The organism is Rhodococcus sp. M8 (genome assembly GCF_015654185.1).
In the GTDB taxonomy this organism is placed as follows: domain Bacteria; phylum Actinomycetota; class Actinomycetes; order Mycobacteriales; family Mycobacteriaceae; genus Rhodococcus; species Rhodococcus aetherivorans.
Genome location: NZ_CP064065.1, coordinates 979,321 through 1,093,481, shown reverse-complemented (window position 1 = coordinate 1,093,481; position 114,161 = coordinate 979,321). Strand labels below are relative to the sequence as shown.

The following is a 114,161-nucleotide window of genomic DNA, read 5'->3' as shown; positions in this document are numbered from 1 at the left end:
TACAACATCCCGGTGGCGCTGCGCCTGCGGGGCCGGCTCGACATCGCCCCGCTCGCCGCCGCCTTCGGCGACCTGACCGCCCGGCACGAGAGCCTGCGCACCGTGTTCCCCGCCGACGCGGAAGGCCCCCGCCAGGTGATCGTCGACGCGGCGCCCACCGATCCTGGCGTCGTCGACGTCCCCGCGGACGCCGTGCATGCCGCCGTGGCGGGCTTCGCCGGGGCCGGCTTCGACCTGACCGTGGACCTGCCGGTGCGGGCCCGGGTGCTGCGCCTGGGCGCGGAGGAGCATGTGCTGGTGCTGGTGCTGCACCACATCGCCGCGGACGGGGTGTCGGTGGCGCCGCTGGCCCGGGACCTGATCGCCGCGTACGCCGCCCGCACCGCGGGTGCGGCCCCGGCGTGGGCGCCGCTGCCGGTGCAGTACGCCGACTACACGCTGTGGCAGCGCGAGGTGCTCGGCGAGCCCGACGACCCCGACTCGACCACCGCCCGGCAACTGGACTTCTGGACCCGCACCCTGGCCGGCCTGCCGGATCGGGTCGTCCTGCCCACCGACCGGCCCGGACCCGCGGTGCAGTCCGGCGCGAGCGCCGACGTCGCCTTCACCGTGGACGCCGGCGTCCACGCCGCGCTGCGCCGCCTCGCCCGCGCCGAGAACGCCACCGTGTTCATGACCCTGCACGCCGCGCTCGTCGCGCTGCTGTCCCGCCTCGGCGCCGGCGACGACATCGCGGTGGGCACCGCGGTGGCCGGCCGCGGCGCCGCCGAACTCGACGACCTGATCGGGATGTTCGTCAACACCGTGGTCCTGCGCACCCCGGTGCGGCCCGACGCCACGTTCGCCGACCTGGTGGCGCAGGTGCGCGAGGCCGACCTGGCCGCGTTCGCCCACGCCGACGTCGCCTTCGATCAGGTGGTCGAGGCGGTGCGCCCGGCCCGGTCCACCGCGCACCACCCGCTGTTCCAGGTCTCCCTCGCGCTGGCCGACTTCGCGGCACCCACCCTCGAGATCGACGGGCTCGAGATCGCCGTCGAGGACGTCGAGCGTGGCTCCTCGCAGTTCGACCTCGGGCTCGAGCTGCGCGAACACACCGGCGACGACGGCCGGCCCGCCGGGCTGGACGCCACCCTCACCTATGCCACCGACCTGTTCGACGAGGCCACCGCGCGCACGATCGCCGCGCGGTTCGTGCGGCTCCTCACCGCCGTCACCACCGACCCGGCCGTGCCCGTCGGGGACGTGGATCTGCTCGACGCCGCCGAGTCCGCCGCCCTGCACGCGACGGCGGGTCCCGCCGGTGTCGGGCCGTGGCTGCTGCCCACGCTGCTCGGGGCCGCCGCCGCGGCGCACCCCGAGCGCCCGGCCGTGCGTGCCGACGGCACCACCTGGACCTACCGGGAACTCGATGCCGCCGCCGGCCGGCTCGCCCGCCTGCTCGTCGCCGCCGGGGTGGGCCCGGACGTGCGCGTGGCCCTCGCGCTGCCCCGCTCGGCGGAGTCGGTGCTCGCCGTGTGGGCGGTCGCCAAGGCCGGCGGCGCCTTCGTGCCCGTCGACCCGGCGTATCCGGCCGAGCGCATCGCGCACATGCTCGGCGACTGCGGTGCCACGCTCGGGCTGACCACGACCGCGCACCGGTCCGCGCTGCCCGGCGCGCTCACCTGGCTCGAGCTCGACGACCCGGCGCTGCGGGCCGCATCCGCCGCCGAATCCGCCGCGCCGTTGACCGACGCGGACCGGACCCGGCCGCTGCATCCCGACCACGCCGCCTACCTGATCTACACCTCCGGCTCGACCGGCACCCCGAAGGCCGTCACGGTCACCCACCGCGGGTTGGCGAACATCGTTCGCGCCCAGGATGATTCGCTCGCGGTCGGACCGGACGCGCGGGTCCTCGGCTTCGCCTCGCCGAGCTTCGACGCGGCGATCTTCGAACAACTGGCCGCGTTCGGCTCCGGGGGCTGCCTGGTGTCGGTTCCGGCCGGCGTCGTCGGCGGCGCCGAACTCGCCACGCTGCTCGATGCCGAGCAGGTGACGCACATGGTCCTCACGCCGTCGGTGCTCTCGACGCTGGAGCCGGCGGCATTGACGTCGGTCGAGGTGCTGGCGGTGGCCGGGGAGGCGGTCGGAGCCGAGTTGGTCGAGCGGTTCGCCGGGGGGCGGACGATGCTGAACCTGTACGGGCCGACGGAGGCGACGATCTGGGCGACGGCGGGACCGCTGGCGCCGGGACGGGCGGTGACGATCGGATCGGCCGTGCGCGGAGTGACGCCGCTGGTGCTCGACGGGCGGTTGCGGCCGGCCCCGGTGGGCGTGGTGGGGGAGCTGTACCTGGCCGGGGACGGGCTGGCGCGGGGCTATCACGGGCGGGCGGGGTTGACCGCGGGCCGGTTCGTGGCGCATCCGCAGGTCCCGGGGGCGCGGATGTATCGCACCGGCGACCTGGTGCGGTGGGTGCGGGCCGGGGCCGGCTCGAACTCGAGTACCTCGGCCGGGGTGATCATCAGGTCAAGGTCCGCGGGATGCGGGTCGAGGTCGGGGAGATCGACGCGGCGCTGGCCGGGTTGTCGCAGGTGGACTATGCGGTGACGGTGGGCCGGACCGGTCCGGCCGGGTCGCCGGTGCTGGTGTCGTACGTGCTGGCGGCGCCGGGCTGCGAGCTCGAGGCCGAGCCGCTGCGGGCGCAGGTGGCCGAGCTGCTGCCCGCCCATCTCGTGCCGGCGGCGGTCGTCGTGCTCGACGCGGTGCCGCTGACCCCGGTGGGCAAGCTGGACCGGGCGGCGCTGCCCGAGCCGGTGTTCGCGGCCGGCTCGGGGCGCGCTCCGCGCACACCGACGGAGGAGGCGGTGGTCGCCGCGTTCGCGCAGGTGCTCGGCCTCGCGCAGGTCGGGATCGACGATTCGTTCTTCGACCTGGGCGGCAACTCCCTCGACGCCACCCGCGTCGTCGCCCGCCTGAACTCCGCGGGCTCCGCCCTGGCGGTGCGCGACCTGTTCGAGGCGCCCACCCCCGCGGGGCTCGCCGTGCGGCTGCTCGAGCGTCCCGCCCCGCGGATCGCCCTCACGGCCCGGCCCCGGCCGGCCCGCGTGCCCCTCGGCCCGGCGCAGCAGCGCATGTGGGTGCTCAACCAGCTCGACCCCACCTCCGCGGCGTACAACATCCCGGTGGCGCTGCGCCTGTCCGGGCCCCTCGACGCCGCGGCCCTGACCACGGCATGGCGGGACGTGACCGACCGGCACGAGAGCCTGCGCACCGTGTTCCCCGCCGACGCGGAAGGCCCGCACCAGGTGGCCGTCGACGCCGGCGTCCCCCTCGACCTCACCGAGGCACCTGCCGACGTGCATGCCGCCGTGGCGGGCTTCGCCGGGGCCGGCTTCGACCTGACCGTGGACCTGCCGGTGCGGGCCCGGGTGCTGCGTCTGGGCGCGGAGGAGCATGTGCTGGTGCTGGTGCTGCACCACATCGCCGCGGACGGGGTGTCGGTGGCGCCGCTGGCCCGGGACCTGATCGCCGCGTACGCCGCCCGCACCGCGGGTGCGGCCCCGGCGTGGGCGCCGCTGCCGGTGCAGTACGCCGACTACACGCTGTGGCAGCGCGACATCCTCGGCGACGAGACCGATCCGCAATCGACGGCCGCGCAACAGCGCGAATTCTGGGTGGAGACCCTCGCCGGGCTCCCGGACCGCATCACCCTGCCCACCGACCGGCCGCGCCCGGCCGTGCAGTCCATGGCGAGCGCCGACGTGGACCTCGCCGTCGACGCCGACGTGCACGCCCGGCTGCGGGCCGTCGCCGCCACCGAACACGCCACGATGTTCATGACCCTGCACGCCGCGCTCGTCGCGCTGCTGTCCCGTCTCGGCGCCGGCGACGACATCGCGGTGGGCACCGCGGTGGCCGGCCGCGGCGCCGCCGAACTCGACGACCTGGTCGGGATGTTCGTCAACACCGTGGTCCTGCGCACCCCGGTGCGGCCGGACGTCGCCTTCGCCGACCTGGTGGCGCAGGTGCGCGAGGCCGACCTGGCCGCCTTCGCCCACGCCGACCTGCCGTTCGATCAGGTGGTCGAGGCGGTGCGCCCGGCCCGGTCCACCGCGCACCACCCGCTGTTCCAGGTCTCGCTCGCGCTGGCGAACTTCGAGGAGCCGGAGCTCGAGGTCGCGGGCCTGCGCATCGAGCTGCAGGACGTCGCCCACGAGGCCTCACCCTTCGACCTGAGCCTGACACTGCGCGAACGCACGACCGCCGACGGCGAACCCGCCGGTCTCGAGGTGACGCTCGGTTACGCCACCGACCTGTTCGACGACGGCACCGCGCGGACCCTCGCCGCCCGCTTCGGCCGGCTGCTGACGGCGGTCGCCGAGAACCCGCACGCCGCGATCGGCGACGTCGACCTGCTCGACGCGCAGGAGGCCGACGACCTGCGCACCAGCGCGGGCCCGCAGCCCGTCACCCCGGTGACCCTGCCCGAGCTGCTGCACGCCGCCGCGGCCGCGCGACCCGACGCCGTCGCCGTGGTCACCGACGACCGGCAGGTCACCTATCGCGAGCTCGATGCCCGCGCGGCGCTGCTCGCCGACGCGCTCACCGCGCGCGGCGCCGGTCCCGGCACCCTCGTCGCCCTGGCACTGACCCGATCGTTCGAATCGGTGCTCGCGGTCTGGGCGGTCGCACGGACCGGAGCGGCGTTCGTGCCCGTCGACCCGCGGCACCCGCAGGAACGGATCGAGTACATGCTCGCCGATTCCGGGGCCGTCCTGGGCGTCACCGTGACCGCGCACCACGACCGCCTGCCCGGCTCGGTCGGGTGGCTGGTGCTCGACGGCCCGGACGCCGACACGCGTCTCGCACTCGTCCCGCAGCGGCCGCGCGCCGCGGCCGTGCACGTGGACGATCCCGCCTACCTGATCTACACGTCCGGCTCGACCGGCACCCCGAAGGCGGTCGCCGTCACCCACCGCGGACTGGGCAACCTCGTCGCCGCGCAGCGGGAAGCCCTGGCGCTGACCGCGCAGGCCCGGATCGCGCACATCGCCTCGCCGAGCTTCGACGCCGCGGTGTTCGAACAGCTCGCCGCGTTCGCGGTCGGCGCGCGGCTCGTGGTCGTACCGCCCACGGTGGTCGGCGGCGCCGAACTCGCCGACCGGCTTCGCGCGGCCCGGGTCAGCCACCTCGTCGTCACCCCCGCCGCGTTGTCGACGCTGGAGCCGGCGGCATTGACGTCGGTCGAGGTGCTGGCGGTGGCCGGGGAGGCGGTCGGAGCCGAGTTGGTCGAGCGGTTCGCCGGGGGGGCGGACGATGCTGAACCTGTACGGGCCGACGGAGGCGACGATCTGGGCGACGGCGGGACCGCTGGCGCCGGGACGGGCGGTGACGATCGGATCGGCCGTGCGCGGAGTGACGCCGCTGGTGCTCGACGGGCGGTTGCGGCCGGCCCCGGTGGGCGTGGTGGGGGAGCTGTACCTGGCCGGGGACGGGCTGGCGCGGGGCTATCACGGGCGGGCGGGGTTGACCGCGGGCCGGTTCGTGGCGCATCCGCAGGTCCCGGGGGGCGCGGATGTATCGCACCGGCGACCTGGTGCGGTGGGTGCGGGCCGGGGGCCGGCTCGAACTCGAGTACCTCGGCCGGGGTGATCATCAGGTCAAGGTCCGCGGGATGCGGGTCGAGGTCGGGGAGATCGACGCGGCGCTGGCCGGGTTGTCGCAGGTGGACTATGCGGTGACGGTGGGCCGGACCGGTCCGGCCGGGTCGCCGGTGCTGGTGTCGTACGTGCTGGCGGCGCCGGGCTGCGAGCTCGAGGCCGAGCCGCTGCGGGCGCAGGTGGCCGAGCTGCTGCCCGCCCATCTCGTGCCGGCGGCGGTCGTCGTGCTCGACGCGGTGCCGCTGACCCCGGTGGGCAAGCTGGACCGGGCGGCGCTGCCCGAGCCGGTGTTCGCGGCCGGCTCGGGGCGCGCTCCGCGCACCCCGACGGAGGAGGCGGTGGTCGCCGCGTTCGCGCAGGTGCTCGGCCTCGCGCAGGTCGGGATCGACGATTCGTTCTTCGACCTGGGCGGCAACTCCCTCGACGCCACCCGGGTCTGCGATCGGCTCGGCGCCGCCCTCGGGACCACCGTGCCGGTGATCCAGCTGTTCTCGGCGCCCACCCCGGTGGCCCTGGCCGCCCGCATCGAGGCCGCGGACACCGCCGGGCAGCCGGACTCACCGTTCGCGGTGCGGCTGCCGCTGCGCACCGAGGGCGACGGCGCCCCGCTGTTCTGCGTGCATCCGGCGGCCGGACTGGCCTGGTGCTACGCCGGGCTCGCCGCGCAACTCGCCCCCGGACGGCCGGTGTACGGACTGCAGTCCCCGCATCTCGAAGGCCTCGAGGACGCCCCGGAAACGATCGCCGCGTACGCCGAGCGATACGTCGACGAGATCCGCGCGGTCCAACCCAGCGGCCCGTACCACCTGCTCGGCTGGTCCCTCGGCGGATTCATCGCCCACGCCGTCGCCGCGCGGCTGCGCGAGACCGGCGAGGAGGTGGCGCTGCTCGCGCTGCTCGACGCGGACCTGATCGCCCGCGACGTTGCCGCGCCGGAACCGCTGACGGTCGGCGAACTCGTCGCCACCCTCGGTTCGTCGCTGGGCCTGCCCGACGCCGATCCGGCGCTGACGGCGGCCGAGGCCGCCGCGCTGATCCGGACCCACACCGGGGCCCCCGTCGACGCCGGTCACCTCGACCGGATGACCGCCGCCTACAACGGCTCGGCATCGCTGCTCGCCGGGTACCGGCCGCCGCTCTACGACGGCGATCTCGTCTTCGTCACCGCGACGGCCGACAAGACGCACCATGCCGGGGGCTTCGCCGGCTGGCGGCCCTACGTCACCGGCGCGATGCACAACCACCTGCTCGACGTCGAGCACGACCGGATGACCGCACCCGACGCGGTGCCCGCCCTGGCCGCGGTGCTCGATCGGCACCTCGGCGACGACCGGTACCTCGCCGCGTCCTGATCCCGCAGTCCACCCCTTCCGAACGGAGCACCATGTCCCCCTCGACCCCAGCCGTCCTCGTCGACGCCGTCACCAAGAGCTTCGGGCCGGTCCCGGCCCTGTGCGGCGTGAGCTTCACCGCCGAGGCCGGCGAGGTCCTCGGCGTCCTCGGCCCCAACGGCGCCGGCAAGACCACCACCGTGAACATCCTGTCCACCCTGCTGCGGCCGGATTCCGGTCGCGCCGTCGTCGCCGGCCACGACGTCGTCGCCGACGCGGCCGGGGTGCGCCGCGCGGTGATGCTCACCGGCCAGTACGCCGCCCTCGACGACATGCTCACCGGCTTCGAGAACCTGGTCCTGTTCGCCCGGCTGCTCGGGCTGCGGCGCCGCGCGGCCCGCGCCCGGGCGCGGGAACTGCTCGCCGAATTCGACCTCGAGGACGCCGCCGACCGGCGGGTCGGCAAGTACTCCGGCGGCATGCGCCGCCGCATCGACATCGCCTGCGGGCTCGTCGTCCCGCCCCAGGTGGTGTTCCTCGACGAGCCGACCACCGGGCTCGATCCGCGCAGCCGCCAACGGGTCTGGGACCTGATCGCCGGATTCAAATCCCAGGGCGTCACCACGCTGCTCACCACGCAGTACCTCGAGGAGGCCGACCTGCTCGCCGACCGGATCGTCGTCATCGACCGGGGCGCCGTCGTCGCCGAGGGCACCCCCGCCCAGCTGAAGCAGCGCGTCGGCGCCACCTTCTGCGAGGTCGTCCCGGTGCGGGTGGCCGACGTGCCGGCCGTGGCGCACGTGCTCGGCCGGTTCGCGCCGGCCGCGGCGATCGAGGTCGCCGCCGACCGTGTCACGATCCCCGCGCCGCACGGCGCCGGCACCCTGGCGCAGGTCGCCACCGCCGTCGCCGCCCACGGCGTCGCCGTCTCCGACATCGCGCTGCGGCGACCGTCGCTGGACGAGGTCTTCCTCGCCCTCACCGCCGCCCGGCCGCGATTCGAGGTGGTGGCATGACCACGACGACCGTCGCACCGGTTCCCTCGCCGCTCTACCAGTGGTGGGTGCTGTCCGTACGCACCCTGATCCCGGCGATCCGCGGCGGCGAACTCGTCACCGCGCTCGTCGCGCCGCTCGTGTTCACCGTCGGGTTCTACGTGCCGCTGCAACGCGTGATCGCCCTGTTCACCGGCGGAACCGTCGATTACGGGCAGTTCCTGATGCCGCTGATCGCGTTGCAGGCCGTGTCCTTCACCGCGATCTCCGCCGCCTTCCTGGCCGCGACCGACGCGGTGCACGGCATCGACCGCCGCTTCGCGACGATGCCGATCGCGGCGGCCGTGCCGCTCGCCGCGCGCCTGTCCGCGAGCGCCGTCAAGTGCGCGCTGTCGCTCTCGGCGGCGATCGGCTGCGGGCACGTGATCGGGTTCCGGTTCGCCGGAACCGCCGCAGCCGTCGGGTTCTGCGCACTCGCGCTGACCGTCGGGATGGTCCTCACGCTCGGCGCCGACGTGATCGGCACCCTGTTCCGCAGCCCGGAAGCCACGACCCAGGCACTGATGCTGCCGCAGCTCGTGCTCGGGATGCTCTCCTGCGGCTTCGTCCCGATCGACCAGTTTCCGGCCTGGATCCAGCCGTTCGTCCGCAACCAGCCCGTCTCACAGTTCGCGTCGAGCCTGCGCGGTCTCGCCGACGGCACCGCCACCGCCACCGCGCTGACGCCGACGCTGCTGTGGCTCGGCGGGATCCTTCTGGTCGTCGTCCCCCTGGCGGCCCGCACGAATCGGAGACAGCGATGAGCACCACCGTGACCGCACCCGAGAACTCGGTACCCGCTCTCGTCAGGCACACCTGGCTGCAGGCGGGGCGCCTGCTCACCCGGTGGCGCCGGGATCCGATGACGATGCTGCAGAGCCTCGCCTACCCGGTGCTGCTGCTGCTCATGCTCGAGGCGGTGCTCGGCCGGCAGGTCTCGGCGTTCGCCGGGCACGACGCCCTGTACGGGACGGTGCCGATGGTCGTCGTGATGAGCGCCCTGCTCGGCTCGCTGGCCGGCGCCGTCACGCTCGGCCGCGAATGCGCGGCCGGGCTGCCCGCGCGGCTGTGGGTGCTGCCCGTCCACCGGGCGTCGGCGCTGGCGTCGCGGTTCCTCGCCGAGGCGGTGCGCATCGCCGTGACCACCGTCGTCATCGTCGCCGCCGGCTTCGTCCTCGGCTTCCGCTTCCAGCGGGGCCCGCTCGCCGCGATCGGCTTCCTGGCGGTGCCGGTGCTGTTCGGGGTGGCGTTCGCCGCGCTGGTCACCGCGGCCGCGCTCATGGCCGCGAAAACCGTTGTCATCGAATCGATCTCGCTGCTGTGCACGCTGATGCTGTTCTTCAACCCGGGGTTCGTGCCGATCGGTGCGTACCCGGAGGTGCTTGCGCCGGTGATCCGCAACCAGCCCATGACGAGTGCCGTCGAGACGATGCAGGCGCTCGCCCTCGGTGGCGCCGTCCAGGGGCCGCTGTTGCGCACCGTGGCCTGGTCGGTCGCCCTGCTCGCGGTGTGCGCCGTGCCGGTGATCCGCGGTTACCGGCGGGCACTGTGACCGGATCCGTCGGCGCGCCGGTGACAGTGACCCCCGTCGGGGTGGCGAATCCGCCACCTGGGGTGGCTGTTACCCGCCGCGCCCGCGCGGGAGTATCGATGCAGCGAACACACCGAATCCCGAAGGGAGGCATCATGACCGCCGTTGCCGAACCAGGCACCACCGACTCCGAACTGCCCCGTCTGCGCGCCGACATCGACGGCCTCGACGCCGAGATCCTCGCCGTGGTGCGGCGCCGCATCGCGCTCGAACGACGGATCGGGCAGCTCCGGGTCGGGACGGGCGCGCCCCGCGTCACCCACGCCCACGACATGAGCGTGATCCGCCGATACGCCGCGGAGCTCGGCGAGGACGGCACGGCCCTGGCCCTGGTCCTGCTGCGCCTGCGTTAGCGGTGCGGGGCAGTCCCGGGTCCACACCCACAATCCACAGGGCCGCCCGCTCGCCGTCCGAGAGATCGCCCGCCGTCGCGCCGCGCGCAAGGTCTCGCCGCCCGGAAGGCGACGTCCCGCACCGTGATCATCGCCGGCTCGTCGAAGCGCCGGCGCCTGCCGGATTCGAGGAGCCGGTGCACCCGCTCGGACCGGAGCAGGTTCGCATGCTCCTCCTCGAAACGCCCGGCTCCGTTGCCGGCGCACCGCCGAGCTGCTCGTACGGCCTTGCGGGCGAGCAGCTGACAGACCCGGTCCGGCATGGCTCCGCGCCGCGGAGCCGGCGCCCGGCGGTCGCGACGTCGAGTGGCCTCGCGACGGCGTGGGCGCGCATCGCCTCTGCCGCATCAGCGACCCGAAGCCCCAAGGTGGCTGATACCGCGACCGGGCACAACGCGCGATCGGCACGGGCTTTCGCTTTCCGGGCAGACCGACGATCTCCCGTGGTACTCATCGGTTACCTCCTGCCCCTGCCGGAGAGCGAGGCCGACACTGCCACGACGTCCTCCGTCAGCTCCTCTACCAACGCTGTAGCGCCCCTGTCGCGCAGTACCTCGGCGGTAGCCCCGACCGGTGACAAGCACCGCTCGGTCCGGGCCACGCCACGCCGAAGGGGGGACCCCTCCCGCCACACGACCCTGGGGTAACCCCAGGTCGGATGACCCAGACGTACCGGGGGATCGTATATCGAGCTCCGGTGGTCACGGTCTACGAGTTCGATGGGTCGGCCCGGATCCACCGGCTCCGCTCGTACTACGACAAACTGGCCATCGAAGAGCAGATCGCCGCGAGTCTTCCCGGGATCAAGGGATGGCTGTTGCGTAAGGTGACGCGCGTCCTCCTCGCGCAAGGGCGCACAGGCCTCGAGACCCCCACGGGGCCACCGCCGACCGGTGTGGGCTGAACCGCCGGCTCGTCCCGGTCGCCGGGTCCCTCGGCCGGCGTCGCCTGCCGAGGGCCGTCCACCCCCAGGAGGAGAATTCCTAATCGCGGGCCAGCGCCGCAACGGGAAGATCCGCGAACACCTCCGCCGGCGACACCGTTCCCGACAGCCGCCGCCCGGTGAGCCGATCGACCCAGAGTCCCGGCGGCAGGTCGAGCGTCGTGTCGCCCCACCCGGTTTCCTCCAGCGTGACAGTGTGCCGCGACGCGAGCGCCACCACGTCGACCTCCTCGGCCGCCGGGCCCCGCCCGAACCCGATCAGGTGACCGGCGGCCGGCCCCGACGCGGACAGCGGAACGTAGGCCCCGCCGACGAAGCTCGCCGGCCGCTCGCGGCGCAGGCGCAGCGCCGTCCGCACCACGGCGAGCTTCGCGGTGCCGGCGTCGTCCACGGCCGGCGGTGCGTCCTGTGCGAGCAGCCGGCGTCTGGTGGCGAAGTCCACGGGCCGCCGGTTGTCCGGGTCGACGAGCGAGTCCTCCCACAGTTCGGTGCCCTGGTACACGTCGGGGATGCCGGGTCCGAGCAGCTGCAGCAGCTTCTGCCCGAGCGAATCCGCGGAGAAATGAGGGGTCAGGGACGAGACGAACTCGGTCAGTGACGCGCCGACCGGCCCGTCGCACACCGCGTCGAGCCAGGCCGCCACCGCGCCCTCGAACTCCTCGTCCACCTCGGTCCAGGTGGTGCGCAAGCCGTTCTCCCGCAACGCCTTACGGGCGTACTCGCGCAGCCGCGACCGCAGTTCCCCGGTCACCACGCCGTCGCGCGGCCACGCGCCGAACAGGTTCTGCCACAGGAACAGCCCGGTGGCGGCGTCCGGCGGCGGGGCGACGGATTCCCATTCGGACAGGCACGCCGCCCACAGCTGCGGCACCTGGGAGAGCACCCCGATGCGGGCGCGGACGTCCTCGCCCCGCTTGGTGTCGTGCGTCGACAGCGACGTCATCGCCCGCGGCCACCGCCGCGCCCGCTCCGCCCACGCCAGGTGGAACTCGGCGACGGGCAACCCGAACCGTCCCGGGTGGCCACCGACCTCCTGCAGCGACACCAGCCGCGCCGCCCGGTAGAACAGGCAGTCCTCGACGGCCTTCGCCGTCGCGGCGCCGCACACCTGGCCGAACCGGGCCGCCGCCTCTCCGCCGCGGGCCAGGGCCCGGGCCAGCACCTCGAGGGCGGGTTCGAGCGCGGCGTCGGCGCGGGCGCGGTCACCCAGGATGCGGGGCAGCATCCCGCCCAGCGACGCATAGTCCGACCGGTACACGGGCAGTTCGGCCGCCACCGCGATCACGGCGTCGCGCAGCCGCTCGTCCGGGCAGGTCGCATCGGCGGCATCTCGCCGCACGGCCCGCACCAGCCGGCGCACCTCCGGCGCCAGCCCCGTCCGCAGCACCGCGCGCTTGATCTGCTTCTCCTGCGCGTGCAGCCACTCCGCGTCGCCGGGGGTGCCGGTGCGGTCGAGTGACAGCGCGTTCAGGTCCTTCTCGCCCCGCGGATCGAGGAACACCGCACCGACCTCGCCGAGCGCGTCGTAGCCCGTGGTGCCGTCGACGGGCAGGGTCGGGTCGAGCGGTTCGCCGTCGCCGAGAATCTTCTCGATCACCAGCCACCGGTCCGGGCCGACGAGCCCGCGCAGCCGCCGCAGGTAGCCGGTCGGGTCGGCCAGGCCGTCCGGATGGTCCACGCGGACGCCGTCGGTGAGGTCGTCGTCCATCCACGACGCCACCTGGGCATGCACCGCGTCGAACACCGCGGGATCCTCTACCCGCACCGCGGCGAGGTCGTCGACGGTGAAGAACCGGCGGTACCCGATCAGGCCGCTGTCCCACGGCACCAGCCGATACGCCTGCCGCGCATGTACTTCCGCTCCGGTCCCGGTGTCGGTGCCCGGGGCGACGGGGAAGCGCCGCTCGTAGTAGGCCAGCGTCGGCTCGTCGCCGGTGCGGTCGACGGTCAGCTCCTCGACGTCGGCCGCCGAACCCAGCACGGGCAGGGCGATCCGGCCGTCGGTGCCGTTGTCCGCGGCCCAGTCGACGTCGAAGTAGGTCGCGTACCGCGAGTCGCGGCCGTGCCGCAGCACGTCCCACCACCACGGGTTCTCGCGGGGATCGCCGACGCCGACGTGGTTGGGCACGATGTCGATCAGCAGACCCATCCCGCGGGAGCGGACCTCGCGGGCGAGGGCCTCGAGGCCCGCGCGGCCGCCGAGCGCCGCCGACACCGTGGTCGGGTCCACCACGTCGTAGCCGTGGGTCGATCCGGCCGCGGCGCTGAGCACGGGGGACAGGTACACGTGTGAGACCCCGAGCGCCTCGAGGTAGTCCACGAGCGCGATCGCGTCCGCGAAGGTCGTCCCGTCGCCGGTGAGCTGCAGCCGATACGTCGACGACACCGGGCGCGGGCTCATGCGGTCCTCCGCAGCACCAGCAGCGAACGGGCCTGCACCCGCACCGACCCCCCGGCGGTCACGACCTGTTCGCGCAGTCCGTCCGGCACGTCCGTGTCCAGCGCTACCGACCATTCCTGTGCGTGCGGACCGTCGGGGGTGACGAAGTCGATCGGCTCGTCGTGGGCGTTGAAGCACAGCAGGAACGAATCGTCGACGACGCGTTCGCCGCGCTGGTTCGGCTCGTGGATGCCCTCGCCGTTGAGGAACACCGACAGCGACTTGCCGAACCCGCTGTCCCAGTCCTCCGGGGTCATCTCCTCGCCCGCCGGGGTGCGCCAGGCGATGTCGCGGGACTGCTCGCCGCTGCGGATCGGCCGGCCCTCGAAGAACCGCCGCCGCCGGAACACCGGGTGCGACCGGCGCAGGGCGATCACGTTGCGGGTGAAGTCCAGCAGGTCCGCGTTCGTCTCCGCGAGCGACCAGTCCATCCAGGACAGCTCGTTGTCCTGGCAGTAGACGTTGTTGTTGCCCTGCTGCGTGCGCCCGAACTCGTCGCCGTGCGCGATCATCGGGGTGCCCTGGGAGAGCATCAGCGTCGCCAGGATGTTGCGGCTCTGCCGCTGCCGCAGGGCCAGCACCTCCGGGTCGTCGGTGGGGCCCTCGGCGCCGCAGTTCCACGACCGGTTGTGCGACTCGCCGTCCATGTTGTTCTCGCCGTTGGCGTCGTTGTGCTTCTCGTTGTAGGAGACGAGGTCGGCGAGGGTGAAGCCGTCGTGCGCGGTGACGAAGTTGATCGAGGCGCTCGGGCGGCGGCCGGTGGCCTCGTACAGGTCCGACGAGCCGGTGAGCCGGGAGGCGAACTCGCCGAGAGTGGCCGGTTCACCGCGCCAGTAGTCGCGGACCGTGTCGCGGTACTTGCCGTTCCACTCGGTCCACAGGCCGGGGAAGTTCCCCACCTGGTAGCCGCCCTCGCCGACGTCCCACGGTTCGGCGATCAGCTTGACCTGCGAGACGATCGGATCCTGCTGCACCAGGTCGAAGAACGCGGACAGCCGGTCCACGTCGTGCAGTTCGCGGGCCAGGGTGGAGGCCAGGTCGAAGCGGAAGCCGTCGACGTGCATCTCGGTCACCCAGTAGCGCAGCGAATCCATGATCAGCTGCAGGGTGTGCGGGTGGCGGGCGTTGAGGCTGTTGCCGGTGCCGGTGTAGTCCATGTAGTAGGACTTGTCGTCGTCGACCAGCCGGTAGTAGGCGGCGTTGTCGATGCCGCGGAACGAGATGGTCGGTCCCAGGTGGTTGCCCTCCGCGGTGTGGTTGTAGACCACGTCGAGGATCACCTCGATGCCTGCCTCGTGGTAGGCGCGCACCATCGCCTTGAACTCGGCGACGACGCCGCTCGGGTTGCTCGCCGACGAGTAGTCCAGGTGCGGGGCCAGGAAGCCGAAGGTGTTGTAGCCCCAGTAGTTCCGCAGCCCACGGTCCAGCAGGACCTGATCGTGCATGAACTGGTGCACGGGCATCAGTTCGATCGCGGTGACCCCGAGGCTCTGCAGATGGTCGATGATCACCGGGTGCGCCAGTCCGGCGTAGGTGCCGCGCAGCTGCTCCGGCACGCCGGGATGGGTCGCGGTCATGCCCTTCACGTGGGCTTCGTAGATGACGGTCTCGTAGTAGGGCCGGCGCGGGTGCCGGTCGGAGGCCCAGTCGAAGAACGGGTTGATCACCACGGTCGTCATCGTGTGCCCGAGCGAATCGAGCTGCGGGAAATCGGGATTCGCCGGTGCGGCGGGCTCGGGGGCGGACTCGGCCGCCGTGTCGTCCCCGGCCCCGTCGTCCCCGGTCCCGTCGTCCCCGGTCTCGCCGGACCCGGTCCCGTCCAAGTCGTCCGCCTCGTCGGCGGTCGTGTCCCCGGCGGCCTCGGCGCCGGCCGTGTCCCCGGCGGCCTCGGCGCCGGCGTCCTCCGCGGCCCGGGCCGCCGGCTCCGGTGCCGACTGTGCCTCCTCGGCTCCTGCCGAATGCTCCGGTTCGGACGGTGCGTCCTCGGCCCCGACCATCGCGTACGAGAACAGGGACGCATCGCCGTCGAACGCGCCGTCGTAGGCCTTGCCGTAGGGGTCGAGCAGCAGCTTGCTCGGATCGCAGCGCAGACCCTGCGCCGGGTCGTAGGGGCCGTGCACCCGGTAGCCGTAGCGCTGGCCGGGGGTCACCGTGGGCAGGTAGACGTGCCAGACGTTGCCGTCGACCTCCTCGATCGGCACGCGGGTCTCGGTGCCGTCCTTGGCGATCAGGCACAGTTCGACCTTCTCGGCGACCTCGGAGAAGAGGGCGAAGTTCGTGCCCGCCCCGTCGTAGGTCGCGCCGAGCGGATATGCGCTCCCCGGCCACACCGGGATGTCGGCCGGGAGGGCCTCCGTGGACGTGCTCGGCTCGGTGGGTTCCATGACCGCAACCCTAACCGGATCGACGGTCGCGTACGGGGCGAGCGATCCTCCCCGGCACGGGCGACGATCGGCCCCGGGGCGGGGACGCCTACAGTCGATCCTCGTGACCGTTCGTCGTCTGAGTCCCGACCGGGTCGCCGCGCTCGACGCGGCGCACCTGTGGCACCCCTACGGAGCCGTCCCTGCATCGACCGCGCCGCTCGTGGTCGACGAGGCGCACGGGACCCGGCTGCGGCTGGCCGACGGCCGGGAACTCGTCGACGGCATGAGCTCGTGGTGGGCCGCCGTGCACGGATACCGCCACCCGGTCCTCGACGCGGCGGTCACGCAGCAGCTGGGCCGGATGAGCCACGTCATGTTCGGGGGCCTCACCCACGAGCCGGCCGCGCGGCTCGCGGAGCTGCTCGTGGAGATCACCCCCGATGGTCTGGACAAGGTCTTCCTCGCCGATTCCGGGTCGGTGTCGGTGGAGGTCGCGGTCAAACTCGCACTGCAGTATCAGCGCGCGGCCGGCAGGCCGGGACGTCACCGGCTCATGACGTGGCGCGGCGGCTACCACGGCGACACGTTCGCGCCGATGAGCGTGTGCGACCCCGAGGGCGGCATGCACTCGATGTGGACCGGCGTGCTGCAGCGGCAGGTGTTCGCGCCGGCGCCGCCCCGCGAGTTCGATCCGGCGTACGTCGCCGAGTTCGAAGCGCTGCTCGAAGCCCATACGGACGAGCTGGCCGCCGTGATCGTCGAGCCGGTGGTCCAGGGGGCGGGCGGGATGCGCTTCCACGACCCCCGCTATCTGAACGAGCTGCGCCGGATGTGCGACGCACACGGGCTGCTGCTGATCTTCGACGAGATCGCCACCGGGTTCGGCCGTACCGGGGAGCTGTTCGCCGCCGACCACGCGGCCGTCGCGCCGGACGTCATGTGCGTCGGCAAGGCGTTGACCGGTGGCTATCTGACCCTGGCCGCGGTGCTGTGCACATCGGCCGTCGCCGAAGTGGTCAGTGCGGGCGAGGGCGGCGGCATCATGCACGGCCCGACGTTCATGGGCAATCCGCTCGCGTGCGCGGTTGCCGTCGCTGCCGTGGAGTTGCTGCTGTCACGGGATTGGCGCGGCGAAGTGGCCGCGCTGACCGCCGGCCTCGAGGCGGGCCTGGCGCCGGCGCGGGAGCTGCCGGGCGTGGTGGACGCGCGGGTGCTCGGCGGCATCGGCGTGCTCGAACTGGACCGGCCGGTGGACATGGGCGCCGCGACGGCGGCCGCCGTCGCGGCCGGAGTGTGGCTGCGCCCGTTCCGCAACCTGATCTACGCGATGCCGCCCTACGTCTGCAGCGCCGACGACGTGCAGAGGATCGTCGCGGGGATGTGCGCGGCGGCCCGGGCCTGATCCGGCCCGGCACGCCGGGTCACGAGCGGGGAACTCGCGGGGCGGCGGTCACCGCCGGCAGCCACCGCACGGGGAGGAATCGGCCGCCCGGAGCGTCACTTGAACAGTGTTCAGGTATGGTCTGCCGACATGACCGCCTTCGCCAGCCTCCAGTGGCTCGACGACGTCGCCGACGCCCGTCGCGCGGCGGGCCTGCGCCGCACCCTGCATCCGCGCACCCCGGCACCGGGCACCGTCGACCTCGCCTCCAACGACTACCTCGGGCTCGTCCGGCACCCCGAGGTCCTCGCCGCCGCGACCGCCGCGCTGCGCCGGTGGGGCGGCGGCGCCACCGGATCCCGCCTCGTCACGGGCACCACCAGCGAGCACGAACTGCTCGAGCGTGAACTCGCCGAGTTCACCGGCGCCGAGTCCGGCCTCGTATTCGCCAGCGGCTACGCCGCCAACCTCGGCGCCGTCACCGCCCTCGCCGACCGCGACACCCTCGTGGTCTCCGACGCGGGTTGCCACGCGTCCCTGGTCGACGCATGCCGGCTGACCCGCGCGCGGGTGCAGATCGCCCCGCACGCCGACGTCGACTTCGTGCGGACGGCCCTCGCCACCCGCACCGAGCGGCGCGCCCTCGTGCTCACCGACTCCGTGTTCAGCGCCGACGGAGACCTCGCGCCGCTGCCGGAACTGCATGCGGCGTGCCGCGCGCACGGCGCACTGCTGCTCGTCGACGAGGCCCACGGGGTCGGAGTCCGCGGTGAGGGGGGCCGCGGACTCGTCCACGAGGCGGGTCTCGCCGGCGAACCCGACGTCGTGGTCACCGCCACGCTGTCGAAGTCCCTGGCCTCGCAGGGCGGCGTGGTCCTCGCCGATACCCGCGTGCGGGCCCACCTGATCGACGCCGCCCGCACCTTCATCTTCGACACCGGTCTCGCGCCCGCGGCCGTCGGCGCCGCCCGCGGTGCGCTGCGCGTGCTGCGCGACGAGCCGCAACGGGCCACCGCCGTGCTCGAACGGGCCGCCGACCTGGCCCGGATCACCGGCGTCGCCGCCCCCACGTCGGCGGTGGTGTCGGTGATCCTCGGTGACCCGCAGGTCGCGTTCGACGCCGCCCAGGCGTGCCGCAGCCGGGGCGTCCACGTCGGCTGCTTCCGGCCGCCGTCCGTCCCCGAGGGCACGTCCCGGCTGCGGCTGACCGCGCGCGCGAATCTCGGCGCCGACGAGCTCGCCCGCATCGAAAGCGTCCTCACCGACGTGCTGGCCGGGGTGCGGGCATGACCGTCCTGTGTGTGACCGGCACCTCCACCGAGGTGGGCAAGACCGTCGTCACGGCGGCCTACGCCGCCGTGGCCGCCGCGGCGGGCCTGCGGGTCGCCGTGTGCAAACCGGCGCAGACCGGCGTCGCCGACGACGTACCCGGCGACCTCGCCGAGATCGCCCGGCTCACCGGGCACCGGGTCCACACCGTCGAACTGGCCCGCTACCCGGAGCCGCTCGCACCGGACACCGCGGCGCGGCGCAGCGGGCGGCCGCCGCTGCACCTGCCCGACGTCGTCACCGCCGTGCGGGCACTCGCGGACGCGTACGACCTGGTGCTCGTCGAGGGGGCCGGCGGGCTGCTCGTCCGGCTGGGGGCGGACGGGTTCACCCTCCTCGACGTCGCCGCCGCGCTGAGCGCCCCCACCGTGGTGGTGGCGGCCCCCGCCCTGGGCACCCTGAACCACAGCGCGCTGACCGTCGCCGCGCTGCAGGCCGGCGGCGTCGAGTGCGCGGGCCTGGTGATCGGCGCGTGGCCGGAGCAGCCCGGTCTGGCCGAGCGGTGCAATCTGCAGGACCTGCCCGAGGTGACCGGCGTGCCCGTCCTCGGGCGTATCCCGGCGGACAGTGGCGCCCTCGACGCCGTGGCCTTCGGCGAGCAGGCCGCACGCTGGCTGCCGGCCGACCGGACCGGGCTGCCGATGCGATCCTGACGCCCGTCGCGGCCCCCGGTCGGCGCCCCGGCACGTTTCCTGCAGGTGAACGAATGTGCGAAGACGGCGAGTTCGGGTAGGGTGTCCGATGCGGTTGAGACACCAGCCGTAGTGCCTGTGAGGTACGCGTTCCGACTACGCGTCCCTACGTCAGTGCTACGCAGTGCTCGTCGCGTTGGGTGTCGACTGCTGCGTTTCACCGACCGAGGCAGGACCGGAAGTCGGTGTAGGAGACAGCGCAGGCGATGACGGTGCTCGATCACCAGCAGTGGGAGACTGCCCGCATGCGGGCCGTTTCCCGCTACAACATTCTCGACACCCCGGCCGACGGCACGTTCGACCGGATCGCTCGGCTGGCTGCGTCCTGGTTCGGCACCCCGATCGCCACGGTGACGATCGTCGACGAGGACCGCATCTGGTTCAAGGCCGCCCACGGCCTCGAGGGGGTGCGGCAGATCGACCGCGACCCGGGCCTGTGCGCCTCCGCGATTCTCTGCGACCGTCCCTATGTGGTGGCCGATGCCCGGACCGACCCGCGGACCGCGCAGAATCCCCTCGTCCACGGCGAGCTGGGGGTGCGGTTCTACGCCGCAGCCCCCATCACCACCGCGGACGGCTACCGGCTCGGCACGGTCAACGTCCTCGACACCCGGCCCCGGGAGGTCTCCGCCGCGGACCTGTCCGTCCTCGAGGACCTCGCGTCGGTGGTGATGGATCAGCTGGAGCTGCGGTTGTCGGCGCTGGCCACCGTCCGGGCCGAACGGGACCTGCGGCTGCAGGCCGAGCGCGACCGGCACGTGCTCGCCGAACTCGCCACGACCCTGCAGCGGACCCTGCTGCCGCCGTCGCTGCCGGCCATCGAGGGCATCGAGCTCGCGTGCCACTACCATGCGGCGTCCTCCCAGCAGGTCGGCGGCGACTTCTACGACGTGTTCCACCTCGGTGACGACCGGTGGGCGTTCTTCCTCGGGGATGTCGAGGGGCACGGGCCCGTCGCGGCCTCGGTCACCTCGCTGATCAGGTACACGCTGCGGGCGGCCGCCGTGCGATTCTCCGACCCGCGGCTGGCGCTGGCCGAACTCAACACCGTCCTGCTGCTCGACCCGCAGCAGCACCGGTTCTGCACCGTGATGCTCGGGATCATCGAACCGAACCTCGAGGGTCGCGAGGGCGCCCGGGTGACCCTCGCCACCGGCGGGCATCCGCCCGCGCTGCTGCTGCGGCGCTCGGGGGCGGTCTGCGCTGCGGTCGGCGTGCGCGGCATGCTGGTGGGCGCGCTGCCCGAGGCCCGCTTCGGAGCGTGCACCGTCGACCTCGAGCCGGGAGAGACGCTGCTGCTCTACACCGACGGACTCACCGAGGCCCGCCCCGACGGGCGGGAGATCTTCGGGGAGGAGAACGTCGTCGCATTCCTCTCCGCGCGAGTGCCGGACGCCACCCCGATCCGCCTCGTCGCCGAGCTTTCCGAATTGATTCCCAGCCTGCGGGCGCAGGACGACATCGCCCTGCTCGCCGTGGGTGTACCCCGTTGACTTCCGATCCCTGGATCGGACCCGCTATCGCACAGGAGGACAGAGTCTTGCATGATGGACAGATGAACGAAGCGACTTCCGAACAGCCGATCATGGCCGTATCCCAGACGTGGAGCGGCGACATCGCGGTGCTGTCGGTGGCCGGTGACGTGGATCTGGTCAGCGCCCCGCAGCTCGAGGAGGAAGCCGTCGCCACCCTGGGTAACGACAAGTGCCGGGGTCTGATCGTGGACCTGGGTGCCGTCAACTTCCTTGCCTCGGTGGGCATCGCCGTGCTGGTGGACCTGTCGAAGAAGACCGCCGGCACGATCCCCTACGCCGTCGTCGCGCAGGGCTCGGCCACCGCGCGGCCCCTGTCGTTGCTCGGGCTCGACGAGGTGTTCCCGATCCACAGCCGCCTCGACGAGGCGCTGGCCGCCCTGCAGGCCGACAAGGCCGGCACGGAGGCATGAGCCGACAAGGGCGGGGAGGCATGAGCCGACAAGGCCGGCAGGGAGGCATGAGCCGACAAGGCCGGCAGGGAGGCATGAGCCGACAAGGGCGGCGGGGAGGCATGCGCCGGGCGGAGACCTGGCACGCCGGACACGAACCGGTCGGGGACCTGTCGACGACGAGGGAACGAGGATGCAGACGCGAGGCGTAGCACCAGCCTTTCTGACGACCGGACTGTACTACCGCGGCGTACGCGCCGAGGCCTCGCAGGTGACGATGCTGCGGCAGGCTCTCGATCGGTGGCTCAGCGGCCTGCGGCTCGCCGAGGTCGGTGGCCAGGATGTGCTGCTGGCCAGTTACGAGGCGCTCGCGAACGCGGTGGAGCACGCTTACGCCGACGGTGACGGCACGGTCGACCTCGAGGCGAAGTACTCGCCTCAGGACCGGTGCGTCGAGATCGTCGTCACCGATCGCGGGCACTGGCGGGAATCGGCCGTGCCGACCGCCGGGAGCTCGCGCGGGCACGGCCTGACGCTGATCCGGAACCTGGCCGCGGACACCGACCTGGCCGTCAATTCCGACGGCACCGTGGTGGCGATGCGCTGGCACCTGCCGCAGGAGGCCTCGGCCTTCTCGGGTTGATCCGGGCCGCCGGGGCGGCGTCTCCTGCTCGCCCGACGGCTGGTCGACCGAACAACTCCGGCCCCGGCGCACGACGCGCCGGGGCCGGAGTCGATTTCGTGGACGGAGTCAGGCCGGTTGCGGGTCCCGGCGGGCCCCGGCGTCACCGTTCAGGGCGAACACCGAGGTGCACACGGTCCCGGCGGGCACCGTGACGTCCCCGCGGGACCGGGTCACGGTGTCGCCGAACAGGTCGTGTTCGACGAGTGCCTCGAGGATCCGTTCGGGGGCGTCGTGCACGCAGACGCAGGGGATGCCGGCGGCGCGCACGGACTGCATCGTCATCGCCTCGGCGGGAGAGCAGGCGCCGTCGAGCACCTCCTCGGTGACGATCGCGCACACCACCCGGCCCGGGGCGAAGGTGTAGGTGAAACCGAGTCCGTGGTGACGCGCCCACGTCCGCAGCTCGGCACCGCGGGCGCCGTCGAGCACCCGGGAGCAGTCACCGACGATCAGCAGTTCGCCGGCCGGTACCCCTTCGATCGATCCTGAACTCATCTGATCCCCTGCTTTCCACATCGACGTCGTCGACCTCATGCGCGCCCGGTGCTCGCCGACCGCTCGTCGGTGCGTGGTTCGGCGAACATCGCCTCGATGCGGCGCTTGATCTCCTCGGTACTCATGGCCGAGCCGGCCGAGGCCGTGGCGCGACGGGAAGCGGCGGAGGCGAACAAGGTGGTCTGCATGACGGTTTCGGTCCTTACTCTCTTCAGCGCGAGCTGTTTTCACACTGGCACCAAAGCTTTCCCGGATGCGGGATTTTCGAAACCTGTAGCAGAGATTTCACATTTCCTGGACTGAAATGTCCGGATCCGGGGCGGATAGGCCGCCCGGCGGGGCGTTTACGCGCCGATCGCCGGATTCGCATGTGTTGCCGCGCGAATGTCGTACTGTGATAGCTGTCACATCGAGTCGGCAGGTGTCGACGTGCCGACCGCCCTCTCGGAGGTACGAATGTCCACCACCGAAATGCAGGAACTGCACCGCACCATCGGTCACCTTCGGCACTGCCTGACCTCGCTCCGGTCGAGGTACGGCGACGCCGCTGCGGTGCGCCGCCTGATCAACGACGTGGACCGGCTCGACATCGACGCGCAGGATCTGGCGGCCTCGCCGCCGCGCGAGACGTCCCGGCCGGCCGGCGAGCGGATTCCGATCCCCGACACCCCGTACGACGAGATCTTCCGCGGCGTCGACTGTGACGACGAGGGGCTCGGCGGCCTGCACGGCTCGCGGTGAGCGCCCCCGCGGCAGGCGCCGGCGTCCGGTCCTCGACGCGGGCCCGGATCGCGGCGCGCACGCTACGCACCGACCGGTGGTGGCAACCGCCCGTGCTCACCACGCTCGGGCTGGCCGTCTTCGTCGTCTACGCGACGATTCGGTCCTTCGTGCGCACCGCGTACTGGGTGGAGGAGTACCACTACCTCACGCCGTTCTACTCGCCGTGCGTCAGCGCGTCGTGCGTGCCCGGCGCCCGGCACTTCGGGACGTGGGTGGGCGAGCTGCCCATGTGGATCCCCCTGGCGTTCCTGTCGCTGCCGTTCCTGCTCGGATTCCGGCTGACGTGCTACTACTACCGCAAGGCCTACTATCGCTCGATCTGGCTGGCGCCGCCGGCCTGCGCCGTCGCCGAGCCGCACGCCCGGTACACGGGGGAGACGCGGCTGCCGCTGCTGATCCAGAACTCGCACCGCTACTTCTTCTACGTCGCGCTCGTCATCTCGGCGATCAACACCTACGACGCGATCGTCGCGTTCCACGGTTCCGGCGGCGGGTTCGGCTTCGGCCTCGGCAACCTCATCCTGGTGGGGAACGTGCTGCTCCTGTGGGCGTACACCGTCTCGTGCCACTCGTGCCGGCACGTCACCGGCGGCCGGCTCAAGCACTTCTCGAAACACCCGCTGCGTTACCGGATCTGGACGGCGGTTTCCCGGCTCAACACCCGGCACATGCAACTGGCGTGGACCACGCTGGGCACCCTGATGATCACGGATTTCTACATCATGCTCGTGGCGAGCGGCACCATCTCGGACCTGCGGTTCGTCGGCTGAGCCACGACGACGGCCCGGGCGCCGGCCCCGGGCCGACTCGGCAGCGAAGGAGGACTGGATGGCGGACGTCGAACGGCACAGCTACGACGTGGTGGTCATCGGCGCGGGCGGGGCGGGGCTGCGCGCCGTCATCGAGGCGCGTCAACGCGGACTGCGGGTCGCGGTCGTGTGCAAGTCGCTGTTCGGCAAGGCGCACACCGTCATGGCGGAGGGCGGTTGCGCCGCCGCGATGGGCAACGCCAACCCGCACGACTCGTGGCAGGTGCACTTCCAGGACACCATGCGAGGAGGCAAGTTCCTCAACAACTGGCGCATGGCCGAACTGCACGCCCGCGAGGCGCCCGACCGGGTGTGGGAACTCGAGACCTACGGTGCGTTGTTCGACCGCACCCCCGACGGCCGGATCAGCCAGCGCAACTTCGGCGGTCACACCTATCCGCGGCTGGCGCACGTCGGTGACCGCACCGGCCTCGAGCTGATCCGCACGATGCAGCAGAAGATCGTGTCCCTGCAGCAGGAGGACCACGCCGCCACGGGCGACTACGACGCCCGGGTGCGGGTGTTCGCCGAATGCACCGTCACCGAACTGCTGAAGGACGCCGAGGGCCGCATCGCCGGTGCGTTCGGGTACTGGCGCGAGTCCGGCCGGTTCGTGCTGTTCGAGGCGCCCGCCGTCGTCGTGGCCACCGGCGGGATCGGCAAGTCCTGGAAGGTGACGTCGAACTCGTGGGAGTACACCGGCGACGGTCACGCTCTCGCGCTGCGGGCCGGGGCCGCCCTGATCAACATGGAGTTCGTCCAGTTCCACCCCACCGGGATGGTGTGGCCGCCGAGCGTCAAGGGCATCCTCGTCACCGAGGGGGTGCGCGGCGACGGCGGGGTCCTGAAGAACTCCGAGAACGAGCGGTTCATGTTCTCGTACATCCCACCGGTGTTCAAAGGCCAGTACGCGGAGACGGAGGAGGAGGCCGACCGCTGGTACACCGACCAGGAGAACAACCGCCGCACCCCGGACCTGTTGCCGCGCGACGAGGTCGCCCGCGCCATCAATTCCGAGGTCAAGGCCGGTCGCGGCACCCCGCACGGCGGGGTGTTCCTCGACATCGCCTCGCGCATGCCCGCCGAGGAGATCGTCCGGCGGCTGCCGTCGATGCACCACCAGTTCAAGGAGCTCGCCGACGTCGACATCACCGCGGAGGCGATGGAGGTCGGCCCCACCTGCCACTACGTGATGGGCGGCATCGAGGTCGATCCGGAAACCGGTGCCGCGTCCGTGCCCGGACTGTTCGCCGCCGGCGAGTGCTCGGGCGGCATGCACGGGTCGAACCGGCTCGGCGGCAACTCCCTGTCGGATCTGTTGGTGTTCGGCCGGCGCGCCGGCCTCGGCGCCGCCGACTACGTGCAGGGCCTCGGGCACCGCCCGCGCGTCGCCGAGGCGGACGTCACGGCCGCGGCGCGCACGGCGCTGGCCCCGTTCGATCCCGCCGAGCCCGCGACGGCGGAGAACCCCTACACCCTGCACACCGGGCTGCAACAGTCCATGCAGGACCTGGTGGGCATCATCCGGCGCGCCGACGAGATCGCCCGTGCCCTCGACGTCCTCGGCGCGTTGCGGGCGCGGATCCGGAACGTCGCCGTGGAGGGGCACCGGCAGTTCAATCCCGGCTGGCACCTCGCCCTGGACCTGCGCAACATGCTGCTCGTGAGCGAGTGCGTGGCCCGGGCGGCGTTGCTGCGCACCGAGAGCCGCGGCGGGCACACGCGCGACGATCATCCGTCGATGGACCCGAACTGGCGCCGGACGCTGCTCGTGTGCCGCACGGACGGGGGTGACGAGTCGATCCCGGATGTCACGGTGGCACCCGAACAGCAGGTGCCCATGCGACCGGACCTGTTGGCGCTGTTCGATTTCGAGGAACTCGCCAAGTACTACACCGACGACGAACTCGCGGAGCATCCGGGACGGAGGCCGTAGCCATGGGGTACCGGGCGGCATTCAAGATCTGGCGCGGTGACGGCGGGGGCGGTGAACTGCGTGACTACACCGTCGAGGTGAACGAGGGCGAGGTCGTCCTCGACATCGTCCACCGGCTGCAGGCGACCCAGGCTCCCGACCTGGCGGTGCGGTGGAACTGCAAGGCCGGCAAGTGCGGGTCCTGCTCGGCGGAGATCAACGGCCGTCCGCGGCTGCTGTGCATGACCCGGATGTCGGTCTTCGCCGAGGACGAGGTGGTCACCGTGACCCCGCTGCGCACGTTCCCGGTGGTTCGCGATCTGGTCACCGACGTGTCCTTCAACTACGAGAAGGCCCGGGAGATACCGGCGTTCGCGCCCCCGCCCGACCTGGCGCCGGGGGAGTACCGGATGCAGCAGATCGACGTGCAGCGGTCGCAGGAGTTCCGCAAGTGCATCGAGTGCTTCCTGTGCCAGAACGTCTGCCACGTGGTGCGCGACCACGAGGAGAACAAGGAGGCGTTCGCCGGTCCCCGGTACCTGATGCGGATCGCCGAACTCGAGATGCATCCGCTCGACGTGGCCGACCGGCGCACCGCCGCGCAGGAGGAGCACGGACTCGGGCTGTGCAACATCACCAAGTGCTGCACCGAGGTGTGCCCGGAGAACATCCACATCACCGACAACGCGCTGATCCCGATGAAGGAACGCGTCGTCGACCGTCGGTACGACCCGATCGTCTGGCTCGGCAACAAGCTGTTCCGGCGCTGACCCCCACCCGCTCGGCCCACCGGTAGCAGGCCACCGCGCGGCCGACCCCCGTCCGTCCTGGTGGCCGAATGTCACATGCGTTCAGGTGGGTTGCACCGGTGTGACATTCGGCCGCGACGCAGCGGGATCGCCCTCGCGCAGGCGGCTGCGGATGCCGTCGACGAACAGGGTCAGGCCGAAGTCGAACCGCACGGACGGATCCCCGTCGAGCAGGTCGACGTCCGGGCCGGCCGCGGTCTCGGTGGACACGTCGGGGGAGACGGGCTTGCGGGTCAGCGCCCCGAGTTCGGCGAGCTGCAGACGGGACTGCTCGTCGACGGTGTGGCCGAGGACGTAGTGCAGCAGCGCGTACCCGGCGAGCTCGGCGTGGGCGCGGGACAACCGCGCCCGCAGGCCCGCCGCGACGAACGCCTCCCGCACGCGCGACGTGGTCAGCCGCGACGCGTAGGTCGCGGCGACGAGTTCCGCGCCGTCGCGGTGGGCGAGCAGTGCGGCGCGGAAGCGGTGCGCGAGTTCGGTGAGTGCGCCGTCCCAGGCGGGGGCGGTGGACGGGGCGTCGACGCCGTCGAGGATGCGGTCGGCCATCGCGCCGAGCAGGGTCTGCTTGTTGGGGAAGTGCCAGTACAGGGCCCCGGGCTGGACGCCGAGCGACGTGGCGAGCTTGCGCATCGTCAGGTCGCCGAGACCGTACTCGTCGAGGATCGCCATCGCGCCGTCGAGGACGTCGCCGCGTCGCAACTGCACCGTTCGCTCCCGTCGTACCTGGTTCCCGACCATCCGTCGCGTTGACAGTAGACCACCGCCACCCTAGCCTGAACAGCGTTCAAGTGAACGGTGTTCAAGTTCGCCGTGACCCGCACCCTCCAGGAGACGACCGTGACCCAGGCCCCCGCCCGTGCCGACATCCTCACCCTCGCCCGCGAACAGGTGCTGGGGCGTGGCGAGGGACTCGACCGTGAGCAGGTCCTCGAGGTGCTGCGGCTGCCCGACGAGCGGCTCGAGGATCTTCTCGGCCTCGCCCACGAGGTCCGCATGACCTGGTGCGGCCCCGAGGTCGAGGTCGAGGGCATCATCAGTCTCAAGACCGGCGGCTGCCCCGAGGACTGCCACTTCTGCTCCCAGTCGGGGCTGTTCGCCTCCCCGGTCCGCTCGGCATGGCTCGACATCCCCAGCCTCGTCGAGGCCGCCAAGCAGACCGCCAAGACCGGTGCCACCGAGTTCTGCATCGTCGCCGCCGTCCGGGGGCCCGACGCGCGGCTCATGGCCCAGGTCGCCGCCGGGGTCGAAGCGATCCGCAAAGAGGTCGACATCCAGGTGGCCTGCTCGCTCGGCATGCTCACCCAGGAGCAGGTCGACCAGCTCGCCGCGATGGGAGTACACCGCTACAACCACAACCTCGAGACCGCCCGCTCCTTCTTCCCGCAGGTCGTCACCACCCACAGCTGGGAGGAGCGGTGGGAGACCCTGCGGATGGTCCGCGAGGCCGGCATGGAGGTGTGCTGCGGCGGCATCCTCGGCATGGGGGAGACCCTCGAACAGCGTGCCGAATTCGCCGCCGACCTGGCCGCGCTCGAGCCCGACGAGGTGCCGCTGAACTTCCTCAACCCGCGCCCGGGCACCCCGTTCGGGGATCTGGAGGTCCTGCCGGCGGCGGAGGCGCTCAAGGCCGTTGCCGCGTTCCGGCTCGCGTTGCCGCGCACGATCCTGCGCTTCGCCGGCGGCCGCGAGATCACCCTCGGCGACCTCGGCGCCAAGCAGGGCATCCTCGGCGGCATCAATGCCGTCATCGTCGGCAACTACCTCACCACCCTCGGCCGGCCGGCCGAGTCCGACATCGACCTGCTCGGCGAGCTGAAGATGCCGATCAAGGCGCTCGGCGAGACCCTCTAGGAGGCCGGCGTGTTCAACCCGTTCACCGGCCGGCCCGTCGACGAGAACGCCCCGGTCCCGGCCGCGGCCCGGCTCGGTCTCGAGCCGCCCCGGTTCTGCGAGCAGTGCGGGCGCCGGATGATCGTGCAGGTCGCCCCCGACGGCTGGTGGGCCCGGTGCTCCCGGCACGGGACGCTCGACTCGAGCCTGACGGAACGTCGCTGAGCGTGGCCGCGCCCGCCGACCGTGGCGGGTGCGGCCGGGGAGCGACCGCCGCGCCCGGGGCCCGCGCGGACAGGCGGCCGGAGATGCGACACAATCAGCGCCACGTCCCCTCCGGAAGGATCAACGTGTCGGTGCAGTCCGTGCGGCGCAAGAAGATCGCCATCGCCTGTCAGGGTGGAGGTACGCACGTCGCCTTCACCTGGGGTGCGCTCACCTCGATTCTGCGGGCCAAGCAGCGGTGGGACGCCGACGGCGGCACCTCCTTCGATCTGGTCTCGCTCAGCGGCACGTCCGCCGGCGCGTTGTGCGCGCTTGCGACCTGGTACGGCCTGGCCCCCAACGGATCCGACCCGGACTGCGGCACCGTCGACAAGGCCGTCGAACGACTCGACCACCTGTGGACCGTGTTCGCGGCGACCAACCCCGCCGAGACGCTGCACAACCTGGCCGGGCAGGTGCTGCTGCGCTGGAAGGCCGCGGGCGTGGCCCTCCCCGAATCGAGTCCGTACGCCGCGGCGGGCCGCCTCGGGCTGCTCGGCCTGGGATCGGTGGGTGCCCGCCCGGAGTACCTCGGATTCCAGGGCCTGCTCGCCTCGCTCTGCCCGGACTTCGACTCGGTCGATTGGAAGCTCCTCGCCCAGAACAATGTCCGGGTCATCGCCGGCGCGATCGAGGTGCTCAGCGGCAACTTCGAGACCTTCGACTCGGACAAGACCCTGGAGGAACTGGGGCTCAAGCCCCCGCCGGAGCGCGACCAGTACGGCGCGACGCGGTGGCGGATGCGACGCGCCCTGTCGCTCGACGGGGTGGCGGCGTCGGGCACGCTGCCCGAGCTGCTGCCCGCACAACCGATCGAGAACCTCGAGTTCCCCACTGCGGACGAAGGCACCACCGTCCGGCGCACCGGCTACTACTGGGACGGCCTGTATTCGCAGAACCCGCCGGTGCGGGACCTGCTGGACACCGAGACCTGCGACGACAAGCCCGACGAGATCTGGGTGGTGCGGATCAACCCGCAGGAGTACTCGCCGACCTCGTTGCGCGTCGGTCTCGAGGAGATCCGCGACCGGGAGAACGATCTGGCCGGCAACCTGTCGCTGAACCAGGAACTCGACCACATCCTCACCGTCAACCGGTGGATCGACAAGTACGGCAACGACGCCCCGCCCCTGACGGACCGCAAGACCGTCGTGGTCCGCACGATCAAGATGAGCCGGGACTCGGCGTGGACGCTGGACCACGCCTCGAAACTCGACCGGAGTCCGCGGCACCTGGCGGCGTTGCGGGCCGAGGGCACGGAACTCACCGAGCGGTGGCTGGCCGACTGGCGCGCGGCCGGCGACGGTTTCCCCCGGTACCCGGCCGACGCCCGGTATACGTAAGGCCGGCATGTGCCGGACCTCGCTGTAGGTTCTCGCGGAACTTGTCATCTATGGGCGGCCGGTCGGTGCCACAGCGGTGTGAACCAGGCGCTGCCGGAGTGCTGTGATCCTGCCTGCCCGCCCGTGGTGGCGTCACGTTCAGGACACGCCGCGCCCCGGTTCGTCCGGCGAAATCGCGTGTGCTGCTTCTAGGCTGTGCGTGCGTGTCGGAGGTCACGCCACTTCCCACCTCCAGGAACGAGGTCGTCACGATGGTCCACCGCTTCTCCGGCAACCGATTCCGTCCGAATGTCGTCCGGGGCACCGCGCTCACCGCAGCCGTGGCGCTGAGCGTGCTCGTCGGCCCGGGCGCCGCCACCGCCGCCGTCGACAACGCCCGCGTGCTGCCCCTCGCGGACGGCAACGCGATCGAGGTGTTGCAGGCCGACACCTCCATCCAGGGCGTTCTCCCGCTCGACAGCTCCCCGCTCAGTGTCGAGTTCTTCCACGACGGTTCCGCCACCGTGAACATCACCGGGCCCGGTGCCGCCGACTACACCGGCACCAAGCTCACCCTCGGATATCAGATCGGCTACCCGGTCGCGGTGCCCGGTGCGGTGGTGCACATCTTCACCCCCAGCCTGGACTGGGAGGTCGGCAACGAGGTGGGCGTCAACGTCGAACTGGCACCCGAATTCGCGCTGGGCCTCGACGCGAGCACCGGCGCGACGATCGGCGGCTCGATCATTCCCGAGCAGGAGATCGAGGTCGAACTCGCCCCCGGCGGCATCACCGAGGTCGCCATCGTCGAGGATCACGAGTTCGACGGGGATTCGGTCACCGTCCGGATCGCCGGCGTGCACGGCTCGGTCTCCGGTGCCGTCGGGCCGGTGACGGTCCGGCCGTTCGCCCGCGCGATCACCGCCAACAACGACACCGTGGTCACCTACGGCGTCCCGCAGCGCCTCAACTGACGGGCTCCGTCGGTGGTGGCCCTGGATCCCAGCGGGTCACCACCGACGGAGGCGGAGGCGATGCTCATCGGCGTGTGACCGAGCGTTGACGTCGAGCTTCTACCGTGCACTGCCGTGGCGATGACGCTGATCGACGACACCTACCGGATTCTCGATGTCGCCCCTGAGGGGGACGCGGTCCGCATCCGCCCGGACGACTCTCAGGCCTTCGAGCGGGCCCACTTGCGGGCACCCGCTGCCGGCCGACGCCGCCGTCTGCCGCCGGAGCCCCCAGCGGACGGCGACGGCGCCGAACATCTCGGTGAACGCGAGGCGCGCGCCTGCGATTCTTCGCCGAGCCCCCGAACCGGCTCGGCCGGCTCGCCGCAGCCCTGTGCCACCGCGACGAGCGGCTCCGCGGATTCGGCGCGTTTGCCGGCACCGACCTCCTCGAGGTAGCTCACTACGCGCTCGCCGCCACCGTCCACTCGGCCGGGCCGTCCTGCAGTTGCCGATACCGACGCAGAGAACCACACCAACCGTCAGCCCGGCGGGCGCAGGGCGGCGAACTCGTCGGTGACGCGCAGGCGCGACTCGGTGAAGCGGAACAGTGCCGGGGGACGGCCGCCGGCACGCCCCGGCGGGGCGGTGGTGCCGGTGGGGGTCAGGACGTCGCGGCGCTTGAGCACGCGCTGCAGGTTCGTGGCATCCACCTGGTATCCGAGTGCCGCGCAATAGATCTCACGTAGCGTGGACATGGCGAACTCGGCGGGGGCCAGCCCGAAGGCGATGTTGGTGTACGAGAGCTTGGCGGCCAGGCGGGTGCGTGCGTTCTCGACCATGACCCCGTGGTCGAAGGACATCGCCGGCAGGTCCGACACGGGATGCCAGGCGGTGTCCTCGGGCAGGTGGGGATCGGAGGTGATCGGCACCAGCCCGAGGTAGGTCGAGGCGATCGTGCGCGGTCCCGGCACCCGGTGCGGATCGGAGAACACCGAGAGCTGCTCGAGGTGCGCCACCTCGCGCACGTCGACCTTCTCGGCGAGCTGGCGACGGGCGGAGGTGGTGAGGTCCTCGTCGTCGCGGAGGCGGCCGCCGGGCAGCGACCAGGTGCCCGCCTCCGGGTCGAGGGCGCGCTGCCACAACAGCACCCCGAGCTCGGTCTTCGTGCCGCCCTGGGTGTCCGGAAATCGGCGAACCTGGAACACGACGATGAGCACTTCGTGAAGGGTGCTACCATGTGTCATGTTTTCGATCCTAAGTCGAAAACCCCCGAATACGGAAATCCGGGCAAAGCCCGCCCGGTGCACGGCGAAGGAGCAGGCCATGACCACTACGACGTGGGCGGGCGCGCACACCCCGATCCAGGACGGACCCGGCGGCTACACCGGCGTCGAGGCGACCCCGGAGTGGGCCGAGGAGATCCGGCGACTGGCGCGCGAACGCAACGCCACGCTGCTGGCGCACAACTACCAGCTGCCCGCCATCCAGGACGTCGCCGATCACGTCGGCGACTCCCTCGCCCTCTCGCGCATCGCCGCCGAGGCCGAGGAGGACACCATCGTCTTCTGCGGCGTGCACTTCATGGCGGAGACCGCGAAGATCCTCAGCCCCGCCAAGACGGTCCTCATCCCGGACGAGCGGGCCGGGTGCTCGCTCGCCGACTCGATCACCGCCGACCAGCTGCGCGAATGGAAGGCCGACCACCCTGACGCGGTCGTCGTCTCGTACGTCAACACCACCGCCGAGGTCAAGGGCCTGACCGACATCTGCTGCACCTCCTCGAACGCGGTCGACGTCGTCGCCTCCATCGACCCCGACCGCGAGGTGCTGTTCCTGCCCGACCAGTTCCTCGGCGCCCACGTCAAGCGCGTGACCGGCCGGCAGAACATGCACATCTGGGCGGGCGAGTGCCACGTGCACGCCGGGATCAACGGCGACGAGCTCGCCGCCAAGTCCAAGGCGCACCCCGACGCCGAGCTGTTCGTCCACCCCGAGTGCGGCTGCGCCACCTCCGCGCTGTACCTCGCCGGTGAGGGCTTCGTCGCCGACGACAAGGTCAAGATCCTGTCCACCGGCGGCATGCTCGACGCGGCCCGCGCCACCGGCGCCAAGCAGGTCCTCGTCGCCACCGAGGTGGGGATGCTGCACCAGCTGCGCAAGGCGGCGCCCGGCGTGGACTTCCAGGCCGTCAACGACCGCGCGTCCTGCCCCTACATGAAGATGATCACTCCGGCCGCGCTGCTGCGCTGCCTGCAGGAGGGCAAGGACGAGGTCCACGTCGACCCGGCCGTCGCCGAGCGGGCCCGGCAGTCGGTGCAGCGGATGATCGCGATCGGCAACCCCGGCGGCGGGGAGTGACGATGTCCTCCGGCGTCGGCGCGGGTCGAGCGGAGCGGCGGGACACGATCCGCTGGGAAGCCCGCGCCGACCTCGTGGTGGTCGGGGGCGGCGTGGCCGGCCTCACCGCCGCCCGCGCCGCGTCCCGGCGCGGACTGCGGGTGCTGACCGTCAGCAAGGGCGGCCCCACCGACACCGCCACCCAGTACGCGCAGGGCGGCATCGCCGTCGTCGCCCCGGGGCCGGCGGATTCCGTCGACTCCCACGTCGCCGACACCTGCGCCGCCGGCGCCGGGCTGTGCGACGAGACGGCCGTGCGGTCCATCGTCTCCGGCGGGCAGGACGCCGTCGCGGCCCTCACCGACCTGGGAGCCGTGTTCGACCGCGGCCGTGACGGCGGCATCGCCCGCACCCGCGAGGGCGGCCACAGCACCCGCCGCATCATCCACGCCGGCGGCGACGCCACCGGTGCCGAGATCCAGCGTGCCCTGGGCGCGGCCGGACTGCCGGTGCTCTTCGGTGCCGCCGCCGCCCGCGTCCTCACCGACACGCGCGGCGTCACCGGCCTGCTCGTCCTCGACGACCGGGGCCTCGGTGTCGTCCACACCCCGGCCGTGCTGCTGGCCACCGGCGGCCTCGGGCAGCTGTACGCGTGCAGCACCAACCCGCCCGGCGCCACCGCCGACGGTATCGCGCTGGCCCTGCACGCCGGTGCCGCCGTCGCCGACCTCGAGTTCGTCCAGTTCCACCCGACCGTGCTGTTCGCGGCCGGATCCGTCGGCCGCCGCCCGCTCGTCAGCGAGGCCGTGCGCGGCGAGGGTGCCCGCCTCGTGGACAGTGCCGGCCGCCCGGTCACCGCCGGGGTGCACCCCCTCGGCGACCTCGCGCCGCGCGACGTCGTCTCCCGTGCCATCGCCACCCGGCTCGCCGAGCTCGGCGACGACCACGTCCTGCTCGACGCCCGGCACCTGGACGGGTTCGCGCGGCGCTTCCCGACCGTCACCGCCTCCCTGGCGCAGGTGGGCCTGGACCCGGCCCGCGACCTGATTCCCGTCGCTCCGGCCGCGCACTACTCGTGCGGCGGGGTCGTCACCGACGTGTGCGGCCGCACCGGTGTACCCGGGCTGTACGCGGCGGGCGAGGTCGCCCGCACCGGCCTGCACGGCGGCAACCGGCTCGCCTCCAACAGCCTGCTCGAGGGCCTCGTCGTCGGCGAGCGCGCCGGTCTGGCCGCGGCCGAGGAGCGCGGGGGGCTGCGCGTCGAGACCGCCGACGCCGACCTGCCCGTCCGGCCCCGCGCGGACCGGGCGGCGTTGCAGCAGCTGATGACCCGGCACGCCTCCGTCGTCCGCGACGCCGCCGGGCTCGCCGTCGCCGGGGCGGGCCTCACCGCCGCCCCGACCGGCCGGTGCACCGACGCGGCGGCGCTCGAGGACGCCGCGCTCACCGTCGCGGCCCGGGCCCTGACCCTCGCGGCCGGCGCCCGCACCGAGAGCCGCGGGTGCCACACCCGCGACGACCATCCCGAATCCGACCCCGCGCAGCGTCGCAGCCTCGAGACGCGTCTCGACGCCGACGGCGAGATCATGCTGCGCACACCACAACTCACAGGAGCACACTGAATGGCCAGCACCGAGCTGCCCGCCGGACTCGATCGGGACGAGACGCTCGCGCTGGTGCGCGTCGCCCTCGACGAGGACCTGCGCTACGGCCCGGATGTGACCACCGCCGCCACGGTGCCGGCCGACGCCGTGGCCACGGCGTCGGTGGTGCCGCGCAGCCCCGGCACCGTCGCCGGGATCGACATCGGTCTGCTGGTACTCGACGAGGTCCTCGGTGCCGGCGACTACGAGGTGCTCGACCGGGCCGTCGACGGGCATCGTGCCGCGGCGGGGGAGGCGGTGCTCACGGTGCAGGCCCCCACCCGGGGCCTGCTCACCGCCGAGCGCACCATGCTGAACCTGATGTGCCACCTGTCCGGGATCGCCACCGCCACCGCGCAGTGGGTCGACGCCGTCGCCGGCACCGACGCGAAGATCCGCGACAGCCGCAAGACGCTGCCGGGCCTGCGGGCGCTGCAGAAGTACGCGGTGCGGGTCGGCGGCGGTGTCAACCACCGGATGGGTCTCGGCGACGCCGCGCTGATCAAGGACAACCACGTCGTCGCCGCCGGTTCGGTGATCGCGGCGCTGCGGGCCGTGCGGGCCCAGGCCCCCGACCTCGAGTGCGAGGTGGAGGTCGACAGCCTCGAGCAGTTCGACGAGGTGCTCGCCGAGAACGTCGAGCTGATCCTGCTCGACAATTTCCCGCTGTGGCAGACGCAGATCGCGGTCCAACGGCGCAACACGCACGCGCCGCAGACCCGCCTCGAGTCCTCCGGGGGCCTGACCCTCGACGTGGCCGCGGACTACGCCCGCACCGGGGTCGACTACCTCGCCGTCGGCGCGTTGACCCACTCGGTGACCGTCCTCGACCTCGGTCTCGACATGTGACGCCACGCCGGGGCCGCGCTTGGCACCGGCCGCATCGATCGCGTACAACTGGCTACGTATCCGCCGCCGTGAGGCACCTCACGGCGGCGGCGCGCGTCCGGCGGGTCACAGGGGGTCCGCCACTAACCAGTTCCCCGTCACCGGGGAACGGAGAGACCTCGCATGCGTTTGCCGATGTCCCCGATCGACTCGATGTTCCTGCTCGGCGAGTCGCGCGAGCATCCCATGCACGTCGGGGGACTGATCCTGCTGCAGCCGCCGCCGGGCGGCGACGCCCGTTCCCTGCGCGCGCTGTTCGACGCGGCCCTCGCCGGTGACGACGTCGCGCCCCTGTGGCGCCGGCGCGCGGTCCGTTCCCTCGCCACCCTGGGGATGTGGGCGTGGGAGGACGACCCGCACTTCGACCTCGAACACCACGTCCGTCGCGACGCCCTGCCACGCCCCGGGGGCATCGCCGAACTGCGCGCCCTGGTGTCGCGGCTGCACAGCACCCTCCTCGACCGCAGCCGGCCGCTGTGGGAGATGCACCTGATCGAGGGCCTCGCCGACGGGCGGTACGCGATCTACACGAAGATCCACCACGCTCTCGCCGACGGTGTCGGCGCGATGCGGCTGCTGCACCGGGCCCTGAGCACCGACGCGGACCGCACCGACATGCCGGCGCCCTGGGCGCGCTTCCCGTCCGCCGACCCGCCGCACTCCGCGGTCGGGACCGCGCTCGACCTGCCGAGCATGACCGTGCGGGCCGTGCGCGGCGTCGTCGACGAGGCCGCCGGGATGGTGCCCGCGCTGGTGGGGACCGTGGACCGGGCCCTGCGGGGCCGCGGCGGCGCGGTGTCGCTCACGGCGCCGCGCACGATGCTCAACGTGTCCATCGCCGGTGGCCGCCGCTTCGCCGCGCACGACTGGTCGCTGACGCGGCTGCGGCGCGTCGCCGAGGCCGCCGGCGCCACCGTCAACGATGTCGTCCTCGCGATGTCCGCGGGAGCGCTGCGCGCCTACCTGCTCGACCACGAGGCCCTGCCCGACGATCCGCTCGTCGCGATGGTGCCGGTGTCGCTGCGTCGCGGGAAGACCACCGAGGGCGGCAACGACGTGGGCGTGCTGATGTGCCCGCTCGCCACCCACGTCGACGATTCGGCGGCCCGCCTGGCCGCCATCCGGGACGCGATGGTCGACGGCAAGGAGTCCATGCGGGGCCGGTCCCAGACCGCGCTGCTGGCCACGAGCGCTCTCGGCATGGCTCCGCTCGCGGTCGGGGTGCTCACCGGCAACCGGGCCGTGGTGCGGCCGCCGTTCAACGTGATCGTCTCCAACGTGCCGGGCCCGGTCGAGCCGCTGTACTGGAACGGCGCCCGCGTCGACGCCCTGTACCCGCTGTCGGTGCCGGTCGACGGGCAGGCCCTGAACATCACCTGCACCAGCACCGACGACCGGATCGCGTTTGGGCTCACCTCGTGCAGCCGCAGCGTCCCGCAGCTCGATCGCCTGATCGCGCACCTCGACGACGAGCTCGCCGCGCTCGAACGCACCGTCGGGGTGGCGGGCGCCGACGGCGATCGGTGAGGCTAGGCTCGCCGGCGTGACTTCCTTCGACGCCGCCGTCGTCGCGGCCGTGACCGGGCACATGAACGACGACCACGCCGACGACAACCTGCTCGTGGTCCGCGCGTTCGCGGAACCCACGGCGGGCGCCGCCCGCATGACCGGCGTGCACACCGAGTTCGGCGAGTGGGTCGTCGAGGTCGGCGGCATCGAGACGACGGTGCGGGTGCCGTGGCTCGAGCCCGTCTCCGACCGGGCGGGGATCCGCACCGCGGTGGTCGCCCTGTATCACGCCGCGTGCGAGCGGCTCGGGGTGGCGCCGCGGCCGCACTGACCGGCCGTTATGCCGCGGTGGCCGCGCGGCGCACGGTGGCCAGGAACGCGGCGGCCGTGAAGAACAGCCCGGAGAACACCCGGCCCGTGATGCGCTGCTGGCGCGGCGAGCGCATCAGCGTCAGCACCCGCGCCGCCAGGCCCGTGTAGCCGGTCATGACGATCGTGTCGACGGTCACCATCGTCGCCGCGATGATCAGGTACTGCCGCAGCAGCGGGGCTGCGGGATCGAGGAACTGCGGCAGCACGGCAAGCATGAACACCACCGCCTTGGGGTTGCTCGCGTTGACCAGGAACCCGCGCGCCACCAGCGCCGGCGCCGAGCCGAGTCCCGGCGCCGCGCCGGGGTCGACCTCGGTGGGGCGAGTGCGCCACTGGCGCACCCCCAGGTACACGAGGTAGGCCACGCCGAACCACTTGATCACCGTGAATGCCGCCGCGGACCCGGCGAGGACCACGCCGACGCCGGCGGCGACCACCACGATCTGCAGCAGCAGGCCGAACTGCAGCCCGACGATGTTCCACCAGCCGCGCCGCAGTCCGTGGGCGAGGCCCGAGGACATGGACGCGATCGCGCCGGCGCCGGGGGAGAGGCTGATCATCCAGGCGGCGCCGAGCAGGGCCACCCACGTCTGCCAGGTCATCGGGCGATTCTACGACCGGGCCGGGCCGGTCAGCCCGGCACCGGCACCGGCCACGGCTCACCGGTGACGGCCCGGTAGGCGTCGACCCCGTCGGTGGGACGGCGCGTCAGGTTCGGATCCGTGCGCACGTCGACGGTATACAGGCCGAAACGTGGTGTGTAGCTTCCCCATTCGTAGTTGTCGGTGATCGACCAGTAGTTGTACCCGAAGACGGGGGCGCCGTCGGCCGCGGCGCGGCGCATCCGGTCGACGTGCTCGCGCAGGTGTCGCGCCCGGGTCCAGCCGTCGGCGCGGGGCGCCCCGTCGGCGGTGGGCATTCCGTTCTCCACGACGTACAGCGGCAGCCCCGGGAAACGGCGGGTGTAGTGCATCAGCGCCTCGTACATCCCGTCGGGATGCGGGACGATCGAGGCAAAGTCGTCGGTGAGCGCGTGGATCGCGCTCGGGTTGGCGAGGGTGGCTCCGTAGTAGTAGTCGAGCCCGAGGAAGTCGAGGGTGTCGCGGACCCGGTCGACGAACAGGGCGTCGAGTCCGGTCTGCACCCCGGGGATGTACGCGGCGTTGGACGTCACGCGCGCGCCCGGGTCCAGTTCGTGGATCCGGGCGTAGATCGAGCGGTGCGCGGCGACCAGGGCGTCGAACATGCGGGGGACGTCGGCAGCGTCGATCCCGCCGAAGGCGAGTTCCTTCTGGACGTAGATCGTCGGTTCGTTGATCGTCACCCACATCGCGCCCAGCCCGGCGTACCGGGCGACGACCTGCTCGGCGTTGGCGAGCCATGCCCCGACCGTGGCGGGATCGCGCCAACCGCCGCGGTCGGCGATCCACCCGGGGTACACCCAGTGGTCGAGGGTGATCATCGGGATCATGCCGTGCTCGCGCACCGTCGCGACGACGTCGTCGTAGTAGCGCAGTTCGGCCTCGTCCCAGCCGTGCGGGGTGGGCTGGATGCGGGACCACTCGACCGAGAACCGGAACACGTCCACCCCGAGGTCCGCGGCCGCGGCGATGTCCTCCCGGTAGCGGTGACGGAAATCCACCGAGGTGCCGACGAGTTCGTGGGTGCGGCCCGACGCGGCGTACCTGGTCCAGTTGCTGTCCGGCGGGGAGCCTTCGGATTGGAAGCCGGAACTCGACACGCCCCACAGGAACCCGTCTCCCGCGGCGTGGGCGGGCGGGGAGGACCCCGCCGCGGCGGCGGCCGCGAGGGCGGCCGTCAGCACCACGGCGGCAGCGGCCCTCCGTACCGCCGCGACGGCGGTCCTCATCGGGAGTGCGCGGCGATCCCGGCCGCGAGCCGAGGCCACAGCTCGGTGAGGGCGCGCCGGCCGACGAACAAGCCGAGGTGGCCGGCGTCGACGTCGTGCACCGTGATGTCGCCGGCGGGTGTGCTGACGTGGTCGGCGAGGGCGAGGACCTGTCCCGGTGGCACCACGAGGTCGTGCCGGCCGAGGACGATGTGCACGGGGCACTCGATCGCGGCCAGGTCCACCGGACCGGCCGCGGTGGTGACGGCCCCGGCGACGAGGTCGTTGCCGACGAACAGGTGCTCGAGGATCCACGTGCGGAATGCGGCGGGGATCTCCTGGCGCCAGAGGAACCACCGTCGTTCGTCGATCGCCTGTCCGAGGGTGTCGGGGTCGTTCAGCAGGCCCAGCAGTTCGAGGCTGCGCTGGACCTCGCTCACCGGGTCGGTGGGCAGCACCCCGAACAGCCGAGAGGCGTCGTACCACAGGTTCAGCACGGACGCGGACACCGAGCGTGGCACGTGTTCGAGGGCGCCGGCACCGGGACGGTCGGCGTGGAAGTCGATCGGGGCCCCCGCGACGGTGAGGCTGTGCACGGTCCGCGGATGCAGTGCGGCGTGCATCGCCGCGAGCCAGCCACCCTGGCTGCCGCCGACCAGGTTGACCCGTCCGCCGAGCAGTTCGACGGCCTCGGCGAGGACGGCGAGATGGTCGTCGAGGGAGGCGCCGTCGGTGACCGGGCCGGCGGGCGCCCAGTCCAGGCAGTACAGCCGCGACAACCCGCCGCTGCGCAGGGCGGAGACCTGGCTGCGGTCGGGGGAGAGGTCGACGATGCACGAGTGCGATCCGGACTGCGGCGGCAGCAGCAGGGTGGGGACGGCCTCGGGGGCGGGAGCGTCGGGGTCGCTGCAGTCACGCAGCCGGGCGAGCGGCCAGGAGTGCGCGACGGGCCACGGGTGGGCCCAGCGCGGGGGTTCGCGGTCGGTGAGCACGCGCCACCAGTCGGCGATGTCGCCGGCGACGTCGAGCGGGTGCGCGCCGCGTCGGCTCAGGGTGGCCAGGTAGGTGCTCCAGCCGGCGATCGCCGCCGCCCCGAGACGGAACGGGGCGGCGGCGATCGCGACGGTCTGCAGGGCGTTCATGGGGTTCATTGAACCGGCGCCCGGTGCGTGGTGCCCCTCTTCCGACGCGATCGCGTCGGAAGAGACGCACAATCGATCACTTGAGGAGATCGCGTGCGGTGGTGGTCACCGTGGTGGTGAGCTCACGGGCGAAGGAGACCTGCGCCTTGGTGAGGTCCTCGACCCAGGCGATCGGGGTGGCGGAGGCGATCTTCTCCTGCAGGTCGAGCAGGCTGGTCACGGCGCGCTCGTAGGTGTCGACGGTGAGGTTGCCGCTCTGCTTGGCAGCGTCGACGACCTTGTCGTTGAACTCGCTCAGGCGGGCGGCGCTCTCGTCGAGAGCCTTGGTGAACTCGGCGGTGGCCTGGTTCGCGGCGGTGGTGGCCGACTCGGCGATCTTCTGAGCGGCGGCGGTGGCGTCCGCGGTGGCCTTGGCAGCAGCCTCGTTGGCCTTGGCGGTGTCGGCGGTGGTCTTGGCGACAGCGGCGTCGACGGGGGTCTTGGCGGTGGTCATGGCGTACCTTCCGTTCGGGTGTGTGAGGGCGCCTCGGAGGACGCAGTTAGCAGGTTAGCAAGATGAATGCTAACGCGCAAGTCCTCAGCTGAAGACGTACGTGCCCGGAGCGTCCTCGAGCGGCGGGTGGGCGGCGCTGCCCATTGCCGGCGGCGGCACCAGCTCCCCGGCGCGCTTGTTCGACCAGGCCGTCCAGTCCTCCCACCACGAGTGCTCGTAGCGGGTGGCCGCGTCGTCCCAGACCTGCGGATCCGCGGGCAGCGGCGAGCCGGTCTCGGCGTCCGGCGCCCCGACGGCCTTGAACCACACCTTCTTGCCGGGCGGGTTCACCGCGCCGGCGACGTGCCCGCCGTTGGTGAGCACGTAGCGCACGTCGCCGCCCAGCAGGTTCACCGCCTGGTACGACGATGTCCAGGGCACGATGTGGTCGTTGATCGCGCCGACGACGTAGGTGTCGCACGTGATGTCGTGCAGGTTCAGGGGCTGTCCGTCGAGCACGTAGAGGCCCTCGGCCAGCTCGTTGCGGCCGTACAGCGACCGGAGGTAGTGCGAGTGCATCTCCGCGGGCATGCTCGTGCTGTCCTCGTTCCACGCGAGGATGTCGAAGGCCGCAGGCTTCTCGCCCTTCATCCACCGCGAGACCCAGTAGTTGAAGACGAGGTCCTTCGCGCGGATCATGTCGAAGCTGCCGGCCATCTCCTTGCCGGACAGGAAGCCCTGCTGCCGCATCCGGAACTCGACGAGGTCCAGCGTGGACGGATCGGTCAGCAACCCGAGTTCCCCGACCTGGCTGTAGTCGAGCAGGGTGTTGAGCATGGTGAAGGCGGTCACGCGCTTGTCGCCGACGGCGAATGCGCGCGCGGCGGCCATCGCGGCCATCGCGCCGCCGAGGCAGATGGACAGCACCTCGATCTTCGGCGACCCGGTGATCTCCTCGACCACGTCCAGCGCGGCGGCAATGCCGTTGACGTAGTAGTCGTCCATGGTGATGTGCCGCATCGACTCGTCCGGGTTCCGGTACGAGATCATGAACACGGTGCGGCCGTGCTGGACCGCCCACTCGGCGAGGCTGCGACCGGGTGCGAGATCGAGGATGTAGTACTTGTTGATCCACGGCGGCGCGGCGAGGATCGGCACCGCATGCACCTGCTCGGTCTGCGGCGTGTACTGGATCAGCTCGATCAGGTCGTTGCGATAGACCACCTTGCCCGGGGTGGACGCGAGGTTCTCGCCGACGGTGAACGCGTCCGAGTCCACCTTCAGCGGCAGGCCGCCGCGGTTGAGCACGTCGTGCACGGCATATCGGGCGCCGCGCAGCAGGCTTGCCCCGCCCGTCTCGAATGCGCGGGTGAGCACGCCCGGATTCCACAGGAAGTTCGACGGGGCCAGCACGTCGAGCATCAGGTTCGCGAACTGGCGAGCCTTGCCGTCCTGCAGCGGATCGCCGGCGCCGGCGTCGGTGAGTTCCTCGACGTAGGCCCGCGTGGCGAGATAACTCTGCAGGAGCGAGAAGTACGCGGGGTTCTCCCGCCAGGCGGTGTCGGAGAAACGGCGGTCCCGCGGGTCGAGCGGCATCGGCGGCTTGGGATCGTCGGCGTTGAACACGCGGGTGGCCGCCGCGGGGATCTTCACCAGCCGGCCCGCGTATTCCGTCGTGGCGGCGGTGACGGCCTGGGGGTTGCGGACGGCGCGTCCGGCCACCGACTTCACCGCGGGACCCCAGCCGATCGGGTCCAGGGTCGACTTCAACTTCTTGTGCACGTGGTCGAGCAAGGGACATCTCCAGATGGGGAAGAGGGGTGTGCCCCGAGGGTGACACCGCGTGCCGGGTCGCGCATCTTACCGCGAAGTACATGCGAGCTGCACGTGGGGCGGGCGGGCGGGGACGCGGCGCCCCACCAGCCGAAACCTGAGGATGGCTCACATTATGCCGTCCGATGTGACCTTACTCACTCCGCATCGTCGTCGGAGCGCGCACCCCGGCGCCGCTTACCCACGGTCACCTCCCGGAACGCCTCGTACATCTCCACCAGCGACCGCCGCTGCGCGTTCGTCAGATCCGGATCCTCCCGGATCGCGTGCACCACCGCGGACTCTCCCGGATCCGGCCGCCCCGCCTCGGCCGTCAACGCATCCGCCGACAGATGCAGCTGCTCGGCGATGGCCTGCAGCACGCGTTCGCTCGGCGCCCGCAGGTTCCGTTCGATCTGCGACAGATACGGGTTCGAGATCCCCACCATCGCGGCGAGCTGCCGCATGGGCAACTCGGCGAGCTCACGTTGCCGGCGGATCAGCTCCCCCAACGTCGGGGGGGGCGACACATCGTCCTCCATGTGGTCAGCATAGGTCCGGCCGCCGGCCGCCCCGAGGCGCACGGACGGCGCGTTCGGGGACTGCCGTCGAGGGCGATCGCCGCCATCACGGATAATGGAACGGACCCCCGTTCGCGAGAGAGGACACCTCATGCTTGCCCGCACCGACCTGCGTGGTCGAACCCCCACCACTGCGGAGCTGAGGGGCGCGCTGCCCCGCGGCGGAGTGGATGTGGACGCGGTGCTGCATCAGGTGCGGCCCGTGGTCGAGGACGTGCGCGACCGAGGCGCCGCCGCCGCCCTCGACTACAGCGAGAAGTTCGACGGGGTGCGCCCCGACCGCGTGCGGGTGCCGAAGGCCGAACTCGACCGGGCCCTCGAGGAACTCGATCCCGCCGTGCGCTCGGCGCTGGTCGTCGCGATCGAACGCACCCGCACGGTGCACCAGGACCAGCGCCGCACCGACACCGTCACCGAGGTCGTGCCCGGTGGCACCGTCACCGAACGCTGGGTGCCGGTCGAGCGGGTGGGGCTGTACGTGCCCGGCGGCAACGCCGTCTACCCGTCGTCGGTCGTGATGAACGTGGTGCCCGCCCAGGCCGCCGGCGTCGAGTCGCTCGTCGTCGCGTCCCCGCCGCAGGCGGACTTCGGAGGCCTGCCGCACCCGACCATCCTCGCCGCTGCCGCCCTGCTCGGCGTCGACGAGGTGTGGGCCGTCGGCGGTGCCCAGGCCGTGGCGCTGCTCAGCTACGGCGGCACCGATATGACACCGGACGGCACCGCCGTCGTGACACCGGACGGCACCGCCGTCGTGACACCGGACGGCACCGCCGTCGACGACGCCGAACTCGCGCCCGTGGACATGATCACCGGCCCGGGCAACATCTACGTCACCGCCGCCAAGCGCCTGTGCCGCGCCGTCGTCGGCATCGACGCCGAGGCCGGCCCCACCGAGATCGCGATCCTGGCCGACCACACCGCCGATCCGGTCCACGTCGCGGCCGACATGATCAGCCAGGCCGAGCACGACGTCATGGCCGCGTCGGTCCTCGTCACCACCAGCGCCGAGCTCGCCGACGCCGTCGACGCCGCCGTCGCCGCCCAGCTCGAGCTCACCAAGCACCGCGAACGCGTACGGACCGCGCTGTCGGGCAGCCAGTCCGGGATCGTCCTCGTCGACGACCTCGACCAGGGCCTGAAGGTCGTCGACGCCTACGCCGCCGAGCACCTCGAGATCCAGACCGAGAACGCCTCCGCGGTCGCCGCGCGGGTGCGGGCCGCGGGCGCGATCTTCGTCGGCCCCTGGGCGCCGGTCAGCCTCGGTGACTACTGCGCCGGCTCGAATCACGTGCTGCCCACCGCCGGCTGCGCCCGGCACCAGTCCGGACTGAGCGTGCAGACGTTCCTGCGCGGCATTCACGTCGTCGAGTACAGCCGCGAGGCGCTCGAGGACGTCGCAGGGCACGTGATCACCCTCGCCACCGCCGAGGACCTGCCCGCGCACGGCGAGGCCGTGCGGCTGCGCTTCGAGGATCTGCAGTGAGCGCCCCGGGATCCGGCATCACCGTCGACGACCTGCCGCTGCGGGAGAACCTGCGCGGCAAGTCCGCCTACGGCGCGCCGCAGCTGACGGTGCCGGTGCAGCTCAACACCAACGAGAACCCGCACCCACCGACCCGCGCCCTGATCGACGACGTCGCCGAGTCGGTGCGCGAGGCCGCCGCGCAGCTGCATCGCTACCCCGACCGTGACGCCGTCGCGCTGCGCACCGACCTCGCCGCCTACCTGACCCGGCAGACCGGGGTGGGCGTGAGCGTCGAGAACGTCTGGGCCGCCAACGGGTCCAACGAGATCCTGCAGCAGATCCTGCAGGCCTTCGGCGGGCCGGGCCGATCCGCGATGGGATTCGTGCCGTCCTACTCGATGCACCCGATCATCGCCGACGGCACCCAGACCGAGTGGCTGCCGACCTACCGGGGCGAGGACTTCACCCTCGACCTCGACTCGTCGGTGGCCGCGATCCGCCGGCAGCAACCCGACGTGGTGTTCGTCACCAGCCCGAACAACCCCACCGGGCACAGCATCCCGCTCGACGAGCTGCGCGCGATCTGCGCGGCCGCGCCCGGCATCGTGATCGTCGACGAGGCCTACGCCGAGTTCTCCGCCGCCCCCAGCGCGCTCGCGCTGATCGACGAGTTCCCGGCCAAGGTGATCGTCTCGCGCACCATGAGCAAGGCGTTCGCGTTCGCCGGGGGCCGGCTCGGCTACCTCGCCGCCGCGCCCGCGTTCGTCGAGGCACTGCTGCTCGTGCGGCTGCCCTACCACCTGTCGGTGATCACCCAGGCTGCCGCCCGGGCCGCGCTGCGGCACGCCGACGAGACCCTCGGCTCGGTCGCGCGGCTGTGCGCCGAACGCGACCGCATCGCGACCGAGCTGACCCGATTCGGCTACCACGTGGTGCCCTCGGACGCGAACTTCATCCTGTTCGGGCGCTTCGCCGATGCCGCCGCGACCTGGCAGCGCTACCTCGACGAGGGTGTGCTGATCCGGGACGTCGGTATCCCCGGGTTCCTGCGCACCACCGTGGGCCTGGCCCACGAGAACGACGAACTGCTACGGGTGAGCGAGAAGCTCGCCGCCACCGAGATCGAGGACGGGCGATGAGCGAGCAGACCACCCCCACCCCGCGCACCGCGCGGATCGAGCGTGCCACCAAGGAGTCGTCCATCGTCGTCGAGCTGAACCTCGACGGCACCGGCCGCACCGACATCACCACCGGTGTCCCGTTCTACGACCACATGCTCACCGCGCTCGGTCAGCACGCCAGCTTCGACCTGACCGTGCGCGCCCAGGGCGACATCGAGATCGAGGCGCACCACACCGTCGAGGACACCGCGATCGTCCTCGGTCAGGCGCTGAATCAGGCGCTCGGGGACAAGCGGGGCATCCGCCGCTTCGGCGACGCGTTCATTCCGATGGACGAGACCCTCGCGCACGCGGCGGTGGACGTCTCCGGCCGGCCCTACTGCGTGCACACCGGCGAACCGGACTACATGGTGCACTCGGTGATCGGCGGCTACCCCGGCGTGCCGTACTCGACCGTGATCAACAAGCACGTGTTCGAATCCCTCGCCTTCCACGCCCGCATCGCCCTGCACGTACGCGTGCTCTACGGCCGCGACCAGCACCACATCACCGAGGCCGAGTTCAAGGCCGTCGCGCGGGCGCTGCGCCAGGCCGTCGAACCGGATCCCCGGGTCAGCGGCGTGCCGTCGACCAAGGGCACCCTGTAGTGGACGTCGTCCTGACGTACGGCCTGTTCATGCTCGCCGGCCTCGCCGCGGGTGGCACCTGGTCGACGTGGCGGGGCGGCAACACCCTCTTCGCCGGGGTGCTGCTGGCGCTGACCCTGCTCGCCGCGATCGCCGGTGTGCTGAGGCTGCTCTGACGTCGTCGGATCGGCCGGGCCTGTTCGCGGTGCCGGGGCTGCCCGCCGCCTGGGCGATGGCGGCGGGCGCGTTCGCCGGGTTCTCCCTGCTGCTGCCCGTAGTGCCCCGGGCCGTCGCCGACGCCGGCGGCAGCGGCACCCTCGCCGGCGCGGTGACGGCGGTGTTCATGGGCGCGACGGTGCTCACCCAACCGGCGGTGCCGCGCCTGGTGCGGGCCCGCGGCTACCGGCCCGTGCTCGCCGCCGGATGCCTGCTGCTGGGCCTGCCGTCGCTGCTGCTCCTGCTGTCGCTGCACCCGGCCGTGGTGCTGCCGACCTCCGCGGTGCGGGGGATCGGCTTCGGCATGATCACCGTGGCCAGCGCCGCCCTCGTGGCCGAACTCGCGCCCGCCCGGCTGCTCGGCCGCGCCACCGGCGCACAGGGCATCGCGATCGCCGCGGCGCAGATGGTCGGACTGCCGCTCGGACTGGCGGTCGCCGAGCGGGCCTCCACCGCACCCGTGTTCGTGCTCGGCGCGGCGGTGCCCACGCTCGCGCTCGTCGCGATCGCGCGCCTGCCGCAGGTGGTCACCCGGCAGACCGGCGCGGCCGGAAGCCGCACGCCGCTGCGGGCTCTGGCCCTGCCGGCGGTGGCGATCGCCGCGGGTGCCGTCGCCTACGGCGGCCTCACCTCGCTGCTGTCGATCGCCGTGCCCGCGGCCTCGGGCCAGGTGGCGCTCGCGTTGGCGCTGATCAGCGCGTCCACCCTCGTCGGCCGCTACGGCGCCGGTGCGGTCGCGGACCGGATCGGCGCGGGCCGGATCCTGCCGGCCGGGCTCGGCCTGGCCGCCGTGGCGATGGTGCCGTTCGCGCTCGCCGCGGACGATCGCGGCGGCGCGGCGGTCCTGTTCGGTGCGGCGGTGGCATTCGGCCTCGGCTTCGGCGTCGTGCAGAACGACGCCCTGATGCTTGCGTTCCGTCGCGCCGGGCCCGCCCATGTCGGCGCCGCGAGCGCCGCCTGGAACATCGGCTTCGACGCGGGCACCGGGGCCGGATCGCTGCTGCTCGGCGGGATCGCCACCGTCGCAGGCTATCCCGCCGCGTTCGCGACCGCCGCGCTGCTCGTGCCGATCCTGCCGCTGCTCGCCCGGATCGCCGGGCCGTCGGAGCGGCCCGCCGCGGCCCCATAGAATCGAGCCCATGAGCGCAACCAAGGTCGCCGTCCTCGACTACGGCTCCGGCAATCTGCATTCGGCGACGCGCGCGGTGGCGCGCACCGGCGTGCAGGTGGAGGTGACCGCCGACCCGCAGGTCGCGCTCGCCGCCGACGGCCTGGTCGTGCCCGGCGTCGGCGCGTTCGCGGCGTGCATGGCGGGACTGAAGGCGGTGCGCGGGGACCGGATCATCGGGCAGCGACTCGCCGGCGGCCGTCCGGTGCTCGGCATCTGCGTCGGCATGCAGATCCTCTTCGACAAGGGCGTGGAATTCGGTGTCGAGACCGACGGATGTGGCGAATGGCCCGGCACCGTCGAACGTCTCGACGCGCCGGTGCTGCCGCACATGGGCTGGAACACCGTCGAGGCCCCCGACAACAGCGTGCTGTTCGCCGGCATGGACCGCGACACCCGGTTCTACTTCGTGCACTCCTACGCCGCGCAGAAGTGGGAGCTGCCGCCGTCGGAGCTGTTCGCCCCGCCCGCGCTGACCTGGGCGGAGCACGGCGGGCGGTTCCTCGCCGCGGTCGAGAACGGCCCGTTGTCTGCGACGCAGTTCCATCCCGAGAAGTCCGGCGACGCGGGGGCCGAGCTGCTGCGCAATTGGGTCGGCAGTTTGTGAACCGCGGCGGGGCCGGCGGCGACGACCCGGCCCGGCCGGAGTTCTCGCTCGGCCGGCTCGCGCTGACGGCACTGGGCGCCGCCACGGGCGTGCTCCTGCTCGCCACCGTCGTCATCGTGGTGCTGCGACCGGGGCCCGTCGTCGGGTTGATCGTCGCCCTCGCCGGCGTGGCCGGCGCGATCGCCGCGATGGGCGTCGTCTCGACCCGGACGACGCGCCGCGCCTTCGGTCTCGACGGCAACGACACCCCGCGCCGCGACGGCAGCGACACGCCGCGCCGCGACGGTGACGACACGCCGCGCGGCGACGGTGACGACACGCCGCGCGGCGACGGTGCGGGGTGACCGTCGGGGCCGGTTCTCCGCGACCGCCGCGACCCACTAGCATGGGCGCAGTGAGCCTGGTCCTTTTGCCTGCAGTCGATGTCGCCAACGGTGAAGCAGTTCGCCTCGTCCAGGGAGAGGCGGGCAGCGAGACCAGCTACGGCTCTCCCCGCGACGCCGCCCTCGAGTGGCAGAACGCCGGCGCCGAATGGGTGCACCTCGTCGATCTCGACGCCGCCTTCGGACGCGGCTCCAACCGCGAACTCCTCGCCGAGGTCGTCGGCGAACTGGACGTGAAGGTCGAGCTCTCCGGCGGGATCCGCGACGACGAGTCCCTCGAGGCGGCGCTGGCCACCGGGTGCGCTCGCGTCAACCTCGGCACCGCCGCCATCGAGGATCCCGACTGGTGCGCCCGCGCCATCGCCGAGTACGGCGACCGCATCGCCGTCGGGCTCGACGTCAAGCTCATCGACGGGCAGTGGCGCCTGCGCGGCCGCGGCTGGGTCTCCGACGGCGGCGACCTGTGGGAGGTCCTCGCGCGGCTCGACCGCGACGGCTGCAGCCGCTACGTCGTCACCGACGTCACCAAGGACGGCACGCTCACCGGCCCCAACCTCGATCTGCTCGCCCAGGTCTGCGCAGCCACCGACGCTCCCGTCGTCGCCTCCGGCGGCGTGTCCGCCCTCGACGATCTGCGGGCGATCGCCGGCCTCGTCGACCGGGGCGTCGAGGGCGCCATCGTCGGCAAGGCGCTGTACGCGGGCCGGTTCACGCTCACCGAGGCCCTCGACGCGGTCTCACGCTGATCCGATGACCGCGCCCGCCGATCTGTCCAGCCTGCTCGCCGTCGCCGGTGAGGTGCTCGACGCGGCGTCGGAGCGTTTCGTCGCCGGTCGCGGCGCGCCGCGCTCGGTGAACAAGGGGCCCAACGACTTCGCCACCGACCTCGACCTCGAACTCGAACGGCGCATCTCCACGGAACTGGAGCGGCGCACGGGCATTGCCGTGCACGGTGAGGAGTTCGGCGGTCCCGAAGCCGATTCGGGCACGGTGTGGCTGCTCGACCCGATCGACGGCACCGTCAACTACTCCGCCGGGCTGCCCACCGCGGGAATCCTGCTCGCACTCGTCCGCGACGGCGACCCGATCCTCGGGCTGACCTGGCTGCCGTTCGTCGGCGACCGGTTCGCGGCCGCCGCGGACGGGCCGCTGCTGCGCAACGGTCGTCCCCAGCCGCCGCTGCAGCCGGCGGCGCTGGCGGACGTGATGGTCGGCGTGGGCAGCTTCGACATCGACAGCCGCGGGCGTATCCCGGGCCGGCGCCGGCTCGAGGTCATCACCGAGCTGAGCCGCCGGGTGTCGCGCCTGCGCATGCACGGTTCCACCGGGGTGGACCTGGCGTACACGGCGGCCGGGGTGCTCGGCGCCGCCGTCGTCTTCGGGCACCACCCGTGGGACAACGCCGCCGGCGTGGCCCTGGTGCGGGCGGCCGGTGGTCTCGCCACCGACTTCGCCGGCAAGCCCTGGCGCATCGGCTCCGGCTCTGTGGTCGCCGGCGCCCCCGGCGTGCACGAGGAGATACTCGACATCGTGGGATCGCTTCCCGGTCCCGTCCCCGAGGAGGACCGAATTCCATGACCCTGGCAGTCCGGGTGATCCCGTGTCTGGACGTCGACGCCGGCCGCGTCGTCAAGGGGGTGAACTTCGAGAACCTGCGCGACGCCGGTGATCCCGTCGAACTCGCCGCGGCGTACGACCTGCAGGGCGCGGACGAGTTGACCTTCCTCGACGTCACCGCGTCGAGCGGCGACCGCGGCACCATGCTCGACGTGGTCAGCCGCACCGCCGAGCAGGTGTTCATCCCGCTCACCGTCGGCGGCGGCGTCCGCACCGTCGAGGACGTGGACCGGCTGCTGCGGGCCGGCGCGGACAAGGTCAGCATCAACACCGCCGCCATCGCCCGCCCGGAGGTGTTGCGCGAGATGTCCGAGCGGTTCGGGTCGCAGTGCATCGTGCTGTCCGTCGACGCCCGCACCGTGCCCGACGGCGAGGAGGACACCCCGTCGGGATGGGAGGTCACCACGCACGGCGGCCGCCGCGGCACCGGCATCGACGCCGTCGAATGGGCACGCCGCGGCGCGGAACTCGGCGTGGGGGAGATCCTGCTGAACTCGATGGACGCCGACGGCACCAAGTCCGGCTTCGACCTGCCGATGATCCAGGCGGTGCGCGCCGCGGTGCACGTGCCGGTGATCGCCAGCGGCGGCGCGGGAGCTGTCGAGCACTTCGCCCCCGCCGTGCACGCCGGCGCCGACGCGGTCCTCGCGGCCAGCGTGTTCCACTTCGGGGAACTCACCATCCCGCAGGTCAAGGCGGCGATGCGCGCCGAGGGGATCGAGGTGCGATGAGCAGGCTGGATCCGGCGATCGCGGCGCGGCTCAAGCGCAACGAGGCGGGGCTGTTCGCCGCCGTCGCCCAGGAACGTGCCACCGGCGAGGTGCTGATGATGGCGTGGATGGACGACGAGGCGCTCGCCCGTACCCTCGAGACCCGTACCGCCACCTACTTCTCGCGTTCGCGCGGCCAGTACTGGGTCAAGGGCGAGACCTCCGGCCACACCCAGTACGTGCACGAGGTGCGGCTCGACTGCGACGGCGACACGGTGTTGCTCGTCGTCGACCAGGTCGGGGCCGCGTGCCACACCGGCACCCACACGTGCTTCGACGCCGACGTCCTGCTCGCCGGCGAGTAGGCGCCTTCGGCGCCGCTGCGTCCTTTGGGCGGCTCCAGCCGCCCAAAGGACACACCGGCGGTGTCGCGGGCGTCAGATGACGATCGGCGCGCCGGTGAGCAGGCTCCAGAGACCCAGGCCGAGGTACACGACGGTGCCGATGGCGGACCGGATCGGATCGTCCGTGAGGAAACCTTCTGCGGCCCAACCGACGAACTCCGTGAACAGTTCCGAGGATCCCATGCTGCATCCTTCCGAGAGGCGAGGCAGGTCGTGAACGGCGGTCGTGAACCAAATCGACCGACCGGATTGTTTCGTTACACCTCCCGGTGCCCGCTCCGTCGGCGGTGCGGCACAATCTCCCCATGCCTCTCATCCAGATCAGCCAGACCCCCGGTCTCACCGTCGAACAGAAGCGCGCCACCATCGAGGCGGTGACCAAGGCCTACGCCGAGGCAACCGGCAAGGATGCGACGTCGGTGTGGGTGACCATCACCGAGGTGCCGCGGGAGCAGTGGGGCGTCGGGGGTGTCCCGCTCGGGTGAGGTGCACCGCCCCCGGGACAGGGCGCCCCGCGACGGGCGCTGCCGGCCGTCGATCTCGGCGAGCGGATCCTGGCAGGATCGGCGTATGGCGTCCGCGAATCTGACCCGAGCCGAAACCGCCGAGCGTTCCCGGGCGGTGACGGTCCGCAGCTACCGGGTGGAACTCGACCTGCGCGGCGCCCCGGATGCCGGGAGCACCTGTTTCGCGACTACGACGACGGTCGAGTTCACGGCAGCCGCGGACGCGACGTGGCTCGACTTCCTCGGCGCCGGCGTCGAGTCGGTCGTGCTCAACGGCGAGCCGGTGCCCGTCCGCTACGACGGCGCGCGCATCGCGCTGAGCGGCCTGCGTGAGCACAACGTCGTCACCGTCGTCGCCGCCGCGGAGTACAGCCGGTCCGGTGAGGGCCTGCACCGGTACGTCGATCCGGCCGACGGGCAGACCTACCTGTACACGCAGTACGAACCCGCGGACGCGCGACGGGTGTTCGCGTGCTTCGAGCAGCCGGATCTGAAGGCGCCGTTCACGTTCGTCGTGTCCGCCCCGGCGAAATGGCAGGTGCTGTCCAATCAGCATGTCGCCGAACGCGAGTCGATCGACGACGCGCAGAAGGTGGTGTTCGCACCGACGCTGCCGATCTCCACCTACATCACCGCGATCGTGGCGGGCCCGTACCACCACGCCGAATCCTCTTGGAACCGGAACGAACTCGCCGTACCGCTCGCCGTGCTGTGCCGCGCCTCCCTGGCGCGGTACCTCGACGCCGACACGATCTTCGAGGTGACCCGGCAGGGAATGGACTTCTACGCCGACCACTTCGGCTACCCCTACCCGTTCGGCAAGTACGACCAGGTGTTCGTCCCCGAATACAACCTCGGTGCCATGGAGAACCCCGGGTGCGTCACCTTCACCGAGGCGTACGTGTTCCGCGGAGCCGCCACCGCCGCGCAGTACCAGGCCCGCGCGAACACGATCCTGCACGAGATGGCCCACATGTGGTTCGGGGACCTCGTCACCATGAAGTGGTGGGACGACCTGTGGCTCAAGGAGTCGTTCGCCGACTACATGGGCTCGCTGGTCAGTGCCGAGGCCACCGAGTGGACCGACGCCTGGGTCGCCTTCGCCAACCGGCGCAAGGCCTGGGCCTATCTGCAGGACCAGTTGCCCACGACCCACCCGATCGTCGCCGACATCGTCGACCTCGAGGCCGCCAAACTGAACTTCGACGGCATCACGTACGCGAAGGGCGCGGGAGTCCTCAAACAACTCGTCGCGTACGTGGGGCGGGACGCCTTCTTCGAGGGTGCACGGCGCTACTTCCGCCGGCACGCCTTCGGGAATACCACCCTCGCCGATCTGCTCACCGAGTTGTCGGCGACCTCGGGACGAGACCTCTCGGGGTGGGCGCGCGCCTGGTTGCAGACCACCGGCGTGTCGACCCTGATGCTCGAGGACGCGGAGGAGGGACGGTCCGCGATCGTCCAGACGCCGGCGCGGCCCCACCGGCTGGCTGTGGGCCACTACGACTTCGACGAGGCCGGCGACCTGGTCTGCCGGCAGCGGGTCGAGGTCGACCTGGAGGCCGAGCGCACACCGATCGAGTCGGTGGCCGCGCCGCTGATCCTGCTCAACGACGCCGACCTGACCTACGCCAAGGTGCGGCTCGACCCGCGGTCGCTGGAGACGGTGGAGCATTCGCTCGATCGTGTCGTCGACCCGCTGGCCCGGGGGTTGATCTGGTCGGCGTTGTGGAACGCCACCCGCGACAGCGAGCTGACCGCGGCGCGGTACCTGTCCATGGTCCGCGGATTCGCGGTGGCCGAACCGAATCCGGCCCTGCTGGCCGCACTGCTGGCGAACGCACCCTACGCGATCGAGCACTTTCTGCCCGCCGCGAGCCGGTCCCGGCAGCGTCGCGTCTGGCTCGAGGCGGCATGGACGGCCGTGTTCGCCGCCACCCCGGGATGGGGTGAGCAGCTCGCCTGGGCCCGCGCGGTCGCCGCGGCCGCCACTGTCGACGACGCCCACGCCGCCGACCTGCGCGCGATCCTCGACGGCACCGGTCCGGCACCCGTGGGGCTGCCGCTGGACCCGGATCTGCGCTGGCAGATGTGGACCGCGCTGGCGGCGACCGGGCACGCGGAGCCGGCCGATCTCGACGGCGAACTCGCCCGCGACGACACCGGTTCCGGACGGACCGCGCACCTGCGCGCCGTGGCCGCGCGACCGCTCGCCGCGGTCAAGGCGCAGGCCTGGAGTGCGGTCTTCTCCGACACGGCGCTGTCGAACGAGCACCTCGACGCCACCATCGCGGGGTTCCGGGCCGGGGCGCACCGGGATCTGATCGCCCCGTACGACGACGACTACTTCGTCGCGCTCCGGGCGGTGTGGTCCGAGCGCAGCATCGAGATCGCGCGCCGGATCGTGGTCGGTCTGTTCCCCGCCGGAAACACGCTCGGGCCGTGCGACCGGTGGCTCGACGCGCACGCCGACGCCCCGGCGGCGTTGCGGCGCCTGGTGATCGAGCAGCGCGACCATCTGGCCCGCGATCTGCGGGCCCAGGGTTTCAACGGGTGAGGGTTCGACGGGTGAGCGGCCGCGGCCACAGCGGGGGTGCACCCTGCCCGGTCAGGCCTTCCCGGTACCGGCGGCGATGCCCTTGTCGAGCTGGGTGAGCAGCGCGGTACCGAGGTCGGTCAGCGCGGCGACCTGATCGTCGTCGAGGCCCTGGAACACCAGGGCCTGGACGGTCGCGACGTGACCGGGCGCCGCCTCGACGAGCTTGGTCATGCCGGCGTCGGTGAGCACCGCGTACGAGCCGCGCGTGCCGGGCACGCTCCGGCGGCACACCCATCCGGCGTTCTCCAGCTTGGTCACCACGTGCGACAGCCGGGACAGCGAGGCGTTCGACAGCTGTGCCAGCTCGGACAGCCGCAGCCGCCGCTCGGGTGCCTCGGACAGCTCGGCGAGGACCGAGTAGTCGAAGTGGGTGAGCGCGGAGTCGCGCTGCAGCTGCGTGTCCAGCGCGGCCGGCAGGCGGGTGATCAGCGCCACCAGCTTCCGCCAGGCCCGCTGCTGGGATGCGGTCAGCCACTCGGTGTCGTCGATCTGTGCGGAGCCCACTGATGCACCGTCCTTTCTCGATCGTCCACCCTATCGGGACGGCCGGCGCGGGACGCCGGGCGTCCGTCGGGGCGGGCGGTCAGGGGCGCTGTCCCATGCCGGTGGCGACCTCGTGCAGCCGGCGGCCCACGCTGTCCTCCGCCAGCGGCGGTGTCGGCAGCCCGGCGCCGTCGCGGAGCCCGGTGAGGAATTCCTCGAGGGTGGCGCGCGGCGAGAACCGGGGAATCCACTCGAGGTCGGTGCGGGCGCGGGTGCAGTCCATGAGCGGCAGCCGCAGCACCGTGTCGACCAGGCCGGGGGAGGCGGGGGCGAGCCGTGCGTGCCAGGCCGCGGCGACGGCCGCGTGCAGCGCCGCCGGCGGGACGGGCACCGTGCGGGCGCCGAGAATCTCGGCGAGGACCTCGGCGTCGACGGGGGGTTCGGCGGCGAGGTTGAATGCGCCCCGCACCGGCCGGAGCACGGCCCGGACGTAGGCGTCGGCGGCGTCGTCGGTGTGCAGGACCTGCATCCGCAGTCCGGCGGTGCGGGGGACGACCGGCAGGGCCCGGACGAGGCGGCCGGGGAGGAGCGGCCCGGCGAACAACCGGCGCTGCGCGGTCGCGGACTCGCGCTTGAAGAGGAATCCGGGACGCATCCGGACCACCCGGATGTCGGGGTGCCGCAGTTCGAACGTGTCGAGCCAGCGTTCGAGGTACGCCTTCTCCCGCGGGTACGCCGCGCCGGGCCAGCCGTGGGTGGGCCAGCGCTCGTCGACCCGTTCGTCCTGCGGTCCCGGCGAGTAGGCGCCGACCGACGACGCGTGGACGAGGGTGGGCACGCCCACCTCGGCGACGGTCTCGAACACCCGGATCGATCCGAGCACGTTGTTGCGCCAGGTGATCTCGGGTTTGTGCGTGGGCTGGAAGAGCCAGGCGAGGTGGACGACGGCCGCCGCGTCGCGCAGCAGCTCGTGCAGGTCGTCGTCGGCGACGTCGGCGACGACGAACTCGGTCTTGCGGCAGCGCCAGTCGGTGGGGCGGCGGGCGATGCCGACCACCGATCCGACTGCGTCCTGGGCGCCGAGCGCCGCCGTGACGCTGGTGCCCACGTTTCCGGTCGCGCCCGTGACGACCACCTTCAGGCCCTCTGTTCCGGTCATGGGGGGCGGATACCCGCGCCCGCGCCGATCCATCCCCGCAGGCCGGGAACATTTCGGACGGTGCCGGTGCTGTATCGGGTAGTATTGTTGAAGCTTCAACCATAGGAGTCCGTGTGAGCCCCATGCCCGCCCTGTTCCTCAGCCACGGCGCACCGCCCCTGGTCGACAGCGCGACGTGGGTGGCGCAGCTGCAACGCTGGGCCGCCGACCTGCCGACCCCCACCGCGATCCTCGTGGTCTCCGCGCACTGGGAGTCCGCGCCGCTGACCATCGGTGCCACCACCACCGGCACCCCGCTCGTGTACGACTTCGGCGGCTTTCCCCGCCGCTTCTACGAGGTCACCTACCCGGCGCCCGGCGCCCCCGACCTCGCACGCAAGGTGGCCGCGCTGATGCCCGACGGCGAACCGGTCGTGCAGCAGCCGCACCGCGGTCTCGACCACGGCGCGTACGTGCCGCTCACCGTCATGTACCCGGACGCGGACATCCCGGTCCTGCAGATCTCGCTGCCCACCCTCGATCCGCAGCGCCTGCTCGCGCTCGGCCGGCGGCTGCGCCCGCTCCGGGAGGAGGGGGTGCTCGTCATCGGCTCCGGCTTCACCACGCACGGCCTGCCGTTCCTGCGCGACCCGCGCCCCGAGGCCGTCGCGCCCGGCTGGTCCGCCGAGTTCGACGCCTGGGCCGCCGAGCGGCTCGCTGCCGGCGACGTCGACGGCCTGCTCGACTTCCGCACCCGGGCGCCCGGCATGCCGTACGCCCACCCCACGATCGAGCACTTCGCCCCGCTGTTCGTCACCCTCGGCGCGTCGAGCGACCCGGAGCAGGCGCCCCGGCAGGTGATCGACGGGTTCTGGATGGGCCTGGCCAAGCGTTCCGTCCAGGTGGACTGACCGTCAGTCCCGGCTCGCGCGCCGGGCCCGCAGCACCGCGAGCGCGCGATCCGCGTGCACGCCGGGGCGCACCTCGCTGGCGATCACCTCGAGGACGGTGCGGTCGGTGTCCAGCACGAAGGTGGTCCGCTTGACCGGCGAGAGCCGGCCGAGCAGCCCCCGGCGCACCCCGAACTGCGCCGCCACCGCGCCGTCCGGATCGGACAGCAGCGGGTAGTCGAACGACTGCCGCGTCGACCACGCGCCCAACCGGTCCACCGGGTCGGTGCTGATCCCGACCCGGGTGGCGCCGACGGCGGCGAACTCGGCCGCCAGATCCCGGAAGTGGCACGCCTCGGCCGTGCAGACCGGGGTGAACGCGGCCGGGTAGAAGAACAGCACCACCGGCCCGTCCGCCAGCAGCGCGGACAGCGTCCGCGGACGGCCGTCCTGGTCGCTCGACGTGAAATCGGGGGCGATGTCACCGGCTCTCATGTCCGGCGACGCTACCGCGGCCGCGCCCGCCGCGGCAGGCCCTGGGATGATGGGCGCCATGTCCGGCGAGCCCACCACCATCCCCGCAGCGGCCCCCGATCTCACCGAGGGCGGCCGACCCGACTCCACCACCACCCGCGAGCAGTTCCGGCTGCTCGCCGCCGAGCACCGCGTCGTTCCGGTGACCCGCAAGGTGCTCGCCGACGCGGAGACCCCGCTGTCGGCATACCGCAAGCTCGCCGCCGACCGGCCCGGCACCTTTCTGCTCGAGTCCGCCGAGAACGGCCGGTCGTGGTCGCGGTGGTCGTTCATCGGCGCCGGCAGCCCGGCCGCGCTCACCGTCGTCGACGGGGAGGCCACCTGGTACGGCCACGTGCCCGCCGGCGCCCCCACCGGGGGCGACCCGCTCGACGTGCTGCGCCGGACCCTGGAGCTGCTGCACACCGAGCGGCTGCACGGCCTGCCGCCGCTGACCGGCGGCATGGTCGGCTACCTCGGCTACGACGTCGTGCGACGGATCGAGCGGCTGCCCGAGCACGCCGTCGACGACCTGCAGATTCCCGAGACGGTGATGATGCTCGCCACCGACCTCGCCGCCGTCGACCACCACGAGGGTGCGATCACGCTCATCGCCAACGCCGTCAACTGGGACGGCTCCGACGAACGCGTCGACGAGGCCTACGACGACGCGGTGGCCCGGCTGGACCGGATGACGGCGGCCCTGGCCGCGCCCGCCCCGTCGACCGTCTCCACGTTCGCCCGGCCCGCCCCCGACTACCGGCGCCAGCGCACGACCGAGAGCTTCGGCGCCGACGTGCGCCGGCTCATCGGCGAGATCGAGGCCGGCGAGGCGTTCCAGGTGGTGCTGTCCCAGCGCTTCGAGATCGACTGTCACGCGGCGCCGATCGACGTGTACCGGATGCTGCGCGCCTCCAACCCGAGTCCGTACATGTTCCTCATGCACGTCCCCGACGGCTCCGGCGGCACGGCGTTCTCTATCGTCGGCTCGAGCCCGGAGGCGCTCGTGACCGTCGCCGACGGGGTCGCCACCACCCATCCCATCGCCGGGACGCGCTGGCGCGGTGCGAGCGAGGAGGACGACATCCTCCTCGAGAAGGACCTCCTCGCCGACGAGAAGGAGAACGCCGAGCACCTCATGCTCGTCGACCTGGGCCGCAACGACCTCGGGCGGGTGTGCGAGCCCGGCACCGTCAAGGTCCACGACTACCGGCACATCGAGCGCTACAGCCACGTCATGCATCTGGTCTCCACCGTCACCGGCCGCCTCGCCGCGGGCCGGCACGCCCTCGACGCGGTCACCGCGTGCTTCCCCGCCGGCACCCTGTCCGGCGCGCCCAAGGTCCGGGCGATGGAACTGATCGACGAACTCGAGCCGACCCGCCGCGGCATCTACGGCGGCATCGTGGGCTACCTCGATTTCGCCGGCGACGCCGACACCGCCATCGCCATCCGCTCGGCCCTGGTCAAGGACGGCGTCGCCTACGTGCAAGCCGGTGCCGGCGTCGTCGCCGACTCCGATCCGGTCTACGAGGACACCGAGGCCCGCAACAAGGCCATGGCCGTGCTCTCCGCCGTCGCCGCGGCCGGCACCCTCACCCCGTACGAGGGGGACCGCAGGTGAGCGCCACCAGCGCGCCCCGGCGGCGGGCCGGCGCGGTCGCCGCGCTGCTGCTCGCGATCGGCGCCGTCGCGCTGTGGGGCGCGAGCCGCCTGACCTGGGTGACCGTCACGTCCTCCGACGGCCTCGGCGAGGACCGGGTCACCACCCTCGTCGGCGGCACCTGGGCGGCGGCGCTGACTCCGCTCGCGCTGACGCTGCTGGCGGCCGTCGCGGCGTCGTTCGCGGTGCGCGGATGGGCGCTGCGGATACTGGCCGTGCTCGTCGCGGTCGTCGCGGTCGCCGCCGCCGTCCCGGCGGTGGGGCTGCTCGCCGGCGGCGCCGACGACGCGACCGCGGCGCGCATCGCGGAGCTGCCCGCACGCGCCGAGGTCACGTCCCTCACCGTCGCGGCCGGGCCGGCCGTGCTCGCCCTCGCCGGCGCCGTGGCCGCGCTGGCCGCCGCCGTGCAGCTGTGGCGCACCCCGCGGGCCGAGGCCGGACTGTCGTCGAAGTACGACAGCCCGGCCGCCCGCCGCGAGGCCACCACCCGCCGGGACACCGCCGACGAGCCGGTCACCGAACGCACCCTGTGGGACGCGCTCGACGCGGGCGAGGACCCCACGGTGGACGTCGCCGACGACCCGGCCGCCGATCGAGGGGGAGAGGGCGGCGCCGACGATTCGGGGACCCGCCGCACGGGCCGGTGAGCGCGCACACTACTCTTCAAGAAACTCCGATGAGTTTTCTCACATCGGATTGACAGGGGCGAAAGGACTTCGAGCCACGATGACAGTTCTCGACTCGATACTCGAAGGGGTGCGCGCCGACGTCGCCGCCCGGGAGGCGGTCCTCGACTTCGCCGCGGTCAAGGCCGCCGCTGCCGCCGCGCCCCCGCCGATCGACGCCAAGGCCGCGTTGCTCGAGCCGGGAATCGCCGTCATCGCCGAGGTCAAGCGGGCCAGCCCGTCGAAGGGGGCGCTCGCCGACATCACCGACCCCGCCGAACTCGCCAAGGCCTACGAGGCCGGCGGTGCCCGCGCGATCAGCGTGCTCACCGAGCAGCGCCGCTTCCAGGGCAGTCTCGACGATCTCGACGCCGTGCGGCGCGCGGTGCGGATCCCGGTGCTGCGCAAGGACTTCATCGTCGGCCCGTACCAGATCCACGAGGCGCGTGCCCACGGCGCGGACATCGTGCTGCTCATCGTCGCCGCGCTCGAACAGCCCGTGCTGACGTCGCTGATCGACCGCGTCGAATCTCTCGGCATGACGGCGCTCGTCGAGGTGCACACCGAGGAGGAGGCGACCCGTGCCCTCGAGGCCGGCGCCACCGTCATCGGGGTCAACGCCCGCAACCTCAAGACCCTCGAGGTCGACAAGAGCACGTTCGCCCGCATCGCGCCGGGACTGCCGACCGAGGTCGTCAAGATCGCCGAGTCCGGCGTGCGCGGTCCCTCCGACCTGCTCACCTACGCCGGCGCGGGTGCCGACGCGGTGCTCGTCGGCGAGGGACTGGTGACCAGCGGCGACCCGCGCCACGCGGTCGCCGAACTGGTCACCGCCGGCACCCATCCGTCCTGCCCGAAGCCCGCACGCTGACCGCATTCCGGCGCGGCGCCGACGGGCCGGACCCGGCGACGGGCCGGGGCCGCCGTTGGGGCAGACTGGACGGGTGAGCACAGACGATCCCGTACTTTCCGCCAAGGGCCGCGGTCTGCCCCGCATGAGCGCCGCAGTGGCCGAGCACACCGCGCACGAACCCGACCCCGGCGGCCACTTCGGGGTCTTCGGCGGCCGGTTCGTCCCCGAGGCGCTGATGGCGGTGATCGAGGAGGTCACCGCCGAATACGACAAGGCGCGGGTCGACAACGGATTCCTCGACGAACTCGATCGGTTGCAGCGCGACTACACCGGCCGGCCCTCCCCGGTGTACGAGGCCAAGCGGCTGAGCGAACACGCCGGCGGCGCCCGGATCGTGCTCAAGCGCGAGGATCTCAACCACACCGGCTCGCACAAGATCAACAACGTGCTCGGGCAGGCCCTGCTCGCCCAGCGGATGGGCAAGACCCGGGTCATCGCGGAGACCGGTGCCGGGCAGCACGGCGTCGCCACCGCCACCGCCTGCGCCCTGCTCGGCCTCGACTGCGTCGTCTACATGGGCGAGGTCGACACCGAGCGGCAGGCCCTCAACGTCGCCCGGATGCGCCTGCTCGGCGCCGAGGTCGTCGCCGCGACCAGCGGTTCGCGCACCCTCAAGGACGCGATCAACGAGGCCATGCGCGACTGGGTCACCAATGCCCACAACACCTACTACTGTTTCGGCACCGCCGCCGGCCCGCACCCGTTCCCCATGATGGTGCGCGACTTCCAGCGCATCATCGGCCTCGAGGCGCGCGCGCAGGTGCAGGCGCTCACCGGCCGGTTGCCCGACGCCGTCACCGCCTGCGTCGGCGGCGGATCCAACGCCATCGGCATCTTCCATGCCTTCATCGACGACCCCGGTGTCCGCCTGGTCGGCTTCGAGGCCGGCGGCGACGGGGTGGAAACCGGGCGGCACGCCGCCACCATCACCGGCGGCACGCCCGGCGCGCTGCACGGCGCCTACTCCTACCTGCTGCAGGACGAGGACGGCCAGACCATCGAGTCGCACTCGATCTCCGCCGGCCTGGACTACCCCGGCGTCGGACCCGAGCACTCCTACCTCAAGAACATCGGCCGCGCCGACTACCGGCCCGTCACCGACGCCGAGGCCATGGAGGCGTTCTCGCTGCTCTCGCGCACCGAGGGCATCATCCCCGCCATCGAGTCGGCGCACGCCGTCGCCGGGGCCCTGAAGCTGGGCCGCGAACTCGGCTCCGGCGCCGTCGTGCTGGTCAATCTGTCCGGCCGGGGCGACAAGGACGTCGACACCGCCGCGCGGTGGTTCGGGCTCCTTCCCGCCGACCCCGCCACCTCCGACACGACGGAAGGATCCGCGCAGTGAGCGCCCAGCAGCCGCAGTCCCGCCTCGGTGAGGTCTTCGCCCGATGCAAGGCCGAGAACCGCGCCGCGCTCGTCGGCTACCTGCCCGCCGGGTACCCCGACCTGCCGCGCTCGATCGAGGCGTTCGAAGCGCTCGTGCAGGCCGGCTGCGACATCGTCGAGGTCGGCATCCCCTACAGCGACCCGGTGATGGACGGACCCACCATCCAGGCCGCCGCCGACGAGGCGCTCACCGCGGGCTTCCGGGTGCGGGACGTGTTCCGCGTCGTCGAGGCCGTCGCCGCGGCCGGCGGCCACGCCGTCGTGATGACCTACTGGAACATCGTCCTCAAGTACGGGATCGACGAATTCGCCCGCGACCTCGCTGCCGCCGGGGGACTGGGGATCATCACCCCGGACCTCATCCCCGACGAGGCCGAGCAGTGGATCGCGGCGGCGGACCGGCACGGGCTCGACCGCATCTTCCTGGTCGCCCCGTCGTCGACCGCCGAGCGCCTCGTCATGACCGTCGACTCCTGCCGCGGGTTCGTCTACGCCACCTCCACGATGGGCGTGACCGGCGCCCGCGACGCCGTCTCCGACATGGCGCCCGAACTCGTCGCCCGGGTGCGGGAGCACTCGCAGATCCCCGTGGGTGTCGGCCTGGGCGTGCGGTCCCGGGAACAAGCCGCGCAGATCGCCGCCTACGCGGACGCGGTGATCGTCGGCTCGGCGCTGGTGGCCGCCGTGGCGCAGGGCCCCGACGCGTTGCGCACGCTCACCACGGAACTCGCGGAGGGCGTGCGCTCGGCTAGCGTGGCCACGTGACCTCCACCGCCGTACCCGCCGCCGCTACCGTCCTGGCGTATCTGCCCAGTCCACCGCAGGGGGTGTGGTACCTCGGGCCGATCGCGCTGCGGGCCTACGCCCTGTGCATCATCGTCGGGATCGTCGTCGCCATCTTCTGGGGCGACCGCCGCTGGGTCGCCCGTGGCGGCGAGCCGGGCACCGTCCTCGACGTCGCCGTGTGGGCGGTGCCGTTCGGCCTGCTCGGAGGGCGCCTGTACCACGTCGCCACCGACTGGCAGAAGTACTTCGGCGCGGGCGCCGACCCGGTCGACGCGCTGAAGATCTGGCAGGGCGGACTCGGGATCTGGGGGGCGGTCGCCCTCGGCGGTGTCGGCGCCTGGATCGGGTGCCGGCGCCGCGGTGTGCCGCTGCCCGCCCTCGGTGATGCGGTGGCCCCGGCGATCCTGCTGGCGCAGGCCATCGGCCGGCTCGGCAACTGGTTCAACCAGGAACTCTACGGCCGGGAGACGACCGTGCCGTGGGGCCTCGAGATCTACGAGCGTCGCAACGACGCGGGACAGACCAGCCCGGACCTGATCGACGGGATCTCCACCGGGCAGGTCGCGGCGGTGGTGCATCCGACGTTCCTGTACGAGCTGGTGTGGAACCTGCTCGTCGTGCTGCTGCTCGTGTTCGTCGACCGGCGCTTCCGTATCGGACACGGCCGGCTGTTCGCGCTCTACGTGGCCGGCTACAGCGCGGGCCGCTTCTTCGTCGAACTCATGCGGTCCGACCCGGCCACCGAGATCGCCGGTATCCGGATCAATTCCTTCACCTCCGCCATCGTGTTCGTCCTCGCCGTCGCCTACGTCGTCTTCGCCCGCAAGGGTCGCGAAGCGCCGGAGGAACTGAAGTCCCGTCACCCGCACGGCGCCACCGCAGCCGCAGCCGATGCCACCGCAACCGGCGACGGGATCGGAGACGGTGGGGCGGCCGACGACGAGAAGCGGGACGGCGCATCCGGGCCCGTGGCATCGGCCGAGGCCGGCGGTAAGGTCGAGACAGGTAGGCGCAGCGAGAACGGAGGGGACAAGTCGTGACCACATCCGACGCGGGATCCCCGGACCCCACGGGCCCGGATCTGCGGAAGAAGGACGAGACGTCCGCCGGACCGGACCTGCGCAAACAGTCCGACGCCGAGGCCGCCCCCGCTGCCGGGTCGAGCGCCGCGCCGCAGGGCGGCGAGCCGGCCCCCACCGCGGAGCTGCCCACGTTCGGCGGCACCGCCGACTACGATCCGACCGCCCAGGCGTCGCTGTCCGTTCCGCCGCCCACCACCGAGTCGACCGCGCCCACGTGGGGCACGGCCGGACCGGGCTGGGACACCTACTCCGGAATGGGCAACGGTCCCGGCTGGGGCACCACGCCGAGCTATCCACCGCCGTCGAGCGAAGCGCAGTACGGCACCGCACACACCGGCGGGACCGAGGCGCCGACCGGCGGGCAGTACGCCGGCAGCGGACCCGTCTACGGGGCCCCCGACCCGCAGTTCCAGAGCGGGCCGCAGTACCCGACCCCGGCCGGGCCGGGCTACGGTCCCACCGGCGGCTACGGTCCCACCGGCTACGGCGCCTACGGCGATCCCTCCGCGCCGTACGGACGGGATCCGGCGACGGGCGAGCCCTACTCCGACAAGTCGAAGACCACCGCGGGCCTGTTGCAGCTGCTGCTGCCCTTCGTCGGGATCTGCGGTGTCGGGCGGCTCTACCTCGGAAGCACCGCGGTCGGCCTCATCCAGCTTCTGGGGCTGTGGATCGGCGGACTGCTGACCATCCTCCTGGTCGGCTTCGTGATCATCCCGGTGATCTGGGTGTGGTCCGTCATCGACGGGATCATGATGCTCACCGGCAGCGTCCGCGACTCCGACGGCCGCCCGCTGCGGCCCTGACCCACCCACCCGACGGCCGGTCGCGCCTCTCGCGCGGCCGGCCGTCGCGCGCGTAGACTGGCCGCCACCGGGACCGATCCCCGGTTCGATCGTCGGGCGGAACTGGTCCGGCCACCCATACCGCAGCGCACGCCCGTCGTGGCGACCCCGTCGGGGCCGCCCATCCGACGACGCGCGACGTCGCCGCCACACCGGCGACGTGGAGGTGGACCGGTGCGGCATTCCGGGATGCCCGAGCCCCGCGGACTCTACGACCCCGACCGCGAAGCGGATTCCTGCGGCGTGGGCGCGATCGTCGACCTGCGCGGCCGCAGCACCCACCGCACCGTCGCCGACGCACTCACCGCGCTGCGCAACCTCGGCCACCGCGGCGCCTGCGGTCGCGAACCCGCCAGCGGTGACGGCGCCGGCATCACTCTCGCGGTCCCCGCCGCGCTCCTCGACGCCGTCACCGGCTTCGAGCTCCCGCCGCCGGGGTACTACGCCACCGGCCTGTGCTTTCTGCCCCGCGACCCGCGGCGCCGGGCGACGGCGCGACGGCGGATCCACGCGCTCGCGGCCGAGGAGGATCTCCAGATCCTCGGCTGGCGCGAGGTTCCCGTCGACCCGTCCGGCCTCGGGCGCACCGCCGGAGCGTGCCGACCCCACATCAGCCAGCTGTTCGTCGCCGCCCCGCGCACGGGCGGCGCCCGGCCCGCCGGCGTGGACCTCGACCGGCGGGTGTATCCGCTGCGGCGCCGCGCCGAGCACACCGGCGACGTCTATTTCCCGTCGCTGTCCGCCCGCACCGTCGTCTACAAGGGCATGCTCACGGCACAGCAGTTGCCGGCGTTCTTCCCCGACCTGCGCGATCCGCGCTGCGCCAGCCCGATCGCGCTCGTGCACAGCCGTTTCTCCACCAACACCTTCCCGTCGTGGCGGCTCGCCCAACCGTTCCGGTACAGCGCCCACAACGGCGAGATCAACACGATCCGCGGCAACCGCAACCGGATGCACGCCCGCGAGGGACTCCTGCGCACCGGCCTGCTGCCCGGCGACCTGACCCGGTTGTTCCCGGTCTGCGCCCCCGACATGTCGGACTCGGCCTCCCTCGACGAGGTCCTCGAACTGCTCCACCTCGCCGGGCGCTCGCTGCCGCACGCGGTGACCATGCTCGTCCCGCCCGCATGGGAGAACGAGCCCGACCTCGATCCCCGGCGACGCGCCTTCCACCGCTTCCACGCCGCGCTGCTCGAACCGTGGGACGGGCCGGCGTGCCTGCCCTTCACCGACGGACGGCTGTTCGGTGCCGTGCTCGACCGCAACGGGCTGCGACCCGGCCGGTGGTGCCGCACCGCCGACGACCGCGTCCTGTTCGGCAGTGAAACCGGAATCCTCGACCTGCCACCGGAACACATCGTGCACAAGGGCCGGCTCGAGCCGGGCCGGATGCTCCTCGTCGACACCGTCGCCGGCCGCATCGTGCCGCCCGACGAACTGCTCGACACCCTCGCCGCCGCCCACCCCTACGGTCGGTGGCTGCGTGACGGGCAGATCGACCTGGCGGAGCTGCCCCGCCCGGGCGGGCACCCCGCCCCGGACCACGACCAGGGCAGGACGCACCGGCTGTTCGGGTACACCCGCGAGGACCTCGAGGTGCTGCTCGAACCGATGGCCGCGACCGGTGCCGAACCGCTCGGCTCGATGGGCGCCGACATCGCCCCCGCGGTGCTGTCGCCGCGTCCCCGGCTGCTCTACGACTACGTCGTCGAATTGTTCGCGCAGGTCACCAACCCGCCGTTGGACGCGATCCGCGAACGGGTCGTCACCTCGATGCGGCGCGTCGCCGGCCCGGAGGACAACCTGTTCGACGCGTCCCCGAAATCGTGCCGGCAACTGGTGCTCCCCGGCCCGGTCCTCGACACCGACGAACTCGCCGCCGTCGCGGCACTCGGCCCGGACGGGCCGCGCCCGGACCTCGCCTCCCGGGTACTGCCCGCGCACTTCGCGGCCGGCGGCGACCCCGGCGAGGCCCTCGCCGCCGGGCTCGCGGACCTGCGCCGCGCCGCCGACGCCGCCATCGACGCCGGCCGGGGCATCCTGATCGTCACCGACCGCGGTTGCGGGCCGGACCGCGTCCCCATCCCCTCCCTGCTCGCCGTCTCCGCCGTGCACCACCACCTCGTCCGCACGCGGCGGCGCACCCGCGTCGCGCTGATCGCCGAAACCGGGGATGCGCGCGAGGTCCACCACGTGGCCGCGCTCGTCGGATTCGGCGCCGCGACGGTGTGCCCCTACGTCGCCCTCGACACCGTGCGCTCACTCGCGGCCGCCGGGCGCATCCCCGGCACGGACCCGGCGACGGCCGCGGCGAACTACCGGCGCGCCGTCGTCTCCGGGGTTCGCGAGGTGATGGCGAAGCTCGGAATCTCCACCCTCGCCTCGTACACGGCGGCGCAGACATTCGAGGCCGTCGGCCTCGCCCGCGAGGTCGTGGACGCGTATCTTCCCGGCACCGTCTCCCGGCTGGGCGGCGCGAGCCTCGCCGACCTGGCCCGCGACGCCCGTCGCCGGCACCGGACCGCCTTCGAGAACCGGTGCGCCGAAACGGCTCTCGACAGTGGGGGCGTCTACCGGTATCGACGCGACGGCGAACCTCACCTGTTCACCCCGGAGACGGTGTTCCTGCTGCAGCACGCGACCCGCACCGGGCGGGCGGACGTCTACGCGCGGTACTGCGCCGAGATCGACCGGCTCGCCGCCGCGGGCGGAACCCTGCGCGGGCTGTTGCGCACCGTCGCCGCGGATCCGATCCCGCTCGACGAGGTCGAGCCGGTGGAGGACATCGTGCGCCGCTTCGCCACTGGGGCGATGAGCTACGGTTCGATCTCCGGTGAGGCGCACGAGACCCTCGCCGTCGCGATGAACCGCCTCGGCGGCCGGTCGAACTCGGGGGAGGGCGGGGAGGATCCCGACCGCCTCGGTGACCCGCTGCGCCGCAGCGCCGTCAAGCAGGTCGCCAGCGGCCGCTTCGGTGTCACCGCCGCCTACCTCGCCGACGCGACCGACCTGCAGATCAAGATGGCGCAGGGAGCGAAACCCGGTGAGGGTGGCCAGCTTCCCGGCCACAAGGTGTACCCGTGGATCGCCCGTACCCGGCACGCCACCACGGGCGTCGGACTGATCTCCCCGCCGCCGCACCACGACATCTACTCCATCGAGGACCTCGCCGAGCTCGTCCACGACCTGCGGTGCGCCAACCCGCAGGCCCGCATCCACGTCAAGCTCGTCAGCGGCGTCGGCGTCGGCATCGTCGCCGCCGGCGTCGCCAAGGCCCATGCCGACGTGGTGCTGATCTCCGGCCACGACGGCGGCACCGGGGCGGCCCTGCTCACCGCCCTGCAGCACACCGGCACCCCGTGGGAGATCGGGCTCGCCGAAACCCAGCAGACCCTCGTGCTGAGCGGCCTGCGCGACCGCATCACCGTGCAGTGCGACGGCGGGCTGCGCACCGGCCGCGACGTGATGATCGCGGCGCTGCTCGGCGCCGAGGAGTTCGGGTTCGCCACGGCGCCCCTGGTGGTCCTCGGCTGCATCCTCATGCGGGTGTGCCACCTCGACACGTGTCCCGTCGGCATCGCCACCCAGAACCCCGAACTGCGGGAGAAGTTCACCGGCAGAGCGGAATTCGTGGAGCAGTTCTTCCGGTTCGTCGCCGGGGACGTGCGCCGGCGGCTCGCGGCGCTGGGCCTGTCCCGCCTCGACGACGCCGTCGGCCGGGTCGACCTGCTCGAACCCGACGCGGCACTCGAGCACTGGCGTCGCCGGGGACTCGACCTCGCACCCCTGTTCACCCCGCCGGCCGACGCCCTCGGGGCACCCCCGCAGCGCCGCCGCACCCGCCCCGCCGCCGGACCGCCCGACGCGCCGCTGGACCGTGACCTCATCGCCCGCGCGGCCCCCGCCCTCGACGACGGCCGTCCCGTGCATCTCACCGCCGCCGTCACCAACCGTGACCGCGCCGTCGGCACCCTGCTCGGCTGGACCGCCGGTCGACGGTGCCCCACCGGCCTGAGCGACGACACGGTGCGGATCGATTTGTACGGCAGCGCCGGGCAGTCCCTCGGTGCCTTCCTGCCCGTCGGCATCACCGTCACCGTCACCGGCGACGCCAACGACTATGTCGCCAAGGGCCTGTCCGGCGGACGGGTGGTGGTGCGCCCCGACCCGGCCGCGCCGTTCGACCCGCACGAGCAGATCGTCGCCGGCAACACCGTCCTGTACGGGGCCACCTCCGGGGAGTTGTTCCTGCACGGCCGGGTGGGGGAGCGCTTCGCGGTGCGCAATTCCGGCGCCGACGCCGTGTGCGAGGGCACCGGCGACCATGCCTGCGAGTACATGACCGGGGGCCGCGTCGTGATCCTCGGCGCCACCGGCCGCAACCTCGGCGCGGGCATGTCGGGGGGGCTGGCCTACGTCCTCGACCTCGAGCCCGGCCGCGTCAACACCGCCTCCGTGCAACTGCAGCCCGTCGACGACGGCGACCTCGCTCCGCTGCGTGACCTGATCTCCCGCCACCACGCGCGCACCGGATCGGCGGTCGCCGGGGAGATCCTCGCCGAATGGCCCGGCAGCGCGGTCCGGTTCACCGCGGTGGTGCCCGAGGATCTGATCCGCGTCCGCGCCGCGGCGTGCGAGCGCCCCACCCCGGTGGGAGCCGACGGTGCCTGATCCCCGCGGATTCCTGCGCTACGACCGACGCGAACCGCCGCGCCGGCCCGCCGCCGAGCGCGTCCGCGACTGGGCGGAGGTGCACCGGGCGCAGCCCCCGGACGAGGAGGCGCTCTCGATCCGGGAGCAGGCCGCCCGCTGCATGGACTGCGGTATCCCCTTCTGCCACAGCGCCGGCACCGGCTGCCCGCTCGGCAACCTCATCCCCGAATGGAACGACCTGGTGCGTCGTGACCTGTGGGCCGAGGCCGCCGACCGGCTGCACGCCACCGACAACTTCCCCGAGTTCACCGGCCGGCTGTGCCCGGCACCCTGTGAATCCGCCTGCGTGCTCGCCCGGGACGACCACACCGCGGGCGTGACCGTCGAACGGATCGAGCGGGCGATCGCCGACCGGGCCTGGACCGACGGCCGCGTGCCGCCGCGCCCCCCGGCCCGCGGCACCGGGAGATCCGTCGCCGTCGTCGGCTCCGGACCGGCGGGTCTCGCCGCGGCCCAGCAGCTCACCCGCGCCGGACACGCCGTGACCGTCCTCGAGCGCGCAGACCGGCTCGGCGGACTGCTGCGCTACGGCATCCCGGCGTTCAAGATGGACAAGGCCCTCGTCGACAGGCGCCTCGCGCAGATGCGCGCCGAGGGCACGGTCTTCCGCACCGGCACCGAGGCCGGGATCGACCCGGATGTCGCCACGCTGCGGGCCGGCTTCGACGCGGTGGTCCTCGCGGTCGGGGCCGGCCGCGCCCGCGACCTGGCCGTCCCGGGGCGGGAACTCGGCGGGGTGCACCCCGCGATGGAGTACCTCGTCGCCGCCAACCACGAGTGCGAGGGCGACGGGCCCGCGGCCCTCACCGCCGCCGGACGGCACGTGGTGATCGTCGGCGGCGGGGACACCGGCGCCGACTGCTTCGGCACCGCACTGCGTCAGGGCGCGCGTTCCGTCACCCAGCTCGACTATCGGCCCCGGCCGCCCGGACGCCGCGACGAGGACGTCACGCCGTGGCCGCTCGCGCCGTGGGTGCTGCGAACGGCGCCCGCGCACGAGGAGGGCGGGACCCGCCGGTTCGAAGTGACGGTGCAGCGCTTCGTCGGTTCCCGTGGGCGGGTGCGGGCGCTCGAACTGGCCGAGGTCGACGCGCGCCGCCTCCCCCTCGGGGACCCCTTCGAGATTCCCTGCGACCTCGCCCTCCTCGCCGTCGGCTTCGAGGGGGTCCAGCGCGGACCGCTCCTCGACGTTCTCGGCCTGACCCCCGGCGTCCGGGGCACTCTCGACTGCGACGAGCGCTGGCAGACCTCGGCCCCGGGGGTGTTCGTGTGCGGCGACGCCCACCGCGGTGCGTCGCTGGTGGTGTGGGCGATCGCCGAGGGACGCGCGGCGGCGCGCGGTGTGGACGCGTTCCTCACGGGCGAGTCGGCGCTGCCGGCGCCGGTCCATCCCCGGTCGCTGCATCTGGACCCCCGGCGTTTCCCGGCTCGGCCGCCCGGGTAGGCCACCCGGGAGCGGCGCACCGGTCGCCGCAGGAAAGGAGCGTCATGAGCACGATCACCGAGTCGGTCGACGTCCATGTCCCGATCCGTACGGCCTACAACCAGTGGACGCAGTTCGAGGAGTTCCCCCGTTTCATGGAGGGCGTCGAGCGGATCCGCCAGATCGACGACACCCACACCCACTGGGTCGTCAAGGTCGCCGGCGGGACGAAGGAGTTCGACGCCACGATCACCGAGCAGCATCCCGACGAGCGCGTCGCATGGAGGTCCGACGCCGGGCCGGACCACGCCGGCGTGATCACCTTCCACCGGCTCGACGACACCACCACGCGGGTCACCGCGCAGATGGACATCGACCCCGAGGGCTTCTTCGAGAACGTCGCCGACAAGCTCGGCCTCCTCGATCGCCGCGTGAAGAGCGACATGCGGCACTTCAAGCAGTTCATCGAGGAACGCGGCGTCGCCGACGGCGCATGGCGCGGTGAGGTCGATCGTCCCGGCCCGTGACCGTGGACTTCCGACCGAAGGAGACCCCGTGACGGAGAAGAAGCCGACCGACGGCAACCGGCCCAAGGGGGGCCGGCCCGGCCCGGTGGACGAGGGCAGGAACGGCGGCATGGCGACTCGGGAGCACGCCCCGGAAATCGCCGAGAATCCCACCGCCGAGAACTCCACCGACGACTGATCGCAGAGGCCGGAAGGGGCGATGCGGCCGAACCGCATCGCCCCTTCCGCCGTCGCACGGGCTGTCGACGGTCACGGCGTGCCGGGGTCGAGGGTGTCCTCCGTCGGCGCCGCCGACCCCGCTTCGAGCCCGCGCCCGGCTGTGATTCAGGCGCTCGCGGCCGCGGTGGTGCCGGATCCGCTCGCGCGCAGGTCCGTGAGGAAGGCGTTGGCCCACCGGTCGACGTCGTGGTGGAGCACCTGGGTGCGCAGGGACTGCATCCGGCGCGCCGCCGTCGCCGGTTCCTCGGTGGCGGCGATGACGATCGCGCGTTTGACGGCGTCGAGATCGTGCGGGTTGACCAGATGAGCGCGGCGCAGCTCGCTGGCCGCCCCGGTGAACTCGCTCAGGACGAGGGCACCGGTGCCGTCGGTCCGGCAGGCGATGTACTCCTTGGCGACGAGGTTCATGCCGTCGCGCAGGGGTGTGACGAGCATGACGTCCGCCGCGCTGTACAGGGCCATGAGCTCGTCGCGGTCGACGGGCCGGTGCAGGTAGTGCACCACCGGCCGGCCCAGCTGCCCGTACTCGCCGTTGAGGTGGCCCACCTTGCGCTCGATGTCCTCGCGCAACTGGGCGTAGGCGGACACGCGCTCGCGACTCGGGGTGGCCAGCTGCACCATGACGACCTTCTCGGGGTCGAGGGTGCCCTCGTCGAGCAGCTCGTGCAGCGCCTCGAGCCGAATGTCGATGCCCTTGGTGTAGTCGAGCCGGTCCACGCCCAGCAGCAGGGTCTCGGGGTTGCCGAGTTCCTCGCGAACCTGCGCGGCCCGCTCGCGGATGTGGGGGGACCGGACGCGTTCGGCGAAGTGGGCCGAGTCGATCGAGATGGGGAAGGCGCCGACCTGCACCCGCCGGTCGCCGACGTCGACGGTGCCCACGCACGAGTCCAGGTCGGAGTGTGCGCTCGTGTGCAGACCGAGCAGCCGCTGTGCCAGGAACAGGAAGTTGCGGGCGCCGCCGGGCAGGTGGAAGCCCACCAGGTCGGCGCCGAGCAGGCCCTCCACGACGGCGGTGCGCCACGGCAGTTGCAGGAACAGCTCGGTGGGCGGGAAGGGGATGTGCAGGAAGAAGCCGATCTTCAGGTCGGGCCGGAGGTCGCGCAGCATCTTGGGCACGAGCTGGAGCTGGTAATCGTGCACCCACACCGTCGCGCCCGGGGCGGCCGCGTCGGCCGCGGCCTCGGCGAAGCGGCGGTTGACCGCGACGTATGTCCGCCACCACGTGCGGTCGTAGGCGGGAGCGACGATCGCGTCGTGGTACAGCGGCCACAGCGTCGCGTTGGAAAATCCCTCGTAGTAGCCGGCGACCTCGCCTTCGGTGAGGGAGACCGGATGCAGCGTGATGCCGTCCTCGGTGAACGGATCGAAGGCGACGTCGGGGGCGCCGGGCCAGCCCACCCACGCGCCGTCGGCGGCGCGCAGCACCGGCTCCAGGGCTGTGACGAGCCCGCCCGGGCTGCGGCGCCACCCGCCGCGCCCGTCGTCGGCCGACGGGTCGTAGTCCACGGGGAGCCGATTGGCCACCACCACCAGGTCCGCTGCGGTCATCGCGTCGCGCCTCCTTGCTCGACACCGGGGCCGGTCGCTCCGGCAACTGCCGTCGAACTCGTACTTATGACAAGTAGTTTTTGTGTATCACTCGGGGCGGGGCGCGGAGGCACTTCGCCGCGCTCGGTATCCCGGGAAGCGACGCCCCCGCACCCTGCCGGTAGATAATCTGTCTCGCACAATAGAAATTTTGTCAAATGGAAGATGCAATTACTGCGGAACACCGATCCGGTGCGGTGCGACGGGGAGGGTATCGACGATGTCCTTCCCGTGGAGGGTGGCACGGGCTTGCTTGCCGGCGGTTTCGGCGCCCGGGTGCCGGGGTAATCCGGCTGCGGGGTGCCCGGCACCTACGTGCCGACACCGGCGGGCCGGCGAGACGGCCCGCGGAGGTACTACACACGAGCCTGTAGGAGGAATCGAAGATGGCGAAGTTCACCGTCCCCGGCCTGAGCGACAGCGAGGGCGTCCGGGTGGCCGAAGTGCTGCAGAATCGGCTCAGCGCCTACAACGACCTGCACCTCACCCTCAAGCACGTTCACTGGAACGTCGTGGGACCGAACTTCATCGGCGTGCACGAGATGATCGATCCGCAGGTCGACGCGGTCCGCGGATTCGCCGACGACGTCGCCGAACGCATCGCCGCGCTCGGGTCGTCCCCGAAGGGGACCGCGGGCGCGATCGAGAAGGACCGCTCGTGGGACGACTACTCGGTGGGGCGGGACACCGCCCAGGCCCACCTCGCCGCCCTCGACCTGGTGTACGACGGCGTGATCGGGGACTGCCGCAAGGCGATTTCGGAGGTCGGGGAGATCGATCCGATCACCGAGGACCTGCTCATCGGGCAGACGCGCGACCTCGAGAAGTTCCAGTGGTTCGTCCGGGCACATCTCGAGAACTCGGCCGGAACCCTCGCGCACGAGGGCGCGCGCACCGAACGGCAGGCCGCGGACGAAGCCCGCTGAGCGGGCGAGCCGCCGGCCGGGTCCTTCGCCCGCCGCTGCGCGCAGACATCACCGGCCGCCGGACAGCGCATTGCACACCCCGCGCCGTCCGGCGGCCGGGGGTGTCCGCTGGAGGTCGCTCAGCTGTTGCCGTTGTCCGCCCGCAGGCGCGCGTTGTCCGACTCGAGTCGCGCATTGGCATCCTCGAGCCGGGCCTTGTCGGATTCCAGGCGAGCCTTGTCCGATTCGAGCCGGGCATTGTGGGATTCGAGACGTGCGTTGTGGGACGCCAGTTCGGCGTGGTTCGACTCGAGGCGGAAGATCTGGGCGATGCCGGCCAGATTGATGCCCTCGGCGAGGAGTTCGCCGATACGTCGCAGGCGCGCTACGTCCTCGTCGCTGTAGCGGCGGGTGCCGCCTTCGGTGCGCGCGGGGCTGAGCAGTCCGCGGCGTTCGTACAGGCGCATGGACTGCGGATCGACCCCGGACAGCTCGGAGGCCACCGAGATGCCGTAGACACCGCGGCGGGAGTGTGGTAGCGGCTCCTTCCTCGTTTTCTCCATTTCAGATTCCCTCGTTCGGTGTCCTCGCTGCCATGGCCTCCGGTGTGCCGAATCTACCCGATCGCCACAGGAAACCTTCCGTGCCGGAGACAATTCCCGGGCCACGCCGGCGCGGGCTCGGACCGTCGGGAAGTGGGCTCTCCGGTACGAATATCTCGCTTGTATGACACACATTTTATGCATCGCGTGGGGTGGCCGCGATCGACGCCGCGCCGTTTCCGTGCCCCGCCCCCGCCGTCCGGAGGGGAGTGCCGTCCTGCGCCGCGGGCGCACGCCGCCGGATCCGTCTCCGTCACAGGGGGTTCCGCGGGCCGCTCCGGCACCGACGAGATCGGGCGCCGCATCCGGCGGAGGTACGGGGACGGCCGGACCGATGCCCGGGGCAACCGGACGTCGGCCCTCGGCCGAGCGGGCACGGCGTCGGCGCTGCACCGGCTGTGCTCCGCCACCGCCGCACGGGTACTAGGCTCGACCGCGTGACCCGACGCACCAAGATCGTTTGCACCATGGGCCCGGCCACGGCAGACCCCGAGGTCCTGAGGGAACTCGTCGACGCCGGGATGGACGTGGCCCGCCTCAACTTCAGCCACGGCGAACACGCCGATCACGAGGCCCACTACCGCCGCGTGCGGGAGGCCTCCGATACCAGCGGGCATGCCGTCGGCATCCTCGCCGACCTGCAGGGCCCGAAGATCCGCCTCGGCCGGTTCGCCGAGGGGCCGACGGTGTGGAATACCGGCGAGATCGTCCGGATCACCGTCGACGACGTCGAGGGAACCCACGACCGGGTCTCGACCACCTACAAGCAGCTCGCCGACGACGCGCGTCCGGGGGATCGCCTGCTCGTCGACGACGGCAAGGTCGGCCTGGTCGTCGAGCACGTCGAGGGCAGGGATGTGGTCTGCCGCGTCACCGAGGGTGGGCCGGTCAGCAACAACAAGGGCGTGTCCCTGCCGGGGATGAACATCTCGGTTCCGGCGCTGTCGGAGAAGGACATCGAGGATCTCGAGTTCGCCATGCGGCTCGGCGTGGACTTCGTCGCCCTGTCGTTCGTGCGCTCCCCGGCCGACATCGAGCTCGTGCACGAGGTGATGGATCGGGTGGGCCACCGCGTGCCGGTGATCGCCAAGCTCGAGAAGCCCGAGGCCATCGAGAATCTCGAGGCGGTCGTGCTGGCGTTCGATGCGGTGATGGTCGCCCGCGGTGACCTCGGCGTCGAGATGCCGCTCGAGGAGGTGCCGCTGGTGCAGAAGCGGGCGATCCAGATCGCCCGCGAGAACGCCAAGCCCGTCATCGTGGCCACGCAGATGCTCGAGTCGATGATCGAGAACTCCCGGCCGACCCGCGCCGAGGCCTCCGACGTCGCCAACGCGGTCCTCGACGGCGCGGACGCGGTGATGCTCTCCGGCGAGACGTCGGTGGGCAAGTACCCGGTCGAGACGGTGCGGACGATGGCCCGCATCATCGCGGCCGTGGAGTCCGATCCCACCCGGGTGCCGGCGCTGACCCACGTGCCGCGCACCAAGCGCGGGGTGATCTCCTACGCGGCGCGCGACATCGGCGAGCGGCTCGACGCCAAGGCGCTGGTGGCGTTCACCCAGTCCGGCGACACGGTGCGGCGCCTGGCGCGGCTGCACACCCGGCTGCCGCTGCTGGCGTTCACCCCGGTCCCGCACATCCGCAGCCAGCTGGCGCTGACATGGGGCACCGAGACCTTCTCCGTCGAGCCGGTCGACACGACCGACGTGATGGTGCAGCAGGTCGACGCGGCGCTGCTCTCGCTCGGCCGGTACCAGCGCGGCGACCTCGTGGTCATCGTGGCCGGGTCCCCGCCCGGCCGCTCCGGGTCGACCAACCTGATCCACGTGCACCGGATCGGGGAGAAGGACACCCATTGAGCCGTCGCACCGCGACCGATCTCGAGGTCCTCGTCGACCTGCTCGATCTCGAGCAGGTCGACGAGGACCTCTACCGGGGTGAGCACCCGATCCAGGTGGGCAGCCGCACCTTCGGCGGCCAGCTCGTCGCTCAGGCCCTGATCGCGGCCGGCCGCACGGTCGGGGACCGGCCGGTGCACGCGCTCAACGCCCACTTCATCCGCGGCGGCGACGTCAAGGCGCCGATCGAGTACCGGGTGGTCCGGCACCGCGACGGCCGGGATTTCGCGAACCGCATGGTCACCGCCTCCCAGAACGGCCAGGAGCTGTTCGTCATGCTCGCCGCCTTCCAGCGGTGGGGCAAAGGGCTCGAACATGCGGTGAGCGTTCCCGAGGTGCCCTACCCGGATGTGCTGCCGCCGCTCGGGGACCACCTGTCCGGGTTCGAGGATCACCTGCCGCACTTCGTCAACGCCCTCAAGCCGATCGACATGCGGTACGCCAACGACCCCGCCTGGATCCTCAAGGGCACCGGGGAACGTCTCTCGCACAACCGGGTGTGGATGCGCGCCGACGGCGCGCTGCCCGAGGATGCGCTCCTGCACGCCGCCACCCTGGCCTACAGCTCCGATACCACCGTGCTCGACTCGATCCTCACCACCCACGGGCTGTCCTGGGGGCTGGACCGGATCGTCGCCGCCACCGTCAACCACTCCATGTGGTTCCACCGGCCGGTCCGGTTCGACGAGTGGATTCTGTACGCCACCGAGTCCCCGGTCGCGGCAGGATCGCGCGGGCTGGCGACGGGCCGCTACTTCACCCTCGAGGGGGAACTCGTGGCGACGGTCGTGCAGGAGGGGCTGATCCGTCATTTCCCGCGCCGCGGCTGACGAGGGCGACCGTGTCCGCGCCCCCGCCGGCCGCGGGGGCGCGGACACACGCGCCTTCGCCGTCACCGCCCGGTCCGCCGCCTGCCGCGCAGTCCCTCGTCGCGCGTGGGGCGCTTCTCATTCCTCCACCCGGCGACGGCGGCGGTCGAGTTCGTCGAGGATCAGCCCCAGTCCGTAGTCGAACTCGTCCGCGAACGAGTAGTCCTTGCCGATCACCAGTTCGCCGACCATTTCCGCCAGGTAGGGGTAGGCGTCGGCCGGCACGTCGATCTCCGAGGCGAACTCCTCGGCGCCGTCCGCCGACGCGAAGGGCAGTTTCAGTTCGGTGAGCACGAAGCCGTACACGTATGCGTCGATCACCGAGAAGGCGTGGGACGCAAGGGCAACGGGGAAGCCGTTCGTGCGCAGGCAACCGAGCACGGCGTCGTGGTGCCGCAAGAGCGACAGACCGGGCGAACGGCGGGACTCGATCAAGGTCAGCGACCAGGGATGCCGGGCGAGCACGTTCCGCGCCGAGGTCGCCCGGTGCAACATCGCAGGCCGCCACGGTTCGCCCGGTCCGGGCAGCACGATTCCCGCGAAGATCCAGTCCGCGAGCCCATCGAGCAGATCGTCCTTGTTGGCGACGTGGTGGTAGAGAGACATTGCCTCCACGCCGAGTTCCTTGCCGACGTTGCGCATGCTCACCGCGGTGAGGCCGCCGCGGTCGGCTACGCGAACCGCGGCCTCGATGATCCCGATGCGGCTCAGCCCCGGCCGTTCGTTCATGTCTCCCTCACGACTCTTGCGTACTTACAGGCGTAAGCCTAGTCTTCCCGGACAAGACTTACATCCGTAAGGGAGGGCTCATGAAGGCCGCAATCGTCGACAGGTACGGGCCACCGCACGTCGTCCGCGTCGCGGAGGTGCCCACTCCGGTCCCCCGGGACACGGAAGTCCTCGTCCGCGTCGTCGCCGCGGCCGTGACGGCCGCGGACTCGCGGATCCGCGCGGCCCGCTTCCCCCGCGGATTCGGCCCGTTCGCCCGGCTGATGTTCGGCGTGTTCCGGCCCAGGCGAAAGATCCTGGGCGGCACCTTCTCCGGTGTCGTCGAGTCGGTCGGCGCGAGGGCCGGCGGGTACACCCGTGGCGACGAAGTGTGCGGCATGACCGGACTCGCAATGGGGGCGCACGCGGAATACGTCACGGTCCCGGCGGAGCGGGTGGTTCGCAAACCGGCAGCGGTCACTCACCCGGATGCGGCGGCGCTGCTCTTCGGCGGGACCACCGCGTTGCACTTCCTGCGAGACAAGGCCTCACCGGGACGCGGCGATTCTGTGCTCGTGAACGGGGCGTCGGGCGCGATCGGAACCAACGCCGTTCAGCTGGCCAAGCATTTCGGCGCCACCGTCACGGCCGTCACCAGCACCGCCAATCTCGGCCTCGTCTCCGACCTCGGCGCCGACAAGGTCATCGACTACACGCTCACCGATGTGTCCGACCTGACCGACCGCTTCGACGTCGTACTCGACACTGTCGGCAACCTCACCCCCTCGTCCGGACGGAAGCTCCTCACCGACGGGGGCGTTCTGTTGCTTGCGGTGGCAAACCTGTGGGAGACCATGCGCCCCGGCGCCGATGTCAAGACGGGTGCTGCGCCCGAGCGACCCGAGGACGTCGAGTTCCTCCTGGAGTTGTCGGCCGCCGGTCGGCTCGTTGCCGTCACCGACGACATCGGTGGTCTCGACCAGATCGTATCGGCCCACACGCGAGTGGACTCCGGCCACAAGGTCGGCAACATCATCGTCCGGCCCGCGGGGTGACGGCACCACGCCGAAGCCGAGGATTCTGTCGAGCGGGTGGCCCTGCGATGGCGGAAACTGGGCCGATGACGATGTTCACCCCGATCAACCCGGCCGACCTGGCCGGCGTCATCGCCGAACGCGCGGCCGGGCACCACCGACGGGTGTGCGTCGGGATCTCTGCCGCCGACGCGGCCGCACCGCTGAACCTTGCGGAGGAGGTCGCCGCGCGCCTGCGCGTCGACGGCCGGCCGGCGGCAGTGCTGTCGCTCCACGACTTCGTGCGCCCGGCCTCGCTCCGTTTCGAGCACGGACGCACCGATCACGAGAGCTACCGGACGAACTGGTTCGACTACGGTGCGCTCGACCGCGAAGTCGTTCGGGGACTTCACGAAAAGAAGCGATGGCTGCCGCGGTTGTGGGACGAGGCGGGGGACCGGTCGGCTCGTGCCCGGCGGGTGGACGCTCCCGACGGTCAGGTGCTCGTGGTCGCCGGCCCGATGTTGCTCGGTCGCGGACTCGCCTTCGACGTCGCGGTGCACCTGGCGATGTCGCGGGCCGCGTTGGGCCGGCTGACGCCCGACGAGGACCGCTGGACGATCCCGCCGCTGCTCGAGCACGACGCCGCCGCGGCCGCGGAGGCCGACATCGTCGTGCGGTACGACCATCCGGATCGCCCGGCGTTGCACGCCGCCGGTGCGATCCGGTCCGGGAACGGGGACCGGCGATCCGGTCAGCGGCAATGAGCCGGTCGGCGGGTGGGTCCCGATCCCGGGCGGCGGGCGATCGCACGCGCACCGGGCCCTGACGTCGAGCCTCGACCGGTCAACGAGCGCTACATCCTCGCCCCGGGGCCCTGTGCGCGTCATGGGGCGCACGGGCGGTCACAGCTTGTAACCGATCGTGCGCAGCAGTGCCTTGCGGTCGGCGACGTCGGCGCTCGTCTCCACGCCGAGGGGTGGGTTCCCGTCGATCACCCCGGCAATGCCTCGGCCGAGCTCCGTCTCGGCCACGATGATCTCGACGGCGTTGGCCGTGGCGCAGAAGATGCCGCATACCTCCGGTACCTGCTTCAGCGTGTTCAGGATGTTCACCGGATAGCCGTCCTCCACGAACACGAAGAACGAGTGGCCTGCGCCGACCGCCAGGGCGTTGCGCCTGGCCAATTCGACGAGCCGGTCGTCGTTGCCCGAGAAGCGCACGAGGCGAGGTCCGGAGGCTTCGCAGAACGCGACTCCGAACCGGAGGTGGGGACTCACCCCGGCCAGTGCTTCGTGCAGGTCCTCGACGGTCTTGATGAAGTGGGCCTGCCCGACGACGACGTTCATGTCGTCGGGCTTGTCGATCGCCACGATGTGCAGCTCCACGATCGCCTCCTCGGATGCCCTGCGGCTCGGCAGGCCAGCGTCGACAGACAGTCTGCCCCGCTGGGCAACCCGGGGGCAACGACGGGAGAACCGGAGAGGACCGGAGCGGATCTGCCGAACCCGGCTGGGGTGCGGCGCTGGCAGGTCCGGATCCGGGATCGGACCGGCTCGGGTTCTCGGCACGCAACATCCCGGATGGTGTTCTCGCCCAGCCGGTCCCGCACCGCGTCAGCGACCGACGCCGACGCAGGCTTCGGCTGGTGGGGCTGCCCGAAGCCGAAGCCTGCGTCGACGGGGTCCTCGGCAGGATCGCCGTCACCGTGAGTCACACCGGCATGCACCGCTGCGCGCGCCGGCAACGCGGGACGGTCGAAGGCCCGGAGGGCTCCCCGTCGTGTCCGTGCGGGTCCGGGGCAGCACCCGCACGCCCGTGCGGGTGCTGCCCGAGGGACCAATGCCCCTATGCCGGCCGTTCCGGGCGGCGCATGATCGGCTCGACGCGATCTGCACCGGAGGGAGCGGCCGTGACGACCAGCAGCGACGCGGTGATCCGCAAGACGGCCGACGACCTGCGGGTCCCGCCGAACCTGTCGGACTACGAGGCCACCTGTGCCCGGTTCATGTGGGACGAGGCGGCGGCGCAGGTGCCGGGCCCCCCGGGCGGGGGGTGCAACATCGCCTGGTCGGCGGTCGACCGGCACGCCGACGGCCCGCTGCGGGACCGTCCCGCCCTCCGGTTCCTCGGTGCCGGTGACGCGACGGGCCGTATCGACGTCACGGAGTTGTCGTACGGCGACCTCGCAGACCGCGTCCGCCGCTTCACCCGCGTCCTGCGCGACCTCGGAATCGGCAAGGGCGACCGGCTGTTCGTGTTCTCCGGCCGGATCCCCGAGCTGTACATCGCCGTCCTCGGTGCCCTGCGCAACGGCACGGTCGTCACCCCGCTGTTCTCGGCCTTCGGTCCCGAACCCCTGCTCACCCGCCTCGAACTCGGCTCCGCACAGGTATTGGTGACCACGGAGGCGCTGTACCACCGGCGCGTCGCGGGGGTGCGCGACCGGGTGCCGACCCTCGAGCACGTGCTGCTCGTCGGCGACGACGACGCCGCCACCGACGTTCCCGGCACCCTCGACCTACGGGCCCTGCTCGACGCCGCCGAGCCGGCCGCCGATCCCACACCCACCACCGCCGGCGACCCGTCGTTGCTGCACTTCACGAGCGGCACCACCGGCACCCCCAAGGGGGCGCTGCACGTGCACGGCGCCGTCGTCACCCACTACGCCACCGGCCGATACGCCCTCGACCTGCATCCCGACGACATCTACTGGTGCACCGCCGATCCCGGCTGGGTGACGGGCACGTCGTACGGCATCGTCGCGCCGCTGCTGCACGGCGTCACCTCGATCGTCGACGAAGCCGAGTTCGACGCCGAACGGTGGTACCGGATCCTGCAGGACCAGCAGATCAGCGTGTGGTACACCGCCCCCACCGCCATCCGGATGCTCATGCGCGCCGGACCCGAGGTCGCGGGACGCTACCGGTTCCCGAACCTGCGGTTCGTCGCCAGCGTCGGTGAGCCGTTGGCACCCGACGCCGTGTGGTGGGGCACCGAGGTGCTGGGGCTGCCCATCCACGACAACTGGTGGCAGACCGAGACCGGCGGCATCATGATCGCCAACACGCCGGCGTTCGACATCAAGCCCGGATCGATGGGCCGGCCCCTGCCCGGCGTCGACGCCCGGATCGTCCGCCGCGACGAGGACGGCACGGTGCACGAGGTCACCGCTGCCGACACCGAGGGTGAACTGGCGCTGCGGGCGGGCTGGCCGTCGATGTTCCGTGGCTACCTGAACCAGGACGAGCGCTACCGCAAGTGCTTCGCCGGCGATCTCTACCTCACCGGGGACCTCGCGCGCCGCGACGCCGACGGATACTTCTGGTTCGTCGGCCGCGCCGACGACGTGATCAAGTCCGCCGGCCATCTCATCGGACCGTTCGAGGTCGAGAGCGCGCTCGCCGAACACCCGGCCGTCCTCGAAGCCGCCGTGATCGGTGTGCCGGACGAGATCCTCGGCGAACGGGTGAAGGCGTTCGTCGTCCTCGAGCGCGGCGTCGACCCCGACGACGCGTTGCGCCGCAAGCTGATCGGGCACGCCCGCGTCCGGCTCGGTGCGGCCGTCGCCCCCAAGGAACTCACGTTCGTCGACTCGCTGCCGCACACCCGCAGCGGCAAGACCCTGCGCCGGCTGCTCAAGGCCCGCGAACTCGGCCTCGCGGAAGGCGACACGTCGACGCTCGAGACCCCGGAGGTGGCCGGATGACCAGCGACACCGAGCAGGCCGGCGGGGGCGCCGCCGGATTCCCCTACGACCGCGACTTCGCGCTCGCGCTGCTGGCCGACATGCTGCGCATCCGCCGGATGGAGGAGAAGGCCGCCGAACTCTACGGCGCCGGCAAGATCCGCGGATTCCTGCACCTGTACGTGGGGGAGGAGGCCGTGGCGGTCGGCGCGTTGCACGCGCTCGACCCGGGCGACACGGTCGTGGGCACCTACCGTGAGCACGGGCACGCCCTGATCCACGGGCTGTCCATGAACGCGATCATGGCGGAGATGTTCGGCAAGCAGGAAGGCTGCTCCCGCGGGCGCGGCGGCTCGATGCACCTGTTCGACGCCGCGACCCGCTTCTACGGCGGCAACGCGATCGTCGGCGGGGGTCTGCCGCTGGCGGTGGGCCTCGCGCTGGCCGACAAGATGCAGAAGATCCCGCGGGTCACCGCGTGCTTCTTCGGTGAGGGGGCGATGGCGGAGGGCGCGTTCCACGAGGCGCTCAACCTCGCGGCCCTGTGGCAGCTGCCGGTGCTGTTCTGCTGCGAGAACAACCTGTACGCCATGGGCACCGCCCTGGCCCGGTCCGAGTCGCAGACCGACCTGTGCGCCAAGGCCGCCGCGTTCGGGGTGCCCACACTCCGGACGGACGGGATGGACGTGCTCGCCGTCCACGAGACGGCCCGGGCCGGGGTCTCCCACGTCCGCAGCACGGGCGGACCGATGTTCCTCGAGTTCCAGACCTACCGATTCCGTGCCCACTCGATGTTCGACCCCGAGCTCTACCGCGACAAGGCCGAGGTCGAACGGTGGAAGGAACGCGGCCCCATCCACACGTTCTCGGCGCGGCTGAAGGCGCTGAATCTGCTCACCGAGGAACAGTTCCGGCAGCTCGACGCCCAGGCCGTGGCCGAGGTCGACGACGCCGTCGCCTTCGCCGAGGCCGGCACCTGGGAGCCGGAGTCCGACCTGCTCCGCGACGTGACCACACCGGCCGGGGAGGCACCGTGAAACTCAGCTACCGCGAGGCCCTGCGCGCCGCGCTGCACGACGCCCTGAGCACCGATCCGCGGGTGTTCCTCATGGGCGAGGACATCGGGCGATACGGCGGCACGTACGCCGTGACCAAGGGCCTGCTCGACGAGTTCGGACCCGAACGCATCCGCGACACCCCGCTGTCCGAGCTGGGCTTCGTCGGTGCGGGCATCGGTGCGGCACTCGGCGGGATGCGGCCGATCGTCGAGATCATGACCGTCAACTTCAGCCTGCTGGCCCTCGATCAGATCGTGAACACCGCCGCCGCACTGCGTCACATGTCCGGCGGCCAGTTCTCCGTGCCGATCGTGATCCGCATGGCCACCGGCGCCGGGCGGCAGCTGGCCGCGCAGCATTCGCACAGCCTCGAGGCGTGGTACGCGCACATCCCCGGCATCCGGGTGCTGGCCCCGGCGACCGTGCGGGACGCCCGCGGCATGCTCGCCCCCGCTCTCGCGGACCCGGACCCGGTCGTCGTGTTCGAGCACGCACTGCTCTACAACACCACCGCCGACATCGACCCCGACGAGCCGGTGGACATCGACAGCGCGCGGGTGCTCCGGCCGGGCGGCGACGTGACCCTCGTCGCCTACGGCGGCACCGTCGGCAAGTCCCTCGTCGCGGCGGAAACCCTGGCGGGCAGCGGAATCGAGGCCGAGGTCGTCGACCTGCGGGTGCTGCGCCCGCTGGACACGGCCACCGTCGTGGACTCCGTCCGTCGCACCCACCGGGTGGTGGTCGTCGACGAGGGCTGGCGCAGCGTCGGCCTCTCCGCGGAGGTGATCGCCCGGATCGCCGAGGAGGCGTTCTACGACCTCGACGCACCCGTGACGCGGGTGTGCAGCGCGGAGGTGCCGGTGCCCTACGCCCGGCACCTGGAGCAGGCGGCGATTCCCCAGCCGGAGAAGATCGTCGCCGCCGTGCAGGCCCTGATGGGCGAGAGCTGAGGAGGCGACGTGTTCGAGTTCACCCTGCCGTCCCTCGGCGCCGACATGGACGAGGGCACCCTGACCGAATGGCGCGTCGCGCCCGGTGACACGGTCGAGCGCGGCCAGGTGATCGCCTCGGTGGACACCGCGAAGGCCGAGGTGGAGGTCGAGATCTGGCGGGACGGGGTCGTCCACCGGTTGCTCGCGGAACCGGGTATCACGCTGCCGGTCGGCGCGGTGATGGCAACCCTGCTCGAGCCCGGGGAGGACGCTCCGCCCGTCGCCGAGGCCCCGGCGGCCGCGGCCCCGGTGGTGGCCCCCGTCGCCGCGGCCGGCGGCGCCGCCCCCGTCACCGAGGCACCGCCGGCGCCCGCTCCGGCCGCCCCGGCCGCGCGGCGGCGGGTCTCGCCGGCCGCCCGCCGGCAGGCCCGGCAGCTGGGCGTGGACCTCGACACCGTGACCGGCACCGGACCCTGGGAGTCGGTGACGATCGAGGACGTCGATCGGGCGGCGGCTCGTGCGGGCACCGCGCCGGCGTCGGCGCCACCTGCCGCCGCGGCGGAACCGGCCAGGGCCCCGATCGACAAGGCCGCCGAGATGCGCCGCGCCATCGCGTCCGCGATGGGACGTTCCAAGCGGGAGATTCCGCACTACTACCTGTCGGAACAGATCCCGCTCGCGCGGGCCCTCGACTGGCTCACCGAGTACAACGCGCAACGCCCGGTCACCGAGCGCGTCCTACTTGCGGCGCTGCTGCTCAAGGCGGTCGCCCTGGCCACCCGCCGGTACCCCGAAATGAGCGGATTCTGGACCGACGGCGAGTTCCACCCGGCCCCGGCCGCGCACGTGGGGGTGGCGGTCTCCCTGCGCCAGGGCGGGCTGATCGCCCCGGCGATCCACGACGTCGCCGACCTCGCCCTGCCCGAGCTCATGGCGGCCCTCGCGGACCTCGTCAAGCGCGCCCGGGCGGGCTCGCTGCGCAGCTCGGAGATGTCCGACCCCACCGTCACCGTGACCAACCTGGGGGAGGAAAGCGTGGACTCGGTGTACGGGGTGATCTACCCGCCGCAGGTCGCACTGGTCGGTTTCGGCAAGCCGACCCGGCGCCCGTGGGTGGACGGCGACGCGGTGCGGCCCGTCCCGGTGGTCACCGCGACCCTCGCTGCGGACCACCGGGTCAGCGACGGCCGGCGTGGCGCCCTGTTCCTGGCCGAGATCGCCGAACTGCTCCAGCACCCGGAACGACTGTGAGGTGAGATCGTGACCACCGACGAGACCAATACCGGCGAGACCGCCCGTGCCGACATCCGCGCCGCCGTCGTCGCCGCGATCGCCGACGTCGCCCCCGAGATCGAGGACATCGAACTGGAGGGTGACCGGCCGCTGCGCCAGCAGGTCGACCTCGACTCGATGGACTGGCTGAACGTGCTGATCGGACTGCGTTCGTCGCTCGGGGTGGACATCCCCGTGGCGGACTACGCGCACCTGAGCACCCTCGACGGCCTGGTCGGATACCTGGCGCAGCGCCTCGGGCGGTGAGGCCGCACCAGATGACCCGAGAACTGTGCCCGGCCGGTCTCACCGGGTGCATTCTGTGAGAAGAACGACCGACGGGGATGCAGTCGTGGACGGGGACATGGCCGGGAACGACCCACTGTGTGGACGAGTCGGGGAGATCGTCGTGGCGCTGCGCAGGCTGTCCGCCGCGCTCGACGAGGGCGACGAGTTGCCCGAGCTGCTGCACCTGCTCGTCGGCAACGTCGTGAAGATCGTGCCCGAGACCGGCATGGCGGGGGTGACGGTCCTGCGGGGCGGCCGCCCCGAGACGGAGGCCTGCAGCAATCCGCTGCTCTACGAACTCGACCACGCCCAGTACCTCGCCGGCGCCGGCCCGGGCCTCGACGCCGTGCGGACCGGCCAGGTGGTGCGCGCGGACCGCGCCGAGATGCGGCGACGCTGGCCGGCGTTCGCCGAGCGCGCGGAACGGTTCGGGACGGCGAGTTCGCTGGCCGCGCCGCTGCGGATCGACGACGAGACGGCCGGATCGTTCAACCTCTACAGCGAACACGACCACGGGTTCGATTCTCTGGACGAGACGCTGGTGGAGGTGTTCACGACGGCCGTGGAGACCGCACTGCGGCAGGCCCGTCGCTGTGCCCGGGCCCGGGCGGAGATCACGCAACTCGATCGGGCCCTGCGCTCGCGTCCGACCATCGACCACGCCGTCGGGATCGTCATGGCCGCGCGCGGTCTGACCGCCGAGGAGGCCTTCGCCGTGCTGGTGCGCCAGTCCCAGCACGAGAACGTCAAGCTGCGCGACGTCGCTGCCCGACTGGTCGCTCAGCTCACCCCCGCCGGAGCCGACCCGCGGCCGGGGCCGATGACCCGGGACCGGTGACCGTTCCTATCGGCAGCACGCACGGCCCGTCGCCGTCCCGCGAAAATCCTCGCGGGCAAGGTTTCACGAACGCCCACGGAGGTATCTCTCCGGCAGCCGCAGCCACTCCGCTCCGGTCACCTGTTCGAACGAAAGGAGCCGGCCATGGCCGAGTACGCAGGACGAACTATGACCCGGACACCGGTGCAGACAGCCGCCCTCGCTGTCGGTGTGGTGTTCCTCCTCGTCGGCATTCTCGGGTTCGTTCCCGGAATCACGACCAACTACGACACCATGACGTTCGCCGGGCACGAGTCCGGGGCGCTGCTGCTCGGGATCTTCGAGGTCTCCATCCTCCACAACATCGTGCATCTGCTCTTCGGTGTGGCAGGCGTCGCGATGGCCCGCACGGTCGGTGCCGCTCGGTCCTACCTCATCGGCGGCGGCATCATCTACCTGGTGCTGTGGCTCTACGGACTGGTGATCGACAAGGACAGCTCGGCGAACTTCGTGCCGGTCAACTCCGCCGACGACTGGCTGCACTTCGTGCTCGGGGCCGCCATGATCGCCCTCGGCTTCCTGCTCACCCGCCGGACCACGACGCACCGCACCGTGCCCGGCACCCGCTGACAGCCACCCACCGACCCGTCGCCGGTCCTCGCCGCCAGGAGCGAGGACCGGCGACGTTCGTGTGCACCCGCGGATCGTTCCGTCCTGCGGGCACGGCCCAGCCGGGCTCGACCGCACGGCGAGCCCGGCCGAGCCGTGGTCACCTCCGTGGCCCGCTCCTGCGACGCTGGACCACCACGTAGACGACCACCCCGACGAGAATGAGAATGCCCAGAACCTCCATGACCGTCGGATACCCGCAGAACCCGTGACGAAGCAGCGGTCCGGTGCCCGGCGCGCGCCGGGCACCGGCTCCGCCGCGGGGGCAGCCCCGCGATCGGTCGCGGAATCGGCGTCGCGCACCCCGGGGCGGGGTCCACAATCTCTCGCATGGACCGCGCGATCGCGCGGGAGACGGGAGCGGCGACGGATGGAATGGGGAAGTGTGCTCGTCGACAGCGTCTGGTGGACGCTGAAGGCGTATGTGATCACAACGGTGGTGTTCGTCGTCGTGGTGGCGCTGCTCGCGCGAACGACCCACTGGGGACGGCAGTGGTGGCGCATCGCGTGGCCCTACTTCGATCCGCGTCGGGGCCTCGGCCCGCTCGGACTCGTGGCCCTGGTTCTGCTGTTCACCGTCTTCGCGGTGCGGATGAACGTGCTGTTCTCGTACTGGTACAACGACTTCTACACCGCGATCCAGGACCTCGACGAGGCCGCGTTCTGGCGGTTCATGCGGGTCTTCGCCGTGCTCGCCACCATCCACGTGGCGCGCAGCCTGGTCGCGTACCTGCTCGGTCAGACCCTCGACATCCACTGGCGCACCCAGTTGAACCACCGGCTCGTCGACACCTGGCTCGACACCGGGGCGTTCTACCGGGACCGGTTCGTGGACAAGCCGGTGGACAACCCCGACCAGCGCATCCAGGTCGACGTCACCGATTTCGTCACCACCACCCGCGTCCTGTCGATGGGGGCGGTCACCGCGGTGCTGTCCATCGTCAGCTTCACCGGCATCCTGTGGGACCTGTCGGGCCCGATCACCGTGTTCGGCACCGAGATCCCCCGCGGAATGGTGTTCCTGGTCTACATCTACGTGCTGGTCACCACCGCGGTGGCGTTCTGGATCGGCCGGCCGCTGATCCGGCTGAACTTCCTCAACGAGAAGCTCGGCGCCACCTACCGCTACGCCCTGGTCCGCGTCCGCGAGTACGGCGAGAACATCGCCTTCTACCGCGGCGAGAACGTCGAGCGGGGTGGCCTGCTGGGCCGATTCGCCGCGGTGATCCGCAACTGGTGGCGCATCGTGTTCCGGATCCTGAAGTTCGACGGCTTCAACCTGACCGTCAACCAGATCGCGGTGATCTTCCCGTTTCTCATCCAGGGGCCGCGGCTGTTCGCCGGTCAGGTCACCCTCGGTGACGTGATGCAGACCGGCAACGCCTTCGGTCAGGTCCACGACTCGCTGTCCTTCTTCCGCGAGTCCTACGACGACTTCGCCGCGTTCCGGGCGACCACCATCCGTCTCAACGGCCTGGTCGACGCCACCGACCAGTCCGCGAAGCTGCCCGTCCTCGTCGCGACCGAGCAGGGTGACACCCTCGACCTGCGCGGTCTCGACGTGCGGACCCCGGCCGGCCGGCCGCTCGTGACCGGCCTCGACATCCACGTGTCCCCCGGCGAGGCGCTGCTCGTCCGCGGCGCGTCCGGCAGCGGCAAGACGACGCTGCTGCGCTCCCTCGCCGGGCTCTGGCCGTACGCCCACGGTCGGATCGCGCGTCCGGACGGCGACGCGCTGTTCCTGTCCCAGGACCCGTATGTGCCGCTCGGGACGCTGCGCGAAGCGCTGTCGTATCCTCGTCCGCCCGTACGGGACGAGGCGGAACTCGGCGAGGTGCTCGAACGTGTGCACCTCGGGCACCTGAGGGAACGCCTCGACGACGACACCGACTGGGCGCGCGTGCTGTCCCCCGGGGAGCAGCAGCGCCTCGGGTTCGCGCGGGTGCTGCTGGCCCGGCCGCGGACCGTGTTCCTCGACGAGGCCACCGCCGCCGTCGACGAGGGACTCGAGCACGCGCTCTATCGCACCGTGCGCGAGGCGCTGCCGGACAGCGTCATCGTCAGCGTCGGGCACCGCAGCACCCTCGACAGCTTCCACGACCGGGTGCTCGAACTACAGGGGGAGGGTCGCTGGACGGTCACCGAGAGCGTCCGCTGAACTCCACGCGAGGTCACCGGGCGAATCACCCCGAGACGTGTCCACCGCCCGACGGCGGAACTACGCTGAAAGCGCGGTGACCTCGATGCCGGCGACTGCCGGCGGGCATGTCCGAGCGTCGGCACCCGGTGTCCGGTCCCGAGCCGGGATGCTCGTGCGGCAGCCGAGGAGGACACCATGCACCACAGCACTTCCTACCGGCGGCGTCCGCGCGGTTCGGTCGCCACCCTCGTGGCCCTTCCCGGATCCGCCCTGCGGGCCGGCGTGCGGGTGGCGGCCGCCGGTGCCGGCGTCGCCCTCGACACCGCGATCGTCGGCGCCGCCACGGCGGCCGGCGTGGGGGCGGCCCTGCTGCGCGCCCCCGTCACCGCCGCCGCGGCCCCCGCCCCCGTGGCCGTTGTCCAGCTCGTCGCGGACGTCGCCCGGGAGGCGGCCGGCGGCCGCCCCGCCCGGCGCTGCGCAGCGAACGGTGCCCGAACGTGGATCGAGGTCCGCGGCCTCGACGGCCCGGACGGGGAGGCGCTCGGCGACCGGGTGCTCGCCGCGATCCGGGACACACCGGGCGTGGCCACAGCCGAACTGCACCGCCCCTGGTGCCGTCTCGTGGTGTCCACGGACCCGGCCGGACCGACGGCCGGCACGCTCCGGCGCCTCGTCGAACACGCCGAAGCGGAGGGCGCCGCAACCGCACCCCGCGGTGTTCCGCACGAGCTGCCGGGCGACGACGTCCTGCTCGTCCGGCGGGGCGTGTCCGCGGCGACCGCCGGCACCGGACTGGCGCTGACCGCGGCGGGGCGCTACCTGCGCCTGCCGCGCCTGCACGGCGGCGCAGCCGCTCCGGTCCTCGTGTCGGACTACCACCCGCGGATCCGCGCTCTCGTCGAGTCCGCGCTCGGCCCCGGCAGGGCCGACCTGCTGCTGGCCGCCGGGACCTCCGTGCTGCACACCCTGACCCTCTCGCCTGCCTCCTCCGCCGTCGAGGCCGCCACCCGGACCGTCCTCGTGGGCGAGACATTGGCGATGCGGCGCGCCTGGCGCGACTTCGAACCGGACCTCGCCCCCCACGCGGCCACGGCCCGCTGCCCGCGCCGGCCGGTCCGTCCCACCGAACCCCCGGCCGGTCCGGTCGAGCGCTACACCGACCGTGCCGGCTGGGCCGGCCTCGCCGGCGCGGCGGCGGCCGGGCTCCTGACCGGCCGACCCACCACCGCCGGTTCCGCGGCGCTCGTCGCCGTCCCCAAGGCCACCCGCACCGCGCGGGAATCCTTCGCCGCCACCCTCGCGCGCGGGCTCGCCGCCCGCGGCGTGCTGACCCTGCGACCGGCCGTGCTGCGCCGCCTCGACCGGGTCGACGCGATCGTCGTCGACCCCCGCGCCCTGTACACCCCCGGGCTCGCGGTGACGCGCCTGAACGGCGTGCCCGACCGCGACCGCAGCGTGGTGTGGGACCGGGCGCGGACGGCGGTCGAACGCGGCGTCCTGACCCCCGGCTGGCACCCCGTTTCCGCCGTGCCGGACGTGCCCGGGCACCTTCCCGCCGACGCGCGGGTGCTGATCGGTCCCGTCCACGACCGCTACGCGTCCGCCGTGCTCGCCGCCGCCCGGCGCGCCGGGATCGTCGTGGTCTCCGTCGAGGACGAGGGGGCGGGCTCCCTGCGGAACGGATTCGATCGCCTCGAACCTCTCGTCGAGTCGATGGACGCCGCACTGCTCGGCATCGTCGAGAGGTTGCAGCGCGGCGGCGGCACCGTCGTGGTCCTCACCGCCGAGGCGGCGCACGCCCTCGCCCTGGCCGACGTGGGCATCGGTGTCCTGCGCGACGGCAGCCGGCCGCCCTGGCCGGCGGACCTGATGGTCCGCGACCTCACCGGTGCGTGGCGGATCCTGCACGCGCTCCCGGCCGCCCGGACCGCGAGCCGGCGCGGCGTGGAGATCGCCCGCGACGCCTCCGCCCTCGGAGCGCTGCTCATGTTGCCCGGTGTGCCGGGCACCGGTCCGGAATCGGTCACCGCCGGTGCCGCGGCCGGGCTGTGGGCCGGAACGTCGGCGGCCCGCATCGCGCTCGCCGCGCCGCTGCCGCCGCCGCGTTCGGCCCACGACTGGCATGCGCTGTCGGTGGCCGAGGTGTGCGCGCTCCTCCCCGCGCCGTCGCCGGACGAGTTGTTCTTGCCCGCGGAGGATTCCGGCTGGCGGGTGCGGACCCGCACGCGGGCGGTGCGGGTGGTGCGGCGGGTCGGCACCCGCCCGGTCGGCTCCGCCGTCGACTTCACCCGTGCGGTACGCACCGAGCTGTCCGACCCGCTGACCCCCGTCCTCGCCACCGGTTCCGCGGCGAGTGCGGTGCTCGGTTCGCCGCTCGACGCCGTGCTCGTGGGATCGGTGTTGCTGCTCAACGCCGCGATCTCGGCCGCCCAGCGCCTGCGCGCCGAACGACTTCTGAAAAAGCTTCTGGCGGTGCAGGATCCGCCCGCGCGCCGCGTCGCCGGACCACGCGGCGGCAGGCGATACGTCGGAGTCCCCGCGGCCCGGCTGCGTCCCGGGCACGTCGTCGAGGTCCGTCCCGGCGAGGTCGTGCCCGCGGACGGGCGCATCCTCCACGCCGACGGGGTCGAGGTCGACGAGTCGGCACTGACCGGCGAGTCGCTCCCGGTCGTCAAGCAGAGCGACTCGACGCCGGGGGCCCCGCTGGCCGAACGCGCCTGCATGCTCTACGCGGGCACCACCGTGCTCACCGGCACCGCGGTGACGGTCGTGACGGCGGTGGGCGGGGCCACCGAGACCCGTCGCGCCACCGCGATGGCGCCCGCGCGGGTCCGGGAGGTGGGCCTGCAGGCACGGCTGAGCACCCTCACCCGCCGGGCGCTGCCCGTCAGCCTCGGCGGCGGCGTCCTCGTCGCCGCGCTGGGCCTGCTCCGCGGCACCGGGGTCCGCGCGGCGGTGACCAGCGGGGTCGCGGTCACCGTCGCGGCCGTGCCGGAAGGGCTGACGCTCGTGGCCACCCTCGCGCAGGTCGCGTCCGCCCGCCGGCTCGCCAAGCACTCGACCCTCGTGCGGGCGCCCCGCTCGATCGAGGCCCTCAGCCGGGTCGACGTCGTCTGCTTCGACAAGACGGGCACACTCAGCGAGAACCGCCTACGGGTCGCGGCGGTCGAACCCGCCCCCGGCTTCACCCGGGAGGACGTGCTGGCCTGCGCCGCCCGCACCGGCATTCCGGCAAACGGGGGACCACCCGAGCACGCCACCGACGTCGCGATCGTCGAGTCCGCGCACGCCGCCGCCGTCGCGGACCGGGCCGCCGAACGGACGGCCCACCTGCCGTTCCGGTCCGGCCGGGCCTACGCGGCTGCGATCGCCGGAAACCACCTCGCGGTCAAGGGCGCGCCGGAGATGATGCTCGGCGCCTACGGCGACGACCATCCCGACGTCCGCGAGCGGGTGCACGCCCTGGCCGCCGACGGACTGCGGGTCATCGCCGTGGGACAGCGCGACCTGACCGATGCCGAAACCGCTGGGGCGGCAGACGATCCCGACGCCCTCGCGGAGCTGTCCGGAAACGGGCTGCGGCACGTCGGCCTCATCGGGCTGTCCGACACGCCGCGGGCCGACGCGGCCGGACTGCTGCCCGCGCTGCTCGAGCAGGGCGTCGCCGTCCGGCTCGTCACCGGCGACCATCCGGTGACCGCCGTCGCGATCGCCGGCGAACTGGGCCTGCCCGTCACGGCGGATCAGGTGCTCAGCGGTGCCGAATGGGACGGACTCTCGCACACCGAACGGGAACGAGCCGTGGAGGAGCGCCTCGTCTTCGCCCGGATGTCCCCCGAGCACAAGGTGCAGATCGTGCAGGCCCTCGAGCACACCGGACACGTGTGCGCCATGGTCGGTGACGGCGCCAACGACGCCGCCGCGATCCGGGCCGCGAGCGTCGGCATCGGCGTGGCCTCCCGCGGCAGCGACCCCGCGCGCGGCGCGGCCGACGTCGTGCTGCTCGAGGGCCGCGTCGCGGGCCTGCTCGACGCGCTCGACGAGGGCCGCGTGCTGTGGCAGCGGGTCCAGGCCGCCGTGTCGGTCCTGCTCGGCGGCAACGCGGGCGAGGTCGCCTTCGCGCTGCTCGGTAGCCTCATCACCGGCCGCTCCCCGCTCAATGCCCGCCAGTTGCTGCTGGTGAACATGCTCACCGACGCGCTGCCCGCGGCGGCCCTCGCCGTCAGCACCCCCCGCACCGACGGCTCCGGCCCCGCGCCCCGGCCCGACGAGTCCGTGCTGCTGCACGCCATGGCCGCCCGCGGCGCCACGACCGCGGCCGCGGCCACCGCGGCGTGGGCGATGGCCAGGGTCACGGGCTCGAACCCGCGCGCGTCGACCGTGGCGCTCGTCGCGCTCGTCGGCGCTCAGCTCGGGCAGACACTGCTCGAGTCCCGCAGCCCCCTCGTCGTCGCCACCGTCCTCGGCTCGCTCGCCGCCATGGCCGCACTGATCAGCACGCCGGGGGTCAGCGGGCTGCTGGGCTGCGTGCCGGTCGGTCCGGTCGGATGGACGCAGGCACTCGGGTGCGCTGCGGCGGCCACCGTGGCCGCCGCCGTCGCACCGACCGCCGCGCTCCGGCTGCCGGCGATCGGGGAGGTGGTGGCATCGGTGCTCGAGTCCCGGGATGCCGGTGGCGCTTCCGGGAAAACGTCGGCGCCGACCGCTCGGCTCTCGCCGACATCGGGACTACAGTAGGGGCGAGTCCGACCGTCACGGCCGCCGTGCCCCGGGAACGACGGCTCCTCGAGGCGCCGAGCTCGCCGCAGACCCTCGCGCCACCGTCCCGCCGAGACCCCGCGCACGCTGGCGACCGAAAGCAGAGCAGGACGTGCCATGCAGCTACTGGACACCACCGGCCACCTGGTCACCCGCACCGCGTACGCCACCACCAGCGCCGCGGGAGCCGTCGGCGGCGCCGCTGTCGGCGGGCTCGTCGGCAGCGTGCGCGGTGCGCTCGACGGCGCCCGCTCCGGTGTGAGCAGCGGCTCCGGCTCCACCCCGGCGGCGGCGCTGACCCTTGCGGCGCTCGGGCTCACCGGGCTCGTGGAATGGCCGGTCGTCGTCGCCGTCGGCGGAGGCGCGCTCGCCGTCCGGCTCCTCGCGCCCCGCCCCGGCCCGGTGCGTCCCGGCGCGACCGCCGCCGCCCCCGGGGCGGTCACCGCGCTCGCACCGACGGCGCAGCCGGCACGGAAGACTCCCCCCGTGGCGACGAGCTAGTTCGGCCGGTGGTGTCAGTCGTCGACCACGACCACCACGCCGGCGCGCATCAACACGGCGTACAGCTCGCACAGCGGGGGAGTGAGCAGCCGGACCACGGCGCCGACCACCGCATCCGGGCCCACGGCGGCCATCGGGTTCGACATGCCCCCGACGGTAGGGACGTCAGGTGAACCGAAGTTGACGAGCGAGGAAAGAATGGCCGACGAACAGTCCTTCTGGGAATCCCACCGAACGATGGCGCGGCTCGCCCGCGACGCCGAACGCTTCGCCGTGCACCTGCCCCTCGTCGGCCGAGTCGGGATCCCACGGCCCGACCAGCTCGCCTACTTCGCCGGGCTGGCGGCGCTGGTAGCGCTGGATCTGATCGAGTGGCCGGTGGCGGTGGCCATCGCCGCGGGCCAGGTGGTGGTCACCGAGCACAACCACCGCGGTGCCGCGGCCGCGACGCACCGCCCCGGGACGCCGACCGCCGCCGGCGCAGGCACGGCGACGACGTCCGCGGAGGCGACGACCTGACTCGTCACGGGGTGCACACGAGCGTGAATCCCGCGCCGATGCCGCCCCGGGCGTCCAGGTCCTCGATGATCCGGTCGGCCCGCTGGTACACCGCGAAGCGCACGTCGTTCGGCCGGTATCCGACTGCGAGGCCGAGCCACTCGTGGGTGTCGGTGCGGGCCAGCGGGCCGCCGGAGTCGCCCTGCTGCATCACGAGCCACGAGTTGACCGAGTTCGGGTTCACCAGCACGTCGCGGGTGCCGGCGACGTCCAGCGTGTCGACGAGCGGGGCGGGCCCGCACGCGATCCCGGTCGTGTGCCCGGCCGCGCAGTGCCTGCCGATGTCCTGGTCGCCGTCCGGCAGCGAGCCGATCGACTCGAGCACCACGACCTCGCCGTCGGCGTCCGGCGCCGAGGTGTTCGAGCCGCGTACCCTCGTCTCGTCGAGCTGGAGCACCGCATAGTCCGGCACCGCGTCGGTCGGCATTCCGAGCCAGTCCACCGACCCGGGGCTGTGGACGGAGGTCTCGGTGCCGACAGGCCCGCGGCTCTGCTCGCCGGCCTTCCACACGGCGGCCGAGCCGGTCTGCCGGCAGTGGCCGGCGGTGATGGCGACGAGCCGTCCTGCGCGGTCGTGGCCGACCGCGGCGACCGAGCACCAACCCGGCGCGGGATCGGCGGCGGTGAAGGTGATGCCGTCGCCCGGGCGCAGCACGATCCGATCGTCCGGCACGTGCGCGGCCGCCCCCGGAGCCGGGGCGAGCAGCGCAGCCGCGCAGGCCGCCACGACGGGAAGGGCGCGTCCCATGCCTTCTCCAATCTCGATCCGCGTTCCGCAGGGCCTGGGAACGGTCGGCGGTGGTCCCGACCGGAACACCGGCCGGCGCAACCGAAATCGGCACCTTACCAGCGGTCCCGGACGTCGGCGCGGCGCACCGGTCGAGAGGGCGACGGGGTGGGGGCCCGCGGGTCGCTCGGGGCGCCGCTCCGATGAGGCGGCGCACTGTGGGTGCCCCCGGTCAGACTCGAACTGACACTGTACGGGTTTTGAATCCGTTTCCTCTGCCAATTGGGATACGGGGGCGTCGTGCGGAGACCACTGTAGAAGATCGGTAACTGCCGTCGACCACCGGTACCCTTCTAACGTTCCACCCCCTCCGCGGGGGCCGCCCGAGCGACAGGAGATGGCCGACCATGACAGCCGCCCCGCACGAGAATCCCGCTCAGCCGCGGCGCGTCGTAGTGGCCGAGGACGAGGCGCTGATCAGGCTCGATCTGGTGGAGATGCTCCGCGAGGAAGGCTACGAGGTCGTCGGTGAGGCCGGCGACGGGCAGCGGGCGGTCGAGCTGGCGGAGGAGCTGAAGCCCGACCTGGTCATCATGGACGTGAAGATGCCCCGGCGCGACGGCATCGACGCCGCTTCGGAGATCGCCGCCCGCCGCATCGCGCCTGTGGTCATCCTCACGGCGTTCAGTCAGCGCGAACTTGTCGAACGTGCCCGGGACGCCGGCGCCATGGCGTATCTCGTCAAGCCGTTCTCCAAGTCCGATCTCGTTCCGGCCATCGAAGTGGCGGCGAGCCGGTTCGCGGAGATCCGTGAACTCGAGCGCGAGGTGGCGGGGCTGACCGAGCGGTTCGAGACCCGCAAGCTCGTCGACCGAGCCAAGGGCCTGCTCATGGACAAGCATGCGATGACGGAGCCGGAGGCGTTCCGCTGGATCCAGCGGGCGGCAATGGATCGGCGCACCACGATGAAGCACGTCGCCGAGGTGGTCATCGAGACGCTGGGTGGTGCTGCGGCGGGATGACGGAGCTCCCCGTCACACCGGCGTTAATTCTTCGATAACGGTCGCGTCACAAGGATTTCGCCCGGGTTCACGGACGGCGCGGGGCGGATAGGTTTCTGGCCACGTCCCGGTGACGCATCCGGGACGGTGTGCATGCCGATCGAAGGAGAGTTGGATGGCCAGACGGACCTTCGTCCGCGCCGCTGCGGTGTTCGGAGCAGCGTCTCTCGCCCTCGCGGGTTGTAGCTCGGACAGCGACGATTCCGCCGCGGGCGGTTCCGGTGACAGCGCGGCGTCCGCGACGACCGTGACCACCGACTGCGAACCCGCGCAGGCGACCGCCGGTGCCACGCCGGTGACGACCCCGCTGAAGATCGGCACCCTGCTTCCCGAGACCGGCAGCCTCGCCTTCCTCGGGCCCCCGGAGGTGGCGGCGGTGCGGCTCGCGGTGGACGACGTGAACGCCGCCGGCGGTGTGCTGAGCCAGCCGGTGGAGCTGATCACCGGCGACTCGGGCGACACCACGACCGACACCGCGAACTCCACGGTGGACCGGGAACTCGCGGCGGGAACGCAGGTGATCGTGGGGGCGGCCTCGTCGTCGGTGTCGCTGAAGGTGCTCGACAAGATCGCCAGCGCCGGGGTGGTGATGTTCTCGCCGGCGAACACCTCCGACCAGTTCGTCTGCTATCCCGACAAGGGGCTGTACTTCCGCACCGCCCCCACCGACGTGCTGCAGGCGCAGGCCCTGGCGCAGCTGATCTCGGACGACGGTGCCCAGCGGGTGTCGATCATCGCGCTCAACGACCCGTACGGCACCGGCCTGGCCACCAACACCCAGAACAACCTCGTCGAGGCCGGCGTGCCGGAGGACCAGGTCCAGAAGATCATCTACGACCCCAACGCGCAGTCGTTCAACGCCGAGGTCGACCAGATCAAGAACTTCGGCCCCGACGCCGTGGCGATCATCGGGTTCGAGGAGTCCGCGAAGATCCTCACCCGCATGCACGAGGTGGGTATCGGGCCGTCCGACGGCATGCTCGTCTACGGCGTGGACGGAAACATGGGCAACGCCCTCGGTGAGGCCGTCGCGCCCGGGCTGGTCGACACGATGCGCGGCACCACTCCGCTCACGGACGTCGGCCCGGACTTCCAGAATCGACTCAAGGCCATCGATCCCGCGCTGATCGACTTCAACTATGCCGGCGAATCGTACGACGCCGTGGTGATCTCGGCGCTCGCCGCGGAACAGGCCGGCTCCACCGCCGGGGTGGACATCGCCGCGAACATCAACAGCGTCACCAAGGACGGCACGACGTGCACCAGCTACCAGCAGTGCCTGGATCTGCTGCGCGGGGGCCAGGACATCGACTACGACGGTGTCACCGGCCGGCTCAACTTCACCGACGCCGGCGAGCCCGGCATCGGGTCCTACGGGCACCTGGTGTTCGGGCCGGACAACAGGCTCACCACCGAGGACTACATCGTGGTCGGTGAGTAGCTAGCGAGGGCCCCGCGGACGGGGCCGGGAACCGATCGGTTCCCGGCCCCGTCCGTCGTCCACCCGTCAGTCGCGCTTCTTCTCCTGGCTGCCCGCGAGCGTCCCGAGGTACAGCTCGACGACCTTCGGGTCGTGCATGAGATTCGGCCCGGTGTCGGTGTACGCGTTGCGGCCCTGGTCGAGCACGTAGCCGCGGTCGCAGATCTGCAGGCACCGTCGCGCGTTCTGCTCGACCATGATGATCGACACCCCCGCGGCGTTGATCTTCTTGCAGCGGATGAACACCTCGTCCTGGAACATCGGCGACAGGCCCGCCGACGGCTCGTCGAGCAGCAGCACGGACGGATCCATCATCAGCGCCCGGCCCATCGCCACCATCTGCCGCTCACCACCGGACAGGGCACCGGCCTTGACCTTGCGGCGCTCACCGAGGAGCGGGAACAGCTCCGCGACGAACGCGAAACGTTCCTCGAACTTCTTGGGCCGCAAGTAGATTCCCATCTCGAGGTTCTCCTCGATGGTCAGTGACGGGAACACGTTACGGGTCTGCGGCACGTAGCCGAGACCCTTGCGCACCAGTACGTGCGCGGGCGCGGCGGTGATGTCGTCGCCGCGCAGCGTCACCGTGCCGCGGCGCACCGGGATCAACCCGAACAGCGCCTTGAGCAGGGTCGACTTGCCGGCGCCGTTGGGTCCGATGATGCCGACGATCTCGCCGTCGCGGAGGAAGAAGTTGCAGCCGCGCAGGATGTCGACACCGGGGAAGTACCCGGCGACGATGTCGTCGGCGCGCACCAGCGCCCCCTCGGCGAGACGGGCGTGCTCCTCGGGAGTGGCCGCGCGCTCGGCCGCGGTCATCTGTGCCGGGCTGGGGGAGGGCGTCTCGCTCACGGCTTCTCCTGCATCGGAGGCTCGTTACCGGTCTCGGGCTGCCCGGCCGCGCCGGGCATGTCGGCGAGGACGGTGGCGCTCGGTTCGGACAGGTCGCCGCCGGACTCGAGGGTGTGGGCCTCGGCCTCCTCGATCGCCACGGCGAGCGCGGCCGTGGCGCCGACGGGGTTGCCCTCGTCGTCGAACTCGAGCGCCTGGTCGTGGTGGCTGCCCAGGTAGGCGTCGACGACGGCCGGACTCGAGGACAGCTGGTCCGGCGGGGCCTCGGCGATCACCGAGCCCTGGGCCATCACCACCACCCAGTCGGAGATGTCGCGGATGACGTCCATGTCGTGTTCGACGAACACGACGGTCATCCCGTCGTCGCGCAGGGCCTTGATGTGCCCGAGGAGGCTCTGCGTCAGCGCGGGATTGACCCCGGCCATCGGCTCGTCGAGCATCACCACCGTCGGTTCGGTCATCAGGGCCCGCGCCATCTCGAGGAGCTTGCGCTGCCCGCCGGACAGGGAGCCGGCCAGGTCGTCGGCCTTCGCGTCCAGGGCGAACCGCGCCAGCAGTTCACGAGCCCGCTCGGTGACGGCGCGTTCCTGCCGGTGCCACATCCACGGCAGCAGCGCACCGAGCATCCGTTCCCCGCGCTGGCCCGTCGCGCCGAGCCGCACGTTGTCGAGCACCGTCATCTTCGACAGCGCCTTGGTCAGCTGGAACGTCCGCACGATCCCGCGGCGCGCCAGTTGGTGCGGGTGCAGGCCGCCGAGCGGCATCCCGTCCATGCTCCAGGTCCCCGTGTCGGGGCGGTCGAAGCCGGTGAGCAGATTGAACAGCGTGGTCTTGCCGGCGCCGTTCGGCCCGATCAGCCCGGTGATGCACCCCCGCTGAATCTCGAGGTGCGCCACGTCGACCGCTCTGAGGCCGCCGAACGTGCGGGAGAGCCCGTCCACCACGAGGATCGGATCCGGTTTGGCCGCGCCGGGCTCGCGTGCCACGGAGTCGAACAGCGCGGAGCGCTGCGCCGCGGAGAGGGTCGCGTCAGGCATCGAGCTGCACCTCCCGCTTGTTGCCGAGGATGCCCTGGGGCCGGAACACCATCATGACTGCGATGAGCACACCGAGGAGGATGTAGCGCATCGCCCCGACCTGCTGCTCGGACAGGGCCAGCAGCGGGTCCGGGCCCGAGATGGACTGGCGTAGCAGGGCATCGGGAACGGTGAGCAGGAACCAGAACAGCATCGCGCCGAGCACGGGACCGAACACGGTGGCGGCGCCACCGAGGATCAGGGCGCCGAAGGCGAAGAACGTCTGCGCGGTGGAGTAGAAGTCGGGGTTGATCGACTTGGTCTGCAGCGCGTTGAAGACGCCGCCGAGCCCGCCGATCATGCCGCCGAGCACCAGCGCCTGCATCTTGTACACGAACACGTTCTTGCCGAGTGATCGGGCGGCGTCCTCGTCCTCGCGGACGGCCTTGAGGACCCGGCCCCACGGGCTGTGGCTGAGCAGATACACCAGCCCGCACAGCATCAGCACCAGGGTCCAGCCCACGACCATCGCCCACAGGTCGTCGCCGTAGAACCGCATCCCGAGCAGCGAGTACTGCCGCCCGGAGTCGAACGGGCTGAGCTGCGTGAACGGCCCGGCGAACCCGAACAGGCCGTTGGTCGAGCCGGTCACCGGATCCGAGGCGGTGGACCGGAACACCAGCCGCAGGATCTCGGAGGCGGCGATGGTGACGATGGCGAGGTAGTCGGCGCGCAGCCGCAGCGTGGGGATGCCCAGCACCAGGGCCAGCAGGGCCGAGGCGGCCAGGCCCACGAGGATGCCCAGCCACAGCGGCTGGTCGTAGGTGACGGTCATGATCCCGACGCCGTACCCGCCGAGCAGGGCGAACCCGATCTGGCCGAAGTTGAGCAGTCCGGCGTACCCGAAGTGCAGGTTCAGCCCGATGGCCAGCAGCGCGTAGAAGATCGCCGACGGCCCGATCAACTGGGCGAAGGAAACCTGGAGAACGGCAGCGATGTCCACGGCGGTCACCCGACCCTTGCCCGGCTGCCCAGGATGCCCTGGGGCCGGACGACGAGGATGAGGATCAGCACGAGCAGGCCGCCGATGTACTTCAGGTCGGGGTTGATGACCAGCGTCGACAACTGCACCAGCAGGCCCACGATGACGCAGCCGAGCAACGCCCCGTACGCCGTGCCGAGGCCGCCGAGGGTGATCCCGGCGAACATCAGCAGCAGCAGCTTGAAGCCCATCTCCCACTGCACGCGGCCCCCGAGCTCGGACAGGCCGAAGAGCACGCCGCCCAGGGCGGCCAGCCCACCGCCGAGGGCCCACACGAACCGGACGACGCGTTCGACGTCGATGCCGGAGGCGGCCGCCAGATCCCGGTTGTCGGCCACCGCCCGCATCGCCTTGCCGATGCGGGTGCGCTGGATGAGCAGGGCCACCCCGACCAGCACGACGAGGCTGACCACGATGCAGGCCAGGTTCACCGGGGTGATCGCGATCGGACCCCATTCCAGCTGGCGCTGGCCCTGATAGTCGGCGAACGCCTCGGCCCGGTCGGAGAACAGCGCGAGGATCAGGTAGCGCAACGAGATCGCCAGGCCGATGGACACGACCAGCTGTGCGATGAGGCCGGTGCGCCGGCGCCGCAGGGGCGCCCAGATCAGCCCGTTGTTGAGCAGGCCGATGACGATGCCCACCACGATCGCGAGCAGCGTCGCGGGGATCAACTGGATACCCAGGCTGACGTTGAAGATCCACGCGGCCACCGCGCCGAGGGTCACGAGTTCGCCGTGCGCGAAGTTCGTCAGGCCGGTGGTTCCGAAGATCAGGCTCAGCCCGACCCCGGCGATCGCGATCACGAGGCCGAACCGCAGTCCGTCGACGACGGTGCGGATCAGCGTCTCCCACCCCGAGGTGGCGAACCCGGACCGCGACTCGCCGAACGAGAAGATGACCGTGTTCGCCCGGCCGGCGGCGACGTCGCGCTGCACGGCGGCCTGCACGCTCACCCCCTCGGGAAGGGACTGCTCGTCCACCTCGAACGTGTAGGTGCCGGGGGGTACGGTCATCTGCCAGCGCCCGTCGGGCGCCGAGGTGGCCCGGGCGACCTCGGCGCCCGCGGCGTCGCGGGCCCGGACCGTGACCCCGCCGAGGCGCTGCCCGGCGTTGTTGAGACTGCCGCTGACCCGCACCTCCTCGCTCGGCTGCGGCGCGGTGGTGGTCGGCGCCGGGGGTGGGGTGGGTTCCTGCGCGGAGGCCGCCCCGGCTCCGACACCGGCGAGCGCGAGTGCGACGAGCAGGAGCAGGAGCGTCGGGGCGAGCCGAGGTATCGGCGGTCGCCCCCGGAGCGGCACGGATGGGGCCACGCAGGTCCTCCGGATCACGTCGGGGTCGTCGTGCGCGCCGCCGGGGCACCGGCGTCGTGGAACCGGACTTTAGCGGCTGCAACCGCATTCCACGGCGCTCTGCGATTTCCGTGGCGTATCTGTTCCGTTTCGTCCCGCCGGGGCACGGACCTCGGCATCGGATCCTCGACGGTCCGGGTCCGAGACATTCACCGTGACCCCGGAGCGTCACTCATCCGCACTCGGCACGATGCCGTGGACGGCGGTGGGATGGCCCCCTCCCAAGATCCACCCCACTGCCGTCTTGCGTCGTGTCCGGATCAGCCGATCTCGAGCGGCAACGACTCGTCGGACACCCACTCGTTCATCGACCCGTCGTATACCGCGACGTCGTCTCGACCCAACCGGGCCAGCTGAAAAGCCAGGAAGGTCGCCGCGATGCCGCCGCCGCAGTAGGTCACCACCGACTTGTCCTCGTCGAGGGCACCGGCCTCGGCGAAGAGCGGCCGCACGAAGTCGAGTCCGCGCACGCGGCCGTCCTCGGTGACCAGATCGCCGAAGAAGACGTTGACGCTGTCGGGAATCCGACCCGGACGGCCGTACCCATAGGTGTCGACATCGCCCCGGAACGTCTCCGGCTCCAACGAATTCACCAGGACACCGTTGGGATTGCCGATCCCGGCGAGGACGCTCTCCTTTGTGGCGAGCAGTTCGGGCCGCCGTTCACCGACGAAAGTGGCGGCCGGGTAGCTGTTGCTCGAGTCCTTTTCGGTCTCGAACCCGGCAGCCTTCCACGCACCGAGCCCACCGTCGAGGACCGACAGCCGGTCGAATCCTTCGAGTCGAAGATTCCACCACAATCGCGTCGCCCACAGATTTCCGCCCTGGTCGTACAGCACGACGTGACTGTCGGCTCCGATACCGAGAGCGCCCGCGCGTCGGGCGAAGGTGTCGTGGTCGAGGATCGTGAAGGCGTACGGCGAGTCGGCGACGGCGAGGTCACCGAGTACGTCGGCGTGCGCGGCACCGGGGACATGCTCAGCCTCATACGACTCGCGTCCGGAGCGGGTGAACGATTTCCCCGAATCGGTCTGCCCGTGCGCAATGCTCACGTCGTAGATTCGAATGTTCTCGTCGGAGCGGTGGGTAGCGAGCCAGGCGGCGTCGACGAGCAAGGGGACAGTGGTCATGGGTGCAGCTCCATCCTGTGCGCGGCAGCGCCGCGACACGCAATAATCTACTAGCCATAGATAACTGTATCGAGTCCTCGCCAGTGGCAGGGGGAGCGGGCGTGCATCGTGTCGGCCTGAACCGAGGGCATGTCGAACTAGACTCGCGGAGATGACGTGCGTGTCCTGTTCGTCCGCCGGGGCGGGGGCCCCCGGGGGCAGGCCGTGCGCGAGTGTGGGCCCACCAGGGATGTACGGGGTGAGCGCCCGGGAGCCGGGCGTCGGCAAGTGGGATCCGACGGCGGATCTCGACACGGCCGTGCGCGCCCGGGTCGCGGCCGTCGCCGCCGACATCGACGAGAACCGGGCGGCGATCACGCAGGAGATCGTGGCACGCCTCGCCGCCAGGAGCGAGACGCCGAAATGGGATCCCGGCCTCGGGCGGATGCTGACCGCCGTGGTCGAGGCCGGCATCGGCGCGACCGTGCAGATGCTCGCGCACGACATCGCGCCCGATCAACTGTCGGCAACTCCCCTCAGCGTGGAGTACGTCAGGCTGTTGGCCCAGCGCAACCTTCCGATCATCGCAGTGGTGACGGGTTCCAACCTGGTGGACGACGTCGTACTTCGGTGGTGTCTCGAGCGGCTGGAAGTGTCGGATGCGGGCGCCTCGATCGTCGCGCGGACCACGCTGGTGGTCATGACGAAGCTGGCCGCCCGCTCCGAGCGGGTATTTCAGGAGATGCTCGAGGCCTACGACGCCGAGCGCGAGACGTGGCTGTTCAATCGCGGCGCTGCGCGTTCGGCGCGGCTCGGGGATATTCTGGCCGGACGCCCGTGCGATCAAGCTGTTGCGGAGAGCGCCCTCGGTTAACGGCTCGACCATGACCACCTGGGCCTGGTTTTCTGGATCGACGACGCCCCCGCGAGCGACGATGTTCGCTATCTCGAGCGGTGTACGGCCAGGCTCGCCGATCGGCTCGGCTGCAGCGCCGCGCCGCTGTTCGAGCCCCGCGACGAGCACACCGTCTGGGGGGTGGCTTCCGTTCCCGGCCGGCGCCGAGCTCGATCTGCCGCTGCTCACCGAGACGGTCGCGGGCTGGGAACGGCCGGTCACGGTGGCCACCGGTGCCCTGCAGGCAGGTATCGAGGGCTTCGTCCGGACGCACCGGCAGGCCGTGCAGGCCCAAATCGTGGCGCTCGCGGCGGGGATCCCCGGTCCCCGCGTCGTTCCCATCAAGGACGTGGGTGCGGTGGCCCTGATGTGCGAGAACCTCGATGCGACCCGCGAGTGGGTGCACGAGGTGCTCGGCGCGTTGGCGGCCGACGACCCCGCTGCCGCGCAGTGCCGGGACACCGTGCGCGTGTTCCTGTCGACGGGAAGCAGCTACACCGCGACCGTGACCGCATTGAACATGCACAAGAATTCGGTGGCGTATCGGATTCACAAGGCGGAGGACAAGCTCGGGCGCAAAGTGCACGTGCGCCGCCTCGACCCCGAGAATGCGCTGGCGCTGTGTCACTGGCTGGGACCGGCCGTGCTCTGCTCCGCCTCCGATCAGCGCGTCCCGCACTCGTGAGACGGGCGCGGACTGACGCTCGGCGCGAGCGTTATCCTGCCGCAGTCCGTCCGGCTCGATGGTGCGCCCACGCGCGGTGCATCAGCCGGTCGAGGGCCCCGGCGACGACCTCGGGGAATTCGAGTTGCACCAGGTGGCCGGCGCCGCGGACCCGCTTGAGCTCGACGTCTGGGAGGGCCGCCGCGAGTTCCTCGGAGCCGGAGAACGGGATGATCATGTCGGCGTCCCCGCACAGCACGAGGGCGGGCACCCGTCCCAGCACCGGCAGTGCCACGGACTCGTCGTGCAGTTCCAGGGTGCGCAGGAAGTTCACGATGGTCAGCACCGAGGTTTCCGCCAACATCCGGTCGGAGAACTCCACCAGCTTCGGGCTGACCACGGTCCCGTAGGACGCGGCACGCAGAATCGGCGCGATGATCGCCTTGGCGGCACCGCGGGCGTACTGCACGAAGCCCGGCGCGGTGCGGGCCAGGTGCCGGAATCCGTCGATCACCGGGTTCTCGAGGTTGCGGCCGATGCCGGTTTTGGTCAGGCCGGCTGCGGTGGTGGCGAGCAGTCCGACGCCGACGATGCGTTCGTCGAACAGTTCCGGGCGCTGCGCGGCCAGCGCGATGGTCGTCATCCCGCCCATCGAGTGCCCGACCACGACCACCGGGCCGGTGGGGGCGACCGTGTCGATGACCGTGCCCAGATCCCGACCGAGTTGGGCGATGGTGCAGGATGCGGCGTCGGCCATGGCGGATTCCCCGTGGCCGCGCTGATCGTAGAACACTACTCGGATGTCCTTGCCCCAGTGCCGCGCGATGTGGCGCATCTGCAGGTGCCAGGACTGCATGCGCATGCAGTAACCGTGGACGAACACGACGGTGACGGACGGATCCGCGGGTCCGCTGAGCCGGACCGCGAGTGCGACGCCGTCCTCGGTGCGGACGGTGTGCTCGGGCAGCGCGAGCATCGCGTCGAAGTCCTCGTCGCCGTAGCTCTCGTGCGCGGGCATACTTGCGGTGCGCACCGCATACAGCCCGGCACCTGCCGCCAGGGTGGCCAGAGTCGATCCCAGGAGCCCCGTATTCGATAGTGCCGGCATCGTGCTCACCTGCTTCCGATTCATGCGTCCCGCACGGTGAACACGGGAAACCTCTCACCGGGCGGAGTGGGCCGGAATTCCACGCGGATCGGACCGTCCGGGTGCTCCGGCAGCGCACCGTCGATGGACGTGTAGACCCAGGGGCCCTCGTCGAGGGCCACGATCGCGATGGTGCAGGGCACCGGGTCGGACTGGGGTCCGTTAGGGGCGCGGTGCACGACCCGCGACGACACGACGGAGCCGAGCCCGGTAGCGGGCACCGCCTCGAGGCGGGTGCTGCCGCACCGTGAGCAGGACCTGGTCAACGGCGCGAGCGCGGTGGTGCACTCCCGGCACCGCTCGAGCATCAGCGGCCGGGCGGCGGTGTCGACGGGACGACGTCCTTCGGTCGGAAGGTCCTGGGCGGGAATGCACTGGGCCGGACCCCGGGAAGGGGAGGCGGTGTACCGGCGCCGGCGCGGGCCGACGGCTGAGAGTGGTCCGTGCGTTCCCGCATACCCGTCGACGGGTGCGGGTGCGGAATGCATATCGCGGTCCTTTCGGCGCGGGCGAGTGCCGCAGGGAGGCCGGTGGCGTACCGGTCGCGAAGCGACAGATCCGCGTGGTGAGCGGTGTCGGCGATCGGGGATCAGCGACGCTTCCTCCACGGTAGGGCGATCCCCAGGGGATTCCACCGGTCGTTGGGCCCAAAGTGCCGGGGGTGTGCTGTGCTCGGCACACAGTCGCGGAGGGGACCGTGTTGTCCGAGCCGGTCCCTAGACTGAGGAACCGTGACTCGCGCATCGACCTCCTCCGCCCCCGCCGCCTCCGGTGGCGACCGACCGACCCTATTGCTGCTCGACGGGCATTCCCTGGCGTTCCGCGCGTACTACGCACTGCCGGCGGAGAACTTCAAGACCCACAGCGGGCAGACCACCAATGCGGTGTACGGGTTCACCTCCATGCTCATCAACCTGCTGCGCGACGAGCAACCCACCCACGTCGCCGCCGCGTTCGACGTCAACCGCGACACGTTCCGGGCGACGGCGTATCCCGAGTACAAGGCCAACCGCAGCTCCGCGCCCGACGAGTTCCGCGGTCAGATCGACATCACCAAGGACGTGCTCGAGGCCCTGGGTATCCCAGTGATGGCCGAGGCCGGTTTCGAGGCCGACGACATCATCGCGACCCTGGCCACGCAGGCCACGGCCCAGGGGTATCGGGTGCTCGTCGTCACCGGCGACCGGGACTCCCTGCAACTGGTCACCGACGACGTCACCGTCCTGTATCCCCGGCGCGGAGTGTCGGACCTGACCCGGTTCACGCCGGCAGCGGTGGAGGAGAAGTACGGGCTGACCCCGCAGCAGTACCCCGACTTCGCGGCGCTGCGCGGGGATCCGAGCGACAACCTGCCGTCGATCCCGGGCGTGGGGGAGAAGACCGCCGCCAAATGGATCCGCGAGTTCGGGAGCCTCACCGACCTCGTCGACCGCGTCGACGAGGTTCGCGGAAAGACCGGCGACGCCCTGCGGGCGCACCTGTCGAGCGTGCTGCTCAACCGTCAGCTCACCGAGATGGTGCGGGACATGACCCTGCCCTACACCCCCGACCAGCTGGCGCTGGCACCCTGGGACCGCGACCGCATCCACCGGCTGTTCGACGACCTCGAGTTCAAGGTCCTGCGCGACCGGCTGTTCGCGACGCTCAGCTCGGTCGAACCCGAGGCCGAGGAGGGCTTCGAGGTGCGCGGCGGCGTGCTCGAGCCGGGTGCGCTCACCGGGTGGCTGGCCGAGCATGCCGGGCCGGGTGCGCGGCACGGGATCACCGTGCTCGGGTCCTGCGTTCCGTACGGCGGTGACGCCACGGCCGTGGCGATCGCCGCGGCCGACGGCGAGGGGGCGTACGTGGACACCACGACCCTCACGCCCGAGGACGAGTCGGCGCTGACCGGCTGGCTGGCCGACGCGGCGGTGCCCAAGGCGCTGCACGAGGCGAAGGCCGCCCTGCACGCACTGCGCGGCCGCGGCTGGACGTTGGCCGGGGTCACCAGCGACACCGCCCTCGCGGCCTACCTGGTGCGTCCCGGTCAGCGCAGCTTCAATCTCGACGACCTGTCCCTGCGCTACCTCAAGCGGGAACTGCGGGTCGAGGAGTCGGGGGAGCAGCAGCTCTCGCTGCTCGACGACGCCGACGCCGCGGACGCGAAGGCCGCCGAGTCGGCGATTCTGCGGGCCCGGGCGGTGGTGGACCTTGCCGCGGCCCTGGACACCGAGCTCGAAGGGATCGAATCCACCGCCCTGCTGACCGACATGGAACTGCCCCTGCTGGGGGTGCTCGCTGACCTCGAGACGACCGGCATCGCGGTCGAGGCCGAACGGCTGGAGGACCTGCAGTCCGGCTTCGTCGCGGACGTCGCCGCCGCCGCGTCGGCCGCCTACGACGTGATCGGCAAACAGATCAACCTCGGCTCACCGAAGCAGCTGCAGGTGGTGCTGTTCGACGAGCTGGACATGCCGAAGACGAAGAAGACCAAGACCGGCTACACCACCGACGCCGAGGCGCTGCAGAACCTGTTCGAGCAGACCGGGCACCCGTTCCTCGAACATCTGCTCGCCCACCGGGAAGCGATGAAGATGAAGACCACGGTCGACGGTCTGATCAAATCTATCGCCGACGACGGCCGCATCCACACCACCTTCAACCAGACCGTGGCGGCCACAGGCCGGCTCTCCTCGACCGAGCCGAATCTGCAGAACATCCCGGTGCGCACGGAGGCGGGCCGGCACATCCGCGACGCGTTCGTCGTGGGCCCCGGCTATGACCTGCTGCTCACCGCGGACTACAGCCAGATCGAGATGCGGATCATGGCCCACCTCTCCGGGGACGAGGGGCTGATCGAGGCCTTCAACACCGGCGAGGACCTGCACAGTTTCGTCGGCTCCCGGGCCTTCGGGGTGCCGATCGAGGAGGTCACCCCCGAACTGCGGCGGCGGGTCAAGGCGATGTCGTACGGCCTGGCCTACGGGCTCAGCGCGTACGGGCTGGCGCAGCAGCTGAAGATCTCCACCGACGAGGCCCGCGAGCAGATGGAGGCGTACTTCAACCGCTTCGGCGGCGTGCGCGACTACCTGCACGCCGTCGTCGAACAGGCCCGCAAGGACGGCTACACCTCGACCCTCTACGGGCGCCGCCGCTACCTGCCGGACCTGAACAGCGACAACCGTCAGCGCCGGGAGGTCGCCGAGCGGGCCGCGCTCAATGCCCCGATCCAGGGCACCGCCGCCGACATCATCAAGGTCGCGATGATCGACGTGCAGACGGCGCTGCGCGGGGCCGGGTTGCGCTCGCGCATGCTCCTGCAGGTGCACGACGAACTGGTGCTCGAGGTGACCGCCGACGAGCGCGAACAGGTGCAGCAGCTGGTGCGGGACAAGATGGCCTCGGTCATCGACCTGTCGGTTCCGCTGGACGTCTCGGTCGGCTTCGGGCGCAGCTGGGACGCCGCCGCGCACTGATCCCGACACAGGGGTGCGCACGTCCCGTCGCCCTGTCGCGGCGGGACGTGCGCACCCGGGGGTCGCTCAGCCCTGCGTCTGGTTCTGTTCGGCGATCTGGCGGCGCACCTCGTCCATGTCGAGGGCCTTGACCTGGGTCACGAGGTCCTCGAGTGCGGCCGGGGGCAGGGCGCCGGCCTGGTTGAACACGAGGACGCCTTCGCGGAACGCCATGATCGTCGGGATGGACCGGATGTTCGCCGCCGCCGCGATGCCCTGTTCGGCCTCGGTGTCCACCTTGGCGTGCACGACATCCGGGTGCTTCTCCGACGACGACTCGAAGGTGGGGGCGAAGGAGCGGCACGGCCCGCACCACGATGCCCAGAAGTCGACGAGAACCACGTCGTTACCGGTGATGATGTCGTCGAAGTTCTGCTGGGTGAGAGTCTGGGTGGCCACGGGGATCCTTTCGGTCGGGTACTGATCGCGTCAACGTCGTGTCGCGATCGATTCTTCCCGCGGGTACCCGTTCGTCCCGGGGATACCCCCGTCGATAACTGCTGCGCCGACTCCGAGGGCGTTCGTGGGCACCCGGCGGGTCACCGCACGCGGGCGGGTTCGGTGCGGAAGGTGCGACGGTAGCTGTGCGGGGTGGTGCGGCGCAGGCGCAGGAAGTGCTGCCGCAGGACCGCGGCTGTCCCGAAGCCGACGCGGTCGGCGATGACGTCGACCGGCAGGTCGGTGGTCTCGAGCAACCGTTGGGCCGCGAGAACCCGTTGATCGCGCAGCCAGCGGGCGGGCGTCGTCCCGGTCTCGGCCAGGAACCGCCGCGCGAAGGTCCGCGCGGACATGTGTGCCTTCGCGGCGAGCGCCGCCACGGGCAGATCCTCGTCGAGGTGCTCGGTCATCCAGTCGAGCAGGGGTGCGAGTGTCTCGGCGGGTGCCGTGGGCAGCGGCATGGCGACGTACTGGGCCTGCCCGCCGTCGCGGTGCGGCGGGACCACCATCCGGCGCGCGATGCCGTTGGCCACGTCGGAGCCCTGTTCCTTGCGGACGATGTGCAGGCACAGGTCGATTCCGGCGGCGGTGCCGGCACTGGTGAACACCGGGTCGTCGTCGACGTAGAGCACGTCCGGATCGACCTTCGCGGACGGGAAGCGTTCGGCCAGCCGCGGGGCGTGGCGCCAGTGGGTGGTGCAGCGGCGATCGTCGAGCAGGCCGGCGGCGCCCAGCACGAACGCTCCCGTGCACAGGCTCGCGACCCGCGTGCCACGGTCCACCGCCGCCCGCAGCTTGGCGAACAGCGGCTGCAGGTCGGCGATCTCGTCGGCGACGCCGCACACGAACGACTCGTCCAGGTCGGCGATTCCGGTGCCGCCGGCGGGAATCACGATCAGATCCGCGTCGTCGAGGCGATCGAGATCGTAGGGGACGTCGATCGTGTACCCGAACCGGGTCGTGACCGGGCGGGGACTGCCGGCGACGAGGCTGAAGTCGTATACGGGTAGCCCGTCGTCGGATCGGTCGAAGCCGAACACCTCGCAGGCGACGCCGAGTTCGAAGGCCTCGGTGCGGGGCAGCAGCGGCACGACCACCGTCGTCAGCATGCCGCCCAGTCTGCCACCAGGTTGGCCGGAAATCGACGATACGTGTCGTTTCTGCCGCTGTCGGCGGGTCGGTCCGCGGACCAGGCTGAGACCATGACCGTCCTCCTGTTCGTCCTCGTCGTGCTCGTGGTGCTCGACGCCCTGGCGCTGGCCGGCCGGACGCCCGATACCCACCGCGAGGAAACCCAGTTCGGCGACTACCGCGTCTGACCCGGCACCGGGCCGCGGCGGCGCGGCGTCACACCACCCGCCACTCGCGTCGCGCCTCGCCGTCCCACCGCCGGATGCCGGCCGACACGCCCGTCAGCTCCCGGGTGCCCGCTCGGGTCGCCGTCAGCGCCGATCCGAGCCGGCCGGGCGGCACCCGGCGGGCCAGGGTCACGTGCGGGGTCCACTCGCCGGGCCGGATGTGCGCCGGGACACCCGGACAACCGTCGATCAGCGCGAACACCATCCGTTGCAGCTCGAGCAGTTCGGCCGTGGGCACCACCAGCCGCGCCACCGTCGCGGTACGCGAGCCGAACAGCACCATCCCCCCGAGCCGCACCGGCAACGGCTCGCCCGTGATCTGCTCCCGCATCGCCCCTTCCACGCCCGGCGGAATCGACGCGGCGACCGCGAGCGTGATGTGCGGGCGGTTCGACTCGGACCGATTGCGGGCCTGACTGGACAGTCCCACGTCCAGCAACCGCGACCATTCCTCGCGAACCGCCTGATCCAGACGGTCGTCGAGGAGCAGTTCCACCGACTGCACCATGGTGGGTAATGATTGCCGCATGACCGACGCCGTCGCAATCCCCGCCCCGCACCGTATCGGACTTCTCGAAGGAGACGGGATCGGTCACGAGATCGTCCCGGCCGCCCGCCGGGTGGTCGACGCCGCCGTCGCCGCCGTGCACGGCCCGGAGATCGACTGGGTGCCGCTGCCGCTCGGCGCCGATGCGATCGCCACCCACGGCACACCCACCCCCGAATCCACCCTCGACGCACTCGCGGGCCTGAACTCGTGGATCCTCGGACCGCACGACAGCGCCGCCTATCCCGACCCGTTCCGCGCGCAGCTCACCCCGGGCGGGCAGATCCGCAAGCGGTTCGATCTGTACGCCAACATCCGTCCCGCCCGCGCCCTGCCCGGTGTCCGCGCCGTGTCCCCGCGCATGAATCTCGTCATCGTCCGGGAGAACACCGAAGGGCTCTACGCGGACCGCAACATGGTCGTCGGCAGCGGCGAATTCATGCCCACCCCCGACGTCGCGCTCGCCGTCGGCGTCGTCACCCGGGCGGCCTGCGAACGCATCGCCCACACGGC

The 114,161-nt window shown here is 72.0% G+C and carries 107 protein-coding genes, 1 tRNA gene and 1 pseudogene (2 of these 109 only partly in view); 76 read left to right on the top strand and 33 right to left on the bottom strand.

The genetic code is table 11. The annotated features are described in order from the left end of the window. The 9 genes and pseudogenes from ISO16_RS04870 to ISO16_RS04835 all read left to right on the top strand — a co-directional run. Positions 1-2,589, top strand: partial view of a non-ribosomal peptide synthetase gene (locus ISO16_RS04870; RefSeq protein ID WP_195886187.1) — the final stretch only. It extends 7,767 nt beyond the left edge of the window; 2,589 of the gene's 10,356 nt are visible here — the last part of the coding sequence; its start codon lies off the left edge, out of view; the stop codon is at positions 2,587-2,589. Continuing rightward, positions 2,523-5,225: pseudogene (locus ISO16_RS28605) on the top strand (condensation domain-containing protein); the annotation flags it as partial. The gene ISO16_RS04870 and the pseudogene ISO16_RS28605, both read left to right, overlap by 67 nt. Before the next feature lie 73 nt (positions 5,226-5,298). Then, positions 5,299-5,634: an AMP-binding protein gene (locus ISO16_RS28895; RefSeq protein ID WP_195886206.1), complete on the top strand. Its 336-nt coding sequence runs from the start codon at positions 5,299-5,301 to the stop codon at positions 5,632-5,634. Then, entirely contained in the window at positions 5,558-6,994 is a 1,437-nt protein-coding gene (locus ISO16_RS04860; protein ID WP_195886186.1) for a thioesterase domain-containing protein, read from the top strand. The genes ISO16_RS28895 and ISO16_RS04860 overlap by 77 nt, the downstream gene beginning before the upstream one ends. A 32-nt stretch (positions 6,995-7,026) precedes the next feature. Then, positions 7,027-7,989, top strand: a complete 963-nt coding sequence (locus tag ISO16_RS04855; protein WP_072635402.1) for an ATP-binding cassette domain-containing protein — start codon at positions 7,027-7,029, stop codon at positions 7,987-7,989. Beyond that, entirely contained in the window at positions 7,986-8,771 is a 786-nt protein-coding gene (locus ISO16_RS04850) for an ABC transporter permease (RefSeq protein ID WP_006935399.1), read from the top strand. The genes ISO16_RS04855 and ISO16_RS04850 overlap by 4 nt, the downstream gene beginning before the upstream one ends. Then, positions 8,768-9,559, top strand: coding sequence for an ABC transporter permease (locus ISO16_RS04845; RefSeq protein ID WP_029544126.1), 792 nt, complete (start codon positions 8,768-8,770; stop codon positions 9,557-9,559). Before ISO16_RS04850 ends, ISO16_RS04845 begins: the two co-directional genes overlap by 4 nt. A 134-nt stretch (positions 9,560-9,693) precedes the next feature. Continuing rightward, positions 9,694-9,951: a chorismate mutase gene (locus tag ISO16_RS04840; RefSeq protein WP_043798912.1), complete on the top strand. Its 258-nt coding sequence runs from the start codon at positions 9,694-9,696 to the stop codon at positions 9,949-9,951. 736 nt (positions 9,952-10,687) lie between these two features. Continuing rightward, on the top strand, positions 10,688-10,894 hold the full coding sequence (locus ISO16_RS04835; protein WP_029544122.1) for a hypothetical protein: 207 nt from the start codon (positions 10,688-10,690) through the stop codon (positions 10,892-10,894). Between the two features lie 79 nt (positions 10,895-10,973). On the opposite strand, the gene treY is transcribed toward ISO16_RS04835, so the two are convergent. Together treY and glgX are read right to left on the bottom strand one after the other, a co-directional pair. Beyond that, the gene (treY, locus tag ISO16_RS04830; RefSeq protein ID WP_072635401.1) at positions 10,974-13,334 is read right to left on the bottom strand and encodes a malto-oligosyltrehalose synthase; all 2,361 of its coding nucleotides are present in this window, start codon (positions 13,332-13,334) and stop codon (positions 10,974-10,976) included. Next, on the bottom strand, positions 13,331-15,757 hold the full coding sequence (gene glgX, locus ISO16_RS04825) for a glycogen debranching protein GlgX (RefSeq protein WP_072635400.1): 2,427 nt from the start codon (positions 15,755-15,757) through the stop codon (positions 13,331-13,333). The genes treY and glgX overlap by 4 nt, the downstream gene beginning before the upstream one ends. Positions 15,758-15,860: 103 nt before the next feature. Here glgX and ISO16_RS04820 point away from each other — a divergent pair, with 103 nt between their 5' ends. The 6 genes from ISO16_RS04820 to ISO16_RS04795 all read left to right on the top strand — a co-directional run bounded on the left by ISO16_RS04820 (position 15,861) and on the right by ISO16_RS04795 (position 21,708). Further along, positions 15,861-17,141: an adenosylmethionine--8-amino-7-oxononanoate transaminase gene (locus ISO16_RS04820; protein WP_072635399.1), complete on the top strand. Its 1,281-nt coding sequence runs from the start codon at positions 15,861-15,863 to the stop codon at positions 17,139-17,141. A 129-nt stretch (positions 17,142-17,270) separates the two neighbouring features. After that, positions 17,271-18,410, top strand: a complete 1,140-nt coding sequence (locus ISO16_RS04815) for an 8-amino-7-oxononanoate synthase (RefSeq protein ID WP_006946185.1) — start codon at positions 17,271-17,273, stop codon at positions 18,408-18,410. Then, positions 18,407-19,102 carry a dethiobiotin synthase gene (bioD, locus tag ISO16_RS04810; protein WP_072635398.1) on the top strand — a complete coding sequence of 232 codons (696 nt, stop codon included), beginning with the start codon at positions 18,407-18,409 and terminating at the stop codon, positions 19,100-19,102. Before ISO16_RS04815 ends, bioD begins: the two co-directional genes overlap by 4 nt. Positions 19,103-19,347: 245 nt before the next feature. After that, positions 19,348-20,634 (top strand): PP2C family protein-serine/threonine phosphatase, encoded by a 1,287-nt coding sequence (locus ISO16_RS04805; RefSeq protein WP_072635397.1) that lies wholly within the window; start codon positions 19,348-19,350, stop codon positions 20,632-20,634. A 62-nt stretch (positions 20,635-20,696) separates the two neighbouring features. After that, positions 20,697-21,086 carry an STAS domain-containing protein gene (locus ISO16_RS04800; RefSeq protein WP_006946175.1) on the top strand — a complete coding sequence of 130 codons (390 nt, stop codon included), beginning with the start codon at positions 20,697-20,699 and terminating at the stop codon, positions 21,084-21,086. A gap of 172 nt (positions 21,087-21,258) precedes the next feature. Then, the gene (locus tag ISO16_RS04795) at positions 21,259-21,708 is read left to right on the top strand and encodes an ATP-binding protein (protein WP_006946173.1); all 450 of its coding nucleotides are present in this window, start codon (positions 21,259-21,261) and stop codon (positions 21,706-21,708) included. 108 nt (positions 21,709-21,816) lie between these two features. Here the strand turns inward: ISO16_RS04795 and ISO16_RS04790 are convergent, their stop codons facing one another. Beyond that, positions 21,817-22,245, bottom strand: coding sequence for a hypothetical protein (locus tag ISO16_RS04790; RefSeq protein ID WP_072635396.1), 429 nt, complete (start codon positions 22,243-22,245; stop codon positions 21,817-21,819). Between the two features lie 35 nt (positions 22,246-22,280). Further along, positions 22,281-22,433, bottom strand: a complete 153-nt coding sequence (locus ISO16_RS04785; RefSeq protein ID WP_006946171.1) for a hypothetical protein — start codon at positions 22,431-22,433, stop codon at positions 22,281-22,283. Between the two features lie 268 nt (positions 22,434-22,701). Here ISO16_RS04785 and ISO16_RS04780 point away from each other — a divergent pair, with 268 nt between their 5' ends. Genes ISO16_RS04780 through ISO16_RS04765 form a run of 4 tightly spaced genes read left to right on the top strand, consistent with a single transcriptional unit; the run spans position 22,702 to position 26,522 of the window. Further along, entirely contained in the window at positions 22,702-22,986 is a 285-nt protein-coding gene (locus ISO16_RS04780; RefSeq protein ID WP_006946170.1) for a hypothetical protein, read from the top strand. Beyond that, on the top strand, positions 22,983-23,798 hold the full coding sequence (locus tag ISO16_RS04775) for a hypothetical protein (protein ID WP_029544101.1): 816 nt from the start codon (positions 22,983-22,985) through the stop codon (positions 23,796-23,798). Before ISO16_RS04780 ends, ISO16_RS04775 begins: the two co-directional genes overlap by 4 nt. A gap of 58 nt (positions 23,799-23,856) precedes the next feature. After that, a complete protein-coding gene (locus ISO16_RS04770; RefSeq protein WP_006946168.1) occupies positions 23,857-25,773 on the top strand; it encodes a fumarate reductase/succinate dehydrogenase flavoprotein subunit in 1,917 nt (638 codons plus the stop codon). Positions 25,774-25,775: 2 nt separating this feature from the next. Next, the gene (locus ISO16_RS04765; RefSeq protein ID WP_006946166.1) at positions 25,776-26,522 is read left to right on the top strand and encodes a succinate dehydrogenase/fumarate reductase iron-sulfur subunit; all 747 of its coding nucleotides are present in this window, start codon (positions 25,776-25,778) and stop codon (positions 26,520-26,522) included. An 81-nt stretch (positions 26,523-26,603) separates the two neighbouring features. Here ISO16_RS04765 and ISO16_RS04760 read toward each other — a convergent pair whose 3' ends face one another. Next, a complete protein-coding gene (locus ISO16_RS04760; protein ID WP_029544099.1) occupies positions 26,604-27,266 on the bottom strand; it encodes a TetR/AcrR family transcriptional regulator C-terminal domain-containing protein in 663 nt (220 codons plus the stop codon). A 132-nt stretch (positions 27,267-27,398) separates the two neighbouring features. Between ISO16_RS04760 and bioB the strand changes: the two genes are divergently transcribed. The 5 genes from bioB (at position 27,399) to ISO16_RS04735 (ending at position 31,389) form a co-directional block, all read left to right on the top strand. Further along, positions 27,399-28,412, top strand: a complete 1,014-nt coding sequence (gene bioB, locus ISO16_RS04755; RefSeq protein WP_072635416.1) for a biotin synthase BioB — start codon at positions 27,399-27,401, stop codon at positions 28,410-28,412. A gap of 9 nt (positions 28,413-28,421) precedes the next feature. After that, positions 28,422-28,616, top strand: a complete 195-nt coding sequence (gene bsaP / locus ISO16_RS04750) for a biotin synthase auxiliary protein BsaP (RefSeq protein WP_006941314.1) — start codon at positions 28,422-28,424, stop codon at positions 28,614-28,616. Positions 28,617-28,741: 125 nt separating this feature from the next. Then, the gene (locus ISO16_RS04745; RefSeq protein WP_072635395.1) at positions 28,742-29,998 is read left to right on the top strand and encodes a patatin-like phospholipase family protein; all 1,257 of its coding nucleotides are present in this window, start codon (positions 28,742-28,744) and stop codon (positions 29,996-29,998) included. A gap of 251 nt (positions 29,999-30,249) precedes the next feature. Continuing rightward, complete coding sequence (locus ISO16_RS04740; RefSeq protein WP_006941310.1) at positions 30,250-30,951, top strand: MspA family porin; 702 nt, start codon at positions 30,250-30,252, stop codon at positions 30,949-30,951. A gap of 114 nt (positions 30,952-31,065) precedes the next feature. Next, positions 31,066-31,389 carry a hypothetical protein gene (locus ISO16_RS04735; protein ID WP_139311012.1) on the top strand — a complete coding sequence of 108 codons (324 nt, stop codon included), beginning with the start codon at positions 31,066-31,068 and terminating at the stop codon, positions 31,387-31,389. A gap of 83 nt (positions 31,390-31,472) precedes the next feature. Here ISO16_RS04735 and ISO16_RS04730 read toward each other — a convergent pair whose 3' ends face one another. Then, entirely contained in the window at positions 31,473-32,177 is a 705-nt protein-coding gene (locus tag ISO16_RS04730) for an NUDIX hydrolase (RefSeq protein ID WP_006941309.1), read from the bottom strand. A 79-nt stretch (positions 32,178-32,256) separates the two neighbouring features. On the opposite strand from ISO16_RS04730, the gene nadA reads away from it, so the two are divergent. The 5 genes from nadA to ISO16_RS04705 all read left to right on the top strand — a co-directional run bounded on the left by nadA (position 32,257) and on the right by ISO16_RS04705 (position 37,641). Next, positions 32,257-33,291: a quinolinate synthase NadA gene (gene nadA / locus ISO16_RS04725; protein WP_050035344.1), complete on the top strand. Its 1,035-nt coding sequence runs from the start codon at positions 32,257-32,259 to the stop codon at positions 33,289-33,291. A gap of 2 nt (positions 33,292-33,293) precedes the next feature. After that, positions 33,294-34,892 (top strand): L-aspartate oxidase, encoded by a 1,599-nt coding sequence (locus tag ISO16_RS04720; protein ID WP_072635415.1) that lies wholly within the window; start codon positions 33,294-33,296, stop codon positions 34,890-34,892. Further along, positions 34,893-35,762 carry a carboxylating nicotinate-nucleotide diphosphorylase gene (gene nadC, locus ISO16_RS04715; RefSeq protein ID WP_072635394.1) on the top strand — a complete coding sequence of 290 codons (870 nt, stop codon included), beginning with the start codon at positions 34,893-34,895 and terminating at the stop codon, positions 35,760-35,762. A gap of 162 nt (positions 35,763-35,924) precedes the next feature. Beyond that, complete coding sequence (locus ISO16_RS04710; RefSeq protein WP_072635393.1) at positions 35,925-37,328, top strand: WS/DGAT/MGAT family O-acyltransferase; 1,404 nt, start codon at positions 35,925-35,927, stop codon at positions 37,326-37,328. 16 nt (positions 37,329-37,344) lie between these two features. After that, positions 37,345-37,641 carry a DUF2470 domain-containing protein gene (locus tag ISO16_RS04705; protein WP_006941289.1) on the top strand — a complete coding sequence of 99 codons (297 nt, stop codon included), beginning with the start codon at positions 37,345-37,347 and terminating at the stop codon, positions 37,639-37,641. Positions 37,642-37,648: 7 nt separating this feature from the next. Here the strand turns inward: ISO16_RS04705 and ISO16_RS04700 are convergent, their stop codons facing one another. The 6 genes from ISO16_RS04700 to ISO16_RS04675 form a co-directional block, all read right to left on the bottom strand. Beyond that, on the bottom strand, positions 37,649-38,284 hold the full coding sequence (locus ISO16_RS04700) for a LysE family transporter (protein WP_072635392.1): 636 nt from the start codon (positions 38,282-38,284) through the stop codon (positions 37,649-37,651). 29 nt (positions 38,285-38,313) lie between these two features. Further along, positions 38,314-39,552 (bottom strand): glycoside hydrolase family 1 protein, encoded by a 1,239-nt coding sequence (locus ISO16_RS04695; RefSeq protein WP_072635414.1) that lies wholly within the window; start codon positions 39,550-39,552, stop codon positions 38,314-38,316. Next, entirely contained in the window at positions 39,549-40,673 is a 1,125-nt protein-coding gene (locus ISO16_RS04690; protein ID WP_006941284.1) for an alpha/beta fold hydrolase, read from the bottom strand. The genes ISO16_RS04695 and ISO16_RS04690 overlap by 4 nt, the downstream gene beginning before the upstream one ends. 76 nt (positions 40,674-40,749) lie before the next feature. Beyond that, positions 40,750-41,166 (bottom strand): hypothetical protein, encoded by a 417-nt coding sequence (locus ISO16_RS04685; protein ID WP_006941283.1) that lies wholly within the window; start codon positions 41,164-41,166, stop codon positions 40,750-40,752. A gap of 84 nt (positions 41,167-41,250) precedes the next feature. Further along, positions 41,251-42,939 (bottom strand): PHA/PHB synthase family protein, encoded by a 1,689-nt coding sequence (locus ISO16_RS04680; RefSeq protein WP_072635391.1) that lies wholly within the window; start codon positions 42,937-42,939, stop codon positions 41,251-41,253. 176 nt (positions 42,940-43,115) lie between these two features. Further along, complete coding sequence (locus ISO16_RS04675; RefSeq protein ID WP_072635390.1) at positions 43,116-43,499, bottom strand: helix-turn-helix domain-containing protein; 384 nt, start codon at positions 43,497-43,499, stop codon at positions 43,116-43,118. Positions 43,500-43,629: 130 nt separating this feature from the next. On the opposite strand from ISO16_RS04675, the gene hisD reads away from it, so the two are divergent. Genes hisD through hisI form a run of 11 tightly spaced genes read left to right on the top strand, consistent with a single transcriptional unit; the run spans position 43,630 to position 51,816 of the window. Then, positions 43,630-45,021: a histidinol dehydrogenase gene (gene hisD, locus ISO16_RS04670; RefSeq protein WP_065922507.1), complete on the top strand. Its 1,392-nt coding sequence runs from the start codon at positions 43,630-43,632 to the stop codon at positions 45,019-45,021. Next, positions 45,018-46,142 carry a histidinol-phosphate transaminase gene (locus ISO16_RS04665; RefSeq protein ID WP_006937022.1) on the top strand — a complete coding sequence of 375 codons (1,125 nt, stop codon included), beginning with the start codon at positions 45,018-45,020 and terminating at the stop codon, positions 46,140-46,142. Before hisD ends, ISO16_RS04665 begins: the two co-directional genes overlap by 4 nt. Further along, entirely contained in the window at positions 46,139-46,771 is a 633-nt protein-coding gene (hisB, locus tag ISO16_RS04660; RefSeq protein ID WP_029544085.1) for an imidazoleglycerol-phosphate dehydratase HisB, read from the top strand. Before ISO16_RS04665 ends, hisB begins: the two co-directional genes overlap by 4 nt. After that, a complete protein-coding gene (locus tag ISO16_RS04655) occupies positions 46,771-46,926 on the top strand; it encodes a hypothetical protein (RefSeq protein WP_006937015.1) in 156 nt (51 codons plus the stop codon). Before hisB ends, ISO16_RS04655 begins: the two co-directional genes overlap by 1 nt. Positions 46,927-46,955: 29 nt before the next feature. After that, entirely contained in the window at positions 46,956-48,095 is a 1,140-nt protein-coding gene (locus tag ISO16_RS04650) for an MFS transporter (protein ID WP_072635389.1), read from the top strand. Between the two features lie 10 nt (positions 48,096-48,105). Beyond that, positions 48,106-48,741, top strand: a complete 636-nt coding sequence (gene hisH, locus ISO16_RS04645) for an imidazole glycerol phosphate synthase subunit HisH (protein WP_029544081.1) — start codon at positions 48,106-48,108, stop codon at positions 48,739-48,741. Further along, positions 48,738-49,085, top strand: coding sequence for a hypothetical protein (locus ISO16_RS04640; RefSeq protein WP_072635388.1), 348 nt, complete (start codon positions 48,738-48,740; stop codon positions 49,083-49,085). Before hisH ends, ISO16_RS04640 begins: the two co-directional genes overlap by 4 nt. Positions 49,086-49,135: 50 nt before the next feature. Further along, positions 49,136-49,870 (top strand): bifunctional 1-(5-phosphoribosyl)-5-((5-phosphoribosylamino)methylideneamino)imidazole-4-carboxamide isomerase/phosphoribosylanthranilate isomerase PriA, encoded by a 735-nt coding sequence (priA, locus tag ISO16_RS04635; protein WP_029544076.1) that lies wholly within the window; start codon positions 49,136-49,138, stop codon positions 49,868-49,870. Between the two features lie 4 nt (positions 49,871-49,874). After that, a complete protein-coding gene (locus ISO16_RS04630) occupies positions 49,875-50,702 on the top strand; it encodes an inositol monophosphatase family protein (RefSeq protein WP_006937000.1) in 828 nt (275 codons plus the stop codon). Then, positions 50,699-51,472, top strand: a complete 774-nt coding sequence (gene hisF, locus ISO16_RS04625; RefSeq protein WP_006936998.1) for an imidazole glycerol phosphate synthase subunit HisF — start codon at positions 50,699-50,701, stop codon at positions 51,470-51,472. The genes ISO16_RS04630 and hisF overlap by 4 nt, the downstream gene beginning before the upstream one ends. Continuing rightward, positions 51,469-51,816 carry a phosphoribosyl-AMP cyclohydrolase gene (gene hisI, locus ISO16_RS04620; protein ID WP_006936996.1) on the top strand — a complete coding sequence of 116 codons (348 nt, stop codon included), beginning with the start codon at positions 51,469-51,471 and terminating at the stop codon, positions 51,814-51,816. Before hisF ends, hisI begins: the two co-directional genes overlap by 4 nt. Before the next feature lie 72 nt (positions 51,817-51,888). Here the strand turns inward: hisI and ISO16_RS04615 are convergent, their stop codons facing one another. Continuing rightward, positions 51,889-52,038: a hypothetical protein gene (locus tag ISO16_RS04615; RefSeq protein WP_006936980.1), complete on the bottom strand. Its 150-nt coding sequence runs from the start codon at positions 52,036-52,038 to the stop codon at positions 51,889-51,891. Between the two features lie 122 nt (positions 52,039-52,160). Between ISO16_RS04615 and ISO16_RS04610 the strand changes: the two genes are divergently transcribed. After that, on the top strand, positions 52,161-52,340 hold the full coding sequence (locus tag ISO16_RS04610; RefSeq protein WP_029544072.1) for a tautomerase family protein: 180 nt from the start codon (positions 52,161-52,163) through the stop codon (positions 52,338-52,340). Positions 52,341-52,425: 85 nt separating this feature from the next. Then, positions 52,426-54,918, top strand: a complete 2,493-nt coding sequence (gene pepN, locus ISO16_RS04605) for an aminopeptidase N (RefSeq protein WP_072635387.1) — start codon at positions 52,426-52,428, stop codon at positions 54,916-54,918. Positions 54,919-54,969: 51 nt separating this feature from the next. Here pepN and ISO16_RS04600 read toward each other — a convergent pair whose 3' ends face one another. After that, a complete protein-coding gene (locus ISO16_RS04600; RefSeq protein WP_006936971.1) occupies positions 54,970-55,464 on the bottom strand; it encodes a MarR family winged helix-turn-helix transcriptional regulator in 495 nt (164 codons plus the stop codon). 79 nt (positions 55,465-55,543) lie between these two features. Then, positions 55,544-56,602, bottom strand: a complete 1,059-nt coding sequence (locus ISO16_RS04595; RefSeq protein ID WP_006936970.1) for an NAD-dependent epimerase/dehydratase family protein — start codon at positions 56,600-56,602, stop codon at positions 55,544-55,546. Between the two features lie 122 nt (positions 56,603-56,724). Between ISO16_RS04595 and ISO16_RS04590 the strand changes: the two genes are divergently transcribed. Beyond that, positions 56,725-57,492 (top strand): dioxygenase family protein, encoded by a 768-nt coding sequence (locus tag ISO16_RS04590; RefSeq protein ID WP_037200939.1) that lies wholly within the window; start codon positions 56,725-56,727, stop codon positions 57,490-57,492. A 3-nt stretch (positions 57,493-57,495) separates the two neighbouring features. Here ISO16_RS04590 and ISO16_RS04585 read toward each other — a convergent pair whose 3' ends face one another. After that, a complete protein-coding gene (locus ISO16_RS04585; protein ID WP_072635386.1) occupies positions 57,496-57,966 on the bottom strand; it encodes a peroxiredoxin in 471 nt (156 codons plus the stop codon). 58 nt (positions 57,967-58,024) lie between these two features. Between ISO16_RS04585 and ISO16_RS04580 the strand changes: the two genes are divergently transcribed. The 11 genes from ISO16_RS04580 (at position 58,025) to ISO16_RS04530 (ending at position 72,162) form a co-directional block, all read left to right on the top strand. Beyond that, positions 58,025-59,608 (top strand): anthranilate synthase component I, encoded by a 1,584-nt coding sequence (locus ISO16_RS04580; RefSeq protein WP_006936967.1) that lies wholly within the window; start codon positions 58,025-58,027, stop codon positions 59,606-59,608. Beyond that, entirely contained in the window at positions 59,605-60,294 is a 690-nt protein-coding gene (locus tag ISO16_RS04575; protein WP_050035335.1) for a TIGR02234 family membrane protein, read from the top strand. The genes ISO16_RS04580 and ISO16_RS04575 overlap by 4 nt, the downstream gene beginning before the upstream one ends. A 79-nt stretch (positions 60,295-60,373) precedes the next feature. Further along, positions 60,374-61,183 (top strand): indole-3-glycerol phosphate synthase TrpC, encoded by an 810-nt coding sequence (trpC, locus tag ISO16_RS04570; RefSeq protein WP_006936963.1) that lies wholly within the window; start codon positions 60,374-60,376, stop codon positions 61,181-61,183. A gap of 124 nt (positions 61,184-61,307) precedes the next feature. Continuing rightward, positions 61,308-62,567, top strand: a complete 1,260-nt coding sequence (gene trpB, locus ISO16_RS04565) for a tryptophan synthase subunit beta (RefSeq protein ID WP_044475995.1) — start codon at positions 61,308-61,310, stop codon at positions 62,565-62,567. Continuing rightward, a complete protein-coding gene (gene trpA, locus ISO16_RS04560; protein WP_006936959.1) occupies positions 62,564-63,373 on the top strand; it encodes a tryptophan synthase subunit alpha in 810 nt (269 codons plus the stop codon). Before trpB ends, trpA begins: the two co-directional genes overlap by 4 nt. Next, the gene (lgt, locus tag ISO16_RS04555) at positions 63,370-64,434 is read left to right on the top strand and encodes a prolipoprotein diacylglyceryl transferase (RefSeq protein WP_072635385.1); all 1,065 of its coding nucleotides are present in this window, start codon (positions 63,370-63,372) and stop codon (positions 64,432-64,434) included. The genes trpA and lgt overlap by 4 nt, the downstream gene beginning before the upstream one ends. Then, entirely contained in the window at positions 64,431-65,282 is an 852-nt protein-coding gene (locus ISO16_RS04550) for a TM2 domain-containing protein (RefSeq protein WP_072635384.1), read from the top strand. The genes lgt and ISO16_RS04550 overlap by 4 nt, the downstream gene beginning before the upstream one ends. Before the next feature lie 228 nt (positions 65,283-65,510). After that, a complete protein-coding gene (gene gltB, locus ISO16_RS04545) occupies positions 65,511-69,992 on the top strand; it encodes a glutamate synthase large subunit (protein ID WP_072635383.1) in 4,482 nt (1,493 codons plus the stop codon). Then, a complete protein-coding gene (locus tag ISO16_RS04540) occupies positions 69,985-71,478 on the top strand; it encodes a glutamate synthase subunit beta (protein ID WP_072635382.1) in 1,494 nt (497 codons plus the stop codon). Before gltB ends, ISO16_RS04540 begins: the two co-directional genes overlap by 8 nt. 44 nt (positions 71,479-71,522) lie before the next feature. Next, complete coding sequence (locus ISO16_RS04535; protein WP_006947046.1) at positions 71,523-71,984, top strand: SRPBCC family protein; 462 nt, start codon at positions 71,523-71,525, stop codon at positions 71,982-71,984. A gap of 28 nt (positions 71,985-72,012) precedes the next feature. Next, on the top strand, positions 72,013-72,162 hold the full coding sequence (locus ISO16_RS04530) for a hypothetical protein (protein ID WP_006947049.1): 150 nt from the start codon (positions 72,013-72,015) through the stop codon (positions 72,160-72,162). 146 nt (positions 72,163-72,308) lie between these two features. Here the strand turns inward: ISO16_RS04530 and ISO16_RS04525 are convergent, their stop codons facing one another. Then, positions 72,309-73,751 carry an alpha,alpha-trehalose-phosphate synthase (UDP-forming) gene (locus ISO16_RS04525; RefSeq protein WP_006947050.1) on the bottom strand — a complete coding sequence of 481 codons (1,443 nt, stop codon included), beginning with the start codon at positions 73,749-73,751 and terminating at the stop codon, positions 72,309-72,311. A 425-nt stretch (positions 73,752-74,176) separates the two neighbouring features. Here ISO16_RS04525 and ISO16_RS04520 point away from each other — a divergent pair, with 425 nt between their 5' ends. Beyond that, entirely contained in the window at positions 74,177-74,716 is a 540-nt protein-coding gene (locus ISO16_RS04520; RefSeq protein ID WP_006947051.1) for a Dps family protein, read from the top strand. A gap of 119 nt (positions 74,717-74,835) precedes the next feature. Here the strand turns inward: ISO16_RS04520 and ISO16_RS04515 are convergent, their stop codons facing one another. Next, a complete protein-coding gene (locus ISO16_RS04515) occupies positions 74,836-75,258 on the bottom strand; it encodes a MerR family transcriptional regulator (protein ID WP_006947052.1) in 423 nt (140 codons plus the stop codon). A 476-nt stretch (positions 75,259-75,734) separates the two neighbouring features. Here ISO16_RS04515 and pyk point away from each other — a divergent pair, with 476 nt between their 5' ends. Both pyk and ISO16_RS04505 read left to right on the top strand, forming a co-directional pair. After that, positions 75,735-77,156 (top strand): pyruvate kinase, encoded by a 1,422-nt coding sequence (pyk, locus tag ISO16_RS04510; protein WP_006947055.1) that lies wholly within the window; start codon positions 75,735-75,737, stop codon positions 77,154-77,156. Next, entirely contained in the window at positions 77,153-78,025 is an 873-nt protein-coding gene (locus tag ISO16_RS04505) for an acyl-CoA thioesterase II (protein ID WP_029544036.1), read from the top strand. Before pyk ends, ISO16_RS04505 begins: the two co-directional genes overlap by 4 nt. A 117-nt stretch (positions 78,026-78,142) precedes the next feature. Here ISO16_RS04505 and ISO16_RS04500 read toward each other — a convergent pair whose 3' ends face one another. Then, positions 78,143-78,793 (bottom strand): TetR/AcrR family transcriptional regulator, encoded by a 651-nt coding sequence (locus ISO16_RS04500; RefSeq protein ID WP_072635381.1) that lies wholly within the window; start codon positions 78,791-78,793, stop codon positions 78,143-78,145. 80 nt (positions 78,794-78,873) lie between these two features. On the opposite strand from ISO16_RS04500, the gene ISO16_RS04495 reads away from it, so the two are divergent. Together ISO16_RS04495 and ISO16_RS04490 are read left to right on the top strand one after the other, a co-directional pair. Then, the gene (locus ISO16_RS04495; protein ID WP_072635380.1) at positions 78,874-79,827 is read left to right on the top strand and encodes an NAD(P)-dependent alcohol dehydrogenase; all 954 of its coding nucleotides are present in this window, start codon (positions 78,874-78,876) and stop codon (positions 79,825-79,827) included. A 65-nt stretch (positions 79,828-79,892) separates the two neighbouring features. Then, complete coding sequence (locus ISO16_RS04490) at positions 79,893-80,552, top strand: uridine kinase (RefSeq protein ID WP_072635379.1); 660 nt, start codon at positions 79,893-79,895, stop codon at positions 80,550-80,552. 138 nt (positions 80,553-80,690) lie between these two features. Here ISO16_RS04490 and ISO16_RS04485 read toward each other — a convergent pair whose 3' ends face one another. Continuing rightward, the gene (locus tag ISO16_RS04485; protein WP_029544028.1) at positions 80,691-81,173 is read right to left on the bottom strand and encodes an adenosine-specific kinase; all 483 of its coding nucleotides are present in this window, start codon (positions 81,171-81,173) and stop codon (positions 80,691-80,693) included. A gap of 485 nt (positions 81,174-81,658) precedes the next feature. Here ISO16_RS04485 and acsA point away from each other — a divergent pair, with 485 nt between their 5' ends. The 10 genes from acsA to ISO16_RS04435 all read left to right on the top strand — a co-directional run bounded on the left by acsA (position 81,659) and on the right by ISO16_RS04435 (position 95,908). Then, complete coding sequence (gene acsA / locus ISO16_RS04480) at positions 81,659-83,494, top strand: acetate--CoA ligase (RefSeq protein ID WP_072635378.1); 1,836 nt, start codon at positions 81,659-81,661, stop codon at positions 83,492-83,494. 80 nt (positions 83,495-83,574) lie between these two features. Then, positions 83,575-84,510, top strand: coding sequence for a pyruvate dehydrogenase (acetyl-transferring) E1 component subunit alpha (gene pdhA, locus ISO16_RS04475; RefSeq protein WP_442800823.1), 936 nt, complete (start codon positions 83,575-83,577; stop codon positions 84,508-84,510). Further along, positions 84,507-85,481 (top strand): alpha-ketoacid dehydrogenase subunit beta, encoded by a 975-nt coding sequence (locus tag ISO16_RS04470; protein ID WP_072635376.1) that lies wholly within the window; start codon positions 84,507-84,509, stop codon positions 85,479-85,481. The genes pdhA and ISO16_RS04470 overlap by 4 nt, the downstream gene beginning before the upstream one ends. A gap of 9 nt (positions 85,482-85,490) precedes the next feature. After that, the gene (locus tag ISO16_RS04465; RefSeq protein ID WP_072635375.1) at positions 85,491-86,714 is read left to right on the top strand and encodes a dihydrolipoamide acetyltransferase family protein; all 1,224 of its coding nucleotides are present in this window, start codon (positions 85,491-85,493) and stop codon (positions 86,712-86,714) included. A gap of 9 nt (positions 86,715-86,723) precedes the next feature. After that, positions 86,724-87,002 (top strand): acyl carrier protein, encoded by a 279-nt coding sequence (locus ISO16_RS04460; protein WP_072635374.1) that lies wholly within the window; start codon positions 86,724-86,726, stop codon positions 87,000-87,002. Positions 87,003-87,099: 97 nt separating this feature from the next. Continuing rightward, complete coding sequence (locus ISO16_RS04455) at positions 87,100-87,861, top strand: GAF and ANTAR domain-containing protein (RefSeq protein ID WP_072635413.1); 762 nt, start codon at positions 87,100-87,102, stop codon at positions 87,859-87,861. A gap of 168 nt (positions 87,862-88,029) precedes the next feature. Beyond that, a complete protein-coding gene (locus ISO16_RS04450; protein WP_037200930.1) occupies positions 88,030-88,470 on the top strand; it encodes a DUF4383 domain-containing protein in 441 nt (146 codons plus the stop codon). A 409-nt stretch (positions 88,471-88,879) separates the two neighbouring features. Next, on the top strand, positions 88,880-90,667 hold the full coding sequence (locus ISO16_RS04445; RefSeq protein ID WP_072635373.1) for an ABC transporter ATP-binding protein/permease: 1,788 nt from the start codon (positions 88,880-88,882) through the stop codon (positions 90,665-90,667). Between the two features lie 177 nt (positions 90,668-90,844). After that, the gene (locus ISO16_RS04440) at positions 90,845-95,386 is read left to right on the top strand and encodes a cation-translocating P-type ATPase (protein ID WP_230304475.1); all 4,542 of its coding nucleotides are present in this window, start codon (positions 90,845-90,847) and stop codon (positions 95,384-95,386) included. Between the two features lie 138 nt (positions 95,387-95,524). After that, on the top strand, positions 95,525-95,908 hold the full coding sequence (locus ISO16_RS04435) for a hypothetical protein (RefSeq protein WP_083662528.1): 384 nt from the start codon (positions 95,525-95,527) through the stop codon (positions 95,906-95,908). Between the two features lie 14 nt (positions 95,909-95,922). On the opposite strand, the gene ISO16_RS28890 is transcribed toward ISO16_RS04435, so the two are convergent. Further along, positions 95,923-96,054: a hypothetical protein gene (locus ISO16_RS28890; RefSeq protein ID WP_256997108.1), complete on the bottom strand. Its 132-nt coding sequence runs from the start codon at positions 96,052-96,054 to the stop codon at positions 95,923-95,925. A 52-nt stretch (positions 96,055-96,106) separates the two neighbouring features. Between ISO16_RS28890 and ISO16_RS04430 the strand changes: the two genes are divergently transcribed. Then, a complete protein-coding gene (locus tag ISO16_RS04430) occupies positions 96,107-96,427 on the top strand; it encodes a hypothetical protein (RefSeq protein ID WP_065922516.1) in 321 nt (106 codons plus the stop codon). 4 nt (positions 96,428-96,431) lie between these two features. On the opposite strand, the gene ISO16_RS04425 is transcribed toward ISO16_RS04430, so the two are convergent. Together ISO16_RS04425 and ISO16_RS04420 are read right to left on the bottom strand one after the other, a co-directional pair. Further along, a complete protein-coding gene (locus ISO16_RS04425; protein ID WP_072635372.1) occupies positions 96,432-97,214 on the bottom strand; it encodes a serine protease in 783 nt (260 codons plus the stop codon). Positions 97,215-97,416: 202 nt separating this feature from the next. Continuing rightward, positions 97,417-97,490: transfer RNA gene (locus tag ISO16_RS04420), tRNA-Leu, on the bottom strand. A gap of 110 nt (positions 97,491-97,600) precedes the next feature. Here ISO16_RS04420 and ISO16_RS04415 point away from each other — a divergent pair. Next, on the top strand, positions 97,601-98,215 hold the full coding sequence (locus tag ISO16_RS04415) for an ANTAR domain-containing response regulator (RefSeq protein ID WP_006941125.1): 615 nt from the start codon (positions 97,601-97,603) through the stop codon (positions 98,213-98,215). A 154-nt stretch (positions 98,216-98,369) separates the two neighbouring features. Continuing rightward, positions 98,370-99,695, top strand: coding sequence for an ABC transporter substrate-binding protein (locus ISO16_RS04410; protein ID WP_029544011.1), 1,326 nt, complete (start codon positions 98,370-98,372; stop codon positions 99,693-99,695). A 66-nt stretch (positions 99,696-99,761) separates the two neighbouring features. On the opposite strand, the gene ISO16_RS04405 is transcribed toward ISO16_RS04410, so the two are convergent. From ISO16_RS04405 to ISO16_RS04385, 5 genes are all read right to left on the bottom strand, one after another. Further along, complete coding sequence (locus ISO16_RS04405; protein WP_050036369.1) at positions 99,762-100,553, bottom strand: ABC transporter ATP-binding protein; 792 nt, start codon at positions 100,551-100,553, stop codon at positions 99,762-99,764. 29 nt (positions 100,554-100,582) lie between these two features. Continuing rightward, positions 100,583-101,623 (bottom strand): ABC transporter ATP-binding protein, encoded by a 1,041-nt coding sequence (locus ISO16_RS04400; protein ID WP_072635371.1) that lies wholly within the window; start codon positions 101,621-101,623, stop codon positions 100,583-100,585. Next, complete coding sequence (locus tag ISO16_RS04395) at positions 101,616-102,605, bottom strand: branched-chain amino acid ABC transporter permease (protein ID WP_006941132.1); 990 nt, start codon at positions 102,603-102,605, stop codon at positions 101,616-101,618. The genes ISO16_RS04400 and ISO16_RS04395 overlap by 8 nt, the downstream gene beginning before the upstream one ends. Before the next feature lie 5 nt (positions 102,606-102,610). Beyond that, on the bottom strand, positions 102,611-103,897 hold the full coding sequence (locus ISO16_RS04390) for a branched-chain amino acid ABC transporter permease (protein WP_206530975.1): 1,287 nt from the start codon (positions 103,895-103,897) through the stop codon (positions 102,611-102,613). 359 nt (positions 103,898-104,256) lie between these two features. After that, entirely contained in the window at positions 104,257-105,126 is an 870-nt protein-coding gene (locus ISO16_RS04385; protein ID WP_072635370.1) for a sulfurtransferase, read from the bottom strand. 238 nt (positions 105,127-105,364) lie between these two features. On the opposite strand from ISO16_RS04385, the gene ISO16_RS04380 reads away from it, so the two are divergent. Next, the gene (locus ISO16_RS04380) at positions 105,365-105,979 is read left to right on the top strand and encodes a hypothetical protein (RefSeq protein WP_139311011.1); all 615 of its coding nucleotides are present in this window, start codon (positions 105,365-105,367) and stop codon (positions 105,977-105,979) included. 10 nt (positions 105,980-105,989) lie between these two features. Next, positions 105,990-106,685 (top strand): helix-turn-helix domain-containing protein, encoded by a 696-nt coding sequence (locus tag ISO16_RS04375; protein WP_083662527.1) that lies wholly within the window; start codon positions 105,990-105,992, stop codon positions 106,683-106,685. A gap of 31 nt (positions 106,686-106,716) precedes the next feature. Here ISO16_RS04375 and ISO16_RS04370 read toward each other — a convergent pair whose 3' ends face one another. Beyond that, a complete protein-coding gene (locus ISO16_RS04370; protein WP_072635411.1) occupies positions 106,717-107,772 on the bottom strand; it encodes an alpha/beta fold hydrolase in 1,056 nt (351 codons plus the stop codon). 20 nt (positions 107,773-107,792) lie between these two features. Next, the gene (locus ISO16_RS28600; protein ID WP_230304474.1) at positions 107,793-108,299 is read right to left on the bottom strand and encodes a Zn-ribbon domain-containing OB-fold protein; all 507 of its coding nucleotides are present in this window, start codon (positions 108,297-108,299) and stop codon (positions 107,793-107,795) included. 243 nt (positions 108,300-108,542) lie between these two features. Here ISO16_RS28600 and polA point away from each other — a divergent pair, with 243 nt between their 5' ends. Beyond that, positions 108,543-111,266 (top strand): DNA polymerase I, encoded by a 2,724-nt coding sequence (polA, locus tag ISO16_RS04360; RefSeq protein ID WP_072635366.1) that lies wholly within the window; start codon positions 108,543-108,545, stop codon positions 111,264-111,266. Between the two features lie 66 nt (positions 111,267-111,332). Here polA and trxA read toward each other — a convergent pair whose 3' ends face one another. The 3 genes from trxA to ISO16_RS04345 all read right to left on the bottom strand — a co-directional run bounded on the left by trxA (position 111,333) and on the right by ISO16_RS04345 (position 113,609). Then, the gene (gene trxA / locus ISO16_RS04355; protein ID WP_072635365.1) at positions 111,333-111,704 is read right to left on the bottom strand and encodes a thioredoxin; all 372 of its coding nucleotides are present in this window, start codon (positions 111,702-111,704) and stop codon (positions 111,333-111,335) included. A gap of 140 nt (positions 111,705-111,844) precedes the next feature. Further along, positions 111,845-112,852 carry a GlxA family transcriptional regulator gene (locus ISO16_RS04350; RefSeq protein ID WP_072635364.1) on the bottom strand — a complete coding sequence of 336 codons (1,008 nt, stop codon included), beginning with the start codon at positions 112,850-112,852 and terminating at the stop codon, positions 111,845-111,847. A gap of 238 nt (positions 112,853-113,090) precedes the next feature. Then, the gene (locus ISO16_RS04345; protein WP_029544002.1) at positions 113,091-113,609 is read right to left on the bottom strand and encodes a 2'-5' RNA ligase family protein; all 519 of its coding nucleotides are present in this window, start codon (positions 113,607-113,609) and stop codon (positions 113,091-113,093) included. A 19-nt stretch (positions 113,610-113,628) separates the two neighbouring features. Between ISO16_RS04345 and ISO16_RS04340 the strand changes: the two genes are divergently transcribed. Further along, positions 113,629-114,161: the 5' portion of an isocitrate/isopropylmalate dehydrogenase family protein gene (locus ISO16_RS04340; protein WP_072635363.1), read on the top strand. It continues 562 nt past the right edge of the window; only the first 533 of its 1,095 coding nucleotides appear in the window; the start codon lies at positions 113,629-113,631; the stop codon falls past the right edge of the window.

What these genes read in the sequence shown, in the direction of transcription:
- ISO16_RS28895 (WP_195886206.1), top strand. Translation starts at nt 5,299, where the DNA reads ATGCTGAACCTGTACGGGCCGACGGAGGCGACGATCTGGGCGACGGCG.
- ISO16_RS04860 (WP_195886186.1), top strand. Translation starts at nt 5,558, where the DNA reads ATGTATCGCACCGGCGACCTGGTGCGGTGGGTGCGGGCCGGGGGCCGG.
- ISO16_RS04855 (WP_072635402.1), top strand. Translation starts at nt 7,027, where the DNA reads ATGTCCCCCTCGACCCCAGCCGTCCTCGTCGACGCCGTCACCAAGAGC.
- ISO16_RS04850 (WP_006935399.1), top strand. Translation starts at nt 7,986, where the DNA reads ATGACCACGACGACCGTCGCACCGGTTCCCTCGCCGCTCTACCAGTGG.
- ISO16_RS04845 (WP_029544126.1), top strand. Translation starts at nt 8,768, where the DNA reads ATGAGCACCACCGTGACCGCACCCGAGAACTCGGTACCCGCTCTCGTC.
- ISO16_RS04840 (WP_043798912.1), top strand. Translation starts at nt 9,694, where the DNA reads ATGACCGCCGTTGCCGAACCAGGCACCACCGACTCCGAACTGCCCCGT.
- treY (WP_072635401.1), bottom strand. Translation starts at nt 13,334, where the DNA reads ATGAGCCCGCGCCCGGTGTCGTCGACGTATCGGCTGCAGCTCACCGGC.
- glgX (WP_072635400.1), bottom strand. Translation starts at nt 15,757, where the DNA reads ATGGAACCCACCGAGCCGAGCACGTCCACGGAGGCCCTCCCGGCCGAC.
- ISO16_RS04815 (WP_006946185.1), top strand. Translation starts at nt 17,271, where the DNA reads ATGACCGCCTTCGCCAGCCTCCAGTGGCTCGACGACGTCGCCGACGCC.
- bioD (WP_072635398.1), top strand. Translation starts at nt 18,407, where the DNA reads ATGACCGTCCTGTGTGTGACCGGCACCTCCACCGAGGTGGGCAAGACC.
- ISO16_RS04805 (WP_072635397.1), top strand. Translation starts at nt 19,348, where the DNA reads ATGACGGTGCTCGATCACCAGCAGTGGGAGACTGCCCGCATGCGGGCC.
- ISO16_RS04800 (WP_006946175.1), top strand. Translation starts at nt 20,697, where the DNA reads ATGAACGAAGCGACTTCCGAACAGCCGATCATGGCCGTATCCCAGACG.
- ISO16_RS04795 (WP_006946173.1), top strand. Translation starts at nt 21,259, where the DNA reads ATGCAGACGCGAGGCGTAGCACCAGCCTTTCTGACGACCGGACTGTAC.
- ISO16_RS04790 (WP_072635396.1), bottom strand. Translation starts at nt 22,245, where the DNA reads ATGAGTTCAGGATCGATCGAAGGGGTACCGGCCGGCGAACTGCTGATC.
- ISO16_RS04785 (WP_006946171.1), bottom strand. Translation starts at nt 22,433, where the DNA reads ATGCAGACCACCTTGTTCGCCTCCGCCGCTTCCCGTCGCGCCACGGCC.
- ISO16_RS04780 (WP_006946170.1), top strand. Translation starts at nt 22,702, where the DNA reads ATGTCCACCACCGAAATGCAGGAACTGCACCGCACCATCGGTCACCTT.
- ISO16_RS04770 (WP_006946168.1), top strand. Translation starts at nt 23,857, where the DNA reads ATGGCGGACGTCGAACGGCACAGCTACGACGTGGTGGTCATCGGCGCG.
- ISO16_RS04765 (WP_006946166.1), top strand. Translation starts at nt 25,776, where the DNA reads ATGGGGTACCGGGCGGCATTCAAGATCTGGCGCGGTGACGGCGGGGGC.
- ISO16_RS04740 (WP_006941310.1), top strand. Translation starts at nt 30,250, where the DNA reads ATGGTCCACCGCTTCTCCGGCAACCGATTCCGTCCGAATGTCGTCCGG.
- ISO16_RS04730 (WP_006941309.1), bottom strand. Translation starts at nt 32,177, where the DNA reads ATGACACATGGTAGCACCCTTCACGAAGTGCTCATCGTCGTGTTCCAG.
- nadA (WP_050035344.1), top strand. Translation starts at nt 32,257, where the DNA reads ATGACCACTACGACGTGGGCGGGCGCGCACACCCCGATCCAGGACGGA.
- ISO16_RS04720 (WP_072635415.1), top strand. Translation starts at nt 33,294, where the DNA reads ATGTCCTCCGGCGTCGGCGCGGGTCGAGCGGAGCGGCGGGACACGATC.
- nadC (WP_072635394.1), top strand. Translation starts at nt 34,893, where the DNA reads ATGGCCAGCACCGAGCTGCCCGCCGGACTCGATCGGGACGAGACGCTC.
- ISO16_RS04710 (WP_072635393.1), top strand. Translation starts at nt 35,925, where the DNA reads ATGCGTTTGCCGATGTCCCCGATCGACTCGATGTTCCTGCTCGGCGAG.
- ISO16_RS04700 (WP_072635392.1), bottom strand. Translation starts at nt 38,284, where the DNA reads ATGACCTGGCAGACGTGGGTGGCCCTGCTCGGCGCCGCCTGGATGATC.
- ISO16_RS04695 (WP_072635414.1), bottom strand. Translation starts at nt 39,552, where the DNA reads ATGAGGACCGCCGTCGCGGCGGTACGGAGGGCCGCTGCCGCCGTGGTG.
- ISO16_RS04690 (WP_006941284.1), bottom strand. Translation starts at nt 40,673, where the DNA reads ATGAACGCCCTGCAGACCGTCGCGATCGCCGCCGCCCCGTTCCGTCTC.
- ISO16_RS04685 (WP_006941283.1), bottom strand. Translation starts at nt 41,166, where the DNA reads ATGACCACCGCCAAGACCCCCGTCGACGCCGCTGTCGCCAAGACCACC.
- ISO16_RS04675 (WP_072635390.1), bottom strand. Translation starts at nt 43,499, where the DNA reads ATGGAGGACGATGTGTCGCCCCCCCCGACGTTGGGGGAGCTGATCCGC.
- hisD (WP_065922507.1), top strand. Translation starts at nt 43,630, where the DNA reads ATGCTTGCCCGCACCGACCTGCGTGGTCGAACCCCCACCACTGCGGAG.
- hisB (WP_029544085.1), top strand. Translation starts at nt 46,139, where the DNA reads ATGAGCGAGCAGACCACCCCCACCCCGCGCACCGCGCGGATCGAGCGT.
- hisH (WP_029544081.1), top strand. Translation starts at nt 48,106, where the DNA reads ATGAGCGCAACCAAGGTCGCCGTCCTCGACTACGGCTCCGGCAATCTG.
- ISO16_RS04630 (WP_006937000.1), top strand. Translation starts at nt 49,875, where the DNA reads ATGACCGCGCCCGCCGATCTGTCCAGCCTGCTCGCCGTCGCCGGTGAG.
- hisF (WP_006936998.1), top strand. Translation starts at nt 50,699, where the DNA reads ATGACCCTGGCAGTCCGGGTGATCCCGTGTCTGGACGTCGACGCCGGC.
- hisI (WP_006936996.1), top strand. Translation starts at nt 51,469, where the DNA reads ATGAGCAGGCTGGATCCGGCGATCGCGGCGCGGCTCAAGCGCAACGAG.
- ISO16_RS04615 (WP_006936980.1), bottom strand. Translation starts at nt 52,038, where the DNA reads ATGGGATCCTCGGAACTGTTCACGGAGTTCGTCGGTTGGGCCGCAGAA.
- ISO16_RS04610 (WP_029544072.1), top strand. Translation starts at nt 52,161, where the DNA reads ATGCCTCTCATCCAGATCAGCCAGACCCCCGGTCTCACCGTCGAACAG.
- pepN (WP_072635387.1), top strand. Translation starts at nt 52,426, where the DNA reads ATGGCGTCCGCGAATCTGACCCGAGCCGAAACCGCCGAGCGTTCCCGG.
- ISO16_RS04595 (WP_006936970.1), bottom strand. Translation starts at nt 56,602, where the DNA reads ATGACCGGAACAGAGGGCCTGAAGGTGGTCGTCACGGGCGCGACCGGA.
- ISO16_RS04590 (WP_037200939.1), top strand. Translation starts at nt 56,725, where the DNA reads ATGCCCGCCCTGTTCCTCAGCCACGGCGCACCGCCCCTGGTCGACAGC.
- ISO16_RS04585 (WP_072635386.1), bottom strand. Translation starts at nt 57,966, where the DNA reads ATGAGAGCCGGTGACATCGCCCCCGATTTCACGTCGAGCGACCAGGAC.
- ISO16_RS04580 (WP_006936967.1), top strand. Translation starts at nt 58,025, where the DNA reads ATGTCCGGCGAGCCCACCACCATCCCCGCAGCGGCCCCCGATCTCACC.
- trpC (WP_006936963.1), top strand. Translation starts at nt 60,374, where the DNA reads ATGACAGTTCTCGACTCGATACTCGAAGGGGTGCGCGCCGACGTCGCC.
- trpB (WP_044475995.1), top strand. Translation starts at nt 61,308, where the DNA reads ATGAGCGCCGCAGTGGCCGAGCACACCGCGCACGAACCCGACCCCGGC.
- gltB (WP_072635383.1), top strand. Translation starts at nt 65,511, where the DNA reads ATGCCCGAGCCCCGCGGACTCTACGACCCCGACCGCGAAGCGGATTCC.
- ISO16_RS04535 (WP_006947046.1), top strand. Translation starts at nt 71,523, where the DNA reads ATGAGCACGATCACCGAGTCGGTCGACGTCCATGTCCCGATCCGTACG.
- ISO16_RS04525 (WP_006947050.1), bottom strand. Translation starts at nt 73,751, where the DNA reads ATGACCGCAGCGGACCTGGTGGTGGTGGCCAATCGGCTCCCCGTGGAC.
- ISO16_RS04520 (WP_006947051.1), top strand. Translation starts at nt 74,177, where the DNA reads ATGGCGAAGTTCACCGTCCCCGGCCTGAGCGACAGCGAGGGCGTCCGG.
- ISO16_RS04515 (WP_006947052.1), bottom strand. Translation starts at nt 75,258, where the DNA reads ATGGAGAAAACGAGGAAGGAGCCGCTACCACACTCCCGCCGCGGTGTC.
- ISO16_RS04500 (WP_072635381.1), bottom strand. Translation starts at nt 78,793, where the DNA reads ATGAACGAACGGCCGGGGCTGAGCCGCATCGGGATCATCGAGGCCGCG.
- ISO16_RS04495 (WP_072635380.1), top strand. Translation starts at nt 78,874, where the DNA reads ATGAAGGCCGCAATCGTCGACAGGTACGGGCCACCGCACGTCGTCCGC.
- ISO16_RS04490 (WP_072635379.1), top strand. Translation starts at nt 79,893, where the DNA reads ATGACGATGTTCACCCCGATCAACCCGGCCGACCTGGCCGGCGTCATC.
- acsA (WP_072635378.1), top strand. Translation starts at nt 81,659, where the DNA reads ATGATCGGCTCGACGCGATCTGCACCGGAGGGAGCGGCCGTGACGACC.
- pdhA (WP_442800823.1), top strand. Translation starts at nt 83,575, where the DNA reads ATGCTGCGCATCCGCCGGATGGAGGAGAAGGCCGCCGAACTCTACGGC.
- ISO16_RS04455 (WP_072635413.1), top strand. Translation starts at nt 87,100, where the DNA reads ATGGCCGGGAACGACCCACTGTGTGGACGAGTCGGGGAGATCGTCGTG.
- ISO16_RS04450 (WP_037200930.1), top strand. Translation starts at nt 88,030, where the DNA reads ATGACCCGGACACCGGTGCAGACAGCCGCCCTCGCTGTCGGTGTGGTG.
- ISO16_RS04445 (WP_072635373.1), top strand. Translation starts at nt 88,880, where the DNA reads ATGGAATGGGGAAGTGTGCTCGTCGACAGCGTCTGGTGGACGCTGAAG.
- ISO16_RS04440 (WP_230304475.1), top strand. Translation starts at nt 90,845, where the DNA reads ATGCACCACAGCACTTCCTACCGGCGGCGTCCGCGCGGTTCGGTCGCC.
- ISO16_RS04435 (WP_083662528.1), top strand. Translation starts at nt 95,525, where the DNA reads ATGCAGCTACTGGACACCACCGGCCACCTGGTCACCCGCACCGCGTAC.
- ISO16_RS28890 (WP_256997108.1), bottom strand. Translation starts at nt 96,054, where the DNA reads ATGTCGAACCCGATGGCCGCCGTGGGCCCGGATGCGGTGGTCGGCGCC.
- ISO16_RS04430 (WP_065922516.1), top strand. Translation starts at nt 96,107, where the DNA reads ATGGCCGACGAACAGTCCTTCTGGGAATCCCACCGAACGATGGCGCGG.
- ISO16_RS04425 (WP_072635372.1), bottom strand. Translation starts at nt 97,214, where the DNA reads ATGGGACGCGCCCTTCCCGTCGTGGCGGCCTGCGCGGCTGCGCTGCTC.
- ISO16_RS04415 (WP_006941125.1), top strand. Translation starts at nt 97,601, where the DNA reads ATGACAGCCGCCCCGCACGAGAATCCCGCTCAGCCGCGGCGCGTCGTA.
- ISO16_RS04410 (WP_029544011.1), top strand. Translation starts at nt 98,370, where the DNA reads ATGGCCAGACGGACCTTCGTCCGCGCCGCTGCGGTGTTCGGAGCAGCG.
- ISO16_RS04405 (WP_050036369.1), bottom strand. Translation starts at nt 100,553, where the DNA reads ATGACCGCGGCCGAGCGCGCGGCCACTCCCGAGGAGCACGCCCGTCTC.
- ISO16_RS04400 (WP_072635371.1), bottom strand. Translation starts at nt 101,623, where the DNA reads ATGCCTGACGCGACCCTCTCCGCGGCGCAGCGCTCCGCGCTGTTCGAC.
- ISO16_RS04385 (WP_072635370.1), bottom strand. Translation starts at nt 105,126, where the DNA reads ATGACCACTGTCCCCTTGCTCGTCGACGCCGCCTGGCTCGCTACCCAC.
- ISO16_RS04375 (WP_083662527.1), top strand. Translation starts at nt 105,990, where the DNA reads ATGACCACCTGGGCCTGGTTTTCTGGATCGACGACGCCCCCGCGAGCG.
- ISO16_RS04370 (WP_072635411.1), bottom strand. Translation starts at nt 107,772, where the DNA reads ATGCCGGCACTATCGAATACGGGGCTCCTGGGATCGACTCTGGCCACC.
- ISO16_RS28600 (WP_230304474.1), bottom strand. Translation starts at nt 108,299, where the DNA reads ATGCATTCCGCACCCGCACCCGTCGACGGGTATGCGGGAACGCACGGA.
- ISO16_RS04350 (WP_072635364.1), bottom strand. Translation starts at nt 112,852, where the DNA reads ATGCTGACGACGGTGGTCGTGCCGCTGCTGCCCCGCACCGAGGCCTTC.
- ISO16_RS04345 (WP_029544002.1), bottom strand. Translation starts at nt 113,609, where the DNA reads ATGGTGCAGTCGGTGGAACTGCTCCTCGACGACCGTCTGGATCAGGCG.